Genomic DNA, 111,789 nt, shown 5'->3' with positions numbered 1-111,789 from the left:
TCTTCCACCCCTTGCGCGTGAAGGCCATCGAGCCCGACACGCACGAGGCCGTCATCGTCTCCTTCGAGGTGCCGGCCGACCTGCAGCAGGTCTTCGGCTTCACGCAAGGCCAGTACCTCACGCTGCGCCACGACATCGACGGCCAGGACCTGCGCCGCTCCTATTCGATCTGCGCCGGCCTCGACGACGGCGAGCTGCGCGTCGGCGTGCGCAAGGTGCGCGGCGGCGTGTTCTCCAACTGGATCAACGCCAGCCTGAAGCCTGGCGACACCCTGCAGGTGATGGCGCCGCAGGGCCGCTTCTTCGTGCCCATCGAGCCGGCATCGGCGCGCCACCACGTCGGCATCGCGGGCGGCAGCGGCATCACGCCCATCCTGTCGATCATGAAGACGGTGCTGGCGCGCGAGCCGCACAGCCGCTTCACGCTGATCTACGGCAACCGCCAGCTGCAGTCCACGATGTTCAAGGAAGAGATCGAGGACCTGAAGAACCGCTACATGACGCGCCTCGTGCTGCAGCACGTGTTCTCCGACGAGCACACCGATTCGCCCCTGGGCTTCGGCGTGATGAACCGCGAGAAGATCGGCGAGTTCCTCTCAAGCGTGGTGCCGGCAGCGGACATCGACCACGTGTACGTGTGCGGCCCCTTCCAGATGAACGACGAGGCCGAGGCCGCGCTGCTGGCGGCGGGCGTGCCGGAAGACCGCATCCACATCGAGCGCTTCGGCGTCGCGCTGCCCTCGGCCACGCAGGTGGGCGCGGTGGTGCACGAGGCACAGCCCGGCGACGCCAAGCAGTCGCGCATCACCATCGTGCGCGACGGCCTGCAGCGCGACATCACCTTCACCGAAGGGCAGCCGAGCATCCTCGACGCGGCATCGGCCGCCGGTCTCGAGGTGCCGTTCTCGTGCACCTCGGGCGTGTGCGGAACCTGCCGCGCGAAGTGCGTGGACGGGGAAGTCCGCATGGAAAGAAACTTCGCGCTCGACAAGAATGAAGTGGCCGCGGGTTTCGTATTGACCTGCCAGGCGCACCCCCTTACCGAACGCGTCACGCTGTCGTTCGACGAGCGCTGAGATACTTCAGGCCTCAACTTTTCATTTCAACCGGAGACAAGCCAACCATGAAATTCTTCAAGCCCCTGCTGACCGCCGCCCTTTGCGCCTCGGCCCTCGCGGCCTGGGCCGACGTCAACGTCGGTGTGACCATCTCGGCCACGGGCCCGGCAGCCTCGCTGGGCATCCCCGAGAAGAACACCATCTCGCTGATGCCCAAGACGATCGGCGGGCAGAAGATCAACTACATCGTGCTGGACGACGCCTCCGACACCACCGCGGCCGTCAACAACACGCGCAAGCTCATCGCCGAGAACAAGGTCGACGTGATCCTGGGCTCGACCACCACGCCGGCCTCGCTCGCCATGATCGACGTGGCCAGCGAAGCGCAGACGCCGATGATCTCGGTGGCCGCCTCGGCCCGCATCATCGAGCCGATGGACGCCAAGAAGAAGTGGGTGTTCAAGACGCCGCAGAACGACATCATGATGTCGCTGGCCATCGCCGAGCACATGGCCGCCAACGGCGTGAAGACCGTCGCCTTCATCGGCTTCTCCGACGCCTACGGCGAAGGCTGGTCGCAGGAGTTCGCCAAGGCCGCCGACCTGAAGAAGATCAAGGTCGTGGCCAACGAGCGCTATGCCCGCACCGACACCTCGGTGACCGGCCAGGCCCTGAAGATCATGGCCGCCAAGCCCGACGCGGTGCTTGTCGCCGGCTCCGGCACGCCGGCCGCGCTGCCGCAGAAGACGCTGAAGGAACGCGGCTACACCGGCAAGATGTACCAGACCCACGGCGTGGCCAACGCCGACTTCCTGCGCGTGGGCGGCAAGGACGTGGAAGGCACCTTCCTGCCCGCCGGCCCGGTGCTCGTGGCCGACCAGCTGCCCGCCAGCAACCCGGTGAAGAAGTCCGCCCTCGCCTATGTGGCCGCATACGAAGCCGCCTACGGCAAGGGCTCGGTCTCGACCTTCGGCGCGCACGCCTGGGACGCCGGCCTGCTGATGAGCTCGGCCGTGCCGGCCGCGCTGAAGAAGGCACAACCGGGCACGCCCGAGTTCCGTGCCGCGCTGCGCGACGCGCTGGAGCAGACCAAGGACGTGTCGGGCGCGCACGGCGTGTTCAACATGACCGCCGCCGATCACCTGGGTCTGGACCAGCGCGCACGCGTGATGGTCAAGATCGAAAACGGCACCTGGAAATACCAACCATAGGCTCGCCCCCAGGCTCCGCGCACTTCGTGTCGCTTCTCCCACCCCCTACCGGGGGCAACACCAGAGGCCCGGCAAAGCCGGTTCCTCGGTGTTCCTGAACTGAGTCACGGGCGACGCCCGAAGGTTGTTTTATGGATTTGCAGATCGCCCTGTTGCTCGGGCAGGACGGCATCGTGAACGGCGCGGTCTACGGACTGATGGCGCTCGCGCTGGTGCTGGTGTTTTCGGTCACTCGCGTGATCTTCATCCCGCAGGGCGAGTTCGTCGCCTTCGGTGCGCTGTCGATGGCCGCGCTGCAGGGCGGCCGCGCGCCCTCGACGCTGTGGCTGCTGCTGGCGCTGGCTGTGATCGTGCTGGTGGTTGAGGCCTGGCGCTGGAAGCGCGGCGCCATGGTCGACTGGCGCTCGGCGCTGACCTGGTGCGTGGCCTTCCCTGCCATCGCCGCCGTGCTGGTGCTCGGCTTCAAGCCCACCTCGCTCGCGATGCAGTCGCTCACCACGCTGGTGCTGATCGCGCCGCTGGGCCCGCTGCTCTACCGCGTCGCCTACCGCCCGCTGGCCGATGCCAGCGTGCTGATGCTGCTGATCGTTTCCGTGGCGCTGCACGGCGTGCTGGTCGGCCTGGGCCTCTTCTTCTTCGGCGCCGAGGGCTCGCGCACCAGCGCGTTCTCCGAGCTGCGCCTCGACCTCGGTGGCATTCCGGTCAGCGGCCAGTCGCTGGTGGTGGTCGGCGTCACGCTGGTGCTGGTGATCGCGATGTTCTGGTTCTTCGGCCGCTCGATGATCGGCAAGGCGCTTCGCGCCACCGCCATCAACCGCGTCGGCGCACGTCTGTCGGGCATTCCCACCGAACTCTCGGGCGACCTGAGCTTCGCGCTGGCCGCCGTGATCGGCGCCATCTCGGGCCTGCTGATCGCTCCCATCACCACGGTCTACTACGACACCGGCTTCCTGATCGGCCTGAAGGGCTTCGTGGCCGCCATCGTCGGCGGGCTCGCGAGCTATCCGCTGGCGCTCGCCGGCGCGCTGCTGGTCGGCCTGCTCGAGGCCTTCTCCTCCTTCTGGGCCAGCGCGTACAAGGAAGTGCTGGTCTTCACCCTGATCATTCCTGTGCTGCTGTGGCGCTCGCTGAACAGCCATCACGTGGAGGACGAGGAATGAACCCGTCGTCTTCACCCGCAACCGCATCCACCGCCGCGAACGCGGCGCCCGAGGGCCGTCCGCTCGTGACGCCGCGCGTGCTCACGCTCGTCTTCATCGTCGCGCTAGCGCTGGCCTGGGGCTGGCTGCCCGAGTTCACCGTTTCCGTGCTCAGCAACATCGGCCTGTACGCCCTGGTGGCGGTGGGCCTGGTGCTGCTGACGGGCGTGGGCGGCATGACCTCCTTCGGCCAGGCCGCCTTCGTCGGCATGGGCGCCTACGCCACCGCCTGGATCTGCACCTCGCCCACCGCCGCCGGCTGGCTCGGCGGCATCGCGGGCTCGGCGCTGGTGCCCTGGCTCGGCCTGCTGCTGGGGCTGGTGCTGACCTTCGCGCTGGCCTGGGCGCTCGGCGCGGTCACGCTCAAGCTCTCGGGCCACTACCTGCCGCTGTGCACCATCGCCTGGGGCCTGAGCCTGTACTTCCTGCTCGGCAACATGGAGTTCCTCGGCGGCCAGACCGGCATCACCGGCATTCCGCCGCTGGTTGTCGCAGGTGTGTCCTTCGCCACGCCGCGCATGCTGGGCGTGGTGATCTGGGCCGTGCTGCTGCTCGCGCTGTGGGCCATGCACAACCTGCTCGACTCGCGCGAAGGCCGCGCCATCCGCGCGCTCAAGGGCGGCCGGCTGATGGCCGAATCGATGGGCGTGGACACCGCGCGCCACCGCATCAAGCTGTTCGTGCTGGCGGCCCTGCTCGCGGCCATCTCGGGCTGGCTCTACGCGCACATGCAGCGCTTCGTGAACCCCACGCCCTTCAACCTGAACATCGGCATCGAGATGCTGTTCATGGCGGTGGTCGGCGGCGCAGGCCATCTCTGGGGCGCTGTGCTCGGCGCCACGCTGATCACCCTGCTCAAGGAGAAGCTGCAGGACGTGCTGCCCGCGCTGCTGGGCACCAGCGGCAACTTCGAGGTGGTGGTGTTCGGCCTGCTCATGTTGTTCGTGCTGCAGCGCTTTGCCGACGGCCTGTGGCCCACGATCGCGCGGCTCGCTCGCCGCTGGGTGCGCGAAGTGCCCCGCGCCGCCGGTGCCGGCCCCGCCGCATCGACCACGGCCCAGCTCGCGCAGCGCGCGGTGCCCGCCGCCGGCACCCTGCTGCTGCAGGCCGACGGCGTGAGCAAGCGCTTCGGCGGCCTGGTGGCCAACAACGACATCTCGATGACGCTGAAGGCCGGCGAGGTGCATGCTCTGATCGGCCCCAACGGGGCCGGCAAGAGCACCTTCTTCAACATGATCTCGGGCGTGGACGACCCGACCACGGGCGAAGTGCGTCTGGTGGGCCAACCGATGTCGGGCAAGCCTTCGCGCGCCTTCGCATCGCTGGGCCTGGGTCGTACCTTCCAGCACGTGCGCCTGCTGGGGCAGCGCAGCGTGGTGGAGAACGTCGCGCTCGGCGCCCATCTGCGCGCGAAGCGCGGCTGGCTCGCGGCGATGCTGCGTCTGGATCGCGCCGAGGAAGCCGCGCTCATGGCCGAAGCCCGTCGCCAGATCGAACGCTGCGGCCTCGGCGCGCATGCCGACACGCCCGCCGCGTCGCTCTCGCTCGGCCAGCAGCGCGTGGTGGAAATCGCCCGCGCGCTCGCCGGGCAACCGTCGGTGCTGCTGCTCGACGAGCCCGCCGCCGGCCTGCGCCATCTCGAGAAGCGTGCGCTGTCCGAGCTGCTCGCGCAGCTGCGCGCCGAAGGCCTCGGCATCCTGGTGGTGGAGCACGACATGGAGTTCGTGATGAACCTCGCCGACCGCATCACGGTGCTCGAGTTCGGCACCGTCATCGCAACCGGCACGCCCGCCGAAGTGCAGGCCAACCCGCGCGTGCTCGAGGCCTACCTGGGCGGCGCCGACGACGAACTGCTGGAAGACGCACGATGAGCCACCCCTTGCTTCAACTCGACGGCTTCTGCGTCGCCTACCGCACCGTGGAAGCGGTGCACAGCGTGCGCCTGCAGGTGAACGAAGGCGAGATCGTCACCGTGATCGGACCCAACGGCGCCGGCAAGACCACGCTGCTGTGCGCGGCCATGGGCCTGCTGCCTTCCACCGGCCAGCTGCTGCTGGACGGCGAGCGCGTCGCGCGTCCCAGCGTCGAGACCATGGTGGCGCGCGGCGTCGCGCTGGTGCCCGAACGGCGCGAGCTGTTCGGCGAGATGTCGGTGGAGGACAACCTTCTGCTCGGCGGCTTCTACCAGTGGCGCAAGGGCAAGCGCGACCAGCGCGCGCGCATGGACGAGATCTTCGCCATCTTCCCGCGCCTGCAGGAGCGCCGCGCGCAGATGGCCTCCACGCTCTCCGGCGGCGAGCGTCAGATGCTGGCCATCGGCCGCGCACTCATGGCACGCCCGCGCCTGCTGATGCTCGACGAACCCTCGCTAGGCCTCGCCCCGCTGGTGGTGCGCGAGGTGCTGCGCGTGGTGTCGCAGCTGCGCAGCCACGGCGTCTCGGTGCTGCTGGTGGAGCAGAACGCCCGCGCCGCGCTGCAGGTGGCCGACCGTGCCTATGTGCTGGAAATGGGCGCCGTGGCGCTCGAAGGCAAGGCGCGCGACCTGCTGCACGACCAACGAATCATCGACACCTATCTCGGTATCGGCAAGAAGGAATGACTTGACTTTCACCCTCCCCTGCTGGGGGAGGGCAGGGGTGGGGGCACAGCGGCCTCCACCGCCGCGCAGCCTTCGAGGACGGGGCTGCCCCCATCCCAGCCTTCCCCCAGCGGGGGAAGGAGCAACACGCAAAGGACTCGCACCATGACCACCACCCTCCAAAGCTACATCGCCGGCCGCTGGATCGGCCAGCAGGCCGCCCAGCAGCTGCGCAGCGCCGTCAACGGCAAGCCCGTGGCGAGCACGCACGCCGAGGCCATCGACTTCGCCGAGGCGCTGGCCTATGCGCGCCGCACCGGCATCCCGGCGCTCATGAAGCTCGACTTCCAGCAGCGCGCCGAACGCCTGAAGGCGCTGGCCAAGTACCTGGCCGCGAACAAGGAAACGCTCTACGCCATCTCGGCCCACACGGGCGCCACGCGCGCCGACAGCTGGATCGACATCGAAGGCGGCGCCGGCACGCTGAGCGCGTACGCCGGCATCGGCACCAACGAGCTGCCCTCGGGCAACCTGGTGCATGAAGGCCCGGCCTTCCCGCTCGGCAAGAAGGGCGGCTTCGCGGGCACGCACATCCTGGTGCCGCGCGGCGGCGTGGCGGTGCACATCGACGCCTTCAACTTCCCGGTGTGGGGCCTGCTCGAGAAGTTCGCGCCCAGCTTCCTCGCGGGCATGCCCTGCATCGGCAAGCCGGCCACGGCCACCAGCTATCTCACCGAGGCGCTGGTGCGGCTCATCGTGCAGTCGGGCATCCTGCCCGAGGGCTCGCTGCAGCTGGTCATCGGCAGCACAGGCGACCTGCTCGACCGGCTCGAAGGGCCCGACGTGGTCACCTTCACCGGCTCGGCCGACACGGCCGCGAAGCTGCGCGTGCATCCGAACATCGTGCGCCAGTCGATCCCGTTCAACGCCGAGGCCGATTCGCTCAATTGCGCCATCCTCGCGCCCGACGTGACGCCCGACGACGAGGAGTTCGATCTCTTCGTGAAGGAAGTGGCGCGCGAGATGACCATCAAGGCCGGCCAGAAATGCACGGCCATCCGTCGCGCGATCGTGCCGCGCCAACACCTGGACGCAGTGGCCGAGCGGCTGCGCGCGCGGCTGGCCAAGACCGTGGTGGGCGACCCTTCGCGCGAGGAAGTGCGAATGGGAGCGCTGGCCTCGCGCGACCAGCAGGCCGACGTGGCCGAGCGCGTCGCCACGCTGCTCAAGGGCGCGGAGCTGGTGTACGGCGAGCGCGACGGCTTCTCGCCGGTGGGCGACGGCGTGGGCGAAGGCGCTTTCTTCGCGCCCACGCTGCTGCTGAGCCGCAAGCCGCTGGAACATGACGCCGCGCACGACGTGGAGGCCTTCGGCCCCGTCAGCACGCTGATGCCCTACGACGGCATCGACGAAGCGCTGGCACTGGCCGCGCGCGGCCGGGGCAGCCTGGTCGGCACGCTGGTCACGCGCGACCCGGCCACCGCGGCCAAGGCCATTCCCGTGGCCGCCGCATGGCACGGCCGCCTGCTGGTGCTCGACCGCGAGGCCGCCGCCGAATCGACCGGCCACGGCTCGCCGCTGCCGCAGCTCAAGCACGGCGGCCCGGGGCGCGCCGGCGGCGGCGAGGAGCTGGGCGGCCTGCGCGCGGTGAAGCACTACCTGCAGCGCACCGCCGTGCAGGGCTCGCCCACCATGCTGGCCGCCATCACCGGCGAACACGTGCGCGGCGCGGCCGTGCGCGAGAGCGAGGTGCACCCCTTCCGCCGCTACTTCGAAGACCTGCGCATCGGCGACTCGCTGCTCACGCACCGCCGCACGGTGGGCGAGGCCGACATCGTGGCCTTCGGCGGCATCTCGGGCGACTATTTCTACATGCACTTCGACGAAGTCGCGGCCAAGGAGTCGCCCTTCGGCAAGCGCATCGCGCACGGCTACTTCGTGCTGTCGGCGGCGGCGGGCCTGTTCGTGTCGCCCTCGCCGGGCCCGGTGCTGGCCAACTACGGCCTCGACACGCTGCGCTTCACCAAGCCCGTGGGCATCGGCGACACCATCCAGGCACGCCTGACCTGCAAGCGCAAGATCGACCGCAACAAGAAGGACGCGAGCGGCCAGGGCCAGGGCGTGGTGGCATGGGACGTGGAAGTGACGAACCAGGACGGTGAACTGGTCGCCAGCTACGATATCCTGACCCTCGTTTCCAAGAAGCCCGAACCGCTCTCCACCTGATGTTCACCCTCTTCGACCTCACCGGCAAAGTCGCGCTCGTCACGGGCGGCAACGGAGGCATCGGCCTCGGCATGGCCCAAGGGCTTGCAAAGGCCGGCGCGCGCGTCATCGTGGCCGCGCGCAACGCGCAGAAGTCGGCTGCCGCGGTCGAGGCATTGAAGGCACTGGGCAGCGACAGCTTCGCGCTCGAGGCCGACGTAAGCGACGAGGCCTCGGTGAAGAAGCTCTTCGACGATGCCGCCGCGCGCTGCGGCCGGCTCGACATCCTCGTCAACAACGCCGGCACCACGGTGCGCAAGCCGGTCGACCAGCTCGCGCTGGACGAGTGGCACAAGGTGATGGACACCAACCTCACCAGCGCCTTCCTGTGCAGCCGCGCCGCGCACCCGCACCTGAAGGCCGCTGGCGGCGGCAAGATCATCAACATCGGCTCGATGATGTCGATCTTCGGCGCCGCCTACGCACCGGCCTATGCGGCAAGCAAGGCCGGCATCGTGCAGCTCACCAAGTCGACGGCGCTCTCGTGGGCGCCCGACAACATCCAGGTCAACGCGATCCTGCCGGGCTGGTTCGAGACCGAGCTCACCGACGGCGCCCGCAGCCAGGTTCCGGGCCTGTACGAGCGCGTCACGGCCCGCGCCGCGGCCGGCCGCTGGGGCCAGCCGGCCGACATCGCCGGCACCGCCGTGTTCCTCGCCAGCGCCGCCTCCGACTACGTGACGGGCACTGCAATTCCCGTAGACGGCGGCTTCTCTATTTCGGGCTGAAGCCCGCGGGCCGTGTAAATTCGCCCGCCATGCTCTTCTGGATCCAGCTCTTTCTTCTCGTCGCCGGCTCGGCCGCGCTGGTGTACGTGTCGCGCGGCCCCCTGAGCCAACCGGGCTCGCACGGCTTCTACCGTTTCTTCGCGTGGGAATGCATGCTGGTGCTGATCGTGGTCAACCTGCCCGTGTGGCATGACGACCCGTTCTCGCCGAAGCAGATCATTTCCTCGCTCTTCTTCGTGCTGTCGATCTGGCTGCCGATACACGCGGTGCGGCTGCTCAAGGCACAGGGCAAGCCGAGCGATGCACGCAGCGACGACCCGGCGCTCTACGGCTTCGAGAAGACCTCGGCCATCGTCAGCAGCGGCGCCTTCCGCTACATCCGCCACCCCATGTACACGGCGCTGCTGCTGCTGGCCTGGGGCGCCTTCCTCAAGCAGTTCACCTGGCTCACGCTGGCGCTGGTGCTCGCGGCCACGGTGCTGCTGATCATGACGGCGCTGCGCGACGAGCAGGAATGCATCGCCCATTTCGGCGACGAATACCGCGCGTACATGCGCGGCACGCGGCGCTTCATTCCGTTCGTGTTCTAGGGCCTGTTCGCCCAGCTCAAGGGCGCGCAAGGCCTTCCGCCGCGCCAGAGAGACAGCGCCCCGCGAGGGGCGCTTTTCACGTTGACCCGATGCTCAGCACGCCTTGCCGTGGGCGACGTGCGCGCCCTTGGCCTTCGCATCGGCTTCGGACATGTACGAGCCGCGCTTGGTCTTGCCGAAGTACTTGTCGTTGGCGCAGTGATAGACCTTGCCGTTGACCCACACCTGGCCGGCGGTGGGCACCGCTGCGGGAGCGGCGGCAGCAGGCGCGGCGGCTGGCTTGGTCGCTGCCGGCGCGGGTGCAGCCGCAGCAGGCGCAGCAGCGGGCTTTGTCGCTGCCGGAGCAGGCGCAGCGGCGGCAGGTGCTGCAGCAGCCGGTGCCGCGGGGCTGGTCGTCGCGGGAGCGGATGGCTGCTGTGCAAAAGCAGAGACGGCAAAGACGGAACTGGCCGCCAGCAGGAAAAGGGTCTTCTTCAAGATCGCTCCTTGTGAATCGCACGAAAGCACGTGCATGTTGCGACCAACGCCTCCGCGGCAACGCAGTTGACGAACGTCTCTCCCGATATGTGACGAGCCGTACGGCGCGAGACCTATTTCACGTATGCAAGGAAGAGATGAGGCTTCGCGGCTTCTGCGAGGCCTTCGCTGTCGGCGCAAGCGTGTGCGCACGAGTTGTTCCCTTCGGATCGAGCGCCAGTGCGGGAGATCGCAGGCGCTGCCGATCCGGATCCGAACCATCGAAAAGGGAAGAACATGAAGATCACGCTGACCTCTCTCGCCATCGCCGCCGCGCTCCTCGCAGGCTGCGCATCCGAGCAAGCAACCCATACGGCCGTAGGCACCGGTGCCGGCGCGGCAGTCGGCGCGGGTGTGGGCAACCTCATCGGCCGCGACAAGAAGAGCACGGCCATCGGCGCGGCGGTCGGTGCTGCCGTCGGCGCGGGCGTCGGCTACAACTGGACCAACATCCGCAACAAGCTCAGCAACCAGACCGCGGACACCGGCACGCAGATCATCGATCAGCCGGACGGCTCGCTGAAGCTCAACATTCCCAGCCAGGTGACCTTCGACACCGACAGCGCCACCATCAAGCCATCGTTCCGCAACGTCCTCGACGGCGTGGCCCAGACGATCGCGCAGGAGCCCAACATCAATGCGCGCGTGGTCGGCCACACCGACAGCACCGGCAATGCCGAGCACAACATGGCGCTGTCGCAGCGCCGCGCGCAAAGCGTGGGCGCCTACCTGATCGACCATGGCGTGAAGAGCGCGCGCCTCTCGACCGAGGGACGAGGCCAGACCCAGCCAGTGGCGAGCAACGCCACCGAAGACGGGCGCACGCAGAACCGCCGCGTCGAGATCTACCTGAAGCCGGTCTCGCAGTAAGCGAAGGCCAAACGCGGCGCGCACCGGGCCGTTGCCGGACGGTGCGGTCCCGTCAGGCGACGACGGCCTCGCCGGAAGCCGCCTGCACCGGAACATGCGAGCGTTCTTCCTTGATGCGATTGGCATCGTCGACGAACACCAGCCTGGGCTCGTGGTTCGCCACCTGGTCCTCTGGCACCAGTCCGAACGCGGCGATGATGATCAGGTCGCCCACCGACGCGCGGCGCGCAGCCGATCCGTTCACCGAGATGATGCCGCTGCCGCGCTCGCCGCGAATCGCGTAGGTCACGAAGCGCTCGCCGTTGTTGATGTTCCAGATGTGGACCTGCTCGTTCTCGGCCATGTTGGCGGCATCGAGCAGGTCTTCATCGATGGCGCAGGAGCCTTCGTAATGCAGTTCGCAGTCGGTCACTGCGACGCGATGGATCTTGGACTTGAGCAGGGTACGGAACATGGAGCGGGTTCTTTCTCTCTGGCAAAGGACAGGGTTGTCTGTCGTTCATCGATGAACGGCGCGCCGGCTCACTGAAGGCCACGGGCACGCGGGGGCGAAGAATAGCCGAGGCACGGTCAGCCTCCGGACAGGCAACCGACGAGCGCCCTCGAAGACCCTTTCATACGCGCGTCATCTTCAACCTTGCGGGATGCTGACCCGCACGATCAGGTTCCGTTCACACGAGCCTCCTAGCATTCCCTCATGCTGTTGCTGCTCGCGCGCGTTCGCCGTTTTGTCGAGGCACACCACAAGGCGTGGTGCGTCGCGGGCATCCTGCTGATTTTTCTGCAGCCCTTCATCGCAGTGCATTTCCGCTGCGACGGGCTGGAAGACGAGCCGATGCTGCGGGTACGCAGCGCGAGCGACACCACGCAGTTCGAAGCCGACGATCGCGCGGACCATCCGACGGACCGCGAGACCACCGTGTTCGCGCAGGCGCCTGCAAGCATCGATCACCCCGATGCATTCGACCTTGCGCTGAGCGCGTTGATGGCAATGGTGCTTGCACTGCTGCCGCTGGCGGTGGCTGCCTCACGGCTCGCCGTTCCCATCGTGCGCGAAGCGCCCGAACACGTGCCGCCGCACGGCGGTGCACCGCCTCCGGCGCAACCCTGGCGGCGCCTGCCGCCGACCGTCGCCCCGCCTTCCGCCACCTGAGACACGACGCCTCGCGCGTCGGGCGGTCTGCTGCGTCACGCAGCGGGCTTTCTCTTCCCTGTCGAAAGGTCCGACATGTCCGGTTTCCATTGCTGCGCCCGTTGCGCCGCGCGGCATCGCACGTCCTCTGTTTTCCAGAACCCGCCGAAGGTGGCGTCATGAATGCGCTGAACCTCTCGCTCTTCCAATGGCTCACGGCCGGCAGCCACCCGACCGCGTGGGTGCTTTTCGTCGCATCGGCCTTCGCGCTCTGGGGCGCCTGGCTGTGCGCTGGCGTTCTCGTCTACGCGCTGTGGCGGCATCGCGCCGACCGCGCCTATCTGTTCATCGTCGCGGCCCTCTCGGGCTTCGCGTCGATGGTCTCGCATGCGATCGCGACCTCGCTGAACACGCCGCGCCCCTTCATGCTGGGGCTGGCTCCCTCGTACATCGAGCACGCGGGCCGTGGCTCGCTGCCGAGCACGCACGCGACCGTGATGTTCATGGTGGCGCTGGCCTTCCTGCTGCGCCCGAGCCTGCGCAGGTTGAGCGTGCCGCTGCTGGTGCTGGCCGCCGCCACTGGCTGGGCACGCGTCTACGTGGGCGTGCATTTCCCCATCGACATCGCGGCCGGGCTGCTGCTCGGAGCCGTGATTGCCGGCCTGGCCGCCGTCGCGCAACGGCTCGCGCACCGATTCGTTTCTTTTCCAACGTCGCCAGCCGGCCGCACTCGCGACAACACGAACGCGGCCGCTTCGCCATGGAGGCTTCCATGATCTCTTCGACCGACAACAGCAGGCATTCGCGACCGCCGATCCGCCTGCCGCAGGCCGACACCCCCGCGCCGCTCACGGACACCGCCGTGGCGTCCGCACCGCCGGCCGGCGCGCGCAGCATCTCCTGCGTGATCCCGTGTTTCAACGAGGCGGCGAACCTGCGGCACCTGCTGCCGCTGCTGGAGGACATCCTCTGGGCCACGCACATGCGCTGGGAGATCATCGTGGTGGACGACGGCAGCACAGACGACACCGCCGCCGTGGCCGAGGCGTGGTGCGAGCTCTCGGGCTTCCGCTGCATCTCGCTGTCGCGCAACTTCGGCAAGGAAGCCGCGCTCACCGCCGGCCTTGCCGCCGCCACGGGCGACGCCGTGGTGCTGCTCGACGGTGACCTGCAGCACTCGCCCGAGCTCATCCACACCATGATCGCGCAGTGGGTGGCCGGTGCGGAGGTGGTGTACGCGGTGCGCCGGGAACGCAGCGACGAAAGCCGCTTCAAGCAGGTCGGCAGCAGGCTCTTCTACAACCTGCTCAATGCGTCGGACCGCTTCGCCGTGCCCAGGGACGCGGGCGACTTCCGGCTTATGGACCGCAAGGTGGTCGACGCGCTCATGAGCCTGCCCGAGCGCAGCCGCTTCATGAAGGGCCTGTACGCCTGGGTGGGCTTCCGCGCGGTGGCGCTGCCCTACACGCCCGCGCCGCGCGCCGAAGGCAAGAGCACCTTCAACGCGCGCCGCCTGGTGCGGCTGGCCATCGACGGGCTCACGGCCTTCACCACATGGCCGCTGCGCGCGGTCAGCGTGGCCGGCCTGATGCTGGCGGTGCCGGCATTCGCCTACGGCGCCTACGTGGCCATCGACTACCTGCTGTTCGGCAACGAGGTCTCGGGGTGGACCACCATCGTCGTGAGCCTGATGTTCTTCATCGGCATCCAGATGATCTCCACCGGCATCGTGGGCGAGTACATCGCGCGCATCTACGAGGAGGTCAAGGGACGCCCGCTGTACGTGGTTCGCCACGAACGCGGCACGGGACTCGAGACCGGGAAGACATGAAACGGTCGACCTCCGCATCGTGGACTGTCCCTCAACCGTCATGGCTCATCGTCGCTCTCCTCACCTGGCTGCTGGCCACGGCATGGATCCGCCCGCTGATGGCGCCCGACGAAGGCCGCTACGGCGGCGTCGCCCTGGCAATGCTGCGCTCGGGCGACTGGCTGGTGCCCCGGCTCGACGGACTGCCCTTCTTCCACAAGCCGCCGCTCTTCTACTGGATCGGCGCGGCCGCGATGGCGGTCACCGGTCCGGTCGAATGGGCAGCACGGCTGCCTTCGATCCTCGGCGGGGGCGCGGCGGCGGCGGCGCTCTTCCTCTTCCTGCGCCGGTGGTCGACGGCGCGGCTGGCACTGCTGTCCACGGTGGTGCTGGTGACCACGCCCTTCTTCTTTCTCGGCGCGCAGTTCGCGAACCTCGACATGCTGGTGGCGGGCTGCATCTCGGGCACGGTGCTGCTGGCGGCCGGCGCGGCGCTGGCCAGGGAGCGCGAGGAGCCATGGCGGGCACTGCTGGCCGGCGCCTACCTGTTCGCGGCGGCCGGGCTGCTGGCCAAGGGGCTGATCGGCCTCGTGCTGCCCGCCCTGGTGATCGCGGCCTGGTGCGCGGCAACGCGCAGGCTCGCGGCGCTGCGGCTCGCGCTGTGGCTGCCGGGCTGGGCCGTCCTGCTGATCGTGGCCGGCCCGTGGTTCGTCGCGATGCAGATGAAGTACCCGGAGTTCTTCGACTACTTCGTCGTCACGCAGCACTTCCGCCGCTTCGCGTCCACGGGCTTCAACAACGAGCATGGCTTCTGGTTCTACCTGCCAGTGCTCGCCGGTCTCACGCTGCCATGGTTCGCATGGGTGTTCGTGCCTCGGGGGGCGGACGACTCCGCGCGGCACCGCCAGCCCGACATCGACCGGCTGATGTGGATCTGGCTCGCGGTGATCGTGGTGTTCTTCTCGCTGCCGCGCTCCAAGCTCGTCGGCTACGTGCTGCCCGCGCTGCCGCCGCTGGCGTACCTGATCGCGCAGCGCGTGCTGGCGGGCCGCCCGCTCGAGGCCCTGCTGCCAAGGGTGCGCGCGACCACGCTGGCCGCGGCCGTGGTGTGCATCGGCTGCGTGATCGCCGTCGCGATGTATGCCTCGCCGCCGGGCACGCGGCTGAAGCTGCCGGCTGGGCAAGCGGTGGCACCGGGTGACCAGGTGCTGATGCTCGACAGCTACCACTACGAGATCCCCTTCTACTGGAACCTGCGCGAGCCCGTGCTGGTGTCGGACGACTGGAAGGCCGCCGCCCTCGACACGCGCGACAACTGGCGCAAGGAGATCTCGGATGCCGCCCGGTTCGACCCGGCGCACGCCGCGCGCACGCTGGTCGATCGCACGCAGCTCGCGGACACGCTGTGCGTGCCCCGCACCACCTGGCTGGTCGGTTCGAACACGGCGCAGCTCGCGAACCCCTGGCTCTTCCGTGCGCAACTGGTGGCGGTGAACGACGGCCTCGCCGCCTGGCGCTTCGCGGGCAGCCCCACCGGCGATCCGCACTGCCTGGATGCACCGCTCGCGCCGGCACCCGCTTCGGCACAGTCCCCGGGAACGCACGGCGATGAGTGAGCCGTCTCGCTACCTCTGCATCTGCGCCGATGACTTCGGCATGAGCGCGGGCATCAACTCGGCCGTCCTCGATCTCGCCGAACAGGGAAAAATCTCCGCGACCGGCGGCATGGTGCGCCGAGAAGCCTGGCTGGCCGGCGCGCGGATGCTGAGGCGCCTCGACCCTGCACAGTTCGACACCGGCCTGCATCTGGACCTCACCCGGCCCGCTCGTGCCGGCGCCCCCGAGCCCGGACTGGGCGGACTGCTCGCGCGGACCTACACGCGCACGGTGTTCGCGCCCGGCCTGCAAGCCGACATACGCGACCAGCTGACGCGCTTCGAGGACGCCATGGGCCGTGCGCCCGCCTTCGTGGACGGGCACCGGCACGTGCACCAGTTCCCGGTAGTGCGCGAGCTGCTGGTGGAAGAGATCGCGCGGCGCTATGCGGGCGCGCCGCCGTGGATACGCAGCACGGCGCCGGGCTGGCGCCACGGCCCCGATCGGCTGAAGGTCAGGGTCATCCATTCGCTGGGCGGCTCGCGGCTGAACGCATTGGCTGCGAAGCGCGGCATTCCCACCAGCAGCCGGCTCCTGGGGGTCTACGACTTCTCCGGAGGCATGGAACAGCACGAGCAGCGCCTGTCGGACTGGCTGTCGGCCTGCCGCACCGGCGACGTGCTCATGTGCCACCCCTCAACCGGCATCGTGTCCGGCGATCCGCACGGCAGCGCGCGGCGGCGCGAGTACACGGCGCTGCTCGGGTTGCAACTCGCAACGGCCGGCGGGAGCGGGAGGATCGAGCTTGCGCCGCTGTCGCAAACCCTGCGGCAGGCTCGATGAAAACCTCATCAAAAAATTTCATCACCTGTTCGCAGCCTGCAATATCCACCGAATGGATACGAATTCGCTATAGCGCCGGAACGCGTGGGCAGCACGGGTTCACACTTCCGTATCAACAAGGACAAGAACAAGGGCCGAAGCCCTACTGAAGCCGCTCTTTCACGCAGGTAGCGGTGCTTAGAATCGCCGTCGGTTCAGGCTCACGCCCAGCCTTCACTCCCCGGAGAAACGCGATGTCCTTGTCGTTCGGTGCAGTCGTCGTCACGTACTTCCCCACCGACGGGCAGCTGGCCAATCTCCGTACGCTCGCGCAATCGTGCCCGCGCCTCTGCGTGGTCGACAACACACCCGAAGCAGGCAATTGGCACGGCGCGCTCGCCGGCCCGGGCATCACCGTGCTGCACAACGGCAACCGCGGCGGCATCGCGGGTGCGTTCAATTGCGGCATCGCCGAACTCGAAGCGCAAGGCGCCGAACTCTTCTTCCTGCTCGACCAGGATTCGGTGCTTCCGCCCGGCTACTTCGACGACATGTGCAAGGCCGCGGCAGTGGCCAGCGAAAGAGAAGAGGGAGCGGCCTTCCTGATCGGCCCGCTCGTACACGACACGAACCTGGATGCGCTCATTCCCCAGTTCGGCCTCGAGGGCAAGCGCGTCTACCAGTTCGACCTGCGCAAGCCATTCACCGAGCCGCTGGTCCGCTGCGCCTTCATGATCTCTTCGGGCTCGCTGATTTCGCGTGCCGCATGGACCCAAATCGGCCGCTTCGACGAACGCTACGTGATCGACCACGTCGACACCGACTACTGCATGCGCGCGCTGCGCGGCGAAGTGCCGCTCTACCTGAATCCGGCCGTCGTGCTGCGGCACCAGATCGGCGACCTCCAGGCCCGGTCGCTGTTCGGCTGGAAGATCTACGTCATCAACTACCCGGCCGCGCGGCGCTACTACCTGACGCGCAACGCGCTCGATCTCTCGCTCGCTCATGTGCGTGCCTTCCCCGCGATCCTGTTCATCAACGTCTATACGTTGAAGCAGATCCTTCCCATGCTGATCTTCGAGCGCGACCGCCTGCGCAAGAGCCTCGCGCTGATGTTCGGCGTGCTCGACGGCCTGCTCGGCCGGCTGGGAGGCATCCGCGAGGCGCGTCCCCGCGTGGGCGAGTACCTGAGCCGCAACAACGGCTGAGCAACGGGCCGAACGAACCCGCGATGAACTCGCCCCTTCAAGCACCACGAGCACGCCGCGCCGCACTCGTCTTCATCTTCGTCACCGTCCTGATCGACTTCCTGGCGTTCGGGCTGATTCTTCCCGGCCTGCCGCACCTGGTGGAGCGCCTCGCCGGCGGCAGCACCGCGACGGCGGCGTACTGGATCGCGGTGTTCGGCACGGCGTTCGCGGTGATCCAGTTCATCTGCTCGCCCATCCAGGGCGTCCTGTCCGACCGTTTCGGGCGGCGGCCGGTGATCCTGCTGTCGTGCCTCGGGCTGGCCATCGACTTCGTGTTCATGGCCCTGGCCGACAGCCTGCCGTGGCTCTTCATCGGCCGGGTGGTGTCGGGCGTGTTCTCGGCCAGCCTCACAGCGGCCAACGCCTACATCGCCGACGTGACGACGCCGGAAGAGCGCGCCAAAAGCTACGGCATCGTGGGCGCGGCGTTCGGCGTGGGCCTGGTGCTCGGGCCTGTGCTCGGCGGGCAGTTGAGCCACATCGATCCGCGCCTGCCGTTCTGGTTCGCGGCCGGCCTGACGATGCTCAACGTCTGCTACGGATGGTTCGTGCTGCCCGAGTCGCTGCCGCCTGAGCGGCGCAGCCCCCGGTTCGACTGGTCGCATGCCAACCCGATCGGCTCGCTGGTGCTGCTGAAGCGCTATCCGCAGGTGTTCGGCCTCGCGGCGGTGATCTTCCTCATGAACCTCGCGCAGTACGTGTACCCGAGCGTGTTCGTGCTGTTCGCCGACCGGCAGTTCGGCTGGAAGGAAGACACCGTGGGCTGGGTGCTCGGCCTCGTGGGCGTGCTCAGCGTGCTGATCAACGTGCTGCTGATCGGGCCGGGCGTGAAGCGCTTCGGCGAGCGAAGCGCCCTGCTGTTCGGGCTCGGCTGCGGCGTGCTCGGCTTCGTGATCTACGGCTTTGCCGACGTGGCCTGGATCTTCCTGGCCGCGCTTCCCTTCGGCACGCTGCTGACCTTCGCCGCACCGGCGGCGCAGGCCCTCGTCACCCGGCAGGTCGAGCCCGCCGAGCAGGGCCGGGTGCAGGGCGCGCTGACGAGCCTCGTGTCGGTGGCCGGCATCGTCGGGCCCGCGATGTTCGCAGGCAGCTTCGGCTACTTCATCGACGCTGGCTCGCCAGTGCAGTTGCCGGGCGCGCCGTTCTTCATTGCCGCGGTGTTCCTGGACATCGGCGTGCTGATCGCGTGGCGCTACACGCGGCCGGCGGCGCAGGCGCGCAGCATCGCCGCAGCGGTCGAGCCGACCTGATGCAGCCGGTCGCGTAACATCCGCGCCACCCTCCTTCCGCGCCCTCCCGCCCGTCTCATGCCTTCCCCGAAAAGCGCCGCCTTTCCCTCGGCGACGCAGGCCGTCCTCTTGTTCGTGGCGCTGTTCCTGGTCGAGCTCGTCATCGGCGCCGCGCTGCGCGACGCCAACGGATGGCTCGACCTCAGCAGCATGCAGATCGGCGTGCTCGCGGCCGTGCTGGGCAACGGCTGCGTGTTCGCGGTGCTGATGCACTCGCAGAAGCTCACCTACCGCGAGCTCTTCCATCAATCGCGGGCCTCTGCCGGCGCGACGCTGATGCTGGTGGTGCCGCCGGCGCTGCTGCTCGTGCCCGCGCTGCTGCTGACGATCACCTCGGCGCTCAACCTGATGATGCGCATCCTGCCGCCCTCGGCATGGGAAGAAGCCATGTTCAGCCGCATGGCCGACGGCAGCGTCGCCGCCGTGCTCGCGGTGTGCGTCATGGCGCCGCTGCTCGAGGAGATGCTGTTCCGCGGCATCGTGCTGCGCGGCTTCCTGCAGCGCTATCCGCGATGGCAGGCGATCTTCATGTCGGCGCTGCTCTTCGGTGCGGCGCACATGAACATCTACCAGTTCGTGGTGGGCCTCGTGATGGGCACGGTGCTCGGCTGGCTCTACGAACGCACGCGCTCGCTCATTCCGTGCATCGCGCTACACGCGGCCTACAACACCACCACGCTGCTGCTGGCCGACTGGCTCGATGCGGCATCGCCGCCGCGCCTGCTGTGGATCGCGCTGCTGGCGCTGGCCGCCGCCGCGTTCGGCACGCTGGTGCTGCGCGCGATGCTGGCGCCTCGCGCAGCACGCGGCGGCAGTTCGGCCTGAACCGTCTCAGCTAGCGAGGCAAGGGGCGCGCGTCGACCGCCTCGCCATCGATGATGAAGTGCCCGCCCGCCACGTGGTGCAGCGTACGCAGCTCGTCGTGTCCCTCGAAATGCCAGCGCCCGTTGGAGAACACGCGCTCGTCGGCCTGCGCGGCGATCACCTCGCCCAGGAACAGGTCGTAGCGCTGCTGGATGGCGGGCTCGGGCAGCAGCCGGCATTCGAGCCAGGCGGCGCAGCCTTCGAGCAGGGGCGCGTCGGTGGCCGTGCCCGCGAAGGTCGAGAGGCCGTAGGCGGCGAACTTGTCCTGCCCCGACTTCTCGACGATCTCGCGGCCGGAGCTGTTGCCCAGCGCCTCGGTCAGATCGAGCTGCGCGCGCACCGGCACCTGCAGCGCGAAAGTGCCGGCGCCTTCGAGCAGCTCGCGCGTCCAGGTGCTCTTGTCGAGCACCACCGCCACCTTGGGCGGATCGAAGTCCAGCGGCATGGCCCAGGCCGCCGCCATGATGTTGCGCCTGCCGCCGTGCGAGGCGCTCACGAGCACGGTGGGGCCGTGGTTCAGCAGGCGGTAGGCCTTGGTCAGCGCGACGGGTTGGCGATGCGATGCGGTCATGGTAAGGAGCGGACGTCAGGTTTCGGGTTCGTCCACGGGCAGCCGGCGGACGGCGACCGTGCGGATGCGCTGCGCATCGACCTCGGTCACCACGAAATCGTACCCGTCATGCGTCCAGCGGGCATCGCGCGGGGGCAAGCCGCCGAAGCGCGCCAGCAGCAGGCCGGCGACCGAGGTGTAGCTGTCGTCGTCTCCCACCAGGCCGTGCGTCTGCAGCGCCTGCTCCAGCAGGTGCAGGTCGGCGCTGCCGGACACGGTCCAGGCATCGGGCGCGGTCTGCAGGATCTCGAGCGTCTCGTCCTCGTCGGGGAACTCGCCCGCGATGGCCTCCAGCACGTCGATGGGCGTCACCACGCCCGTGAGCGTGCCGTGCTCGTCGCTGACCAATGCGAGCTGGCCGCGCGCGCCGCGCAGCGTGTCGATGAGCCGGATCGCGGTGGTCGACTCGGGCACGTAGATCGGCGCGCGCAGGCCGGAGCTTTCGTCGATTTTTCCGTGGCGCAGCAGTTGGCCCAGCAGGTCCTTGGCGCGCGCCACGCCCACCACTTCGTCGAGCGAGCCTCGGCACACGGGGAAGATGCCGTGCGGCGTATCGAGCAGCTGCTCGCGCACCGCCTCGGGGGCGTCGTTGAGATCCACCCATGAGATGTCGGCGCGCGGCGTCATCACCGAACGCACGGTGCGCTCGGCCAGCGTGAGCACGCCGCTCACCATGTTGCGCTCTTCGAGCGCGAATGCCGGTTGTTCCGTTTCTTCCGGCGCTGCGTCGGCCGCGCCCACGCCAACCAGCGCAGGCTCACCGGGCGCCCTGCCGCCGAGCAGCCGCAGCACGGACTCGGCCGTGCGCTCACGCAGCGGGCGGCGCGCCTCGTGCTTCAGCTCGTTGCGCCGCGCCCACTGGTTCAGCGCCTCGATCATCACGGAGAAGCCGATGGCGCCGTACAGGTAGCCCTTGGGAATGTGGAAGCCCAGGCCCTCGGCCACGAGGCTCAGGCCGATCATCAGCAGGAAGCTCAGGCACAGCATCACCACCGTGGGGTGCGCGTTCACGAAACGGGTGAGCGGCTTCGAGGCCCACAGCATGATGCCGATGGAGATGATGACCGCCGCCATCATCACCGGCAGGTGGTCGACCATGCCCACGGCGGTGATCACCGCGTCGAGCGAGAACACCGCGTCGAGCACCACGATCTGCGTGACCACCAGCGAGAAGCTCGCATAGGCCGCCGTGCCGGTGCTCGCGCGCGCCGTGACGCCTTCGAGCCGCTCGTGCAGCTCCGAAGTGGCCTTGAACAGCAGGAACAGGCCGCCGCCCAGCAGGATCAGGTCGCGCCCCGAGAAGCCCTGCCCCCACAGCGAGAACAGCGGCGTGGTCAGCGTCACCAGCCACGAGACGATGGACAGCAGCGCCAACCGCATGATGAGCGCGAGGCTCAGGCCGATGAGCCGTGCCTTGTCGCGCTGGCGCGGCGGCAGCTTCTCCGCGAGGATCGCGATGAAGATCAGGTTGTCGATGCCCAGCACGATCTCCAGGACGACCAGCGTCAGAAGACCGAGCCAGACGGCCGGGTCGGAGAGCAGTTCGATCATGATCCGGAGAAGCGTGCAACGTCGCGCGCGCAGGCGCGGCCCGGCATGGTGCGGGCCGCATCGGACGGCATAGGAAAGAAGATGCGGGCTGGTGCCGCGGGAGAAAAGCTGGCGCAGGCCAGCGGCCTACTGGGAGGCTCGGAGGATGAGTTCACCCGCGCAAGTCTATCGGACGCGCTGTGACAGCCTTCGTTTAACAGCCTGCCTCCGTGGGGCTTCTTCCATGTCCAGGCCCACATCTACGGCGCATGAGCTGACCTGCGGCTTACCGCACCGACGGTTTCGTAAATTCAACGCAGCTTTACGGCTTGTTCATCAAAGTGCCGTGGCAACGGTACGAACATGCGGGTTCCGGCAGCAACAACCGATGTCGCGACTTCTTTTTCCCCGACCGGTGCCGCCGGGCCGCACGACGCAAAGGAAGAACACGCCATGGCATCCAACGCATTGCAACCCTTCTCCTCCGCATTCCCCGAACCCGTGTCCGAAACCGAGATTCCCGCGCTGGTCGCGCAGGTGTACGAGTCGGCACCCGTCGCCGACCGCTGCCATCTCGTCGAGACACTGCTGCGCCCGCTGGGCGTGCTCTCGCTGGTGGCAATAGCCAACGGCATCTTCGCGAAGATCCGCTTCCAGAACGCAGGGCACGACCTGAACGTGCGCATGGAAGATCTCCAGAACGTGCGCGGCGCCGACATGGCCGCGCTGGTCCATCACGCGCAGCAGGTCAGCGTGGAGACCGTGGACAGCCTCGCGCAGCTGCTTGGTGGCTCGGGAGCGCTGGCAGGCTCCGCAGCGGCGGCGTTGCTGATCGGGCTGCTGGTGCGGCGTGCGCGTGCGCGGAATGCCGTGCAGGCGCGGCAGCCGGTGGACGATGCCTCGCTGGATCCGCTCTGAGCGGGCTGAAGCAATCGTCTGCTTGACGGTTTGCCTTCTAGCTCGCCAGCGAGCCCTCGACGCATGTGACGCATGAGCCGCCGATACGGATGCTCCCGCCCGAGTCCACATGCACTTCTATGCGTCCATCGCGGCCAACGCAGCGCCCCTGGGTCGCAAGGTAGTCCCGCCCATCAGCAGGCAGCAGCCCTCGCGCCCACAGGAACGCGGCCACGCTGCCGTTGCCGCTTCCGCACACCGGGTCTTCCGCGACGCCACACGAAGGAGCGAATGTGCGGACCTCTATCGCGGCATCTCCGGAGCGATGCGGCCCGAACACCGTCAGGCCCATCACGCCAAGTCGACGCTCCAGATCGGCCAGCCTTGCAAGATCCGGCTGCAAGCCGATGACGCTGTCCGCATCTTCCAAGTGCGCGACGAGCCAGATGGGGCCCACGTTCACGACGGCCGGTTCGATCTTCAACCTGTTTCCGAGAATCGACTCCAGCTCTGCCAGGCCTGCCTCGTCCAATGCATCCAGCCTTGCCGGTGGCAGCGCGAAGCTCAGGCGGCGCTCGTCGCCTGTTTGCGCGACAGTCAGCTCGACAAGGCCGATGCCGCACTCCTGGATCAACCGGCCGCTGCGGCGCGGCGCGACACGCCCGGCCTCGAGGACCGCGTGGGCGCTGCCGAGCGTCGGATGACCGGCAAAGGGAAGCTCGCTGCGTGGAGTGAATATCCGCAGGCGGTAGTCGGCCTCGTCCGACGAGGGTGGAAGCACGAAGGTCGTTTCCGACAGATTGGTCCAGCCTGCGATGGCCTGCATCTGGGCGGTATCGAGTCCGTCCGTGTCGAGGACGACGGCGACCGGGTTGCCCAGGAAGGGCCGGGAGGTGAAGACATCGACCACCTTGTAGGCTCTTTTCATGCTTCGTCTCCCCGACGCTCGCCTGCGACCACGGCGTCGATTTCTGCAGCCTCGATGCCGTACTTCGCCATCCTGGCCCGATGGTCGGCCGTGCCCAGGTACGTCCGGAGCTGCCTGTTCACCGCCTGCACGAGCTGCTGGTTCTGCTTGTTGAACGAGAAGGCTCCGACCGGGAACCGTCCACCCGCGCTGCCTTCGCTCGCAACCACCTCCAGGTCCTCGTGGATCGCTGCGAGAGCGCGATTGCCGACCGTGGTGCTCACGTATGCATCGATCTTCCCCGCCAGCAGTGCGGCAACTGCAGCGGGCTGGTCCTTGAACGTCACGATCCGGTCTTCGGCGACTCCCGCGGACCTTGCCGAGTCGATCTGCACGGTGCCGACGACAGCGCCCAGCCGGGCATCGCCGCGGGATGCGACTGCCTTGTAGCCCGCAAGTGCCTTCGGATTTCCGCGCGGCACCAGGAACCCGTCGCCGATCGCCCAGACCGGCTCGCTGAACGCGACCTGCGTGGCCCGCTCGGGCGTCACGAAGATCGGCACGTTCATGTCCCAGCGCCCCTCCTGCACACCGGGCAGGAGTTCGCCGAAGGAGGTGAGATGGTGCTCGATGGCCGAAACCCCGATCGCCCGAAGCACCACCTCGGCCAGTTCGATGTCTGCCCCTGTCGCGGCCTGGTCCTGTCCTGTCCAGTAGAAGGGCGGCTCTTCGATGTATGCGATTCGTACTTTCATGCTCTGCTCGACTTTCCAGAAGGGAAACAAACGGCTCTCGTGTCGATGTCGATCACGCCGCGGCGGCATCGAGGCTCGACGAAAGAGCGGCCAACGCAGCCCCCAGGCGCGCGGGAGGCAGATACCCGAAGCCCAGCCGGAACACCCTGTCGCTCTCGCCGAACCACTTGCCCGACGCAAGCTGCAGGTCGTGGTCGGGCAGCAGTTGCCAGAAACGCGAGACGGCGGCATCGTCGAACACGTCGGCCCGCAGCCTGAGGCAGCACAGTGCTCCGCCCTCCGGCCTTATCCACTCGATGCGCCCCTGCTCGCCCCGGCACCAATCCGAAAGCTCCTGCAACGCACCGGCAAGAAGCCGGCGGCGCGGCACGAGCACGCGCTCCCTGTGACGCAACAACGCCGCGGCGAGCGTTTCATCGAGGACCGATCCGGAGATCACGGTGTTCATCTTGGCGATGGTGAGCCGTGACCTGAGATCGGCGTCCGCCACAGTGAGCCAGCCAGTCCGCAGCCCGGGCGCGCCGAGCGCCTTCGAAACGGACGAGCCGGTCACGATGCGTGGATCGAGACTCGCGAAGCTCTCGACCACCGCGCCGTCTCCGTAGGTGGCCTCGCGATAGGTCTCGTCGATGAAGAGAAGCGCATCCGGGGACAGCCGCGCCATCGATCCGAGGAGCTTCTCGACATCGGCGCGAGAAGTTCGCACGCCGCTCGGGTTCTGGGGCGAAGCGATGCTCACCAGCTTCGTCTTCGAGGCAAGGCTCTCCTCGATCCGGCCCAGGTCGAGCCGGTAGCCGCTCTCGAACGAAAGCTTCACTTCGCGCACGGTCACGCCGGCTCCAAGCAGGCAGTCGCGACTGGGCGGAAAGCATGGCGTCGCCAGGACCGCCTCGTCGCCGGCACGGCAGACCTCGAATGCGAGCAGGAAGAGCCCCAGCGCCGTACCCTGGGTCGTGATGACGTGCTCCGCCGGGACACCGCATGCCTCCGCGATCTCCCGGCGCAGGGCAAGCGCGCCGGCAGAGGTGCCGTAGCCGAGCTTCAGGTCGCGAATGTTCTCGAGGCCCGGGAGATCGAGCAGCTCGCCGAGGCTCAGGTCCTGCGACGTGCTTTCCGCCAGATTGAACGGGCGGTTCACATCGAGAAGGGAAATGATCTCGTTGTAGGGAAACCTTCCGCGCCACGCGGAAGAAGAGTTGGAGGAAGAGGAGGAGGAAATCGCCTCGCGCAGGCTGGCTTGCCGCCCATCGGAAAGACTCTCTTGAACAGCTGCCATTCTTTCGCCTCGAATCCGTTGTCAATGCTGGAACGGAAGAATCGTATAGAGCGAAGAGCAACCGCAACAGCCACAGTTTTGCGCTTTTTCGACCATCACAGTTTGCTTGTCGATCCGCACCCCTGCGATCGACAATCGCGCTCGTCATCACGCTGAACGCAACCATGGACGTGCACGCCCCCTACCGATACGAACAGCTGGCCGACCTCGTCGTCGACATGATCGACAAGGGCACGCTTTCCGCGGGAATGCGCGTTCCGTCCGTGCGTGCCATCAGCGAGCAGCACCGGATCAGCATCGCGACCGCGCTGCAGGCCTATCGCATGCTCGAAGACCAGGGGATTCTTGTCGCAAGGCCTCAGTCGGGCTTCTACGTATCGAATGCGCGCCATGCTGCATTCGCATTGCCCTCCACTTCAAGGCCTCGCGCGAAGGCATCGACCGTTTCGATCAGCGGCGTTGTCGCGACCCTGCTCGAGCATGCCTCGAACATGTCGCTCGTTCCGCTCGGATGCGCCGTGCCCGACGTGGGCCTGCTGCAGTCGAAGCGGCTCGACTTCACCCTCGCACGCCTGGCGCGCCAGCACGGCTCGCGCCACAACGTCTACAGCCCGCCGCGCGGCGAGCCCGGTTTGCGCCGCGAGATCGCGAAACGGTCGATGCGCATGGGGCATGCGCTTTCGCCGGAAGACGTGCTCATCACCAGCGGCTGCACCGAAGCGCTGACGCTCGCACTCAGCGCCGTGGCCAAACCGGGCGACACGATAGCCGTCGAGTCGCCCACCTATTTCGGGCTTCTGCACACCCTCGAGGTTCTGGGCCTGAAGGCACTGGAACTGCCGACGGACCCGGCCCGCGGCGTCGACATCGCGGCACTGGCACGGCTGCTGGGCAAAGAGCCGGTGGCAGCATGTGTGCTGTCTTCGAGCTTCAACAATCCGCTGGGGTCGGCGATGGCCGAAGCCGACAAGCGCTCGCTGCTCGGGCTGCTGTCGGAGCATTCCATTCCCCTGATCGAAGACGACGTCTACGGCGACATCCACTTCGGCCGCGACCGGCCCAAGCCCTTCATCGCGCTCGCTCAAGGTGCGGGCAAGGTCATCTACTGCAGCTCCTTCTCGAAGAGCCTCGCGCCGGGATACCGCGTCGGCTGGATCGTGCCGGGTGCCTATTCGCAGCAGGTGCTGGCACGCAAGCTGGCATTCAGTCTTTGCAGCCCGGTCCTGCCGCAGGTCGCGGTAGCGGAGTTTCTGGCGAGCAACGCCTATGACATCCACCTGCGCCGGGTCCGGCGCGTTCTCGAAGAAAACCTTACGCGCATGGTGCGCGCGATAGAGGCCAGCTTTCCGCCTGAGACCAAAGTGAGCAGGCCTGCCGGCGGCTTCATGCTCTGGCTCGAGCTCCCGAAGCAATTCGATTCGCGCGCGCTGTTCGAGGAAGCGCTGGAGCACGGCATCTGCTTTGCGCCTGGCGATGTGTTCTCTGCAAGCCGGCGCTTTCGCAACTGCCTGCGGCTGAGTGCGGGGCATTCGTGGACGGAGCGGATCGATGCCGGTGTGCGGCGGTTGGGAAGGCTTGCGCGGGCGCAGCTTGATCGGTGAAGCTGGTCGGTAGCGCACGACCATTTCGTGCCTGCGGGCATGCGGGCACCTGACGAAGGACCTAGCGGCGCTGCGTGACATTGCCGCGCGTACGCGAGCAACGAGGCCTTTCGCAAATTGCGCGAGGAAGTGGCGGCTGCGGGTGAAGCGTTCCTCTCCGGGTTCGATCCTGCAAAGGCGGAAGCGACGCTGCGGGGCACCGGACTGCAGCTGCTGGAAGACCTCGATGGGCACAAGGCCGTTGCACGCTATGACCCGAAGGGGCTCAATGGCCTGCGGCCGGCTGGGGCTTCGCGTATCGCGCATGCGCGGGTTGTGCGTGGCTGAGCACGCATCAGACTGATTTGTTGCGTGGCTATACTCCGCCCGTCACGTCAAGAACAAGCGTGATCGGGATTGGCCTCCCACTGAAATCACTGCGACGCAAGCCGTAGTCACCCCGCAGGGTCTGCGGCTTCGTCTTTCGTGCCTCCATTTTTTGGCGGCTCGATGGGCGGGCGCGAGCCCGGCCGGTTTCACGCAAGTGGTTTCCCGGTAGGCCAACCCGTCGAGCCGCCGCCTTCGATTGGCCTCGGATACGTCGGCTTCAGCAAACCGAAACCCTTGGAGGCCTTTCATGGCTGCAACTGCTCGCGCGTCGTCCGCGCACGTCTCTTCATTTTCCGGATCTTCCGAAACCACCAGCATTGAATCGCTCGTATTGCAGGCAAGCGATGACATCGACAACCTACATGAGCTGCAGCGTGCGTATGCAGGTTTGGAAAAACTCATCGTTTCACAGAGCGTGAACGATACGGAAGAAATCTATCCGACTCGCACCGAACTCGGAGCGCTGGTGCGAGTGGTCAATGAGGAGCTGAAGCGGCGGATCGAAACGGCTGACACCGCGCTTCAGTCGTTGCGTGCTGCCTTGAGCGAAAGCGGTACGCGATGAAGGCCTTCTCTGTGTCACCGCCGCTCTTCACTTCGATGCCGCGATCAGGCTGACGACAAGCATGCAGCTGACCACTGGCAACCACAGACGCCGCTCGCGCCCGCTCGGCGTCAGGGCGTTGGCTACACAGCCCAGTACGCAGTAGCCGACGACGATCCATGCGCCAACGTGTGACTCCGCATGGAGTTCCGGCAAAGCCCACCGAACTCGAGCCAAGATGACCAAACTGGATAAACCCAGCAGCAGAATCGAGAGCAAGGGCACGACTCGAACACGGAGAGGCAATCGGCCAGGCCACCTGCCGCAGCAGGTGAGCTCGCCCCATGGCATTCCCAGCACGAGTGCTGCCTGGAAGCCTGCGACAGCGGTGCAGGCCAATACGAACAGCAGTGCGGCGTAGACGGCCATCGAGCCATCCTAGGCTCCTGTGCTGAAGTGATGCTGAAGACCTGTTGTCGCGCCCAGACGCCCAGCAGAATTGGCGGGGGTCTGACCCCCGATTCCTCCTCTCTCGCGCTTCCATTGGTTAGGATTGCCCCCGACTACAAGAGATCGGCCGAGCTTGTTGCTTGTCCGAGCAATTAGAGGAGAAATGATTTGCAACGAAAGACTTTGTTCCTACTAGCATCTGCCGTTTATTTGGCCGGATGCGTAGCTCCAGCACTTCGCGGTGAAGAAGAATATCGATTCAAGTTCAGAGCAGCGGGTCAAATTCAAGAAGGCCGAGTCCTGCAGTTCGTGGAATGCGTGCAAGACGGATTCACGGCCGAACAGCGCTATGTCAATGCAACGGTGTATCAGACACGCCGAGCTAATGGCTACAGGATTAACTTGAACACCGACAAACACATCCTACTAAGCGCGGACGTACTTGAGGACGGCAGAACTCAACTCGTGGAAGGACCTGCCGCCTCGCTAATCCCAACTGGCGCAGAGATTGGACGATACACAGAATGCGTTGCTCGATTCGGCCAGTCCCTTGATACGAGTCCAATTAAGTGAAGTGCCTGAACATGACTTCGCAAGAATCCCAAGCCTCATTCTGCTGAAGTCCACCTCGTTGCATTGGATCAACGAGTTCCCCGCTTGTGCGGGGTCACCGCCCCCAATCCAGCGCGATCCCAGACACCCATCGACGGATTCCGGCTCGGGTCACCTCGGAAGATGCAGCGTGACCGGCCGCAGCAGCGACAGCAGTTCCTACCGCCTCAGCCGGAAATAAAGCCACGCGGCTTCCATGAGCGTAGTGGCCCCTGCTCCCACAATGAGCGGCAGCCACGTTGCTTCTCGCAGCGAGAAATAGCCTGCAGCGCATGAGATGCACACGGCTGTCACGTGAACCAGGAACGCTGCCACCGGGTTATCGAATGGATTCCTGCGGCGTGGGGTCCTGAACTTCATTGTGCAGACAGTCGAGGAGACTAGGCAAATTTGAAAAGAACTCGAACTGGCTGGCACCATCCGCTCCTAGGTTGTCGGACGGTGACAGATTTTCCCTGGATCAACGACTTTTTCGTCCTACGACTGCGAACTCCAAGATTAAGACTGCAACGAGGCCAGCAATCCAATACGGAAGGCGGAAGAACGCAAAACCTGCCGCCTGAAAAAGAAGTCCACTTGAATAGACCTCGTCAGTTTGCAAAGAACTACGCTCAATCGCATACCAAATAAGGTGTACAGCAACTGAGAGGCCCCATACAAGCAACGTCCACCGATAGACGGTTTTCGGCGTGCTCCTCAACGAAAGCTTCGGACTCATGGCACGTTGGGCGGGTTGAACTGTTGCAGCCGATCAAGGAGTCTTGAAGGTATCGGGCCACCCTTAGGAATGTAGAAGCTTTCGGCACCTGGAGCACGCATGGCGTCGCGTGCTACGCCGCCTGGAAATGGCGACATGTTCGTCGGCACACCAGCGGCACGCAATGCAGAATCCGTGCGCACTGCACAGTTGTCAAGCAGGCCAACACAGTTCCTGCAGCCGTTGCCCGCCAAGTTGTCGAGCGCGCCCCGATCTTGGAAGGGAGTTCGAGGAATGATTGTCACCTGCTGATCTCGAAACTTGCTTTGACCTTCTAGGTACTCCAACGGCGAACTTCCGAGAGGGGTGTTGTTGCCATAGCTGTACATCCCCGCACCGGTAACCCCCAGCGCGGTGTGTCCAAATGGATTCGTGCTTTCCCGGCGCCCCCCCGTTACCGTAAGAAGATCGAGTCCTGTAGGGTCCGCGTAGCTGACAGGATTGGCATCGACGTACCCAAACCGATTCCATCCTCCATCCAGTCCAATGGGGTCCGGCTGGCTGTAGCGACCCGTCCGGCTGTCATAGCTGCGGAAGTAGTTGTAGAACAGACCACTTTCCTCATCCGCATACTGCCCTGGATACCTCAGGTTGAACTTCACCTCGGCGATGTTGGCCGTGCCCGGGTTCGGTGTTGTCTCCGTGTTGGCGAACCGGTTTCTTGCCGTGGTGGGCTTGTCCTCGCCGAAGGCGCTGTAGCCCCACTGCCAGACAGCCTGGCCATCGGTGTTGGTGAGCTTGCGCGGGGTGTTCAGGTGATCGCTGTGGACGGCGTAGGCGGTTCCGTTGATCACCGCCGCAATCGGCATCGGCCCGTTGGCGGTCGGCAGATAGATGTACTGGCCCTGTCCCGCACTGGCCGTGCCCCCGCTGCCCACCTCTGCGATCAGCGTGCCCTGCTCGTCGTAGACGTAGGCGTAGCCCAGCTGCTCGGCCTGGTTGTTGGTTGGGCTCCAGAGCTTCGTGAAGAACGCGATCAGGCTGGCCATGAAGCCCGGGTCAGCCTCGTCGCCCTGGCTCGGTGGGTACAACGGCTCCGTCTTGAACACCCGCTGCCCCAGCGCGTTGTGCGCGTAGCGCGTGGTCGGGCTGACATCCGTAGCTCCGGTGGTCGCAGCCGCCAGCCTGCCTTCGGCATCGTAGGTGTAGCTGCGCAGGCCATCGGTCAAGAGGTCGCCGTTGGCGTTGTAGCCGTAGGTGACGCTGGTGTTGCTCGCTCCGTTGATGCTCTGGGTGAAGCCCGTGAGCTGGTTGCTGCTGGCGCCCACCGTGTAGGTGCGGCTCGTCGTCTGGCCGTTCAGCACCCGGGTGCTGCTGGATCGGTTGCCGTTGGCGTCGTAGCCGAAGCCTGCTGTGTTGCCCGTGGCGTTGAAGCTGGTGATGCGACCCACACTGTTGTAGCCCACGCTCCAGGTCACGTTCGCATTGGCGATGGTGCTGTGGGTCGGATCGGTGTCGCCGGGCAGGTTCAGGTTCTGCGTGAGGCTCGTGATGCGGCCTGCGGCGTCATAGCCGTAGCTGCTGAACTCGGTGCTCGTGAGCCGGCCTGCGGTGTCGTAGCTGCGGCTGGCCGTGAGCTGCGGGCTGCCGGTAGTGAAGGCCCAGGTCCATGCGGTGGGCTGGCCCAGCGGGTTCCAGGCGATGCCGCTGACCAGCGGGGTGCCGTTCCAGTTCAGGCCCGTGAGGCGGCCCGTGGCGTCGTAGACGTGGCTGAGCGTGCCGCCGTTGGGATAGCCGATGCTCGCCAAGGTGCCGTTGGGGTTGTAGGCATAGCTGACCTGCTGGACGCTGCCCGTACTCGTGCCTGTTGCGAGGGTCTGCTTCTTGAGCGTGATGCGGCCGAGGGCATCGCGGGTGTACTCGGTGGTGCCGCTGCGGTCGATGATCTCCGACAGATACCCCTTGCTGTTGGCCGTGAGGTCGTAGCGCAGGGTGGTGGTCTTGCCGTCAGCGAAGACCAGGCCGGTGGGGCGGCCCAGGGCGTCCCGGGTGATGCTTGTCGCCTGGCCCAGGGCATCGGTGATCTGGCTGGGCAGGCCGAGGTTGTCGTACTGGGTGCTGGAGCCGCCTGTATCGGCGCTGCTCTCGGTGGTGGCATTGCCTTGGGCATCGCGGCCATAGGCGGTCACCACGCCCTTGAAGTCCTTGGCCTCGGTGACGGCGTCCAGGGCGTTGTACTTCAGGGTGGCGCTGGCGTTGGCTGCGTCGGTGACGCTCTTGACGCGGCGCAGGCTGTCCAGGCCGTAGTTGGTGCTCTGGTTCAGGCCGTTGGTCGAACTGGTCAGCTCGCCGTTGGCGTCGTAGCCGAAGGTGCTGCTCTGGTTCGCGCCTTCGGTCCTGCCCGAGAGGCGGTTGATGTTGTTGATGGTTCGCGCCACGCTCCAGGCGACGTTGCCGGCACTGTCCTTGATCTGCTCGGCGGTGCGGTTGCCCATGCCGTCGAGGGTGTAGGTGCCGCTCTCGCCTCGGTTGTTGCTCCAGCCGGTCAGGCGGTGGGCGGCGTCGTAGGCGTAGGTCAGGACGAGGCCTGAGGGCAAGGACACCGTCTCGACCGTGCCGTAGGGCTTGTAGGTGAGAACCGAGGTCTGGCCGCCGGTGCTCTGGGTCAGCAGGCGGTCGCGCTGGTCGTAGGTGTAGGTGGTGACCAGGCCGTTGGGGGCGGTGCTGCTGACGACGCGGTTGGCGAGGTCGTAGCCATACTGAGTGACGTGGCCCAGGGCGTTGGTCGAGGTGAGGACGTTGCCTCGGGTGTCGTAGGTGTAGCTCGTCACCGCGCCGTTGGGCTCGGTGGCGGTATCGACCAGTTGCGAAGCGTTGTAGGTCCACTGCCAGAGTTGGGCCTTGTTGGTAACCGTGTCCGTGACCGTGCGGGTCAGGACATTGCCGAGGGCGTCGTAGGTGTAGGCGGTGGTGCGGCCGGGCTCGGTGATCAGCACGGGCAGCGAGAAGGTTGCGTGCCATTGCGTCGTCACCGTGCGGGCATCGGGGGTGCCGGAGGCTGACACCACCGTCGTGGGCAGGCGGCGCGCGACATCCCACGTCGTCGTGGTCACCGAGCCCTTGAAATCGGTCTCCGAGGTGATCAGACCATTGGCGTCCTGCACACGGCTTGCAGCATCGCTCTTGCCTTCGCCAGAAGGCAGTGAACCTCCGGTGACGGCGAGCTTGCCCTTCGTCGTGCCATAGCTGTAGTTGCGGCTCGTACCCAAGGGATCGATCACCGTGGCGGAGCCTGTGGAGGGATAGCTGACCTGATAGTTGTCAGCGGAGCCTGCGAGCTGGGTGCTGACCGCACGACCCGTGTTGTCGTAGGCGAATGTGCCCCAGCGAACACCGGCTTCATCGAAGATGCCTGTCAGCGCCTGCGGGAACGAGGCGTTCTCGTAGACGAAGTTGCGGCCCTTGCCATCGGGATAGAGGACAGACGCCAAGCGCCCTGAGCCGTCATAGGCGTAAGCGATGACACGAGCATCCGGCGTCGTGACAGTGGTCAGTTGGCCGACACTGTTGTACGTCAACGCGAGAGAACGGCCAAAGTTGTTCGTAACGGATGCCAGTTGACCCGCACCGTTGTAGGCATACGCGGTGACCCAGCCGTTGCGATCCGTCTCGGTCTGCAGCTTGCCGGTGCTGTCGAAGCTCAGCGTCACGTTGTCATCGGCACGGGAGTAGATCCAGGCGCCAGAGGAGAGTTGAACTAGCGTATCGACGCCGTTGCCAGCGCTCCAAACAGCGGCGCCTGCGGCCTTACCGAAGGTGCGCATGTAGCCTTCACCGTTGGTGATGGCCACGTTAGAGAGCGAAGCGCTGGGCGTGGCGACCAGCTTGGTACTGAAGTTGTGCGACCAAACTTGGCCGAGAGAACTACCGATCCGTGCCGAATCGCCCGCCCAATCGCTGCGGTAGGTGCGCGTGAAGGACAAAGTTCCGGGACCGAAGTCGGACCAGTCGGTTTCAGAGCGGTACTTCTCTGCAGTTGCAGGAAGGATCGGGTTGGTGGTACCAGCGCCGTCCGGTGGACGCTGGCATCTAGGGAAGGTCTGATCAAGTCGTAAATTGGCTTGATGGCGAGCGCGCGTATTTGGTCGTTGCGCTCACAGGCTCGTCTCACCGAGCATCCCATGCGTTTGAGAGGCCCTGCGGCCCTTCATGCCGTCTGCAGACGCACCTGTCCCAGCATCGCGATCAGTTTCTTCCTGGCCATCCACAGGTTCGACAGTGCAAACAGCGTGATCACATGCGCCGTGTTCTTGGCCAGCCCCCTGAACCTCACCTTCGCCAAGCCGAACTGCCGCTTGATCACCCGGAACGGATGCTCCACCTTTGCCCGGATGCTGGCCTTCTGGTATTCCTGCTTGCGCGCTCTGGCTTTGGCTCGGCCCTCGGGCATCTTCGCCATGTCGCTGGGCCTGCCTGCAATGTGCCACTGCACGCTGCGCTTCACCCGACTCTGTGCTCCGCGATAGCCCGAGTCTGCCCACACCTCGCTCTCCTTGCCGTGCAGCAGGTCGCTCACCTGCTCCACGTCTGCCTCGTTGGCGGCCGTGGTCGTCACCGTGTGCACCAGCCCCGAGTCCGCGTCCACGCCGATGTGCGCCTTCATCCCGAAGTGCCACTGGTTGCCCTTCTTCGTCTGGTGCATCTCCGGATCTCGCTCGCCGCTCTCGTTCTTTGTCGAACTGGGCGCCGCGATGATCGTGGCGTCCACGATGGAGCCTCTCTTCAGAAGCAGCCCCTTCCTGGCCAGGTGGGCGTTGACCTGCTTGAAGATGTCCTCCGCCAGATCGCTGGCCTCCAGCAAGTGGCGGAAGTTCAGGATCGTCGTCTCATCGGGAATCGACTCCATGCCCAGGCCTGCGAACGTGCGCAGCGAGGTGATCTCGTACAGGGCTTCCTCCATCGCCGGATCGCTCAACGCGAACCAGTTCTGCATCAAGTGCACACGAAGCATCGCTTCGAGCGGATACGGTCGGCGTCCTCGCCCCGCCACCGGGTAGTGTGGTTCGATGACTTTGAGTAGCGCCTTCCAAGGCACGACCAGTTCCATCTCGGCAAGGAAGACTTCCCGGCGCGTCTTCTTCCTCTTGCCTGCATGCTCGGCATCCGAAAAACTGATCTGGCTCATCGTTGGTCCTCCTTCAGCGTGCGTGTTCAACGTTCAGAGCGGCCATCCGTGGACTTGATCAGACCTTCCCTAGGCGGCTGCTCAGGGCGAAGGCAGAAAGAATTGGTTGAGTCTTCCTGAAAGTTTCGGCTACATAAGCAATTTCCGCTGCCTGTAAGCGTACTGTTGGCAGGACACAGCTTGTCGTAGGCGATTCGCAAGCCGCCTGCTCCCTCTGAAGTAGTCCCATTCTTCCAAACGTAATGCAATGGACAGTACGAAGAACCGGGTTCGCCCATTGGAGGACCGGAACTGCTGACAGTTGCAAGTGCTCGATAGTATTCTTGATAGAGCGCCAGGGTATCCGCACACCCCTCCTCCCTGGTATAGCGGAACGTATCACTCGCATAGTGACTTGTTGGAGAGGTCCCTGCCCACTTGGGAACGGACGTTGACCAAATCGTTGCTCCGCCCGGATTGGCAAAACACAACGTCAGCAGCACAGCACTCATACGAAGCGAATGCTGATTGCGAACACTCCGTAGAAGCCTCCAGAGCGAAGCGAGCAAATTCAGGTATCCCAACTGACTCATCGCACTCCCCCTCATGTTTTCTCGTTTACGTGTCTAAGCAGGCATGGCTGACACTCTGTAGCCAGCAACAGTCGGCATGCCTCGAACGGACAAATCACCTTCTAGGTGACGAGCATTGCTACACCGCACACCCAGAATCAGCCATCGCAACGTCGCTGAAAGTCTGAGTACAGAAAACTACAGCTTGACGGCACGTTAAGGTGAACTGCGTAGAAGGCACTACGCATGCGCGATCCGCCTCCCTTCGCGACTGTACTTAAACGTGCACCGCCGCCAACCCCCCCACAGCCAACCCCGCCACAGCCACCCCAAACATCGCCCTCTCCAACCACTTGTTCTTGGTCAGTAGAGCAATAGCCGCCAACGCAATGGAAACCTGCAACACAGTAGTAGCCTGAGCCCACCGATGGTGCTGATGCATCTGCTCATCCGACTGCGCATCCCACTTGCTCGCTTCCGCCTCCAGCTTTTTCGCCTCGGTCTGGATCTCCGTCTTCTCCTGCTCGTAGCGCGTCACCTTGGCCTGCCAGCCCTGCTTGCGTGCGTCGTCGGTCGCGGTGTCGCGTGCGAACTCGGCGAGGGCCTGCTTGGTGCTCTTCGACTGGAAGTAATTCCATTGATTCGACGCCTCGGTCTTCTTGATGGCGGCGTTGTTCTTGTAGATGCCGGCGTTGGCCTGCGTGGCGCCGCCCATGTACGCGAAGATGGCGCCGAAGGTGGCGATGACCGCGGTGCACATCGCGATCTTGCTCGTGCTGCTCATGCCGCCGGAATGATCGTGGTCTCCTGAAGATTCCGAATGGCCGTGGCCGCCGTTCGTTGCGTGTTCGAGTTCGTGGTCGTGCGGGCCGTGCACGTGAAAGCCGTGTCCTGACATGGGGTCCTTGCTTGTCGTTGAAATATGGGTTTTCCGGGCGCGCGCGAGTATGCCCTGTTGCGCGGAGTCAGCTTCCGGTCCGCGAGCCATTGCCAGCATCGTGCGGCAACCGCACACTTGCCTGCCTGCCATGGCCGCCGAAACCTCGCCGACACCGACTGCCAACGCCCGCCGACCCGGCTTCGCCGACATCGTGGCGGGTGTTTCCATCGCGGGCCTGCTGTTGCCCGAGGCGGTGGCGTATTCGGGCATCGCGGGGCTGCCGCCCCAAGCGGGCGTGATCGCACTCTTCGCGGGCCTGCTGGTCTACGGTCTCTTCGGCAGCAGCCGCTTCGCAATCGTTTCCGCCACCTCTTCTTCCGCCGCGGTGCTGTTCGCGGCCACCATGTCGGTGACGGGTGCGGACACCGCCACGCGGCTCGCGATGGGCATGGGCATCGTTCTGCTGGCGGGAGTGTTCTTCGTCATCGCCGGCATCGCGCGGCTGGGCGCGGTGTCGAGCCTGATCGCCAAGCCGGTGCTGCGCGGCTTCGCGCTGGGGTTGGCGCTCACCATCGTCGTCAAGCAGCTGCCGAAGGTGCTGGCTGTGCATCCGGCGCACAGCGATTTCTTCAGACTCGTCGCCGGGCTTGCGGCCGAATGGCGGCACTGGAACATCGCGGGCGCGGTGATGGCGCTCATCGCGCTCGTGCTGCTGCGCGTACTTGCGCGCTGGCGCGCGGTGCCGGCCGCGCTGCTGGTGATCGTGGCCGGCATCGTGCTCGACGTGAACGGCCTGTGCCAGGCCTGGGGCGTGGCGGCTGTGGGGCCTATCTCGCTCGACTTCTCGCACCCGACCGTGCCGCAGCTCGACCGCGCGCAGTGGCAGACCCTCGGCGGACTGGCCTTCGCGATGGCGTTGATCCTCTATGCCGAGTCGTACGGCTCGATCCGCACCTTCGCCATGCGCCACGGCGACAACGTGTCGGCCAACCGTGACCTGCTGGCGCTGGGTGGCGCGAACCTGCTGTCGGCGCTCTTCCAGGGCATGCCGGTGGGCGCGGGCTACTCGGCCACGTCGGCCAATGAATCCGCGGGCGCGAGGAGCCGCGCGGCCGGCATCGTGGCGGGGCTGGTGGTGCTGCTGGCGGTGCTCACGCTGCTGCGGTGGATCGCGCACACGCCCGAGCCGCTGCTGGCAGCCATCGTGATCCACGCGGTGAGCCACACGCTCAACCCGGCGGCCCTGCGGCCCTACTTCGAGTGGCGTCGCGACCGGCTCGTCGCCCTGGTAGCTGTCGCGGCGGTGCTGGTGCTGGGCGTGCTCGACGGCCTGCTGGCGGCCATCGGCGTGAGCCTGCTGTTGCTGCTGCGCGGCTTCTCGCGCACCACCGTGAGCTGGCTCGGGCGGCTGGGCCAGAGCCACGATTTCGTCGACATCGCACGGCACCCCGAGGCGGTGGTGCCGCCGGGCGTGCTGATCGCGCGGCCCGAGGTGCCGCTCTTCTTCGGCAATGCGGATGCGGTGTTCGCGTCGATCCGCACGCGCATCGACGCCACACCAGGGTTGCAGCGCATGGTGCTAAGCCTGGAAGAGTCGCCCGACCTCGACGCGACCAGCATCGAGGCGTTGTGCGACTTCGCTGCCTACGTGCGCGTGCGAGGCCTTCGCCTCTCGCTGGCGCGCGTGAAGGACGACGTGCGCGACCTGCTCGCGAAGGTGAATTCGCCCGACCTGCATGCCGAGGTGTACGCGCCGTGGAGCGTGGATGACGCGGTGCAGCCAGAAAGCAGGACCCCACGGTCTTCTTGATCACGTGCCGCCGGATGCAGCGTGTTCAACCGTATGGATTTCAGTTCCTGGAGGGTGGCTTGGGCTCGCGGCTTTCCCGCAGAGCCTTAAGTCGTGATTCCGCCTGACCTGGCGGAATCTGACCTTCTGCCTCCAGTCGCCTCAGGCGCCGTTCATCTGCCCGATTCAGAGCATCTTTGAGCATTGCCATCTTGCGATCGTTGCAAGGTTCGCACTCGTAGTAGCTTCCGGGGTCGGTCGTGGGCCCAAGCGCTTCGTTCAACTCCGCGGTACTGATTCTCCCCGTGGGCTCGATGCCGATAGCGAGGATCTTTCCGTTCTTGAAGGTGACGAGCGCACTGCCCTCGCATCCGGTTTCTTGCGCCTGCGGCACGAGATACGACCTCTTTGAGACCCTCCGCATATGACGTAGCGCATAGAACACATCTTCGACGGTCAAGACAACATCCTGACAATCCAGAAAATCCTTGTTCTCCCACGCTGTTTTCCCCGACGGGTTGTCGATCTTGATCGACTTTACGAAGGCTGCCGGATAGCGCTTGTCTGCCGCGTGAACCGACAGGGCCATAGCTGCGGTAGCCAGAGTTACCGCAAGAACGATGACTTTTCTCATGGCGTCGGGACCACCAGATTCCAATTCGCACCTTGTGCCTCGGTCGTATTTTTTCTGCTGGCTTCTGGATGTCGAAATATCTCGCTCGGTGCGATCTGCATGGAGTCCTCTAGCGCCTTGACAAGCCACGAGAGTGCCTGGTTCTGGGCAGCGGTCGGCGTGTCATATACACCGTACCTTCCTCTCAGTTCGTCCATGGAGAGTTTGTTGTTTCGTGGCACCTGAAACCCCGCTGGTAGCCTGGCTCTGCCCACCATCTCGATGCCAATGGCCTCCATGTTGCCTGGATACCGGTCGCCAGGCGCCCTGCGCATCTCGATGCGATGCATCGGATCCACCGCGTTCACTCCCGCAGGATAGTCTCGCGGAGAGCACTTCCCGGTGATCAGGCACCTCGCCTTCAGCGGCCCGACATGGTTCGTGCGCTGGTAGATCGCGGCGGTCTGGTAAATAGTTCCATCGGTGTCGACAAGAAAGTGCGCGCCATTGGCCTTTGGGCGCGTGTAGCTGTTCAGCGAGGACGCTGAAGTGTCCGCATCGGTCTGGTGCACGACGATGCCTGTGATCGTGCTCGTACGTCTACCGCGTTCGATCGCAGGGCTGCGCGCATTGCGGACTTTCGCGTGAATGATCATTCCATCCGTGTCAATTTGAATTGCCATACGGCCTCCCGGAAATTAATTTCTCGTTGTTGATGCGGGTGCACCGGAACATGCAAGTTCCTCAACCTGCAGGCTTGCTTCGATGCGCCCGCCCGGGATGATATCGACCCAAAAATTTGATTTGCAGCGGCCCGAGTTGCCGCCTTTCTGCGCTACCGCTGACGCAGTATTCGCGTCGGTCAGCGCAACGCCGCCTGCCGCCTGAACTCGCTCGGGCTGCCGCCCGTGTGCTCGCGGAACACGCGGCTGAAGTGCGAGAGATTGCCGAAGCCCGAAGCCAGCGCGATGTCGGTGATCGACCTCGCCGCGTTGGCCGGATCGAGCAGCTCACGGATGCTCGCGGCCAGCCGCTGGTGCTGGATGTAGCCGTTGAGCGTCTCGTCGTCGTCGGCGAAGGCGCTGTGCAGCAGGCGCTTGCTGCAACGCAGGGCCAGCGCCATGCTGTCTATCGATAGCGAAGGGTCGTGCAGGTTCTGCGCGACGTGGCGGCGGATGCGGTCCTTCAATGCTTCGCGCTGCGTCTGCGGCGTCTCCTGCCCCGCCAGTTCCATCAACGAAAGGCGCACAAGCTGTATCAGCAGCTCGCCGGCACCTCGCGCCGCCGCTTCGCTCATGAAAGGCAGCTCGAGATACGTGTTGCGCATGGTCTCCAGCGCCACGCGAGAGATGCCGCTGCCGCCGCCGATGCGGCGCGCCACCAGGTCGTTGAGCGGCAGCGCGGGCGATGCAATCTGGTCCTTGGGCAGCATCACGATCAGGTGGTCGCTGCGCTCGGGGTTGGCCACGGTGTAGTCGGCGGTGGTGTCGTAGAGCGTCCATCCGCCCGAGCGCACGGCGGCGGCGCGGCCGCGCTGCGTGACCTCGGCCGAGCCCTGCCAGGGCGCGACGATCTTCAGGTACGGGGCCTCACTCATTCGCGCCATCTGCGTGGTGCGCAGCACGCGGTGGCGGTTGGCCTCCAGCCGCGTGAGGATCACGTCGCCCGCGTGCGATGCCGCGAGGTGGCCGTCGAATTCGCTGTCGTCGTACAGGTCGGAGCTCAGGCCGCCGAAGTGGCGCCACACCCATTCGCACCACAGCGGCCCGCGCTCCTTGGGCGGGATCTGGTCGGTGGACAGGAGCAATGAGGCGGTCATGCAGGCTGGGCGACGAAGACAGGGACGGGTCGGAACGACGAGAACGAAAGATTTCAGCACGAAGCCGGGTTGCCGCGCATTGTGAAGCGCCTTCAGGGCGCAAGGGATTGCGGGTTAACCACTAGGCGCCTGCACGCAGCGACAAGTGCTTTGTGCACGGCCGGCACAGCACCCGAAGCCCCCGATTTCTACGATCCCAGGCAGCGGGCGCATACCGACGCCCGGAGGAGACCTCAATGCTTGGACCCAATCGCCGCCACTGGATCAAGGGCACCGCCACCGCCCTGGGCGCGGCCGCCGTCGCGCCGCAACTGTTCGCACAGAACAGCACGGGCGGCCCCGTGAAGATCGGCTACGCCATCGCGCGCACCGGCCCGTGGGCCGCCGGCGCGCAGGTGAGCCAGGAGCCCAACTACCTGCTGTGGGCCGAGCAGGTCAACGCGACGGGCGGGCTTTCGGTGAAGGGCGCGAAGCGTCCCATCGAGCTGATCGGCTACGACGACCGCAGCGAGACCGAGACCTGCGTGCGCACCTTCGAGAAGCTCATGGGCAGCGACAAGGTCGACCTGGTGCTGCCGCCCTGGGGCTCCGGCGCCAACTTCGCGGTCGCGCCGCTGGCCAACCGCTTCGGCTATCCGCTGCTGGCGCCCACCGCGCTCTCGCGCAAGCTGATCGACATGCGCCTGCCCTTCTTCTTCTCGCTGCTGCAGCAGCCCGACAAGATGATGGGCGCGCTGGTCGACATGCTGGTGGCGAACAACGTGAAGACCATTGCCATCGTCTACATGGACGACCTGTTCGGCCTGGAGAACTTCGCGGCGCTGAACAACGCGCTGAAGAAGACCAGCATCCAGGTGGTGGAGCGCAAGAGCTACCCGCTGGGCGTGAAAGACCTCGCGCCGGTGCTGCGCACCATCAAGGACCTGAACCCCGACGCCTTCATCGGCATCACCTACCCGCCCGACACCATCCTCGCGAGCCGGCAGGCGCGCGAAGTGGGCTTCAACCCCAAGTACTTCTACGCCTCGGTGGGCACGGCCTTCCAGCTCTACAAGAACGTGATGGCCGCCAACACGGAGGGCGTGATCGGCATGGGCTCGTGGAACGGCAAGACCAGCCCCGAGGCCAAGGCCTACTTCGACGCTCACACCAAGAAGTTCGGCAAGGAGCCCGACCGCTGGGCCAGCGGCCATGCATGGGCGGGCCTGCAGATCCTGCAGCAGGCGGTGGAGAAGATCGGCCTGGACCGCAAGGCGCTGCGCGAACACATCGCCAAGACCGAGTTCAAGACCATCCTCGGCCCGATCCGTTTCGAGGGCAGCGAGAACGCATCCATTCCAGGCACGGTGTCGCAATGGCAGGGCAGCGACTTCGAAGTCGTCTGGCCCAAAGACCGCGCCACCGCGCAGCTGATGCCGAAACCGGCCTGGAAATAACGACGTGTCTTTCTCTGGATGGGCCGAGCTTCTTGCCGGCGGACTGATCACGGGCGGCATCTACGCGCTGGTGGCCATCGGGCTGAACCTGCAGTACGGCCTGATGCGCATCATGAACATCTCGCACGGCGAGTTCCTGATGCTGGGCGCCTTCGCGACGTGGTGGGCGCACACGGCGCTGGGCGTGTCGCCGCTGCTCTTCATGCCCATTGCCTTCCTGCTGCTGATGGCTCTGGGCATGGCGGTGCACTGGCTGTGCTTCCGCCAGGTGGCGGCGCGCGCACCGAACGTCGACGTGTTCGAGGCGCGCAGCCTGATGGTGGGCTTCGGCCTGATGTTCCTGGTGCAGAACACCGCCCTTCTCGTGTGGGGCGGCGACCTGCGCGGCTACGACTACCTGGCCGACCCGGTGCAGGTGGGCGAGATGCGCTTCACCGCCAACAAGCTGGTGCTGTTCGGCGTGGCGCTGGCGCTGAGCCTGGTGCTCATCGCGCTGCTCAAGCTCACGCTGCTGGGCAAGGCGGTGCGCGCGCTGATGCAGTCGCCCACCGGCGCGCAGCTCGTGGGCATCAACACGAAGCGGCTGCATCCGCTGATGTTCGGCATCGGCCTGGGCCTGTCGGGCGTGGCGGGTTCGCTGCTTTCGATGACCTATGAAATCTCTCCCTCGATGGGCGAGCCCTACACGGTGACGGCGCTGATCGTCATCACCCTCGGCGGCTTCGGCAGCATCGCGGGCAGCCTCGTCGGCGGCCTGCTGCTGGGCGTGGTGGAAGCGCTGGGCATGCACTTCACCAGCCCCTCGCTCAAGATGCTGCTGTCGTACGCCGTGTTCATCGGTGTGCTGATCTGGCGGCCCAACGGACTGTTCTCCAGAAAATGATTTCCTCCACTTCGACAATGAGGCCCTGGTGGGTGCTGTGCATCGGCCTCACGCTGGCGGCCGCCGTGCCGTGGGTCGCGAGCGAGTTCGTGGCCTCGGTGGCGCTCGGCTGCCTGATGTACATCGCGCTGGCCACGAGCTGGTCGCTGTTCTGCGGCGCCACGCGCTACCTGTCGCTCGCCACCTCGGCCTTCTTCGGACTTGGCGCGTATGCGAGCGCGACGCTGCTCGAGGTGCTGCCCTGGCCCTTGGTCATCCTGAGCGGCGCGGCCATCGCGAGCGCGGTGGCGGTGCTGATGGGCGCGGCGGTGCTGCACTTGCGCGGCACCTACTTCGCGGTGCTGACCTTCGGCATGACGGAGCTGATCCGACATGCCGTGACCTTCGTCGAGAAGCAGGTGTCGGGCACGGTCGGACGCGTGTTGACCGTGGTGCCTTCGAACGAGACGGTGTACCTCACGGTGCTGGCAATCGCGGGCGCCGCCATCGCCACGGCCCTGCTGGTCAAGCGCAGCCGCTTCGGCCTCGCGCTCTCGGGCATCGGCGCCGACGAGCAGCGCGCACAGACGCTGGGCGTGGACACACGCCGCGTGAAGGTGATGGGCTTCGCGCTCACCGCAGCCTTCGCCGGCGCGGTCGGCGCGGCCATGGCGGTGCGCTGGACCTACATCGATCCACCCGCAGTGTTCAGCCCCTTCATCGGCTTCCAGACGGTGCTGATCGCGATGATCGGCGGCGCAGCCAGCATCGGCGGGCCGGTGGCTGCCGCCATCGTGTTCAGCCTGCTATCGGAAACGCTGCGGCTGCAGCTGCCCTACGGCTACATGATGGTGCTGGGGCTGCTGCTGATCCTGTGCGTGATGTACCTGCCCAACGGCCTTGCGTCGCTGTGGCGGCGCAAGGCAACGGAGGCAAGGCCATGAGCAATCGGCAGCAACAACTCCTGCTGGAAGCCCGCGAGCTCACAGTGCGCTTCGGCGGCCTCACTGCAGTGGATGCGGTCAGCGCCACGCTTCATGCGGGCGAAATCGTCGGCATCATCGGACCGAACGGCGCGGGCAAGACGACCTTCTTCAATGCGATCTCGGGCGTGGTCATGCCCACCTCGGGCACGCTGCTGGTCGAGAACGGCATCGACCTCACGCGCCGCGGTCCGCACCTGTACGCGGCCCACGGCATCGCGCGCACCTTCCAGACGCCTCGCGTGATGGCCGGCATGACGCTCGAAGACAACGTGCGCTTCGGCATGCAGTTCGCGGGCCGACACCGCGAGCCCATCGCCGGGCTGGGCAACACGGGGGAGATCCTCGACATGCTGGGCCTCGGTGGCCTGGCGCGGAACATCGCCGCCGACATCACGCCATCGCAGCAGCGGCTGCTGGAGATCGGCATGGCGCTCGGCACCCGGCCGCGCGTGCTGCTGCTCGACGAGGTGGCGGCGGGCCTGACAGAAGCCGAGGTCGACGCGATGGCGCGGCGCATCCGTCGGCTGCGCGACGAGCACGGACTCACTGTCGTGTGGATCGAGCACGCGGTGGCCACGCTGCTGAAGTACGTCGAGCGCGTGCTGGTGCTGCACCAAGGCCGCAAGATCGCCGACGGCACGCCGGCGGAGGTGGTGCGCAACGCGGAGGTGGTCGAGGCCTATCTCGGCGACGAGATGGAGGCGACGGCATGAGCGCACAGAACAACAGCCACATGAGCGTGCGCGGGCTGTCGGCCGGCTATCACGGCTTCCAGGTGATCCAGGACATGAGCCTGGACGTGCGGCCCGGCGTGACAGTCGTGCTGGGCCCGAACGGAGCGGGCAAGACCACGCTGCTGAAGGCACTGGCCGGACTGCTGCCTCGAGCCGGCGAGGTGCTGCTCGACGGCGCGGCGCTGCCATCGGCCGACGCCACGGCCTGCGTGCGGCGCGGCCTCGCGCTGGTGGCCGAGGGGCGCCAGCTGTTTCCGCAGATGACGGTCACCGAAAACCTCGAGCTCGGCGGCTGGCTCATTCCGGCGCGGCTGCGCGCCGAGCGGCTCGCGCGCGCCTTCGAGGACTTTCCGCGCCTGAAGGAACGCGCCGCGCAGCTCGCCGGCACCATGAGCGGCGGCGAGCAGCAGATGGTGGCGGTGGCGCGCGCCATGATGAGCGGGCCGCGCCTTCTGATGCTCGACGAACCATCGCTGGGCCTCGCGCCGCGCATGGTCGACGAACTGCTTTCCATCGTGCGCCGCATCGCCTCGCAGGGCGTGACGGTGCTGATGGTCGAGCAGAACGTGCGCAAGGCGCTGCAGGCCGCCGACCGCGGCTATGTGCTCGAACGCGGCCGCGTCGTGGCCTCGGGCGAGGCGCAGGCGCTGCTGAATTCCGACGCGGTGCGACAGGCCTACCTGGGCGTCGCCTGATCCGCCCTCTTTCCTTCCTCCCCCTTCTTCCTTCCCTTGTTTGCAAAGGACACCCCATGACCGACATCTCCATGCTCATCGACGGCGAGCGCCGCGCGGCCACCGGCGGCGCGACCTTCGAGCGCCGCAACCCGCTGGACGGCGGCATCGCCACGCGCGCGCCGGCCGCCACGCCGGCCGACGCGGTTGCCGCGGTCGAGGCCGCGCACCGTGCCTTCGCCGCCTGGTCGACCACCGGCCCCAACGAGCGCCGCGCCGCGCTGCTGAAGGCCGCGCACGCGCTGGAGGCGCGCGCCGACGCCTTCGTGCAGGCGATGGCGCGCGAGACCGGCGCCTCGGCCCTGTGGGCCGGCTTCAACGTGCATCTGGCGGCCGGCATCCTCACCGAGGCCGCATCGCTCACCACGCAGATCGCGGGCGAGGTGATTCCTTCGGACGTGCCCGGCAGCCTCGCCATGGGCGTGCGACAGGCGGCGGGCGTGGTGATCGGCATCGCGCCGTGGAACGCGCCAGTGATCCTCGCCACGCGCGCCATCGCCACGCCGCTGGCCTGCGGCAACACGGTGGTGCTGAAGGGCTCGGAGCTGTGCCCGCAGACGCACGCGCTCATCATCGAATCGCTGATCGAGGCCGGCCTGCCCAGGGGCGTCGTCAACTTCGTGACCAACGCGCCTGCCGATGCCGGCGCGGTGGTCGAGGCGATGGTGGCCCACCCGGCAGTGCGGCGCGTCAACTTCACGGGCTCCACGCGCGTGGGCCGGCTGATCGCGCAGACCTGCGCGAAGTACCTCAAGCCCGCCGTGCTCGAACTCGGCGGCAAGGCGCCCTTCGTGGTGCTGGACGACGCCGACATCGACGCGGCAGTGAATGCCGCCATCTTCGGCTCCTTCGCCAACTCGGGCCAGATCTGCATGTCGACCGAGCGCATCGTGGTCGACAGCGCGGTGGCCGACGAGTTCGTCTCGAAGTTCGCGGCTCGCGCGCAGGCGCTGCCGCTGGGCGATCCGCGCGAAGGCCCTGTCGTGCTCGGCTCGGTGGTCGACATGAGCACGGTGAAGCGCTGCAACGCGCTCATCGACGACGCGCTGGCCAAGGGCGCGAAGCTGGTGTGCGGCGGCAAGGCCGAGAACACGCTGATGCCCGCCACCGTGCTCGACCACGTGACGCCCGCGATGGAGATCTACCGCGAGGAATCCTTCGCGCCGGTGAAGGCCGTCGTGCGCGTGAATGGCGTGGAGGAAGCCGTGACCATTGCCAACGACAACGAGTTCGGCCTGTCGTCAGCGGTGTTCGGCCGCGACGTGGCGCGCGCGTGGAACGTGGCGCAGCGCATCGAGGCCGGCATCTGCCATGTCAACGGCCCCACGGTGCACGACGAGGCGCAGATGCCCTTCGGCGGCGTGAAGGCCTCGGGCTACGGCCGCTTCGGCGGGCGCGCGGGGGTGGAGGCCTTCACGGAGCTGCGCTGGCTCACGGTGCAGACCACGCCGCGCCACTACCCGTTCTGAAGGAGCGCATTCAGCCCGCGAGGAAGTCCGGCTGGCGGAACTTCTTCTCGAGGAACTGCCCGTTGGCCACCAGCGCGGCGGCATCGCTCGAGGCCACGTTGGCGACGATCTCGCGCAGCTTGGCGTCGAGCAGGCCGAGCTGCTCGCCCAACAGCTGGCGCGCGGTCTTGCCGTCCTTCACCGCATGCGTGATGCGAAAGGCCGGCGGCAGCGCGACGTAGTTGGCGAGCGTCTCGGGCAGGTAGCGCAGCACCGTCTCGCGCACGGTGAACAGGTCGTCGCCATGCGAGCCCGCGCCCACCAGGCGCGGCAGCACCTCGCCCACCGAGCCGCGCACGTTGTCGAGGCTCTTGCGCATGTCCTCGGTGAGGTGCGGCTGGGCCTGAGCGACCACGTGATCGAGGCGCTCCAGCGTCTGCTCGACGCTGAGGCTGTCCTCGATGCGGCGCTCCAGCTCGGGCGCCTTGCGGCCCAGCAGGCAGCCGGCCACGTACAGGCCGGCGGTGATGAGCAGCCAGCCCTTGTCGATGACACCAGCGAAAAGCAGCGCCGGCCCGAGGAGTGCCAGCGCGCAGCCCAGGATGTTGCCGTTGCCGTAGAGGAACAGCAGCGCGCGCAGCTTCAGCGAACGCCGGGGCATCACTGGTAGCCCCGGATTTCCTTGAACACCTGCCCGAGCTGCAGCTTGCGGCCATCGAATTCGCGACCGCCCGAGAGCTGCGCGATCTCCTGCATCTCGCTCACGTTGGCCTCGCCGAAGAGGATGGGGAAGATGCGCGCAGGCAGGCCGCCCGCCGCGTAGCGCTCGCGGAACTCGCGCAGCTTCAGGCCCGAGTTGTTCTCGCCGTCGGTCAGCAGCACGATGCTCACGAAGCGGTCGGGCTCGCGCTGCTGTTCCTTGCGCGCCAGGTCCTCGGCTGCAGCCAGCGCGGAGTAGATGGCGGTGCCGCCGTTGGCCGACATTCCATCGGCCAGCCGGCGCAGCTCCTCGCGCGCGGCGGCGATGTGGTCGGCGTCGAAGCGCACCCACACCGGCTCCTGCACGTCGGTGGAGAAGGTGATGAGCACCACGCGCTCGCGGCTCTGGAAGGCGCTGTAGCGCGCACTCGCGGTGGCGGACTCGTCGGCGCCCGAGAGCAGCTTGAGCGCCTCGCGCATCGATGCCAGTCGCTTGCCGGCCATCGAGCCGCTGAGGTCGAGCACGAAAATCGAGGTGGCGGGCTTGCGCCATTGCGACTGGTAGGTGCCGAGCACCGCATCGATCACCTCCAGCCGGTTGGGAAAGCCCAGCTCGGCCACGGCGGCGGTGGGCAGCGCGGCGACGGCCGCGACCTCGGGGTTGGCGGGGCGCAGGAAGGCGGCCGAGAGCGCATCGCGCTGGAACGGTGCAGCCTTCAGGGTGCCGACGAGCTTCGTGTACGCATCGCGCTTGTCGGCGTTGAGCAGCATCAGCGGGTAGTCGGCCGAGATCATGCCGTCGCGCGGGTAGATCAGCGTGAGCCTGTCGGCCGCGGGCAGCTTCTCGTTGGCGCGCAGGATCACGGCCTCGTAGTTGACCATCGCGTCGATGGCGGACGGGTCTTTCACATAGGCGTCGGCCAGCCAGCCGGAACTGCCTGCCGTGAGCTTCTGGCCCGAGAGGAAGGCCTTCAGCGTCTTTTCATCGACGTCCTGGGCTGTCAGGTCTTCAGTCTTGCCGGCCAGTGCCGAGGCCACGGCGAACAACGCGCTCATGCCGGTGTTGGAGCTGGTGGCGTTGGTCATGCCGTAGCGCAGTTGTCCGGCGCCGGCTGCCTTGGCGATCTCGGCCCAGCCGGGCGCCTTCTTGTTCCAGCCAAGCTGCGCTGCCTTGGCGCTCTTCACGCCAAGCGCGATGCGTGAATAGAAGAGCTTGTCGCGCGCCAGCGGCTTGGTCTGCAGCGCAAGCGCGGGGTACGCGCCGTTGGGCGGCAGGATCGCGTCGAAGCGCTCGCCGGCGTTGATGCGCTCGACGATGTCGAGCGTGCCGGCGTACGAGAGCTTCACGTCCACGCCGGCCGACTGCGCGGCGACGACGATGGGGGCTTCGAGGTCCTTGAGTTCCGAGCCGGCAAGGATGGTGAAGACGGCACTGGCTGCCGGAGTCGGTGCGGCGCTCGTGACCTGTGCCGGCTCATCCTTGCCGCATGCCACGAGGCCCAGTGCCAGGGCCGCCAGCAGCATCAGCCGCGACAAGAGGCTCACAGTGCGACCTCGCCGCGCGGCGACTGCAGCGCCTCGGTGGTTTCCTGCCGGCGCACGCGGTCGAGGTAGGTGCGGCTCTTCTCGACTTCGCTGCTCAGCGTGTCCACCGTGGTCTGCATGGAATCGAGCGCCCGGCTCTTGAAGTCGGCGATCGTGTCCATGGTCTGGTAGATGTTGGCGAAGGCCTGCTGCAGCTTGGCGATCTCGATGGTGCTGGAGGCCGCCTGCTGGTGGATGGCGCTGCTCTGGTCGCGCAGCATCTCGCTGGTGCTGGCGATGAGGTTGCCGGTGGTCGCGTTGAGCGCGCTGATCTGGTCGAGCACCAGCTTCTGGTTGGACAGCGCCTGCGCCACGATGACGGCGGTGCGCAGCGCGGCCACGGTAGTGGTGGTGGCGCGGTCCACGCCCTTCATCAACTCCAGGTTGTTCTTGCGAATCATGTCCAGCGCGAGGTAGCCCTGGATGTTCACCGCGAGCTGCGTCAGCAGGTCGGTGACCTTCTGGCGCGAGTAGAAGAGCATTTCCTCGCGGATCACGCGGGCCTTCTCGGGGTCGGTGGCTTCCAGCGCGCGGGCCTTGGCGTCGAGTTGGCCATCGAGGGCCTTGCCGATGTGCACGTACTTCTCGAGCCGCTCCATCAGCGTCCAGAGATTGACCTTCTCCTGCTCGATGGCGGTGTTGTCGCGCAGCAGCTCGTCCTTGCCGCGCTTGAGCGACTCGATGATGGCGTTGAGGTGCGTCTGCGACGACTGGTAGCGCTCGAAGTACGCAATGAGCTTGTTGCCCAGTGGGATGAGGCCCAGCAGCTTGCGCGCGGAGAACAGGTCACCCTGCTTCGAAGGATCGAGGTCTTCCACCTGGTGGCGCAGGTCGATGAGCGACTGGCCGATCTGCGCGCCCTTGTCGAACAGGCCGTTGCGCAGCGAGCCCACGGGGCGGTCGAGCATGCGGTTGGAGACCGACGCCGAAGCCTCGATGTCCTTGCTGCCCATCGAATGGATGCGCTCCACCGCTTCCTTGAACTGCGGGTGCTGGCTGTCGTGCGCGGTGATGTCCTCGATGAAGCGCGCCACCTGCGCGTCGAGCTCGGCCACGTCTTCGGGCTTCAGGCGCACCTTGCCGCTGGCCGACTCGACCGGCACTGGCGCCACGGGCGCGGGCGGCTCCAGCGTGAAGGCCTGGGGTGGCTGCAGGTCGATGGGGGCGGATGCGGTGGTCGTGGTGGTGACGGGTGCGTTCATGGTGTTCCTGTGTTCGTTCACTTGAAGCGGGCTTCGATGCCCGTGGTCATTCGTTCGAGCCACTCGAAGCTCGGCGGATCGATCACGTCGACCAGCACCTCGGGCACCTTCACGCCGCGCGCGGCCCAGGTCTCGGGGCCCTTGGTGTCGCCGCCGGTGCGGTAGCCGTATTCGTGCGCGAGCTCGCGCAGGGTCGGGTCGTTCTCCAGCGCCGCACCGAGGCGCGCGCCGCCGGGCGTGTAGGGCACCAGCACGTGCTTCGAATAGACGGTCGGCTTGGGGTAGAGCAGCACCATGTCGCTCTTGAGGCGGTCGGGGTTCTTCAGCCAGAACTCGACCATCTGCGACTCGTAGGCCACCAGCAGCGGCGCCTTGCCCATGCCGAGCGCGAGGTAGTCCTCGAAGGGGCCGGCCGACGACTGCTCCTGGAAGCCCTGGCGCAGGAAGAGCGGCGCGACCACCGGCATGACGCGGTCCACGTCTTCCTGGCTCTGCACGATCTGCTGGCTGTTGGCGAGGTAGCTCGCGAGCGCGAGGTACATCGCCGCCGAGTTGGAGGTGCGCACGTCGGTCGAGTTGATGAGCATCGACTTGCTGGTGGAGAAGGCGCTGCTGGCCTTGAGCTCCTTCCAGCGCGTGCCCTTCTCGATCATGGCCATGAGGCCGGGCAGGTCGACCACGTAGTAGAAGTCGCCCTGCTTCTGCGCGATGCCGTTGGCCACGAGGATCTCGGCGATCGGCCGCCAGCTGGCCAGCACGATGGGCGTGTAGAACGGATTGAAGACGTTCGGCGCCTTGGCCAGCGTCTTGAGCTGCGCTGCTGCCGGAGCGCCCGAGGGAAAGCCGAAGTCGAACTTGCTGGCGTCGTAGCGGCTGGCGATGGCGCGCGAGCCGGCCTTCTCGACGGTGACGGTGATGCCCTGCGCGGCCAGTGCCTTTTGCACGCGCGGGTCGGCGAAGAAGGTTTCTTTCTCGGAGCCGATCAGGCCACGCAGGGTGACCTGCTTTTCCTGTTCGATACGGGCCGCCGTTGCGGTGGCCGATTCATCGTGCAGGCGGGTGTTCGAATACCAGACGCCGGCCCCGACCGCGGCCAGCAGGACGACGGCCAGCGCTGGTGCGATCAGCTTGCGGATTTCCAAATCTCATGCTCCTCGCCCCCTGTGCGCGGGGGTCGAGAAACATACTAACTACTGAATATGACGGTTTATGACAGTCAGATGTCGGCAGCGATCTCGCGGGTGATGCGCAGGAACTTCTCGATGTCGCCGACCGAATTGCAGTGCAGCGGCGACACGCGCACCGTGCCCTCGAGTCCAAAGGATTCGAGCATGCGCTTCGAGTAGATGCTGCTCGCCACGCGCTCGTAGACCGTCACGCCGCGCTTCGCGTACTCGACCACGGCCTGCGTGCAGTCGATGCGGTCGAAGCCGATGCCCAGGATCAGGTCGCGCTTGCTCAGGTCCTCGTAGTCGAGGAAGACGTTGACGCCCTCGAGCTCGCGCATGCCGGTGGCATTGCCGTTGCCGTCGAGCAGCACGGAGAGCAGCGCGCGCTCGTGCAGCTCGATGTGCGTGATGCCCGCGACGAACAGCGCGCGACGATCGGTGGCATCGGTGGCATCGCTGAAGTGCCCGCCGAGCCAGCACACGTAGTCGACGATTTCCGTGAGCACCGCGAACTGCCACGGCGCCGAGCTGCCGAGATCCCAGTAGTCGGGCTTCTTGCCCGCGAGCTTGTGGTGCGGCAACACGGCCGCGCGCTCCGACACCCATGACAGCCCCGAGCCCCGGCAGCCGAAGAACTTGTAGGGCGCGAGGTTGATGCCGTCCACCGGCGCCTTCTGCAGGTCGATGAGGCCGTGCGGCGCGTGCTGCACGGCGTCCACCAGGATGTACAGGTCGGGCTTGATCTCGCGCGCGCGGCGCACGATGGCTTCCATGTCGAGCTTGGCGCCCGAGATGTTCGACGCGTGGATCACGTTGAGCAGGCAGGTGTCCTTGTCGACCAGCCGCACGATCTCGTCCACGTCCACGCCGCCGGTGACGGGGTTGCTCTTGGCCACGCGCAGCTCGCGGCCCAGGCGCTGGGCATAGAGGCTCATCGCGTCGAAGGCCGAGGGATGCTCGAGCACGGTGGTGACCATGTTCGTGCCCGGCACGTTCTCGGCGATGGCGCGCACCATGTCGAACATGGCGCCCGAGGCTGTGAGCGACGCGTACACGCTGCCGCCCGTGGCGTTGAGGATGGTGCGCAGGTCGGCGCAGCCCTTCGCCTGGATCTGCTGCAGCTCGACGGCCGTGGCGTGGATGCGCTCGGCGTTGTCGGGAATGGCGTCGACCTGCGCGAAGCGCTCGGCCGCGGCCTTGAGGCGGAACGAGCCGCCGGCGTTGTCGAAGTAAAGGCGTTCGCGGCCATGGTGGTCATGGTCGACCTGCAGGAAGCGCGCCTTCACCTCGCGCATCAGCGCGTCTGAGAAAGCCAGCCCGCGGGGGTGGTTGGAAGACAGCTTGGAATCCATCGTTCAGACGCCCTTGTTGTTCGGGTTCTTGAAGATCTCGCGCACCGCGTCCGTCATCGGGAAGTTGAGGTTCGCGTTCTTCGGCGGGATCGGCGAGAGGAACCACTTGGTGTAGAGCTGCTCGATGGCTCCCGACTTCATCAGGCCGTTGACGGTCTCGTCCACCAGCGCCTTGAACTGCGGGTCGTCCTTGCGCAGCATGATCCCGTAGGGCTCCTGGCGCAGCGATTCCTTGAGGATCTTGTAGTCGCCGGGGTTGGTCGAGCTGGCGATCATGCCGGCGAGCTGCACGTCGTCGAGCACGTAGGCGTCGGCGCGGCCGGTGGACAGCAGCAGGAAGCCGTCGGAGGTGTCCTTGCCCGCGATCTCGTTGACTTCGATGGTGCCGCTCTTGCGCGCGCCGCGCAGCAGCTGGATCGAGGTGCTGCCCGAGACGGTGGCCACGTTCTTGCCGTTGAGGTCGGTCAGCGCATTGATGCCCGAGGCCTTCTTCACGGCGGCGGTGATGTTGGTGACGAAGTGGCTGGGCGCGAAGTCGACCTGCTGCTGGCGCTGCGTGGTGTTGGTGGTGGTCGCGCAGTCGAGGTCGACGGTGCCGTTCTGCAGCAGCGGGATGCGGTTGGTCGAGTTGAGCATCGTGTAGCGCACGTCGATCTTCGCGAGGCCCAGCTTGGCCTTCACGGCGTCGACGATCTTCAGGCAGATGTCGTTGGTGAAGCCGATGGGCGCGCTGTCGGCGCTGAGCTTGTACGAGAACGGGATCTGGCTGTCGCGCGCGCCGATCTGGATCGTGCCGCTGTCCTTGATCTTCTGCAGCGTGCCGCCGTCCTGGGCGCTGGCGGCGCCGCAGGCGAAGGCGATGGCAAGTCCGAGCGCGAGGGGCAGTTTCTTGAAGTCCATGGCGGGTTCCTTGAAGGGTCGGTGAGGTGGTTCCGGCGAATCTTCGGCCTCGCCATCAATTTCCAAAAGCGATTTTTTGTGATCGAATCACATGAGAAAAAGCGTTCTTTTGGAGCCAGCTTCCCGTGATGACCTTCAAGCAGCTCGAAGCCCTGTACTGGATCGCCCGTCTCGGCGGCTTCGCGCAGGCGGCCAACCAGCTCCACACCTCGCAGTCGGCCATCTCCAAGCGGGTGCACGAGCTGGAGCAGCTGTTCGAGACCGAGCTCTTCGACCGCAGCCAGCGCACCGCCCGCCTCACCGAGAAGGGCGAGGAGATGTTCGTGCTCGCCCGCAAGCTGCTGGAGCAGCGCGACGCGGCGATCGAGCAGTTCGGCAAGCCGGGCGTGGTGGAGCGGCGCATCCGACTCGGCGTGACCGAGCTGACGGCGATGACCTGGCTGCCGCGGCTGGTCGGGCTGATCCAGCAGCACTATCCCAAGGTGATCCTCGAGCCCGACGTGGACGACAGCCTTCAGCTGCGCGACAAGCTGCTGGCCGACGAACTCGACCTGGTCATCGTGCCCGAGACCTTCGCCGACTCGCGCCTGCCGAACAAGGTCATCGGCCAGGTGAGGAGCGCGTGGATGTGCAAGCCCGGCGTGGTGCCGGCCAACAGCAGCGCAGGTGCCACGATGCGGCTGCACGAGCTGGCGCGCCACCGCATGCTGGTGCAGGGCAACAACTCGGGCACCGGCCGTGCCTACGACGCGTGGATGAAGGAACAGGGCGTGCAGCCCGCCAACGTGATCGTGGTGAGCAACCTCGTGGCGCTGACCGGCCTCACCGTGTCGGGCCTGGGCGTGAGCTACCTGCCGCGCGAATGCCTGCAGCCGCTGGTGGCGGCCGGCATGCTCGCGGTGATCGACGTGACGCCGGCACTGCCCGTGGTGCGCTACGTGGCGATGCACAAGGGCGAGCACCGCAGCGCGCTCACCTCGTCGATCGTGATGCTGGCGCAGGAGTGCTGCGACTTCGCGCGCATGTTCCAGGCGCAGCCGGAGGAAGAAGCGGGGATGACATAAGGGCCGGGGGAGCGGCTGAGCCGCTCCGGCCGCCTTCGTGCCTCAGAGGGAGAGGAACGCCGCGACCAGCAGCGCCACGGCACCGACGATCGAGGCCACGGCGCCGACCATGTTGCCGAGGTAGACGAGCTTTCCGAGCCCCGTCGCGCCGTCGGACGAAAGACCGCGCTGCCCCGAGACGGCCGCGAGCGGCGTGGAAACGCAGAAGCCGTAGGCCGAGACGATCAGCGCGACCGAAACGATCCACAGCAGCCACGCCGGAGCCGAGAGCGAAGACAGCACGGCTGCCGTCGCGAGCATCAGCGTCGCACCAATGGGCAGGCTCAGGTGCGCGACGCGCCACGAGTTGACGATGTGCGCGGCGGCCTCGCGCTTGATGGCTTTCGCATAGGGCGCGCCCAGCAGCAATCCGAACAGGAGGACGATGGCACCGTGGAAGACGAGGTGGCGCGCGGCGGGGTGCATGGGTTCAGAAGGGTGAGGAGCAGCGGTGGGAGCCGCATCCTACCGAGCCGGAATTGCTCCGGCCCGCCTGGCCGCGCGGGAAAGCGGCTTCAGCCGCCGTCGCCGACGGGGGAAAGATCCGGGTGCATTTGCTGCAGTGCCAGCGACAGCCGCACTACCCGTTCGCGCGCGCCCGGCTCGCCCCGGGCAAGCGCGCCCAAGGCTGCTTCGTAGTCGTCAGTGAGCTGTTGCCACAGCTCGAAATCGGCGCCAAGGCCTTCAGCGTCCTTGTCCATCTTTGCTCCATCAGGAATTTCGACGGCCGGTAATTGCGCCAGTTTGACTCATTTTTGCCGGGAGCGTTAGAACTTTAGAGGTCTTGGGGTTATAGCCACCCAAATACTGCGGCCCGGGGTCCGGCTGCGTCGGCCAGTGATCTAAGGGTTCATCCGATGAAAGTATTTTTCAATCAAGCCAAGAATTCGCACCGCAAGGCCGAGGAAATGCTGTTTTCATCCGGAAAACGGATCATATAAGAAAAAACATTTCAGTTTTTCGTTGGCCGGCGAACCCATTCGTCGCAAGACACCCATCGGAAAGTGCCCATGACCATCACCGTGACGCGCCAGGACGCCCGCTACAACACCCTGAAAAAGGGTTTCAACCTGCGATGGCCCGCCACGGAGTCGGATGCGGCCTCGCGCATCGAACTGGCGGAAAGCGCCGGCGATGCCGCTGCCGCGCTGCAGCGCATCGTCGACGCAGGCCTGCGCCCCACGCTGCGCAGCGGCGGGCATTGCTATGAAGACTTCGTCTCCAACAACCCCGACGGCGCCATCCTCGACCTGAGCCTGCTCAACCAGGCCGACGCGGCCTCCAGGAGCGACGGCCGCTTCCGCGTCGGCCCCGGCACCCAGAACTGGAACGAGTACCTCGACCTGTACAAGCGCAGCAACGTCACGCTGCCCGGCGGCTCCTGCTATTCGGTGGGCGCCGGCGGCCACATCTGCGGCGGGGGCTACGGGCTGCTGTCGCGGCTGCAGGGGCTCACGGTCGACTGGCTCTCGGCGGTCGACATCCTCACGGTGGACAACCGCGGCAAGGTAGTGCCGCGCACCGTCGACGCGAACCGCGACCCCGATCTGTTCCGCGCCTGCCGCGGCGCGGGCGGCGGCAACTTCGGCGCGATCACCAGCTACGTGTTCGACAGGCTGCCGACGGCCCCGCGAGAGGTCGCGCTGGCGGTGGTGGCCTTCGACTGGGCCAGCATGACGCCCGAGCGCTTCACCGCCCTGCTCACCACCTACGGCGACTACTGGGCCACGCGCGGCAAGTCGCCCGACACCTGGGGCATGTTCTCGCTGCTGAAGCTCACGCACCGCTCGGCCGGCCAGATCGTGATGCTCACGCAGTTCTGCAACCCCGACGGCACCTGCAACGACCTGACGGTGCTCAACGATTTCCTCGACCGCTTCCGCGCCTGCGCGCCGGTACCCGCCAAGGGCCGCGCGCCCGGCGTGGGCCCGGCTCCGCAGCGCGACGCGGGCCAACTGCTGTGCTCCAAGCCGCACACCGTGACGCGCTACGACTGGCTCACGGCCACCCAGTACCTCAACGGCTCGGGCGACAACCAGCGCGGAAAGTACAAGTCGGCCTACATGAAGCAGAACTTCAGCGCCCGCGAGGCGCAGCGCATCTACACGCACCTGACGCGCACCATCCCTGGCGTGGACCTGAGCCAGTCGCTGGTGCAGGTCGATTCGTACGGCGGCGCCGTCAACAGGCCCGAACGCACCGCCGACACCGCCGTGCCGCAGCGCGCCTCGATCATGAAGCTGCAGTACCAGACCTACTGGCGCAGCGCGAGCGACGATGCAGGCCACCTGCGCTGGATCAGCGACTTCTACCGCGACGTGTACGGCACGCCCGACGTGCCCGAGCGCCGCGCCGGCACGCCCTACCCGGGCGAGCGCTACGAAGGCTGCTACATCAACTACCCCGACAACGACATGCTGGCCTACCCCTTCTGGCCGCAGCTCTACTACGGCGACCAGGGGCTCTACGACTTCCTGCGCAAGGTGAAGCGCCGCTACGACCCGAACAACATCTTCCACCACGCGATGTCGGTGCGCCCGTGACGCGATCCCAACCAGAGAGGAACCCCATGACAGATCACTCCGGTCAGAAACGCCGCACCGTCATGCAGTGGCTCGGTAGCGCCTCCGCCGCCGGCGCCCTCGCGCCGCTGCTGCCAGCCCATGCGCAACAGGCCCCGGCCACCGCGAGCGCAGCAACCGCGCCGCCGTCGCCCGCGCCACGCTTCGCCTACGTCGGCACCTACACCTTCGATGCGCCCGGTGGCACGGCCGGCGGGCCTGCATCGAAGGGCATCTACGTGCTCGCCATGCAGGGCGACAACTGGACGCCGGTGCAGACGGTCGCGAGCGCCAACCCGTCCTTCCTCGCCGTGCATCCGAACCGGCGCTTCCTCTACGCGATCAACGAGATCGACACCTACGAGGGCCTGCCCACCGGCACGGCCGAGGCCTACGCCATCGACGAGCGCAGTGGCCGGCTCACGCTGGTCAACCGCCAGCCGCTGTCGCTCTCGGGCGTGATCCCGGCGCACCTGGCGGTGTCGCCCGACGGACGCGCACTGGTGGTGGCGCTGTACGGCGGCGGCGCCTACAACGTGCTGCCCATCGGCACCGACGGCGCGCTGGGCAAGGTCTCGGGCATCGAGAAGGAAACCGGCTCCGGCCCCGACGCCGAGCGGCAGGAATCGCCGCACCCGCACATGGTGCAGTTCGATGCCTCGGGCCGGCGCGTGCTCGCAACCGATCTCGGCAGCGATCGCGTCAACGTCTTCACGCTGGCCGACGGCAAGCTGGCGCCCATCGGCCGCACGGCCGTGCAAGCCGGCAGCGGCCCGCGCCACCTGGCGCTGCATCCGTCGCAACGTTACCTCTACGTGGTGGGCGAACTCGATGCCTCCGTCACCAGCTACGCCTACGACGCAGCGAACGGCGCGGTCGGAGAACAGCGGCAGCGGGTCTCGACGCTGCCGGACGGCTACACGGGTCAGAAGAGCGCAGCAGCGCTCGTGATGCATCCCTCGGGGCAGTTCCTCTACGCGAGCAACCGCAGGCTGAAGTCGGACCACCCGCTGGCCGACAGCATCGCCGCCTTCCGCATCGACCCTGCCAGCGGCAACCTGACGCCGCTGCAGCACTGGAGCGACGGCCTGCGCTTCCCGCGCGCGCTGACGGTGGCGCCCGACGGCGGCCATCTCTACGCGCTGAGCCAGAAGGGCGACACCATCCTGCGCCTGCGCATCGAACCCGCCACCGGCAGGCTCGACCAGCCGGTGCAGGTGGCGCAGGTGCCTACGCCGGTCTGCCTCGTCTTCGCCTGACCGGGCCTAGATGGCGCTCCCGCGCGTGAGCATCCGCCCCGCGCGCGCGAGCACCCGGGCCTCGGCCTCGCCGCCGCGATAGGCCAGCACGCCGTTCACGAACACGCGCTCCACGCCCAGGCTCACGCCGTGCGGCTTGTCGTAGGTGGCGGTGTCGGCGATGGTCTCGGGGTCGAACACCACCACGTCGGCCATGGTGCCGGCGCGCAGCAGGCCGCGGTCGGCGATGCGCAGGTTGCGCGCGGTCATGCCGGTCATCTTGTGCACCGCCTGCTCCAGCGTGAAGAGCCGTCGCTGGCGCCAGTAGCGCGCGAACACCCGCGGAAAGGCGCCCCACAGGCGCGGATGCGGATGGCGGTCGTGCGGCAGGCCGTCGCTGCCGATCATGGTGAGCGGATGCGAGATGACGCGCTCCACGTCTTCCTCCTGCATCTGGAAGTAGCAGGCGCCGCCGGGCTTCAGCCGCAGGCAGGCATCCTGCTCGCTCACACCCCATTCGCGCGCGATGTCGGAGATGAGCCTGCCCGTCATTTCCGGATGCGGATCCGACCAGGTCAGCAGCACGTCGATCACTCCGTCCACCAGGTCCTCGCGCAGCACGGTCGAGCCGGCCACGTAGGGATACACGTCCATCGCGATCTTCTGGCGCTGCGCGAGCGACTCGATCAGCGGCAGCGTCTCCTTGGTGCGGCCCCAGTTGGCGGGTCCGGCGCACTTGTGATGCGAGATGACCAGCGGCACGCCGGCCTCGAAGGCACAGTCGCCGGCCTCGTGCAGCGCCTCGATGATCTGCTGCATCTCGCTGCGCAGGTGCGTGGCGTAGACGCCGCCGTGGCGGCTCACCACGCGCGCCAGCGCGGTCACTTCCTCCGCGGGCGCCGCGAAGGCTTCCTCGTAGAACAGGCCCGAGGACATTCCGTGCGCCCCGTCGGCCATGCAGCCGTCGAGCAGCGCCTCCATGCGCGCCAGCTCGTCGGCGCTGGCCGGGCGGTCCAGCGCCTCCATGGCGGCGAAGCGCAGCGTGGTGTGGCCGACCAGCGCGGCCACGTTGAGCGCGGGCTGTATCGCATCGACGGCCGCGCGGTACTCGGCCATGGTCGCGTGCTTGAACGAATCGGCGCCCAGCAGCGTGAGCGGCGGCAGCGACTGCGGCGTGCGGTACGGCGCAAGCGAGATGCCGCAGTTGCCCGTCACCACGGTCGTGATGCCCTGCGACACCTTGGGCAGGCACAGCGGATCGCGCAGCACGATGGCGTCGTCATGCGTGTGCGCGTCGATGAAGCCGGGGGCGATCACCTTCGCGCGGCAGTCGACGACCTCGACGTCGGCCAGCGCCAGGCCGTCGGGCAGCCGCCCGCGCAGGCCTTCGCCGAGCGCGACGATGCGGTCGCCCTGCAGCAGCACGTCGCCGGGCCACGAGGGTCCGCCCGAGCCGTCGACCACCAGGCCGGCCTCGAGCAGGACGGCCTTCTTGTTGCTTTCGCTCACGATGCGCTCCCTCCGTCGTTCACGCCGCCGCCGTCCCAGCTCTGCAGCGGATGCGTGGTGGCATCGATGCCGTGGCGCTGGAATGCCTCGCGCGCGCGCTGCAGGCGCTGCACCGCGGGCTCGCCGCGGCGCTGGGCCACCAGCACGGTGAGGATCTCGATGACGGTGAGGTGCGTGAGATAGGCGTCGATGCCCACGTGCATCACCGCATCGTCGGGCACCGAGAGGCTCAGGAGAAAGTCGGCCTTGGCCGCGAGCGCCGTGCCGGGCCGCGTGAGCGCGACCACCTTGGCGCCCTGCCCGCGCGCGATGTCCACCGCGTCGAGCAGCGAGGGCATGCCGCCCACGTGCGAGATGGCGATGACCACGCCGCCCGGGCGCTGTGCCGCGCCGGCCACCTGCTGCAGGTGGTAGTCGGCCCAGGCGTTGGCCGACAGGCCGAGGCGGAAGAGCCGCGCCTGCAGGTCGTTGGCCATGAACCACGAGGTGGCGCCCGCGCCGTACAGGTCGACGTGCGGCGCCGCCGCGATGGCGGCCACGGCGCCGTCGAGCACCTGCATGTCGAGCTGGCCGCGCACGCCGGAAACGGAGGCGGCCGCGCTGCGCGCGATCTTGCCGACCACTTCGTCGGCTGCGTCCTCGATGTTCACGCGGCGGTGCAGCGGCGAGCCGCCCAGCGCGAGTTCCTGCGCGAGCGCGAGCTTGAACTCGCGCAGCCCGGCAAAGCCGAGGTCGCGGCAGGTGCGCATGATGGTCGGCACCGAGCTGCGCGAGCGCTCGGCGAGCTGTTCGAAGCTCTCTTCGAGCACGCGGTCGGGGTCTTCGAGGATCAGGTCGAGAATCGCGCGCCGCGTCGCCGGGGCGTCGCTGCGGATGTCCGCGATCCTCTGGAGCAGTGAGGGAGTCATCGGTGTGCGCTCGGAAGTCGCTCGGTCAGAAATGCATGGCCACCGCGTCGCTCACGCGGTAGTCCTGCTCGACAACCGGCATCCAGTGCCACTTGTCGAAGGTGGTGCAGGGGTGCGAGATGCCGAGGCCCACGCGGTCGCCGACCTTGGGCGCCACGGCTTCCTCGCTCGCGTCCCAACGCAGGTAGGCATGCTGGTCGTTCAGCGCGGTGATCTTCCAGCCTGCCGTCACGCCCTGCGGCTGCAGTTCGCCGCGCGCCGCGCGTGCGATGGGCACGGGCAGCGAGAGGTCGAAGGAGATGTCGCGCTTGCCCACGGCCAGGATCGCCAGGCCCGGCTCGGGGCGCGACTGCACCGTGGCCCAGACTTCCATCGCCGGCACCAGGCTTTCGCCGCAGCCGCAGCCCAGGCGCTCGTCCACCGCACTCACCATGCGCTTGTAGAAGCCATGGTCGTGCGTCACGTAGCAGCCCGAGCGCAGCAGGCCGCGCACCGGCGCGCCCAGCGCGGGCTTGAGACGGCCTGCCACGAGGTCGAAGATGGCCGAGCCGCCGGCCGAGACCAGCACCTCGTCGGTTTCGAAGAGCTTGTTCTCGTCGCAGTGGCGAGCCACGGCTTCGACACGGTCCATCAGCGTCCTGGCGTAGGCGGAGTCGGGCTCGCTCTGGCCGGTGGCGCCCTGCCCTTCGTAGCACTCGATGCCCACGAGCTTGACCGCATCGCTCGCGCGCAGCCGCGTGGCCAGCGCGACGGCCTCCTCGTGCGTGCGGCAGCCGGTGCGCGCGCCGTCCACGCCGATCTCGACCATCACCTCGAAGGGCACGCTCGCGGGATGGCGCTTCGACCAGTCCTCGATCAGCGCGAGCTGCGCCAGCGAATCGACCAGGAACACGATGCGCAGGTCGGCATGCTCGCTCAGCAGCATCTGGATGCCGGCCAGGTCCTCGTCGCTCACCACCTGGTTGGCGATGAGCGTACGGCGCGCGCCGGCCGCGACGCCCACGGCCAGCTGCGTGACAGTGGCGAAGGTCAGTCCCCAGGCGCCGGCGTCGAGCTGGCGCTGGAAGAGCTGCGGCGACATGGTGGTCTTGCCGTGCGGCGCGAGGTCGATGCCCCACTCGCGCACTCGCGACTGCATCCACGACAGGTTGTGTTCGAGCGCCTCGCGCTTGAGCACGGCCAGCGGCAGCGGCAGGTCGCCGGCCAGCACGTTCCAGCCGGCGGCGCCGATCTCGCTGCGGCGGCGCGGCGCGGCGGTGCGCGGATAGCCCTTGAAGTTGCTGCCCAGCAGCGGGTCGTTGAAGTCGTTGTCGGCGGCGGTCATGGCGGTGTTGGCGGTCATGCAGCGATGTTGGATAAGAGTTCTTGGGTTCGAATGCAGGCGCTGTAGTGTCCCGCCGAAATCTCTTCCAGCGGCGGAACGGTCTGCGCACAGGCGTCGACGGCATGCGGGCAGCGCGTGCGGAACACACAGCCCGAGGGCGGCGAGATGGGGCTCGGGATGTCGCCCTTCAGCGCGATGCGCTCGGTCGCCATCTCCGGATCGGGCTTCGGGCTGGCGGCCAGCAGCGCCCGGGTGTAAGGATGCGAGGGGCGCGCGAACAGCTCCTCGGTGGTGGCGACTTCCATCACCTTGCCGAGGTACAGCACCACCACGCGGTCGCACAGGTACTCGACCACGTCGAGGTCGTGCGAGATGAAGAGCATCGTCAGGCCCAGCCGCTCGCGCAGGTCGGCCAGCAGGTTGATGACCTGCGACTGGATCGACACGTCGAGCGCCGACAGCGGCTCGTCCGCCACGATGAACTCGGGCTCCACCGCGAGCGCGCGCGCCACGCCGATGCGCTGGCGCTGCCCGCCCGAGAACTCGTGCGGAAAGCGGTTCGCATGCTCGGCGCGCAGGCCCACGGTCTCGAGCAGCTCGGCAATGCGCCTGTCGCGCGCCGCGGCGCCCTTGTGCAGGCCATGCGTGGACAGCGCCTCGCCGAGGATCGCGCTGATGCGCATCTTCGGGTTCAGGCTGGCGTACGGGTCTTGAAAAATGATCTGCAGCTTGCTGCGCAGCTTGCGCATGCGCTCGCCCGACAGCTCGCCGATGTCGTCGCCGCGGTACAGCACCTGGCCGCCGCTGCGCTCCAGCAGGCGCAGCACGGTGCGGCCAATGGTGCTCTTGCCCGAGCCCGATTCGCCGACCAGGCCCAGCGTCTCGCCGGGCTGGATGGCGAAGGAGACGTCGTCCACGGCGCGCACCGGGCGGTCGCTGCTGCCGAAGTACTTCTTGAGTCCTCGGACTTCGATGAGAGGAGCTGCGGTGGTCATCGTGGGTTTCTTGTATTGGCTCCCTCCCCCTCTGGGGGAGGGTTGGGGTGGGGGCTCCGGGCGATGGAGACTGTCGCGGCGATGGAACGGCCGATTGCCCCCACCCCGGCCCTCCCCCAAAGGGGGAGGGAGTAAGACGAAAGCGGCGCGCGGCTCATGCGGCCCTCGCGAGTGATTGGTCGGGCTGCACGCGAATGCAGCGTGCCTGGCGGCCCTGCCTGATGTCGATCAGCGGCGGCATCGCGTCCTTGCAGCCTGCGAGCGCAAGATCGCAGCGCGGCTCGAAGGCGCAGCCCGGCGGCGGCGCCAGCGGGCTCGACACCTGCCCGCGAATGGCGAACAGGCGCTTGGGCTTGGGCTGGCCGGGCTGGCGCGCCTTGCCCGGCAGGCAGGCCAGCAGGCCCTGCGTGTAGGGATGCTCGGGCTGCGCAAACAGCGGTCGCACCGGCGCGCTCTCGACCACGCGGCCCGAATACATCACGACCACGTCGTCGGCATGGTGCGCGACCACGCCGAGGTTGTGCGTGATGAACAGGATGCTCATGCCCGTCTCGGCCTGCAGCCTGCGCATGAGCTCGAGGATCTGCGCCTGGATGGTCACGTCGAGCGCGGTGGTCGGCTCGTCGGCGATCAGCAGCGTCGGGTCGCAGGCCATGGCCAGGGCGATCATCGCGCGCTGGCGCATGCCGCCAGATAGCTGGTGCGGGTACTCGTGGATGCGCTGCGCAGCGGCCGGGATCTCCACCAGCTCCAGCATGCGCTGCGCATGCGCGAGCGCCGCCTTGCGGTCGAGCCCCTTGTGCAGGCGCACGCTCTCCGCGATCTGCTCGCCGATGGTGAACACCGGGTTCAGGCTGGTCATCGGCTCCTGGAAGATCATCGACAGCTGGTTGCCGCGCAGCGAGCGCATCTCGCGCTCGCCGATCTGCAGCAGGTCGAGCGACTTGCCCTCGCGCGTCACGAAGGAAGCACTGCCGCTGACCTGCGCGTTGGCGGTCTTGGGCAGCAGGCGCATCAGCGTGAGGCTGGTGACCGACTTGCCCGAACCCGATTCGCCGACCAGCGCGGTCGTCTTGCCGGGCTGGATCGAGAAGCTCACGTCGGCCACCGAGCGCACGAGGCCGTCCTCGGTGGGAAAGCTGGTGCTCAGGTTGCTGACCGTGAGACGCGGGGTCTGGTTGTCGTTGGCGGTCGTCGTCATCACGCGCCTTTCTTGAGCTTGGGGTCGAGCAGGTCGCGCACGCCGTCGCCCAGCAGTTGCAGCGACAGCGCCGTGAAGATGATCGCAAGGCCCGGGAACAGCACCACCCAGAAGGCCTGGTGCGCGTACTGCTGGCTGCCCGCGACCATGGTGCCCCAGGTCGGGATCTCGGGCGGCACGCCGACACCGAGGAACGAGAGGCCGGCTTCGGCCAGGATGGCGTAGGCGAAGATGAACGACACCTGCACCAGGATCGGCGACATCAGGTTCGGCAGGATGTGCCGCCACAGGATGCGCGAGGTGCGCACGCCCAGCGCGCGCACGGCTTCGACGAAGAGCAGTTCGCGCACCACCAGCGTGGAGGCCCGCACCACCCGCGCCACGCGCGGCGTGTAGACCAGCACCAGCGCCAGCACGGTGTTCACGAGCGAGGGCCCGAGAATGGCCACCAGCGCGATCGCCAGCAGGATGTCGGGGAAGGACATCATCGCGTCCACCACGCGCATCAGCGGCGCGTCGAGCCGGCGGAAGAAACCGGCCATCAGGCCCAGCACGGTGCCGGCGATCACGGCGCCCAGCGCGGTGAGCGCGGCGATGGCCAGCGAGTAGCGCGCGCCGTGCACGATGCGCGAATACAGGTCGCGGCCGAGCTCGTCGGTGCCGAGCAGGTGCTCGGCGCTGGGCGCCTTCAGGCGCTCCAGCACGGCCGTGTCGTTGGGGTCGATGGAAGCGAACAGCGGCGCACCGATCGCGAGCACCGCGATCACCAGCAGCACCAGCGCGGACACCATCACGATGCGTCTGTGCATCAGTTGGCGGAGCATTCGGGGCATTTGCATTTTCCTCAGACCTTCACGCGCGGGTCGACCACCGCGTACAGCAGGTCGATGGAGAAATTGATGAGCACGTAGATCGCGGCGATGACGAGCAGCGCCCCCTGGATCACAGGGTAGTCGCGCCGCAGCACCGCGCTGACCACGAGGTTGCCCACGCCCGGCAGGCCGAACACGGTCTCGGTGATGACGGCGCCGCCGATCATGAGAGCCACCGTGAGGCCGATCACCGTGACGATGGGCACCAGCGCGTTGCGAAGCGCGTGCTTGAGCACCACGGTGCTTTCGCTCAGGCCCTTGGAGCGCGCGGTGCGCACGTAGTCTTCACCCAGCACATCGAGCATCGAGGCGCGCGTGAAGCGGATGATGAGCGCTGAATTCAGCAGGCCCAGCACCGTGGCCGGCAGCACCAGCGAATGCAGCCGCTCTGCGAACGGCGCATCGGGCGCGCCGTAGCCCGACACCGGGAACCAGCCGAACGAAACCGCGAAGATCTGGATCAGCACGATGCCCAGCCAGAAGCTCGGAATGCTCGCGCCCAGCATCGCGATGCCGGTGAAGAGCTGGTCGACCACCCGCCCCCGGAACACCGCCGAGACGATGCCGCAGGGCACGCCGATCAGCGCCGCGATGGCCACGGCCATCAGCGCGAGCAGCGTGGTGGGTTCGGAGCGCTCCCACAGCGCCTGCGTCACGGGGCGCTGCAGGAAGATCGACTGGCCGAGGTTGCCCTGGAGCACCTCGCGCAGCCAGTAGCCGAACTGCACGGGCAGCGGCTTGTCGAGGCCGTATTCCTTCTGCACGCGGGCGATGTCGGCGGCGGTGGCCTGGTCGCCCAGCAGCACCGAGACCGGGTCGCCCGAGGCGGCGCGCGTGAGCACGAAGACGAGCACCGCCACGATGGCGAGCACGATCAGCATGCCCGCGGCGCGGGAGGCGATGTAGCGGAAAAGCGATTTCTTCATCACGCGGAGAACTCGATGGCTGCCGCGCTGCCCACCGCGACGTATTGGCCGGTGAACTGGATGTCGCCCCCCTTCACGCGGAAGACGGTCACGTTGTCGCCCTGCTTGTTGTGGCACACGTAGAGGAAGCGGCCGCTCGGGTCGAGCGTGCAACTGCGCGGGTAGTTGCCGCGCGACCATTCCTCGCGCACCAGCGTGGGAGCGCCGGTGCGGGCGTCGACCTTGAAGATCGAGATCGAGTCGTGCAGCCGGTTGAGCGACACGAAGTGCTGGCCGTCCGGCAGCATGCGGATGCCCGATGCGTAGCTGGTGCCCTTGAAGCCCTTGGGCAGCGCCGAGGTCTCGCTCACCAGCGTGAGCACGCCGGTGGCGTTGTCGTAGCGCATGAAGGCGATGGTCGATGCCTCTTCGTTCACCAGGTAGAGCCACTTGCCGTTCGGGTGGAACACGAAGTGGCGCGCGCCGGAGCTTTCGGACACGGCCACCGTGCTCGGCTGGCTCAGCACGCCGGTGATGCGGTCGAAACGGTACGAGATGACGCGGTCGAGCCCCAGGTCGGCCACCAGCACGAAGTCGCCCTTCGGGTCGGCATGCACCATGTGGGCGTGCGGGCCGTCGTGGTCGCTGGTGGCGAAGCCTTCGTGCGAGCGCGCGGCCTGCGGCACCACGTCGGCGCCGGGCTTGCAGGGGGTGGACGCGCCGCAGGCTTCCACGTCCTTGTAGACGACGGCTGCAACGCTGGCATCTGGCGTGCCGTCGGCGCGCAGCGCGAGCACGCTGACGTCGCCGCTCGCGTAGTTGGCGGTGAACAGAAAGCGGCCGTCGGGGTGCACGCTGATGTAGGCCGGGTCCTTGCCGCCGCAGGGTGTCTCGGAGACGAATGTCAGCGCGCCGTTCGCGCCGATACGGAAGGCCGAGACCGAGCCGGCCTCGAACTCGTTGGCCGCATAGAGCATCGGCAGCTTCGGATGGCGCGCGAGCGAGGCAGGGTTGCGCAGCTTCGCGCCCTCGCCCGTGCTGGCCACGGCCGCCGGTGCGCCCGCAATGGGCTTGAGCGCGCCGGTGGCGCCGTCGAGCACGAACTGGTGCACGCCCTGTCCGCGCCCGCCGCGCCACGGCTTGCCGCCGTCGCTGTAGGTGCCGACGTAGGCGTAGACCGGGCCCTGGGCGGCAGCCCGGGCGGCGAAGGCAAGGGAAGATTCGAGGCCGAGGGCCCCGAGGCCGGAGACCAGTGCGCTGGCTTGCAGAAGTTGGCGACGCGACGGCATGGCTGTGTGTCTCCGCCTTCTTACTTGATCTTCGCGTTCCAGAAGAACGGCCAGGTCGCGGGCTGGTAGTTGTCCAGCGCCGGGCTCTTGGCCGAGAGGCCGTTGAACTTGCCGACGTTGATGTACGGCACCTCGTCGTACACCACCTGCTGCACCTTGCCCCACAGCGCGCCGCGCTTGGCAGGGTCGCTCTCGACGTTGAAGGCCTGCAGCGCCGTCTTCTTGGCGGGCGAATCCCACCAGCCGGGCGCGCCGTCGCCGAGCTGCGGCGGCGAGAGCATGGGCTCGGGGAACTGGCCCGAATGGGTGACGTAGATGTCCCACAGCTTGGCGTCGTTGCGGCGCTGCACCAGCGTGGCCCAGTCGACCACGTTGAGGTCGACCTTGAAGCCGGCGCGCTTGAGCTGCTCGGCCATCAGGAGCGCCATGTTGTAGTGGAAGTCGTACTGGCGGCTGGTGAGCACGCGGATCGGCTCGCCCTTGTAGCCGGCCTTGGCGGCGGCTTCCTTGGCCTTGGCGGCGTTGCGCTGGTTGTACTGGTCGGCGCCTGCGGCCGAGTAGAACGGCGAGCCCTTCGGGAAGTGGTTGGCCTCGGCCACGAAGAAGCGCGTGTCGCCGAAGCCGGCAGCGAGCATCTCGCCTTCGCCCAGCGCGGTCTGGATCGCCTGGCGCACCGGCTGGCTGGCGGCCACGCCTTCCTTGGTGTTGAGCACGAGGTACGGGAAACCGAACGAGGGCGTCATGATCGGCACGGTCTTGCCGCCCGACTTCTCCAGGCGCGGCAGCGCCTCCACCGGCAGCAGGTCGGCGAAGTCGTACTGGCCGGCCAGCGCGCCCTCGACGCGGGTGCTGGCGTTGGGCACGGGCACGAAGCGCAGCTCCTCGATGGCCGCTTCGCGCTTGCCGCCGTAGCCGCTGGCGGCTTCCTTGCGCGCGCTGTACTTGTCGAAGCGGGTGAGCAGCACGAACTGGTCGGGGCGGCGCTCCTTGAACTTGTAGGGGCCGGTGCCCACGAAGTCCTTCAGCGGCGAAGCGATGGAGTCCTTGGCCATGATGGCGGCCATGCCGCTGGGCAGCGCGAGTTGCGAGAGCAGCGGCGCGTAGGGCTCCTTCAGCACGATCTCGACCGCCAGCGGGCCCTTGGCCTTGAGGCTGTCGACTTCCTTGCCCACGGCCTTGCCGCGCGGCGACTGGTCCATCCAGCGCTGCAGGCTGGCCACCACGTCGTCGGCCGTGAGTTCGCGGCCGTTGTGCAGCATCACGCCCTTGCGCAGGGTGATGGCGTAGGTCTTGCCGTCGGCGGAGATCTTCGGCATGCCCTCGGCCAGCATCGGCACCACGTTCCACTTGGCGTCGAAGGTGTAGAGCGTCTCGTAGACGTGCTGCATGATGGTTCCGACCAGGTCGGCGGTGGACGCCATCGGGTCGAGCGTCTGCGGCTCGGCCACCATCGCCAGCGTGGCGAAGTTGCGCGGGCCCTGTGCGTGGGCGCCCTGTTGGGGCAGCGCGGCGCACAGCATCGCGAGCAAGGAGGCGCCCAGCAGGCTGCGTTTGGACAGCTTGGGCAGACACTGGGCAAGACCGGCGTGGGGCATGGGGAACTCCTTCATGAGGCGGGCTGGTTTGTGAAAGAAATTTTCTCTTTGGCCCGGACTTTGAAGCAGTATTCATGCCTAATCATCCGTGTTAACCCTTGTTCAGGGGTTATTTTGAAATAGATTTTCAAATCAGAGGGATACTCGCGGCGCGTTTCCGCTCTTTCCGTTTCTCTTTTCTTTCATCACACAAGGAGTTCCCATGCCCCTCGAATACCTCGGCGCCCCGCCCCTGGCTTCCGACCGCCAGGTCCGCCCCTTCTCCCCGGCCGTGCGCGCCGGCGACTTCATCTACGTGTCGGGCCAGGTGCCCGTGAACAAGGAAGGCGAGATCGTGGCCGGCGGCATCGAGGCGCAGACGCGCCAGGTGATGGAGAACATCAAGACCGTGCTCGCGCTGGCCGGCGCCACGCTCGACGACGTGTGCAAGAGCACCTGCTGGCTGCAGGACGCGCGCGACTTTGGTGCCTTCAACCGCATCTACATGAGCTACTTCGGTGAAAACAAGCCGGCGCGCTCGACCACCGAGGCGCGGCTGATGGTCGACGCACGCGTCGAGATCGACGTGGTGGCCTACAAGCCCAAGGCCTGATCCGGCACGCGGTCAGCCTTGCAGCTCGGTCTTGCGCTGGATGATGCGCGAGACCAAGCCGTACTCCACGGCCTCCTCGGCCGACAGCCAGCGGTCACGTTCGATGTCGGCCAGCACCACGTCGATGGGCTTGCCGGTCTCGCGCGCGATCTCGTGCGCGATGCGCTGGCGGGCCTTGATGATTTCCTGCGCCTGGATGGCGATGTCTGTCGCCTGCCCGCCCGCGCCGCCGCTGGGCTGGTGGATCAGGAAGCGCGTGTTCGGCAGGCACACGCGGCGCTCGCGCGGCGCCGCCAGGAACAGGTGGGTGGCCGCGCTGCCCACCCAGCCGGTGCCGATCATGTTCACCGGCGCGCTGATGAAGCGCACGATGTCGTGGATGGCGTCGCCCGACTCCAGGTGCCCGCCGGGCGAGCTCACGAGGATGTCGATGGGCTTCTCGGGGCTGTCGGCGTCCAGCGCGATGAGCCGGCGCGTCACGTCGGCGGCCACGGAGTCGCTGATAGTGCCGAAGATCAGCAGCGTTCGCGACTTGAACGCCTTTTCCTCCAGGTAGGAGTTGCGCGGCTCGGCGGTGGCGGCGGGCTTGGTGTCGTCTTCCGATTCCATTGAGAACATGGTGGGCTGCATGAAGAAAGCTCCTGTGGTTGAACTGTCTTGACGAACAAGCCCACAGTTTCGTGACATTGCTGGCTATGGCAAGCTGTGCCGATGCTCGATGAACGCTATCTCTCGCAATTCCCGGCACTGCGCGGCCGGCTGGTTCGCGCGGCGGCGCGCATGCTCGGCGGCCCGGCGGATGCCGAGGACGTGGTGCAGGACAGCTACCTGCGCGCGCTGGAAGCCGGCGACGGGCCCGGGCCGGATTCGGTGCAGGCCTGGCTGACGACCGTGATGCAGAACCTTGCGATCGACAGGCTGCGGCGGGACGGGTGGATGCAGCGGTGGCTGAAGGAGGCCGGAGGGCTTGCGCCCGATGCATCGTCGGCCGAGGCCGAAGCAACGCTGGCAGAAGAAGCCGATAGCGCGTTGCGCATGTTGGCCGAACGCCTCAACCGGCCCGACGCCGCTGCGGTGCTGCTTCGCGAAGTCTTCGAGTTGAGCTACAGCGAGATCGCCGAGGTCAGCGGAAAGACCGAAGCCGGTTGCCGGCAGCAGTTGCATCGCGCCCTGATGCGCTTGCGCGGCGGCGAAGCGTCCTCATCAGAGCGTACACGGGACGAAACCGAAACGGAGGCGGCGCTTCACCTCTATCGCCAATCGCTGCAGAACCGCGACGCGAACGTACTGCTCGCCATGCTGCGCCAGCCCGCGACGCGCGCTGTCGTGCGTTCGGCAGCTGCAGGGGCAACAAAGACACCCGATGCCGTCTGCCAGGTCACTCACGTTGCAGGGCAGATTGGCCTCGTGCTGACGTTGGGCAACCAATTCGTCTGCGTGCTGCCGTTGGGCACGCGGAATGTGCGCGAGGAAGCGCCGGCCTGACAGTCGAGCGAAGCCGGTCCGGCGGCAAAATCCGGCAATGAACAGAAGCTTGTGGGGGATGACGGGAGCGCTCCTGGGCGGACTCTGGATTGCAGTGTTTTTTGCCGCGCTCGGCACACAGGCACTCATCAAGGAAGCGAAGAGAGAGGAGCTTTCAGTCGCTTCAGGGTTGTTTATCGGTGTCGAGCCGGGCAAAGGACGGGCGCGATCCACGAACTATGCGGTCATCGAGTCCGGTGGCCGCTCCGAGCGCTTCTCCATCCATGCATGCGAACAACAGATCGTCCGAGTGGCACAAGGCACCTCGGTTTCCGTTCTGCACGATGGCTCCAGGCTCTTCGAGATGACGGCTGACGGCCAGGCGCAATGCGCCTATGCGTCCACTGCCCAGGTCCTGGCGCAGGCTCGAAGCAGCAGCCTTAAGTGGACTCTCTCCATTGCCACGGGGGGCACGTTGCTGGTGCTGCTGGCCATTTGGTCACGCTGGCGGACCAGCCGCCACCTAATACGGCTTCGAGCCGCTATGCAGCGCCGCGAAGCCGGTGGTCCCGACAGCTAGCGACTCAACCCGCCAGGCGCCCCGCCACCAGCTGCAACACCCGGTCGCAGCGCTTCGCCAGATCCTGGTCGTGCGTGACCATCACGAAGGCGGTGCCGTGCCGGTGCGCGAGGTCGAGCATCAATGCGAACACCGTGTCGGCTGTGCTGCGGTCGAGGTTGCCCGTAGGCTCGTCGGCCAGCACGCAGGCCGGCTCGGTGACCAGCGCGCGCGCGATCGCCACGCGCTGACGCTCTCCGCCCGAGAGTTCTGCCGGACGGTGGTGCAGGCGCTGGCCCAGGCCCACGCTCTCGAGGATCTTCGCTGCCGACTGCGCCGCCGCATGAGGCTCGGTGCGGCGGATCTTCAGCGGCATCGCCACGTTGTCGAGCGCGCTGAACTCGGGCAGCAGGTGATGGAACTGGTAGACGAAGCCCAGGTGCTGGTTGCGCAGACGGCCCTGCTCCGCCGGATCGGCATGCGCGATGTCCTTGCCCAGCAGCTCGACCTTGCCAGCCGTGGGCTCGTCGAGGCCGCCCATCAGGTGCAGCAGCGTGCTCTTGCCGGAGCCGGAGGCGCCGACGATGGCGAGCGTTTCGCCGGCGTGCACGTCGAGGTCGACGCCGTGCAGCACGGTCAGGTCGAGCCTGCCCTCGTGGAACCGCTTGGTCAGTCCACGGGCCTTCAATACAACTTCACTCATAGCGCAGGGCTTCGGCAGGGTTCACGCGGCTGGCGCGCCAGCTCGGGTACAGCGTGGCGACGAAGGCCAGCACCAGGGAAATGATCGCGATGGGCACGATGTCGCTTTGCTGCGGATCGCTGGGCATCTTGCTGATCAGGTAGATGTCCTTCGGCAGGAAGCTCGCGTGGAAGAGCTGCTCCAGGAAGGGCACGATCACGTCGATGTTGTAGGCGATGCCCAGGCCCAGCAGCAGGCCGGCCACGGTGCCGATCACGCCCACCATTGCGCCCTGCACCACGAAGATGCCCATGATGCTGCGCGGCGAACTGCCCAGCGTGCGCAGGATGGCGATGTCGGCGCGCTTGTCGGTCACGGTCATGACGAGCGTGGAGACCAGGTTGAAGGCCGCCACCGCCACGATCAGCGTGAGGATGATGAACATCATGCGTTTCTCGACCTGCACGGCCGCGAACCAGGTCTTGTTCTGGCGCGTCCAGTCGCGGATGAGGAACTCGCCCGGCAGCGTGACTGCGAGCTGGTCGGCCACGTCGCGCGCCTCGTTGAGGTTCTTGAGCTTCAGGCGGATGCCGGTGGGCCCCTCGAGGCGGAACACCTTGGCGGCGTCCTGCTCGTGCACCATGGCCAGCGCGGAGTCGTATTCGTAGTGGCCCGAGTCGAAGGTGCCGACCACGGTGAACTGCTTCAGCCGCGGCACCACGCCCGCCGGCGTGACCTGCCCGCCCGGCGCCACCAGCGTGACCTGGTCGCCCGGCTGCACGAAGAGCGAACGCGCCAGCTCCGCGCCGAGCACGATGCCGAACTGGCCCGGCACGAGCTTGTCGAAGGTGCCCCTGGAGGCGATGCCGTTGATGTCGGTGACCTCGGGCTCGAGCTTGGGATCGATGCCGCGCACAATCGTGCCCTTCATGTCCTCGCCGCGCGCAATGAGCGCCTGGGTGTTGATGAAGGGCGCCGCGCCGACCACCTCGGGGTGCTTGCGCGCCGCCGCCATGATCTCGTCGAGCTGCTGCAGCGCCTGGCCGTCGCGCGAGAAGATCTCGATGTGCGACACCACGCCGAGCATGCGGTCGCGCACTTCCTTCTGGAAGCCGTTCATCACACTGAGCACAATGATCAGCGCCGCCACGCCCAGCGCGATGCCGAGCATCGAGACACCGGAGATGAAGGAGATGAAGCCGTTGCGCCGCGTCGCCCGTCCCGCGCGCGTGTAGCGCCAGCCGAGCTGCAGTTCATAAGGAAGTCGCATAGGGTCGGAATTGTGGCATTCCGGATGGCCCTGGGGCTTCCCGGACAATAAGGGGATGGCCGAAACCTCCCCACGCCAATTACTGATTCCCTTCGCCGGCCGCGGTTCCCCGTCGTGCCGCGCGGCCCTGCCCACGCTTCGGCTCCCCAATCTCGAAAGCCTGCTCTCCCGCCTCACCCTCGCCGACACCGATACGCAGGACGAAAGCACGCGCTCGCCTCCGCATGAACGCGCGCTGGCACAGGCGCTGGGCATCGCCTCGCCCGACGGCTGCATCCCCTGGGCCGCGCTGGAAGCGCGCCGGCTGGGCATCGCCGCGCCCGGCGACACCGAAGGCTGGGGGCTGGTCACGCTGTGCAACTGGCAGGTCGGCATCGACGACGTGGTGCTGGGCGACCCGGCATCCATCGAGATCGATGCCGCCGAATCGGCCGCCCTGCTCGACGCCGCGCGACCCTTCTTCGAGGAAGACGGCATCGCGCTGCACGCCTCGCCCGTGCCCGGCCGCTGGCTGGCGCGCGCCGGCATCTTCGACGGGCTGGCCACCGCCTCCATCGACCGCGCGGTGGGTTATCCGGTCTCACAGTGGTCGCCGCTGGCCGACGCCGCGCGGCCGCTGCGCCGGCTGCAGAACGAAATGCAGATGCTGCTGTACACCCAGCGCGTGAACGACGAGCGCACCGCACGCGGCGTGCCGCCGATCAACTCCTTCTGGCTCGCCGGCACCGGCGCGCTGAAGAAGGAAGCCGCGGAACCGGCGACGGCGCCGACCGTGAACGACACCCTGCGCATCGCCGCGCTGCGCGACGACGGCATCGGCTGGGCCGCCGCCTGGCAGGCGCTCGACGCCGGCCCGCTGGCCGCATTGCTGGCCGACTACACGCGCGGCGCGGGCGACGTGTCGCTCACGCTGTGCGGCGACCGCGCCTCGCAGCGCTACACCGTGCAGCCGCGCGGCCTGGCGCGCTGGGCGAAGAGCCTGTTCGAGCGCAAGCAGGCTGCCACCATGCTGGAGGCGCTATGAAAATCGTAGCCCGCGACATTCCGCCGCGCACCGTCTGGGCACTGGAACAGGCCGGCGTGCATCCGCTGCTGGCAAGGCTTTTCGCGGCGCGCGGCGTGCGCGCCAAGGAAGAACTCGACGACGGCCTCGCGCTGCTGCTGCCGCCCGACGCGCTGCTCGGCACCCGCGAGGCCGCCGCGCTGCTGGCCGACGCCATCGCGCAGGACAGGCGCCTGTGCATCGTCGCCGACTACGACTGCGACGGTGCCACCGCCTGCGCGGTCGGCGTGCGCGGCCTGCGCCTGCTGGGCGCGAAGAACGTGAGCTACCTCGTGCCCGACCGCGTGGTCGACGGCTACGGTCTCACGCCGCCCATTGCCGAGCGCGTGGCCGCGAGCGGCGCCGACATGCTCATCACCGTCGACAACGGCATCGCCAGCGTCGAGGGCGTGGCCGCCGCCAAGGCGCGCGGCCTGCAGGTGCTGGTGACCGACCACCACCTGCCCGGCCCCGAGCTGCCCTCGGCCGACGTGCTGGTCAACCCCAACCAGCCCGGCTGCGGCTTCGAGAGCAAGAGCATCGCCGGCGTCGGCGTCATGTTCTACGTGCTGCTGGCGCTGCGTTCGGAGCTGCGCAGGCGCGGCGTGTTCGACACGGCCAGCCAGCCGAAGCTCGATGCGCTGCTGCCGCTGGTGGCGCTCGGCACGGTCGCCGACGTGGTGCGGCTCGATGCCAACAACCGCCGCCTGGTAGCACAGGGCCTGCGCCGCATCCGCGCGGGAAGCATGCCGGCCGGCGTCGCGGCGCTCTTCAAGGCGGCCGGGCGCAATGCTTCCGTTGCGACCACCTTCGACTTCGGCTTCGCTCTCGGCCCGCGCATCAACGCCGCGGGCCGGCTGTCGGACATGACGCTGGGCATCGAATGCCTGCTGACCGACGACGCGGGTCGCGCCGAAGAACTCGCGCGCATGCTCGACGGCATCAACCGCGAGCGGCGCGACATCGAGGGCGGCATGCGCGACCAGGCGCTGTTGCTGGCCGAGTCGCTGTTCGCCGCCGACGGCGAAGGCATCGAAGCGCCGCCGCCCGCCATCAGCGTGTTCGACGCGGGCTTCCACGAAGGCGTGGTCGGCATCGTGGCCTCGCGCATCAAGGACCGCTTTCACCGCCCCACCTTCGTCTTCGCCGCGAGCGGGGCGCCCGGCAAGGAGCAGGAGCTGAAAGGCTCGGGCCGCTCGATCCCGGGTTTCCACCTGCGCGACGCGCTCGACCTCGTGGCCAAGCGCCACCCCGGCGTGCTGCTGCGCTTCGGCGGCCACGCGATGGCGGCGGGCTGCACCGTCGCGCGCGAGCACTTCGAGACCTTCGAGAAGGGCTTCGCGCAGGTGGCGCGCGAGCTGCTGGCCGAGTCCGCGCTCACCCGCCAGATCGAGACCGACGGCCCCATCGCACGCGAGTACATGCGCATCGACCTCGTCGACACGCTGCACCGCGAGGTGTGGGGCCAGGGCTTCGCGCCGCCGACTTTCAGCGAAGAGGTGGAAGTGGTCTCGCAGCGGCTGGTGGGCGAAAAGCACCTGTCGCTCAAGCTCAGGCACCAGGGCCAGCCCATCGACGCGATGTGGTTCAGCCACACCGAGCCGCTGCCGCCACGCGTGAAGCTGGCGTTCAGGCTCGATGCGGACGAGTGGCAGGGCGTGCGCCGGCTGCGCTTCCTGGTCGAAGGCGCGGAGTTCTAGCCGGGCGCGTACGAGGGATACCCCGTACCCGCATCGGGCACGGAGACAGGCTCGCCGTCACTGCTTCGCGGCTACGATCGGCGGCTCACTTCGCACCAGCCTCTTGCCCGACCGGATGCCGCCCAGCCCCCGCCCCGTTCCAGCCACGCGCCGCAGCACATGGCGGCCGATGTGAGCCACGGCCTGCTGGCCGGACTGATGGTCTGCGGCCTCGTGCTGCTGGTGGTGTCCGGCGCGCGCCTGCATGGCTGGTATCTGCTGGCCAGCGGCTTCGCGCTCGCCGCCTTCGCGGGACTGGAACGCTTCGCGCCCGATGACCCGCTCGCGCACTGGGCAGCGCTCGCGCTGGTGCTGTGGGCCGCCTGCCGGCTTCAGTTCGTACGGCAGCTGCTGGAGCTGAGCCGGTTCGTGCCGCGCCTCGACAAGGTGGCCCTGGTGCTGCTCGCCACGCTGGCTCTCGCGGCGCTTCACTCCGCGGTCGAAACCCGGCTTCCCTCGATATTGCGCGTGCTGCAGGCACTGGTGGTCGCCTCCACCGTGATCCTCGCGGCCGGCGCGCTGGCGGTGCGGCGCCGGACGAACTGGCCTGCCCTGCTCTTCTGTGCCGGCGCGGTGCTGTTGATGGCGGGCATCTCGATCGCGCACCTCCCCGGCTGGAGCGAACAGCCGTGGGCGTCCGGGCGGGTGAACCCGGCGCAGGCCGCGGTGATTGCCGAGCTGGCGGTGCTTGCGCTGGCCGCCGCCGCGCGCCTGCGGGCCGAGCGGGCAATGGAAATGCGCGCGCATGCGCTCATGGCCGCCCCCGGCATCGACGCGCTCACCGGCGCCGCGAGCCGGACCGGCTTCGAACGCCGCGGCGAGGAATGGCTGCGCGAGGACCGGCAGTTCTCGCTGATGCTGATCGACCTGAACGGCTTCGCGGCGGTGAGCGAACGACACGGCCGCGCGGCCAGCAACGCGGTGCTGGCCGCCATCGCGCAGCGCCTGCGCGAGCAGGTGCGCGCCGACGACCTGGTGGCCCGGCTGGAGGGCAGTGCGCATGCCGGGGTTCGTGCACACGACAACAGCGACGACAGCTCGTTCGCGATCCTCCTGGTCGGCAACCCGCCACGGCAGAAGCTCGCGGAGATGGCCATCCGCATCGAGACCGCCGGCGCGCGCCCGGTGGCCCACGAGGGCCGGCTGCTCGCCGGCGGCGAGCTCAGCATGGGCATCGCCTGCCACCCCGCCGACGGCGACACGCTGGCCGGCCTGCTCGAATCGGCCGACCGCGCGCTGCAGCATTGCAAACGGCAGCGCATGGGGCCGGCCTATGTCTTCGCGGGCGAGCTCGGGCAGCGCCAGCATGCCGGCGGCGCGGCCGCGTGAATGATTTCTTCGTAACCGCTTCGCATCGCCCGGTGTACGAAGCGAAATCTTCTTGCCGCCAGGCGCCCCGCAGGGGCCAAGCCTTCACGCCGGCCCTTTATCCTCGGCGGCGAACCCAGCGGAAGGAATGAACCGCGCGCCCGTCGCAAGGGCTCGCGAGCGTCGTCGCCGACCGCACTTCATCGATTGACAGGAGGACGTTTTTTCCATGCGCCGTTTTGAACTGATCGAAGGAACCGCCAGCAAATTCTGGGAAATCGAGCAGGCAGACACCGAACTCAATATCCGCTGGGGCCGCATCGGCACTGCCGGCCAGAGCCAGACCAAATCTTTCGCCGACGCCGCCAAGGCCGGCACCGCGCTGACCAAGCTGGTGACCGAGAAGACCGGCAAGGGCTACAGCGAAGTCGGCGTGGCCGCCGGCACGGCCATCGGCAAGACCGAGGCGAAGCCGAAGGCCGAGGCGGCACCCAAGGCGCAGGCGGCCGCACCGGCAGCCCCGGCTGCGGCGCAGGAGCCCGCTGCGGCACCCGCAGCAGCACCAGCAGTTCCCACGGCCCCCACCGAGAGCATCGACGCGCAGGCCGAACGCGCATTCGAAGCGGTGCGCGCACAGATGGAAGCCGACCAGATCGCGTCCACGGAGGTGATCACCGTGGCAGTCCTCAAGCGCCAGCACGGCGTGAGCGAACAGGGCGCCGCCCTCGCCTTCAAGCGGCTGCGAAACACCGGCCTGCTGTACGGCTGGGGCACCAGCTGCACGCCCGCCAAGAACGCGCAGGCCCTCGCGAAGGAGCTGGGCGCCGCCTCGCCCGCGGCGCAAGGCGCCACGCCTGCACCGGCCAGCGCCGAGCCCGTGGCCGCGAGCGCCGACACGCCGCCGTGGCTCGCGGCCGGCACGCCCGTGCGGCTTTCGCCCGAGATGCAGCGCGAAGCCTTTCCCTCGCGCCGTTTTCCGGCCAAGCCCTTCGAGGAACTGCCGAGCGCCGGCGCGGCCTGGCTGCCGGTACGCCGCAAGCTGGATCTCAACGTCAACATGACGGGCACCGATGCCGCGCTGCGCGCTGCCGCCCAGCGCATGATCGACCGCAGCACGCAGCCCATTCCCGCGCCCGATGCCGAGGCCGACACCGTGCTGCTGGCGCTCGCGCTGGGCACCGGCGGCAACTACAACACGAGCGAGATGGGCGAGGTGGTGGTGAACTATCTCGTCAAGCAATACGGGCTGCCGGACACCGTCGACATGGTGCTCGCCGCGCAGCAGATCGAGGTGCAGTCCGCCTACGACCGGGCGACGAAGAAGCACCAGTACAGCTTCTCCGCCACCGTCACGCGCCAGATGGGCAGCTCCTACTACGGCCCGCTGGGAGCCGGCGAGCAGGCGCTGCGCGCGCATCTGTCGCTGGCCGCGCCCGAGGTCTGGCAGGACTGCCGCGACCGCATCGAGGCCGGCCTGCCCAAGGTGCACCCGATGCGCCAGCCGGCGCTCGCCATGCTGCTGCCCGACGCGCCCGAGATCTCGAACGCGCTCGTGCACACGCTGGCCGCCGACAAGTCCGCGCCCGAGACCTTGCACTGGCTGCAGCTCACGGCCACCGACCCCGATGCCATCGCGCTGGCCGCGAAGGTGCGCCTGAGCTATTCGGCCGGCTTCTGGGGCAGCGGCTCCATGACGAGCACGATGGTGCAGGAGCGCGGCGTGGACGCCGTGCCGGTGCTGGAGCGCGGCGCCGCGAACGACCACGCGGGCGACGCGCTCGCCTGCATCGGCACGCCCGAGGCCGTGCAGGCGTTGGCGCGCGTCGCCGGCAGTTCGAAGCAGGCATTGGCGCGGCTGGCGCTGGCCGTCGATCGCTGGCCGATGGCGGCGATTCCGGCGCTGTCGCGGCTGGTCGCGGCGGGCGGCAAGGACGCCAACCTCGTCACGCCCAGCCTCACGCGCCTGCTGCGCGCGCATGGCGCCGCGCTGCCGGCACTGCGGCCGTGGCTCGACGCGGGCGCACAGGCGGTGATCGACAAGCAGCTCTCGCTGCTCGCCGGCCCCACCGAAGTGGCCGACGCGAGCGAGCTGCCCGGCGTGCTGGCCGCGCCGCCCTGGCTCGCCAAGGTGCAGAAGAAGGCTGCCGGCGCGCTGGTGCTGGAACCGCTGGCCGTGGCACCGGTGGAGCAATGGGCCGAAGGCAAGCGCGAAAGCGCGCTGCGCCTGAACTCGTGGCAGACCGGCCGCCATGACGCCGCCGCGAAGAACGTCGAGACGCTGCTCGACGAGCTGGGCTTCGACAAGGGCCGCAAGAGCCTCGTGCCGTTCGCAAAGACCGCGGCAGCCGCCATCGCCGCCGGCAACGCCGACGGGCTCGTCACGAGCTGGCGCGAGATGGTGGCCGAGCGCAAGAAGGACCGCTACTACTGGTTCAGCTTCCACGCGAGCTTCGTGCCGCTGCTGCCGGCGCCGATCGGCATCGCGTTCTGGAACGCCGTGGCGGGCGAAGCCGAGAGCGACGACATCGGCCGCATCCTCGCCACCCACGGCCTCGCCGTGCTGCCCGGCCTGGTGGCGATGGTGCGCTCCAAGCCCACCGACAACCTCTCGTACGCGCTGTACTACGGCGCGGCCGAACTGGCCATGCCGGCAGCGCGCGCCTTCGCCAAGCTCAAGACGCTGCGCGCCGAAGGCCGCGAATGGCTGCTCAAGTACCCCGAGCACACAGCCTGCGGCCTGATCGCGCCCGCTTTGGGCAAGGCCGGCGAGGCGCGCGACTGCGCGGGCTCGGCCCTGCGCCTGCTGCAGGCCAACGGCCACGAGGCGCTGCTGCTCGAAGTGGCGGGCCGCTACGGCAAGCCCGAGGTGGTGGAGGCGCTGCGCGCGGTGCTCGAGGAAAGCCCGCTCGACCGCTTCCCCACCCGCCGCTCGAAGCTGCCCGAGTTCTGGCAGCCGCGCGGCTGGCGCCGGCCCACGCTGAAGAACGGCAAGGCGCTGCCCGACGAGGCACTCGATCACCTGGGCCAGATGCTGACCTTTCCGACCAACGAGGAAATCTACGGCGGCATCGCGGTGGTCAAGGAAGCCTGCGACGCCGGCTCGCTTGCCGAATTCGCCTGGGACGCCTTCACCGCCTGGCTCGAAGCCGGCGGCCCGAGCAAGGAAGGCTGGGCGCTCACCTCACTGGGCTTCCTCGGCAACGACGACACCGCGCGCAAGCTCACGCCCTTCATCCGCGCATGGCCCGGCGAATCGGCGCACGCGCGCGCGGTGACCGGCCTCGACGTGCTGGCGGGCATCGGCAGCGACGTGGCGCTGATGCTGCTCAACGGCATCGCGCAGAAGGTCAAGTTCAAGGGCCTGCAGGACAAGGCGCGCGAGAAGATCGACGCCATCGCCGAGGCGCGCGGTCTGAGCACCGAGGAACTCGAAGACCGGCTCGCGCCCGACCTCGGCCTCGACGAGCAAGGCACCATGCGGCTGGACTTCGGCCCGCGCGCCTTCAAGGTGGGCTTCGACGAGACGCTCAAGCCGTATGTGCGCGAGACCGGTGCCGACGGCGTGGACGGCGCGCGCCTGCCCGACCTGCCCAAGCCCAAGAAGACCGACGACGCCGAGCTGAGCAAGGAAGCCGTCGAGCGCTTCAAGCTGCTCAAGAAGGACGCGCGCACCGTCGCGAGCCAGCAGCTGCTGCGCCTCGAGGTGGCGATGTGCGCGCGCCGCCGCTGGACGCCCGACGTGTTCCGTACCTTCCTGGTCGAGCATCCGCTGGTGCGCCACATCGTGCAGCGGCTGATCTGGGGCGTGTACGAGGTGGCGGGCGGCGGCAGCTACGGCGGCACGCTGAAGGCCTGCTTCCGCGTGGCGGAGGACGGCAGCTACACCACGGCGGAGGACGATGCCTTCGAACTGCCCACGGGCGACAACCTGCGCATCGGCGTGCCGCACGCGCTCGACCTTCCGGCCGCCGACGCCGCGGCCTTCGGCCAGGTGTTCGCCGACTACGAACTGCTGCAACCCTTCGCGCAGATCGGCCGCGACATCTACACGCTGACCGACGACGAGAAGAAGAGCCTGAAGCTGGAACGCTGGAAAGACGTGAAGGTGCCCACCGGCCGCGTGCTGGGGCTGGCCAACAAGGGCTGGCGCCGCGGCCAGGCGCAGGACGCCGGCTGCATCTGGTACTTCAGCAAGCCGCTGGGCACCAACCGCGTGATCGAGCTGAGCCTGGACCCCGGCATCATCGTCGGCATGGTGGACGAATACCCCGAGCAGACGCTAGGCCAGGTGCAGGTGGGCAAGCCCTCGGGCTGGGGCGACATGAGCGAGGCCGAGGAGCTGCACCTGCTCGACCCTATTTCCGCCAGCGAACTCATTCGCGACATGGAAGGTTTGCGAGCGGCATGAGGCTCGTCGCCCGCGGCCGGGCAAGCCGGCCGCGCGGTGCTTCCGAACATTGACCCAACCGATTTCAAAGATGGCCACATCGAACAAGTCCAAAGACGCTGCCGCGACGGCGCAGCAGCAACTCCAGCGCCCGCCGGCCGAGATCCTCTACGCCGCGCAGCTCGCGCGGCTGCAGGCACAGGACAAGGACCCACGCCCGCCCGGCTGGGTGCTGAGCCTGAAGGCCGCGCGCTCCTTCATCCTCGGCGACACGGCGCTCGACATCGCGCCGAAGATCGTCGCGCCGGTGGCCAGCATCGAGCGCATGCTGGTCACGCTGGCCACGGGGCGCGGGCTGATGCTGGTGGGCGAACCGGGCACGGCGAAGTCGATGCTCTCGGAGCTGCTGGCAACGGCCATCTCTGGCATCTCGACGCTCACCATCCAGGGCGGCGCATCGATCACCGAGGACCAGATCAAGTACGGCTGGAACTACGCGCTGCTCATCAACGAAGGGCCGAGCCCGCGCGCGATGGTGCCGGCGCCGCTGTACCTCGGCATGCAGCAGGGCCAGGTGGTGCGCTTCGAGGAAATCACGCGCGCGCCGCTGGAAGTGCAGGACTGCCTGCTGGGCATGCTCTCCGATCGCGTGATGGCGGTGCCCGAGCTCTCGGGTGAGCACGGCATGCTCTATGCGCGCGAGGGCTTCAACATCATCGCCACCGCCAACACGCGCGATCGCGGCGTGAACGAGATGAGCGCGGCGCTGAAGCGGCGCTTCGACTTCGAGACGGTGTTTCCCATCCTCGACTTCGACCGCGAGCTGGCGCTGGTGCAGGAATCGTCGGCGCGGCTGCTCGCGCAGAGCGGCATTCCGAAGACCGTGCCCGCGCCGGTGCTGGAGCTGCTGGTGTCGACCTTCCGCGACCTGCGCGGCGCGCCCGCCAAGGGCGACGGCGGCAACAGCGGCAGCGACGCGGCCATGGACCGCCTCACCGCCGTGATGTCCACCGCCGAGGCCGTGAACGTGGCGCACGCGGTGGGTGTGCGCGCATGGTTCCTCGAACAGCGCGAAGGCTCGCCGGCGGATCTCGTCGACTGCATCGCCGGCACGGTGGTGAAGGACAACGCGGACGACCGCGCGAAGCTGCGACGCTACTTCGAGCAGAAGGCGGCCAAGCGCAGCGGCACCCACTGGCGCGCCTACTACGAAGCCCGCCACCGACTGCCCTGATATGAGCAAACCCCCAGGCTTCGCGCACTTCGTGTCGCTTCGCCAACCCCCTTGCAGGGGGCAACACCTGCGGCCCGGCCAAGCCGGTTCCGCGGTGTTCCGCGAAGGGCCTTCGCTTCGCTTGGCGCGCCATCGGTGACGAGGATGAGCGAATCACCCCACATCGTCGGCGTGCGCCACCACAGCCCGGCCTGCGCGCGGCTGGTGGCCGAACGCATACGCACGCTGCGCCCGTCGTACGTGCTGATCGAGGGCCCCGCCGACTTCAACGAGCGCCTCGACGAGCTGTACCTGCCGCACCGGCTGCCGGTGGCGATCTACAGCTATCTCTCGGGCGACCGCACGCACCGCGGTTCGTGGTCGCCCTTTGCCGAGCATTCGCCCGAGTGGCAGGCGCTGCAGGTGGCGCGCGAGGTGGGCTCCAGCGTGCGCTTCATCGACCTGCCGGCCTGGCACGACGCCTTCTCGCGCATGGAGAACCGCTATGCCGACGTGGTCGACCACGAGCACGAGGAGCGCGCCGAAGCCTACGAGCGCGCGCTGACAGAAAAGCTCTCGGTACAGGGCCGCGACGCGCTGTGGGACCACCTGTTCGAGGACGGCTGCGACGAGGCCGAGCTGGCCCGGCGCCTCTCGACCTACTTCGACAACTTGCGCGGCCAGGACCCCGGCTCGCAGGGCAACCAGGCGCGCGAGGCCATGATGGCGCGCTGGATCGCCTGGGCGATGGCACAGCCGGGCGAACCGGGCCGGGCGCAGGCGCTGGTGGTGTGCGGCGGCTATCACGCGCCGGCGCTCGCGCGGCTCTGGCAGGGGCTGCCGGCGGAGCTGCCTGACACGCCGCAGCCATCCACCGAATCAGACAACGAAGACGATGAAGGCAGCGAAGGGGACAGCGGCGAACCAGAAAGCGCACTGCGCTTCGGCTCCTACCTCGTGCCCTACACCTTCAAGCGACTCGACGCCTTCGCGGGCTACGCATCGGGCATGCCCTCCCCGGCCTACTACCAGTGGATGTGGGAGCACGGCCCCGAAGGCGCCGCGCACCGTGCGCTGCAGCAAGTGATGCAGCGCCTGCGCGAGAAGAAGCTGCCCGCCTCCACCGCCGACCTGATGGCCGTACACCTGCGCGCGCAGGGGCTCGCGCGGCTGCGCGGGCACGACAAGCCGCTGCGCTCCGACTGGCTCGACGCGCTGGCCGGCGCGCTGGTGAAGGACGCGCTCGACGCCCCGCTGCCCTGGACGTATCGCGGCGCGATGCGCCCCGGCACCGATCCCGTGCTGGTACAGGCCATGGACGTGCTGGCCGGCGACACCGCCGGCCGCCTCGCGCCCGGCACGCCGCAGCCACCCCTCGTGGCCGCGGTGCAGGCCGAACTCGCGGCGCACGGCATCGTGCTGCGCGGCCAGCTCAAGCTCGACCTGCTGGCCGAGGCCGATCGTGCGAAGAGCCGCGTGCTGCACAGGCTCGCGATCCTGCGGCTGCCCGGCGTGCGCCGCACGCAGGGGCCGAAGCTCGCGATGTCGGGCGAGCGCACCGAGCAGTGGTCATTGGCAGAGCCGCTCGAGCAGCAGGCCGCGCTGATCGAGGCCGGCGCCTGGGGCGCCAGCCTGCACGACGCGGCACGCGCCCGGCTCGAAGACGACCTGCGGCAGGCCCAGGGCCGGATCGGCCCGTTGGCCGATGGACTCAACCAGGCCGCGTGGGCGGGACTGTCGGCGCTCAGCGAGACGCTGCTGCGCGAACTGCGAGCCGCGATGGCCGCGGAGCCGCGCTTCGAGACGCTGGGCCCCGCGCTCTCGGTGCTTCACACGCTGCTGCGCCACGGCCAGATGCTGGGCATGGCCGACGCGCCCGTGCTGCGCGTGGTGATCGAGTCGGGCTTCGACCGGGCGCTGTGGCTGCTCGAGCCGCCCGCCGCCATCACGCCGGCCGACATGCAGGCGCATCTCGAAGGACATCTGGCGCTGCGCCGGATCGTGGCCGACGTGCTGGCACATGCGCAGGACAACGCCCACGACGCGTACGCGCCGTCGCTGCTCGACGTGGAGCCGGCCCGTGCGCTCGCCGTATGGCAGCGCAAGGCCGCCGACGCTGCCGCCGCCCCTGTGAGCCGTGGCGCTGCGCTGGGCGCGACGCTGAGCCTCGCGGGCCGCCTCGCCGATGGGCATGAGAGCAGCGGCGACCACGGCGTGGACGAAGCCATGCAGCTGCTGCACTCGCTGCCCGCCCCCGTGCTCGGCGACGCGCTCACCGGGCTGCTCGCGCTGGCGCGCGAGACGCTCGCCTCCGAACCCGCCTTCGTCGCCGGCATGGACCGCACGGTGCAGGCGCTGGACAACGCCGACTTCGTGCGCGCCATGCCCAGCCTGCGAGCGGCATTCGCCTGGCTGCCGCCGCAGGAGCGCGGACTGCTCGCCGACCAGGTGCTGACGCTGCACGACGCCAGGCACCTTTCGCGCCGCGCCCTCACCGCCCATCGCACCGGCGAAGCCGCGCCCGAGCAGCTGGCCGAGGCGCGGCGCGTGGAAGACGCGGTGCTCGCGCGCCTCGCCGCCTGGGGCGTCGCGCTGGAAGAAGACACCGAGAAAGCCCCTCGCCCATGAGCCTCGACATTCCCGATCCGCTGCAGCGCTGGCGCCTGCTGCTGGGCGACCCGGCCGAATCGGCCTGCGGCGGCCTCAGCGCCGAGGCGCAGGCCGCCGATGCCGCGCTCGACTGGCTCTACGGCCGCGACAGCGACCGCGCGAGCCGCGGCGAACGCAGCGCGGGCCTGGGGCCTTCGGCGCTGAGCACGCCGGACTGGATCAACACCATCCACACGCTCTTTCCGAAGGAAGTGATCGAGCGGCTGGAGCAGGACGCCGTCGAGCGCTACGGCATCGACGAGGTAGTGACGAACCTCGAGGTACTGGAGCGCATCGAGCCTTCGGAATCGCTGCTGCGCGCGGTGCTCCACACCAAGCACCTGATGAACCCCGAGGTGCTGGCCGCCGCGCGCAAGCTGGTGGCCGAGGTGGTGCGGCGCATCATGGAAAAGCTCGCGACCGAAGTGCGGCAGGCCTTCAGCGGCAGCCGCGACCGGCGCCGCCGCTCGCGCATGAAGGTGGCGCGCAACTTCGACTTCAGGCAAACGCTGGCCGCCAACCTGCATCGCTACGACCCGCAGCGCCGCAAGCTCTACGTGGAGCGGCCGATCTTCATCAGCCGCACGAAGCGGCATGCGGAGCCGTGGGACATCGTCCTGCTGATCGACCAGAGCGGCTCGATGGTCGACTCGGTGATCCACAGCGCGGTGATGGCCGCCTGCCTGTGGCAGCTGCCCGGCATGCGCACGCGGCTGGTGGCCTTCGACACGGCGGTGGTCGACCTGACCGCCGACGTGTCGGACCCGGTCGAGCTGCTGATGAAGGTGCAGCTGGGCGGCGGTACCGACATCGCGAAGGCGGTGGCCTATGCGCAGTCGCTGGTCGCCAATCCCTCGAAGAGCATCGTGGTGCTGGTGAGCGACTTCTACGAAGGCGGCAGCGAGCACGAGCTGGTGCGGCGCGTTAAGGCGCTGGTGGAGTCCGGCGCCAAGGTGCTGGGGCTGGCCGCGCTCGACTCGAACGCCGAGCCCAACTACGACCGCGAGATGGCGGCGCGGCTTGTGCGCGAAGGCGCGCAGATCGGTGCCATGACGCCGGGCCAGCTCGCCGGCTGGCTGGCCGAGAAGGTGCAGGGATGAGCGGCGACATCGCGGCATTGCGGGCCGACCTGCTCGAGCTCACGCCCGAGGCGCTGACGGCGCTGGCGAACGCCGGCTTCGTCAAGCGCGCGCAGAAGGACGTGGCGGCCGGGCTGCTGCCGACGCTGGAGACCGGCGCCGACGGCACGGTGCAGGCGCAGTTCGACGACGGCGTGCGCACCAGCCTGCCGCCGGGTCGCACGCTGCGCGACGCGCAGTGCAGTTGCCCCGCGAGCGGCATGTGCCGGCACCGGGTGATGCTGGTGCTGGCTTACCAGGCCCGGGCCGCATCGGCCAAGGCCGACGCATCGGCCGCCGCGCCCGAAGAAGCTTCGGCCGAACCGGATGGCGCATGGAGCCCCGCGCAGTTCGATGACGCCGTGCTGGCCGCGAGCCTCGCGCCCTCGGTGCTCGAGCAGGCGAACAAGCTCGCCGCCGCGCGCCCGGTGGTCGGCGTGCAGGCCTGGCGCAGCGCCAGCGCGCCGCCGGTGGCGCGGCTGCCGATGTGCAGCGTGCGCTTCTTCTCGCGCAGCTCGCTGGTTCATGCACGCTGCGACTGCAAGCAGGGCAGCGGCTGCGCGCACGTCGTGATCGCGGTATGGGCATTCCGGCAGGCCGGAGCGCTGGCGCCGGGATCGGCGGAGGTGATGGTCGAGGTCCAGCCGAACGCGTCGGCAAACGGGGACGCGGGCGACGCCGTGCCGCCGCCTTCTTCCGTGATGCAGGGCGAAGCCGCGCTCGCATTGCGCGCGCAGGTCGACGCCCTGCTGCTGTCGCTGTGGCTGGACGGATCGAGCCAGCCCGCGATGGCGCTGGCCGCCCGCTTCGAGGCCGTACGGGACCAGGTCCGCGCGCAGGGCTGGAGCTGGGTGGACGACGCGCTCGACGAACTCTGGCAGTTGCTGCAGGCGCAACAGGCGCGCAGCAGCCGCTTCGAGCCGCTGCGGCTGCTGCGCGTGCTCACCGAGCTGTGGGCGCGGCTGCAGGCTGCGGCGCATGCCGGGCGGCCGCAGCAGCCGGGCTCCGCGCGGGCCGCGCTGCCGGCAAGCCAGATCCTCGGCATCGGCGTGAAGGGCGAGGTCGCGCTCGACCATCTGCGGCTGGTGTCGCTCGGGGCCGAACTCTGGTCGGACGAGAACGCCGAGGGCGCAAGCATCCTGTTCGCCGACCCCGACACGCAGAACGTGACGGTGCTGGAGCGCCATTGGTCGCGCGAGGGCGACGCGGCGGCCGGCGGTGCCGCGCCCAACCTCATGAACCGGCGCGTTGCCGGCTTTCCGCTGCGGCAGCTGGCGAGCGGGCAGGTCATCACCAAGACCGCGACGCGGCGCGCCAACGGGCTGGTCGACATCACGGCCGGCGCGCGGCAGACGGGCGTGCTGCCGCTGTCGCCCAAGTCGTGGGACGACTTAGTCGCCCCGCTGCGGCAAGACAGCGTGGCCGCGCTGGTGGCTCACCTGCGCGAGGCCCAGCCGGATTTCGTGCGGCCGAGGCAGGCCGCGAGCGGCTCTTCTGCCGGTGCTTCGGGTCAGTTGCACGTGGTGGCCTTCGAGCGCATGGAAGTGGCCTCGTGCCATTGGGACGCGGCGGCACAGGTGCTGCACGCTCGACTCGGGCAGGCTGCGCCGGAGGACTCTGCAACGGATGAAGCCGGTGCGGACGGCGACGACCAATGCCTGCATCTGGCATTGCCGCATCGCGCAGTCTCGCCCGGCGCGGTCGATGCACTGGCCCGCACGCTCGCCGGCGAGCACGGCCCGCTGCGCGCCGTGGCGGGCACGGTGCACCTGCAGGGCGACCGGGTCGTCATGCAGCCGCTGGCACTGCTGACGGCGCAGCGTGCGGTGGTGCTTCAGGTCGAGGCAGCCGCGCCGCAGCCGCTGGGCCTGCAAAGCGACACCGAGGAAGCACCCGCCCTGAACGCTCTCGCCGGTGACACGCTGGAACTGCTGTCCCTCTGGCTCAGGCAGGGCCTGCGGCACCAGAGCGGCGGCGCGCTGTCGCGGGCGCAGGCCCAGGTGCTGCGGCTGAAGCAGGCGGGACTGGGCAAGAGCTCGACGCTGCTGGCTGCCGTGCTGGAAAACATGCGCTCGTCGCAACGGCCGGCGCTGGTGGCCCAGCTGGCGATGCTGGGGCTGCTGATGCAGGGCGTGGCGCAATCCGCCTCGGCTTGAGCCGGAAGCCGGAGAACGAGAAAAGAAAAGAAAAACCCCTGAGCCGTTTCGGGACTCAGGGGTTCTTTTTCATGGTGCCGCTTGTCGGAATCGAACTGACGACCTTCCGCTTACAAGGCGGGTGCTCTACCAATTGAGCTAAAGCGGCGAATTCCAGTGATTCTAGTGGTGCCGGCCGGCATGCCCGGCGGCCCGCTGCATCCGCTACTTGATGCGCTTGAGCGACGGCCTCGCGCCGCCGCCAGCCGGCGGGCGCGGCGGCTCGTCGGTCGGGTCGGCGGACGCACCGGCATCGACTGCTTCGCTGCCGTCGTCGCCCGTCACCAGGTGGACGATCTTGCCGGCGTCGCCGCCCTCCGCGCCACCGCGCGATGCATCGCGCAGCGGTGCCCGCGAAGCGCCTTGCGCGGAAGGCGCCGATACCTCGGCGCCGTCGTTGTCGGACGAAACGGCAGGCGCGGGCGCGGGAAACGCCATGCCCTGCCCGTTCTCGCGCGCGTAGATGGCGATCACCCGTCCCACCGGCACGCTGATTTCACGCGCCGTGCCCGCGAAACGGGCCTTGAACTCGATGAAGTCGTTGCCGAGCTTGAGCGAGCTGGTCGCGTCGAAGCTGATGTTGAGAACGATCTCGCCGTTCTTCACGTACTCGCGCGGGACCTGGACGGTGTCGTCGACCTGCACCGCGACGTAGGGCGTGAACCCGTTGTCGGTGCACCATTCGTACAGCGCCCTGATGAGGTACGGGCGGGTGGAGGACGACTCGAGCGCGTTGATCATGAAATTGGTACCGTGCAATCGCGAAATCGCGGCCTCGAATAGGCCACTGTCTCTTCGCGGAACACCGCGGAACCGGCTTTGCCGGGCCGCTGGTGTTGCCCCCGGAAGGGGGTTGGCGAAGCGACACGAAGTGCGCGAAGCCTGGGGGCGATCTTAATTACTTTCGCATGACCTTTTCGGACGGGGTCAGCGCCTCGATGTAGGCCGGGCGCGAGAAGATGCGCTCGGCGTACTTCAGCAGCGGTGCCGCGTTCTTGCTCAGGTCGATGCCGTAGTAGTCGAGACGCCACAGCAGCGGCGCGATGGCCACGTCGAGCATCGAGAAGTTGTCGCCCAGCATGTACTTGTTCTTGAGGAACACGGGGGCCAGCTGCGTGAGGCGGTCGCGGATGTGCGAGCGGGCCTTTTCCAGCGCCTTCTCGTTGCCCTTGGTGGTGCGGTTCTCGAGCGTCGAGACGTGCACGAAGAGTTCCTTCTCGAAGTTGAGCAGGAACAGGCGCACGCGGGCGCGGTCGACCGGGTCGCCGGGCATCAGCTGGGGATGCGGGAAGCGCTCGTCGATGTACTCGTTGATGATGTTCGACTCGTACAGGATCAGGTCGCGCTCGACCAGGATCGGCACCTGGCCGTACGGGTTCATCACGCTGATGTCTTCGGGCTTGTTGTAGAGATCGACGTCGCGGATCTCGAAGTCCATGCCCTTTTCGAACAACACGAAGCGGCAGCGGTGGGAAAAGGGGCAGGTCGTTCCTGAATACAAGACCATCATGGCGAGAGACTCCTAAAAATCAAAAAGAGTGGGTCGCGTTGGCAACCCACTCTGCGGGACCGGATGCCCGAGGGTATCCGGTCGGCGTGGACGGAACTACTTGACGTCTTTCCAGTACGAGGCGTTCAGCCGCCACACGAACACCACCGACATGGCCAGGAACAGGAGCACCCATACGCCGATGCGGATGCGGGTGTTCTGTGCCGGTTCGGCCATCCATTGCAGGTAGCCCACCAGGTCGCCGACAGCAGCATCGTATTGCACGGGTGTCAGGGTACCGGGAGTGACTTGCTCCCATTTGCCTGTGAACACCTCGGCTTCGTGGCCGTGCTGCTCCACCTTGGCATACACCGGGCGGCGCTCGCCTTGCAGTTCCCACAGGGGGTTCGGCATGGCGACGCTCGGGAACACGAGATTGTTCCAGCCGGTGGCCTTGGTTCCGTCGCGGTAGTAGGTGCGGAGGTACGTGTAGAGGTAGTCGGCGCCGGTGCCGCCGTGACCGGCGCGCGAGCGGGCGACCAGCGTCAGGTCGGGCGGCGTGGTGCCGAACCATTCCTTGGCCTGGCGCGCGTCGATGTTGGCCTTCATGGTCTCGCCGACCTTGTCGGTCGTGAACAGAAGGTTGTCCTTGATCTGCTGCTCGGTGATGCCGATGTCCTGCAGGCGGTTGTAGCGCATGAAGGCGGCGGAGTGGCAGTTCAGGCAGTAGTTGACGAACAGCTTGGCCCCGTTCTGCAGGGACGCCAGGTCGGTCGTCTTGTTGGGAGCCTTGTCCCACGCGATGCCCTCGGACTCGGCCGATGCCGCCGCGGAGAAGGTCAGGCCCAGAGCGAGCCCCAGGACCGCGAGCCAGCCGGAAATGCTTTTCTTCATCGTGTTTCTCTCAGCTCTCTTGCGCTTCTGGTTGTCTCAATGGGCGGCGAAGACCACGCGCTCGGGCACGGTCTTGAACTCGCCCTTGCGGCTCCACCACGGCATCAGGAGGAAGAAGCCGAAGTACACGAGGGTGCCGATCTGCGAGATGGTCTGCGCGATGTCCAGCTTGAACGAGCCGATGGCCAGTTCGCCCCACACGCCGGGAGGCTGGATGCCCAGGTAGCCCAGGATCAGGAAGAAGAACACGAAGAGGCCGTACACGTACTTGTGCCAGCCCGGACGGTAGCGGATCGACTTGACTTCGCTGTGGTCGAGCCACGGCAGGAAGAACAGGATGATGACCGAGCCGCCCATGACGACCACGCCCCAGAACTTGGCGTCGAAGTACTTGAGCAGGCAGATCACGACGGCAGCCACGACGAGGCCTGCGATCTTCAGGCCCATGCCCGACTTGCCCTTGAAGAGATTCCAGAGGGCGGCCGCTGCGATGATCAGCGAGAACACGTTGACCATGTCGTCGGTGGTCGCGCGCAGCATCGAATAGAACGGCGTGAAGTACCACACCGGGGCGATGTGGTTCGGCGTCTTCAGCGAGTCGGCCGGGATGAAGTTGTTGTATTCGAGGAAGTAGCCGCCGGCTTCGGGGGCGAAGAAGATCACCGCCGAGAAGATCGTGAGGAACACCACCACGCCGAAGATGTCGTGCACGGTGTAGTACGGATGCGACGGAATGCCGTCCAGCGGATGGCCGTCGGGGCCACGCTTGGCCTTGATCTCGATGCCGTCGGGGTTGTTGGAGCCCACTTCGTGCAGGGCGATCAGGTGGGCGACCACCAGGCCCAGCAGCACCAGCGGCACCGCGATCACGTGGAAGCTGAAGAAGCGGTTCAGCGTGGCGTCGCTCACCACGTAGTCGCCGCGGATCAGCAGGGCCAGGTCGGGGCCGATGAAGGGGATGGCGGCGAACAGGTTCACGATCACCTGGGCACCCCAGTAGGACATCTGGCCCCAGGGCAGCAGGTAGCCCATGAAGGCCTCGGCCATCAGGCACAGGAAGATCGCGCAGCCGAACACCCAGATCAGCTCGCGCGGCTTGCGGTAGCTGCCGTACATGAGGCCGCGGAACATGTGCAGGTACACCACGATGAAGAACGCCGAGGCGCCCGTCGAGTGGATGTAGCGGATCAGCCAGCCCCACGGCACGTCGCGCATGATGTACTCGACCGATGCGAACGCCTGGTTCGCGTCGGGCTTGTAGTGCATGACGAGGAAGATGCCGGTGACGATCTGGATCACCAGGACCAGCATCGCCAGCGAGCCGAAGATGTACCAGAAGTTGAAGTTCTTCGGCGCGTAGTACTTGCCCCACTGGTCGTTCCACAGCTTGCTCAGCGGGAAACGGTTGTCGACCCAGTTCAGCAGCTTGGCGCCGGCGGGTGCGTTGGGGGAGATCTCGTGGAATTCAGCCATGTTCTTCTTCCGCCTCAGGCCTTCTTGGAGTCTTCACCGATCAGGAGCTTGGTGTCCGACAGGTACATGTGCGGCGGCACCGGCAGGTTGTCGGGCGCAGGCTTGTTCTTGAAGACCCGGCCGGCCAGGTCGAAAGTGGAACCGTGGCAGGGGCAGAGGAAGCCGCCTTCCCAGTCGTTCGGCAGCGAGGGCTGCGGACCGGCCTGGAAGCGGTCGGTCGGCGAGCAGCCCAGGTGGGTGCAGATGCCGACCACGACCAGTACGTCTGGCTTGATCGAGCGGTGCTCGTTCTGTGCGTACTTGGGGGTGAATTCGTCGGGATGACGCTTGGAGAGGGGGTCGGCCAGCTGGCCGTCCAGCTTGGGGAGCTCCGCGATCTGCTCGGGGGAGCGCTTGAGGATCCAGACCGGCTTGCCCCGCCATTCGACGGTGATCTTCTCGCCGACCTTGAGTGCCGAAATGTCGACCTCGACCGCGGCACCCGCAGCCTTGGCCTTCTCGGAAGGCTGGAAAGTGCTCACGAACGGGATGGCGGTGGCCACACCGCCCGCCACGCCGGCACAGCCTGATGCAATCAGCCAAGTCCGCTTGCTGGTGTCGATCCGGGTCGAGCCGGAATTCATGTCACTCATGGGGGGATCCTCTTGTCTTCTTCGCTGGAGCAGGAGTCAACCCGCGATTGTAGCGGGGCGCTAAAGGGATATTCAATGGCCGCCATGCGCGTGGCCGGCGAACGACGGCAAGGCGCGCCGCGTACGCGGGCGCCCGCCGGGGGCGACAGGAGCCTGTCGCCGCGGGGACTTCAGTTCAGAAGGCCGTGCTGCATCGCCTCGTGGACCGCCTGGGTCCGCGACTTGACGGAGAGCTTGCGGTAGATGCTCTTGGCGTGGAACTCGATGGTGTTGACCGACAGGTACACCGCCTCGGCGATCTGCCTGTTGCTCCAGCCCTGCGCGATCAGGCGCAGCACCTTGAGCTCGCGGGGCGACAGCAGCCCCTGCGGCAGCCGCGAGTCCGGCCCCTGCTGATGTTGCTGCTGCTGATATTGATGTGGCTGCTGTTGCTGCGGCGTCTGGCCCTGCACGCGGATGGCCTCGATCGTGCGCGCCTTCGCGGAGGCGGCGATCGAACCGAGGATGCGCCGCGCGATGCGCGAGTCCATCGGCGAGCCGCCGCGCTCGATCGAACGCAGCAGATAGCCGAGCTCCGCATCGTCGGTCTCCGTCAGCAGGTAGCCGATGGCGCCGGCGGCGATGGCTGCGTTCACCAGTTGCTGGTCGTCGGTTGCCGACATGCCGACGCTCTCGATGCGCGGATAGGCCTGGCGCACATGCTGCAGCACCGCGACGCCGTCGTTGCCCGGCAGCCGCATGTCGACCAGCACGAGGTCGTAGGGCAAGGCCGCCAGCAGATTGAACGCTTCGGCGCGGCCCGAGGCGACCACCACGCGGCGATGCGGCGCGAGGTCGCAGAGGATGCGCCGCATGCGATCGGCGGAGACGGAATCGTCCGCGACGATCAGCGCTGCATGGAAGACGCCGCCATACAACTGCGCGGCCGTTGGCACCGGCCTCGCGGAGGCTGTGGTGTACGGGATGTTCATTTCCATGTCCGCTCTCCTGCCCTCGCGCACCGGACTTCGTCCGTGCCGCATGCGTTGTCGATGCCCAAGAAAAAATTGATCACGCGACTTCCTCTGGCTATCTGGCTACCCTGCGGGCAGCATCGAAATGTTGTCTTTCGTTTCAGATACCGCAGGAACGATGCCCACGCGGGCGAACAACGGCGCGCGCGATGCTTCGGCGCGTGTAGTACTTTGATTTCGTTGAAGAAATTGCCTCGAACCGCCTGAAAAACAGGCACACGGGCGGGCCCTTTGAAGGCCGTTTTTGCGTCGTTGTTACGTGCGAGTTACCGCGCGTGTTACGTAGCACCACGCCACACGAAACGCGCTCGAGATCGCGTTTCGAAACGTCACCACGCGATTTGTGCGATGCCCGCGAAGCCGCATGTGCATTGGCTTCGCGGGCCATGCATGCATTCGTCGATGCCGCATCGACCTGCATGCATACATCCAGAACTACGGATCCCGGTGATGTTCAGCGAAGACCTCGATTCCTAGCATCGGTTGCATTGGGTAACTCGATGAAACCCAACCCTGCTTCCACGCGACGAGGGCGCCTGGAAGACCAGAAATGGCAACTGATTTTCCAAGGAAGAAAGTCCAAATGACTACATCCCAGCGTCCCAGCGTTCGCTCTTTCATTGTTCGCCGTCCGGGCGTCAGCCAACTGCTCGCATCGGTGCTCCTGAGCGCCGGTTATGTGCTGACTTTGCCTGTGGCTCACGCCCAGGTTCGCGTCGGCGGCAACAACGTCAACGTGACCGGGGGACCGAACAACGGGGTACTGACTTCCGACGACGGGATCTCCACGCCCAACCTGACGGCGACAGACCTCACCGCAGGCACGCTCACCGCCACCAACGGCACGATCAATACCCTGAGTTCAGGCAGCATCACTTCGGGCACTGTCGCGGCGGGCAGCATCACCGCAACGCGCGTGACCACTACCAGCCTGAGCGCGACTTCGGCAACGGCCACCAACCTGACCTCCACCAGCATCAGCACGACCTCCCTTACTACGGGTACCGTGTCCTCAGGCAGCGTCAGCGCAGGTACGGTCTCTTCCACCAACGTCACGTCGACCAACCTCTCCGCCACCAACGGCACGGTCAACAGCTTGACCTCCACGAGCATCAGCACCGCCACGCTCACCGCAGGCACCGTGTCTTCGACCAACGTCACCGCGACGAACCTCTCCGCCACCAGCGGCACGGTCAACAGCCTGACCTCCACCAGCATCAGCACCGCCACGCTCACCGCGGGCACCGTGTCCGCGGGCAGCATCGCTGCCGGCACCGTGTCTTCGACCAACGTCACCGCGACCAACCTCTCGGCCACCAGCGGCACTGTCAGCAGCCTGACCTCCACCAGCATCAGCACGGCCACCCTCACCGCAGGCACCGTCTCCGCCGGCAGCGTCAGTGCAGGTACGGTCTCCGCCACGGACGTCACTTCGACGAACCTCTCCGCCAACAGCGGCACGGTCAACAGCCTGACCACCACCAGCATCAGCGCGGCCACCCTCAGCGCGGGCACCGTGTCCGCCGGCAGCGTCAGCGCGGGTACCGTCTCCGCAACGAACGTCACGTCGACCAACCTGTCCGCCAACAGCGGCACGGTCAACAGCCTGACCTCCACCAGCATCAGCACGGCCACCCTCACCGCGGGCACCGTGTCCGCCGGCAGCGTCAGCGCGGGTACGGTCTCCGCAACGAACGTCACCTCGACCAACGTCTCGGCCGCCAACGGCACAGTCAACTCGCTGAGCTCGAACAGCGTGACCACCGGCAGCATCTCGTCGGTCAACGGCACGATCCAGTCGCTGACCTCGACCAACATCATGGCGACCGGCATCACCTCGACGAACGTGCTGGCGACCAACGTCGATGCCACCAACGTCGTCACGACCAACCTGACGTCGAACACCGGCAGCATCTCGACGCTGACCTCCACCAACGTCAGCACGACCAACGTGACGGCCAGCAACGGCACGATCAACACGTTGAGCTCGACCAACGTCAGCACCACCAACCTGACGGCATCGAACGGCACCATCAACACGCTGAGCTCGACCAACGTCAGCACCACGAACCTGACGGCCAACGCCGGCACCATCAACACGCTGAGCGCGACCAATGTCAGCACGACGGACCTGACCGCCAACAACGGCACGATCAACACGTTGAGCGCCACCAACGTCAGCACCACGAACCTGACGGCCAATGCCGGCACCATCAACACGCTGAGCGCGACCAATGTCAGCACGACGGACCTGACCGCCAACAACGGCACGATCAACACGCTGAGTGCCACCAACGTCAGCACCACGAACCTGACGGCGAACAACGGCACCATCAACACGTTGAGCGCCACCAACGTCAGCACGACGAACCTGACGGCCAACGCCGGCACCATCAACACGCTGAGCGCGACCAACGTCAGCACGACGGACCTGACGGCCAACAACGGCACGATCAACACGTTGAGCTCGACCAATGTCAGCACCACGAACCTGACGGCGAACAACGGCACCATCAACACGCTGAGCTCGACCAACGTCAGCACGACGAACCTGACGGCCAACGCCGGCACGATCAACACGTTGAGCGCCACCAACGTCAGCACGACGAACCTGACGGCCAATGCCGGCACCATCAACACGCTGAGTGCCACCAACGTCAGCACCACCAACCTGACGGCCAACGCCGGCACGATCAACACGCTGAGCTCCACCAACGTCAGCACCACCAACCTGACGGCGAGCCGCGGCACGATCAATACGCTGAGCGCGACGAACGTCAGCACCACCAACCTGTCTGCCGCCAGCGCCACCATCAATGCACTGACGGCCAACACGGTCAGCGCCACGACGGTGAACGCGAACACGGTGAACGCCAGCACGGTGAATGCGACCACCGGCAACTTCCAGACGATCACGGCCGCCAACGGCAACATCACGGTGCTGAACACGCAGACCGGCAACATCACCACGATCAACGCCGTGACCGGCAACGTCACGACGCTGAATGCGGGCACGGTCAACGTCACCGGCAACGTGAATGCGGGCGGCACCATCACGGCGGGCAACGGCGTGGTCGCCAACGGCCGGGTGCAGAACGTGGCTCCGGGCGTGCTGCCGACGGACGCGGCCAACATGTCGCAGTTGAACCAGGTCCGCAACGAAGTGCAGGACATGCGCAAGACCAGCAGCACCGGCGCGGCCATCGCGCTGGCCGCCGCCTCGGTGCCGGCGCTCGAAGCGGGCAAGAGCTTCGGCATCGGCGTGGGCGTGGGCTCCTTCGATGGCCGTTCGGCCATCGCGGCTGCCGCCAGCTTCCGCATCGGGGAAGGCGCGCAGATCAAGGTGAACATCGGCAGCGGCAGCAGCGGCAAGGTCGGCGGCGGCATCGGCGCCTCCTGGTCCTGGTAATCCGGCCCGGCATCCCGGCGGCGCCCCGCGCGCCACGGGATTGCCAGCGGATCGAAACAAAAGGCCGGCCCCTATACTGGGTGACCGGCCTTTTTCACCTCCTTTTCACCCGTTTGCGCGGGGGGCCGGTACCCCAGGCGGCCGCCCTTTTCTGACCCGTCCATCACACGGATTCATGAACTCACCTTCTCTCGCTCCCGCTCCTTCCGCACCGGCCGAGGATGCCGGCAGTCTCCTGGAACAGGGGCTGGCGCTGCACCGGGTGGGTCGTTTCGCGGAAGCCATCCAGGTCTACGAGGCGCTGCTGTCGCGCTTTCCGGAGCATGCCGACGCGCTGCACCTGACGGGCGAGGCGCTGTACCGCCAGGGCCGGGCGAAGCTGGCGCTGAACTACGTGAACCGCGCGATCGCGCGTTCGCCGCACCACTTCTACTTCAACACCCGCGCGACGATCTTCATGCACATGGGCCTGCCGAACGAAGCGCAGCAGGACCTTCGCCGCGCGATCAAGGCGCTGCCGAACTACCCCGAGGCGTACGTGAACCTGTCGGCGGTCTACCGCCAGCAGAAGAAGTTCCGGCAGGCGCGCGAAGCCGCCGCCGAGGCCACGCGGCTCGCACCGCAGGCGCCCGCGGCCTGGAACAACGCCGGCGCGATCGACATGGAGCAGGACCGCTTCGACGAGGCGATCGTGCAGTTCCGCCAGGCACTGGCGCTCGACGGCAACTACGGCGCCGCGCACAAGAACATCGGCAAGATCCGCGCGCACCAGAAGGACTGGGCAGCAGCCCTCGACTCGTACGCGCACGCCGCCGCCGATCCGCTGGACTGCGAGGCCGCCTTCATGCTTTCCCGCGCGCTGCAGGCCTGCGGGCGCACCGAGGAAGCCATCGAGCCCATGCAGCGCGCCATGCGCAACTGGCCGGCCGAGGAGCGCCATAAGGCGCTGTCCGACCCCGAGGGCGTGGCCGCGCTCTACGGCGTGTGCGGCGCGCTCGAGGGCGTGTCGATGCGCTTCGCGGAATCGGCCGAGCTCTACAAGCTCGCGCTCGAGAGCCTGCCGGAGCACGAGCTGCTGCTGAACAACCTGGGCACGGTGAACTTCCGACTGGGCCGTTTCGACACCGCCATCGAGGTGCTGAAGAAGGCGCTCGAGGTGCATCCGCGCCAGGTGCTCGCGCGCTGCAACCTGGGCGTGACCTACGTGATGGCGGGCCAGTCAGAGGCTGCCATCGCCGAGTTCGAGCAGTGCCTGCGCGACGACCCGGACTTCATGCCCGCCATGGTGTGGATGCTGGGCGAGAAGGCGCACATCGCCGACTGGAACGGCGTGCCCGAACTGCGCGAGCGAATCGCGGCGCTGCTGGACAACCCGAGCAACGACCAGACGGTGTCGTCGTTCATCCTGATGTCGAACTACGATGACGCGCGCCGCCTCATGAACTGGACGCAGCGCTCCGCCCTGCTGGCCGACCGCAACGCGGCCATCAGGCCCTTTGCCGACGCAGGCGTGCGCCGCACGTCGCCGCGCATCCGCGTGGGCTACTACTCGTTCGACTTCCGAAACCACCCGGTCGCACACCTGACGGCCGAGCTCTACGGCCAGCACGACCGCAAGGACTTCGAAGTCTTCGTCTACTCCTACGGCCCGGACGACGGCCATCCGGCGCGGGCACGCATCGCCGCCTCGGCCGAGCATTTCGTCGACATGCAGGGCCAGTCGATCCAGCAGATGGCCGAGCGCATCCGGGAGGACGAGATCGACATCCTGGTCGACCTCTCGGGCGACACGCGCGGCGCCAAGCCGCAGGTGATGGCCTACCACGCGGCGCCCGCGCAGCTCATGTGGCTGGGCTACATGGGCACCAGCGGCACGCCGAACTACGACTACCTGGTGTCCGACAACTTCCTCTCGCCGCCGGGCACCGAAGACTGCTACTCCGAGAAGCTGCTGCGCCTGCCCGAGACCTTCCAGGTGATCGACACCAAGCGCCCGGTCAACCCGCACCGACCCACGCGCGCCGAGCACGGCCTGCCCGAGGACGCCTTCGTGCTGTGCAACTTCTCGCAGTCCTTCAAGATCCAGCCCGAGACCTTCGAGGCCTGGGTGCGCATCGTGCAGGGCATTCCGAACTCGGTGCTGTGGCTGGCACAGGGCCCGAACGGCTTCGAGCAGAACCTGCGCGTGCAGTGGGAGAAGGCGGGCCTGGCGGCCGAGCGGCTGATCGTGTCGCCGCGCATGCCGGTCGACCAGCACCTGGCGCGCATCGGCCTGGCCGACCTGTTCATCGACACCTTCCCCTACAGCAGCGGCGCGACCGCGAACGACGTGCTGTGGTCGGGCGTGCCGCTGCTGGCGCTCACGGGCACGACGATGGTCTCGCGCATGGCGGGCAGCCTGCTGCGCGCCATCGGGCTGCCGGAGCTGGTGGCCGCGGGCCACGATGAGTACGTGCGCAAGGCCGTCCACTACGCCACGCACCCCGACGAGCTGGCCGAACTGCGCGATCGACTCGCCGCGGCCAAGGACGCGCGCCGCGGCTACTTCGACACCCCGCGCTTCGTGCGCCACCTCGAGGACGGCTACCGGCAGATTGCCGCGCGCAGTCGTGAAGGTTTGCCGTCCGCGCACGTCGACGTCGCGCCGCGCCCGCAGGAGAAGTGAGCAATCGCAGGCATACTCGGCTCTCCTTCAACAGCAGAGCTCCAGCAGCCTTTTGAATCATGAGCATCCTCAGTGAATTCAAGGAATTTGCCGTCAAGGGCAACGTCATCGACCTCGCGGTCGGCGTGATCATCGGAGCCGCCTTCGGCAAGATCGTCGATTCGCTCGTGGCCGACATCATCATGCCGCTGGTGGGCGTGGTGTTCGGCAAGCTCGATTTCTCCAACCTCTACGTGGTGCTGGGCACCGTGCCGGCCGGCGTGGCGAACACGCTGGCGGACCTGAAGAAGGCCGGCGTGCCGGTGCTGGCGTACGGCAACTTCATCACCATCGCGGTCAACTTCGTGATCCTCGCCTTCATCATCTTCATGATGGTCAAGCAGATCAACCGCCTGAAGCGCAGCGAAGAGCCGGCACCCGCCGCCGCTCCCGAAACGCCCGAAGACGTGGTGCTGCTGCGCGAGATCCGCGACAGCCTCAAGCAACGCTGAGCTTGCTGCTCGCCCCGGGCTGCGCGCACTTCGTGCCGCGAGCGCCTTCCCCCTGCCGGGGACAACACCGACGGCCCGGCTAAGCCGGTTCCGTGGTGTTTCTGGAAAACTCCGTTCAGCTCAGCGTGCGAGCCATGCGCAGCGCCTCGACAAGGCTCGAGGCATCGGCCAGTCCGGTACCCGCGATGTCGAACGCGGTACCGTGATCGGGGCTGGTGCGCACCAGCGGCAGCCCCAGCGTCACGTTCACGCCCTTCTCCACGCCCAGGTACTTGACCGGGATCAGGCCCTGGTCGTGGTACATCGCGACCACCACGTCGAACTCGCCGCTGGACGGCACGCCGTGCTTGGCCCGCGCGCGCATGAAGACGGTGTCGGGCGCGTGAGGCCCGCTGGCGTCGATGCCTTCGGCGCGCGCGGCCTCGACGGCCGGCGCGATGATCTCGCGCTCCTCCGACCCGAAGAGGCCGCCCTCGCCCGCATGCGGGTTGAGGCCCGCCACGCCGATGCGCGGCGCGCGGCCCAGCGCTTGCGTCAATGCGCGGTGCGTGATGCGCAGGGTTTCGAGCACGCCTTCGAAGCGGACCGCCTCGATGGCATGGCGCAGCGACATGTGGATGCTGACGAGCACGGTGCGCAGCTCGTCGTTGGCCAGCATCATGCGCACCGGCACGTCGGCCACCGTGCGGCCCAGATGCGCGGCCGCCTCGGCCTGCAGCAGCTCGGTGTGGCCGGGATACGGAAAGCCCGCGGCCGACAGCGCCTCCTTGTGCAGCGGCGCGGTCACGATGGCGGCGATCTCGCCGCGCAGCGCGGCGCGCGCGGCCCAGACCACGCATTCGCCCGCCACGCGGCCCGCCTCGGCGCTGATGCGGCCCATTTCGATGTGCGAAGGCGGCGCGATCACCTGCAGCACCGGGATGCAGCCGGGCGGCACCGCCGCTGCCCCGGCGACCGATTCGATCTCGACCACCGGCCATGCGGGTCGGCCCGGTGCCGCCAGCGCCTGCGATGCCTTGCGCATCGTGCCGACGTCGCCGGCGACGAAAGCGCCATGGGTCGCCTCCGGCGCGTCGCGGAAAGCCTTGGCGATGATCTCGGGCCCGATGCCCGCGGGGTCGCCCAGCGTGATGGCGATCGCGGCGCTCATGCGGGGTTGTCGATGTCGATGAACTCGTGCTTCAGCCCGAGCTGCGCCGCCACGTGCCCTGCCACCGCAGGCGCGCCGTAGCGCTCGGTGGCATGGTGCCCGCAGGCCAGGAAGGCCACGCCCATCTCGCGCGCGTAGTGGGCCTGCGGCTCGGAGATCTCGCCGGTGATGAAGGCGTCGGCGCCGGCCGCGATGGCCGCCTCGAAGTAGCCCTGCGCGCCGCCCGTGCACCAGGCCACGTTCCGGATGGGACGATTCGCCGTGTCGACGAGGGTGACCGGCCGCTTCAGCACGCTCTCGACATGCGTGGCGAGCGCCTTGGCGCTGCCGAAGCTCTCGCCGCTTTCCTGCGCGCCGAGAAAGCCCAGCTCCTGCTCGCCGAAGCGCCCGGCCGAGCCGGCATGCGCGACGAGCCCCAGCTTCAGGCCGAGCTGGGCGTTGTTGCCGAGCTCGGGGTGCGCATCGAGCGGCAGGTGGTAGGCGAAGAGGTTGACGTCGTCGCCCAAAAGCAGGCCCAGGCGCTGCTTCATCCAGCCGGTGACGCAGCCGTCCTGGCCGCGCCAGAACAGGCCGTGGTGGACGAAGATGGCGTCGGCCTCGGCGCTGATCGCGGCCTCGATCAGCGCGCGGCTGGCGGTCACGCCCGAGACGATCTTGCGGACCACGGTGCGCCCTTCGACCTGCAGGCCGTTGGGTCCGTAGTCCTTGAAGCGCCCGGGGGCCAGCAGCAGGTCGAATGCGTGAAGCAGTTCGTGGCGGGTGGTGCTCATCGCGCCATTGTCGCGCCGCGGGCGGGGGCCACGCCATCGCGCATCGCATGGCCGCGCGCGGCCATGGGCAGCAGGGCCAGCAGGAAGCCCAGCGCGGCCAGCACCGCCACGTAGTGGGCGGGCGCCATCGTGTCGCGCTGCAGCCAGAGCGTGAGGATCACCGGCGTCAGCCCGCCGAACACCGCATACGACATGTTGTAGGCGAACGAGAGCCCGGTGAAGCGCACCGGCGCCGGGAAGGCGCGCACGCCGGCGATCGGCACGGTGGCGATGGTGCCCACGAACAGGCCCACCAGCCCGTAGTGCCAGAACAGCGTGGCCGGCGTGCCGGGCAGGCCGCTGTAGAACAGGTAGGCGGTGACGAAGAGGCCGCCCCAGCCGATCAGCATCACGATGCGCGTGCCGATGCGGTCGCAGGCCCAGCCGGCCAGCACGCAGCCCAGCGTCAGGGTGAGCGTGGCGAGCGCGTTGGCCTCCAGCGCCATCGCGGCGGGAATGTGGTGCACCTTCTGCAGGTAGGTGGGCGTGTAGAGCACCACGACCACGATGGCGGCCGACAGCACCCAGGTCAGCAGCGCGACGTAGACGCAGGCCAGGCGATGCTCGCGCAGCACCGTGCGAAGCGGCAGCTCGCGCGCCACGCTGCGGCGGTCGGCCAGTTCCCTGAACACCGGCGTCTCGTGCAGGAACCGGCGCAGGTACACCGACACCAGCCCGAACACGCCACCCAGGATGAAGGGAATGCGCCACGCGAAATCGCTCACCTGCTCGGGCGAATAGTGGCGATTGATGGCCACCGCGATCAGCGAGCCCAGCAGGATGCCGCCGGTGATGCCCGAGGTCAGCACGCCGATGCCCAGGCCGTAGCGTTTGGCCGGCACGTGCTCGCCAACGAACACCCAGGCGCCGGGCATTTCGCCGCCGATGGCCGCGCCCTGCAGCACGCGCATCGCCAGCAGCAGCAGGGGCGCGGCGACGCCGATGCTCGCGTAGGTCGGCAGCAGGCCGATCACCAGCGTGGGTGCCGCCATCAGGAAGATCGACAGCGTGAACATGCGCTTGCGGCCGAAGATGTCGCCGAAATGCGCGATGACGATGCCGCCCACCGGGCGCGCCAGGTAGCCGGCCGCGAAGATGCCGAAGGTCTGCAGCTGCCGCAGCCAATCGGGCATGTCCGTCGGGAAGAACAGCGCCCCCAGCACGGTGGCGAAGAACACGTAGATGACGAAGTCGTAGAACTCCAGGGTGCCGCCGAGGGCGGACAGGCCGAGGGTCTTGTAGTCGCTCGTACCGAGCGTGCGCGCCGGTGCCGGCTGCGCGCCGTCCGGGAAGTTTGCTTCTGAAGTCATGGCTGGCAGGGAGGTCTTGGCCGCGCGCCAGCCGCAAGGCCGGGTGAGAAGACGGAAGAATGGCGCGCTGGCGGGCGGAATGCCTGGCCGCTTCCACCGGGTGGGCAGCGCGGGAGGCCGGAAAAGCCCGGACCGGATGGGTCCGACCCGCAATGCTAGGTGTTAACCCGGGTTTACGTACGCAGTAAGTCCTAATCTCGACCTCGGCGAGCGGTTTCTGGGCCATGCGGTTGAGGGACAATTGACAACATTGCTGCGCTGCACTGCGGCTTCCAACGTCTTTTTCACCAATCTTTCATGAAACGCACCTGGCTGCTATTCGCCCAAGCCGTGACCGTCCTGCTCGCGGCCTACTTCGTCGTCGCGACGCTCAAGCCCGAGTGGCTCAACAAGCGCGCGACCTCGCTGGGCGGCGTGGTGTCGATCATCGAGGCCCCGGCCGGCAACAACCCGGGCGTGCCGGCGGCCGGCAGCCTGAGCGTGCCGGCCAAGAAGGCCTCGCCGGCGGTGGTGAGCATCAACACCAGCAAGGCCGCGCAGCGCCATCCGCGAAGCAACGACCCGTGGTTCCGCTTCTTCTTCGGCGACCAGGACGACCAGCCCCAGGTGGGCCTGGGCAGCGGCGTGATCGTGAGCCCCGACGGCTACATCCTCACCAACAACCACGTGGTGGAAGGCGCCGACGAAATCGAGGTGACGCTCAACGACAGCCGCCACGCGCGCGGCAAGGTGATCGGCACCGACCCCGACACCGACCTGGCCGTGCTGAAGATCGAGCTCGACAAGCTGCCGGTGATCGTGCTGGGCGACTCCGACGCGCTGCAGGTGGGCGACCAGGTGCTGGCCATCGGCAACCCCTTCGGCGTGGGCCAGACCGTGACCAGCGGCATCGTCTCGGCGCTGGGCCGCAACCAGCTGGGCATCAACAACTTCGAGAACTTCATCCAGACCGACGCGGCCATCAACCCCGGCAACTCGGGCGGCGCGCTGATCGACGTGAACGGCAACCTGCAGGGCATCAACACCGCGATCTACTCGCGCTCGGGCGGCAGCATGGGCATCGGCTTCGCCATTCCCGTGTCGATGGCCAAGATCGTGCTCGAGGGGATCGTGAAGGAAGGCCAGGTGCGCCGCGGCTGGATCGGCGTGGAGCCCAGCGACCTGTCGCCCGAGCTGGCCGAGACCTTCGGCGTGAAGGCCGATTCCGGCGTGATCATCACCGGCGTGCTGCAGAACGGCCCCGCCGCCAAGGCCGGCATCCGCCCGGGCGACGTGATCACCTCGGTTGGCGAGAAGAAGACCGACAACGTGCAGGCGCTGCTGACCGCGGTGGCAGGCCTGAAGCCGGGCAGCACCTCGCGCTTCGCGCTTCAGCGCGGCAGCGACAAGATGGAACTGGACGTGACGCCGGGTCTGCGGCCGAAGAGCCCGGTCCGGCAGGTGCCCAACCAGCAGGAGTAACAAGGCTCACCCCCAGGCTTCGCGCACTTCGTGTCGCTTCGCCAACCCCCTTCCGGGGGCAACACCTGCGGCCCGGCAAAGCCGGTTCCGCGGTGTTTCTGGAACTATCAGGGATGCTTTGACGGCTGACGGACGGCTCTGAAGGCCGGCGCGAATCCTGCCGCGGGGTGGGTCTTGACGGCTTGCTCAGCTCGAAGCCGAGTCAGCACTCTGTTCGTCTTCAGGCTTCTTGCCCGAGCTGGCGAAATACTTGGCGCCGACGATCCCCACCTCGTACAGCAGGCACATCGGTATCGCCAGCGCCAGCTGCGACACCACGTCGGGCGGCGTGAGCACTGCGGCGACGACGAACGCGACCACGATGAAGTAGCCGCGGAAGGACTTCAGCTTCTCGATGGTCACCATCTCGAAGCGCACCAGCAGCATGACGACGATCGGCACCTGGAACGCCACGCCGAAGGCGATATAGAGCGACAGGATCGCCTCGACGTACGAAGAGATGTCGGGTGTCGCCTGTACCGCGGCCGGTGCGAAGCGCTGGATGAAGCTGAACATCTTGTCCAGCACGAACAACTGCACGAAGGCGATGCCCGCATAGGCCAGCAGGCTGCCGAAGAAGATCAGCGGCAGCGCGAAGCGCTTTTCATGGCTGTAGAGGCCGGGCGCGATGAACATCCACGCCTGGTACATGAGCCAGGGCAGCGCCAGCAGCACGGCCGCCATCATCAGCACCTTGAGCGGCACGAAGAACGGCGAGAACACGCCGATGGCGATGAGTTTCGCGTCGTGCGGCATGTGCGCCTTGATAGGCACCGCGATCAGGTCGATCAGGCCGGCCGGACCGGGCCAGATCGCCAGCAGCACGCCCGCGACCACGAGGCCGTAGACGCAATAGAGCAGGCGGTCGCGAAGCTCCATCAGGTGCGCCACGAACGGCTGTTCGGTGCCCGCGAGCTCGTCTTCCTTGTCTTTGCTCTTGTTGTCTGAATCGGCCATTGGAAAAGAAGATAGCGTGACGTCGGCCGGCAAGCGGCGCCCGAGGAACGCGGTGAAGGAAAGCCGCTAGTCGATCTTGTTGATCGTGTGAGGGCGGAAACGGGCGACGCGCGCGGCGCCCGAAAGCGCCTTGGTGCGCACGCCGTTGCGCGCCTTGTACCACTGCGGCGTGGCGCCCTGCTTCAGGCGCCAGTTCTTGCGGGGGTGCCTGTAGACGGGCGGCGGTGGCGGCTCGGGTTCGGCCAGCGCCGAGAGGGTTTCGCCCGAACCGCTGAACTGCTTCTCGAACTCGCTCGCGCCCGTGTGGATGCTGTGCTCGACGTCGCGCGCCGCATCCTCGACGGTGGTCTTCATCTTGCGGAGCTCGTCGAGCTCCATCGAGCGGTTGACTTCGGCCTTGACGTCGTTCACGTAGCGCTGCGCCTTGCCCAGCAGCGTGCCGACGGTGCGGGCCACGCGCGGCAGCTTCTCCGGGCCGATGACGATCAGCGCCACGACGCCGATCAGCGCCAGCTTCTCAATGCCGAGATCGAGCACGTGCTGCTGCCCGTGCTCAGGACTTCTGACGCGCTTCGACGTCGATCGCCGACTTGTCGCTGTTGGCCGGCTGGCCGGTCACTTGCTGGGCGGGGGCCGATGGGGCGGCGGCAGCATCGGACGACGCGCCGTCTTTCATGCCGTCCTTGAAGCCCTTGACGGCGCCGCCAAGGTCCGAACCCATGTTCCGCAGCTTCTTGGTGCCGAAGATCATGACCACTACGAGCAGCACGATCAGCCAGTGCCAGATGGAAAAAGAACCCATGGAGAACTCCTAAGAATGTGTCCGATTTTAGTCGGGCGGAATGTGACAGTTTGGCTTAATGCCGCTCAGCCGCGAAGCCACGGCCGGGGGCCACCCATGACATGGACATGGAGATGGTGAACCTCCTGCCCGCCCTCGGCACCCGTATTGACCACGACCCGGTAGCCGCCGTCCGGATAGGGCCTGCAGCCCTGCTCCAGCGCCAGCTTGGGCGCCAGGGTCATGATCTTGCCCATCAGCGCCGAGTCTTCGGGCGTCAGCTGGGCCATCGAGGCGATGTGCTTCTTGGGCACCAGCATGAAGTGCACCGGCGCCCAGGGCGCGATGTCGTGGAAGCCGAACAGGTCCTCGTCCTCGTAGACCTTGCGGGAGGGAATCTTGCCCTCGATGATTTTGCAGAAGACGCAGTTCGGATCAGATGACATCTTTGGGTTCCATGGGACGGCTGTCGTTCATCCGGATCATGCCCTTCACGATCCGGTAGAGGAACCACAGCGAGATCAGGCTCCAGGCAATCCAGCCCGGAATGAAGAGCAGCAGCCAGAGCCACGAGGTGACGATGTAGAGCAGGCCGGCCCACAGCACCGAGCGGATGCGCCAGCTGAAGTGCGAGGCCTGCCAGGTGCCGGCCGCGTCGTCGCGCTTCACGAAGTCGATCACCAGCGCGATCAGCAGCAGCAGCACGGAGGCCTGCGCCCCCGGCACGACGGCGCCGATGGCCACGATCAGGTGCAGGATGTAGCTGACCCATCCCCAGGTCTTGAGGGAGTCGTCGGGTTCCACGTTCACGATGTCGTTGGCCATGACCGGTGTCCTTTCAGTCGTTGGGTGCCTCGGATTCCCACGCCTTCACCTTGCGCAGCGCCTTTTCCTCGATGCCGCTGGTGCCCTCGCGCCGCTCGAGCTCCGCGGTGACGTCGGACGGGGAAAAACCGTAGTGCGCCAGCGCCACCATGGTGTGGAACCACAGGTCGGCCACTTCGTTCACTATTTTCGAGCGGTCGCCGCCGTGGTCGGCGTCCTTGGCGGCCATCACGACCTCGGTGGCTTCCTCGCCGATCTTCTTGAGGAAGGCGTCGGGGCCCTTGTGCAGCAGGCGCGCGACATAGCTCTTCTCGGGATCGCCGCCGCGCGCGGGCAGGCGGCTCTCGATGACCGCGGCCAGGCGCGCGAGAGCGTCGGAGGTGCTGCCGTCGTTGTTCACTGTGGCCGTCATTTGTAGATCGACTCCGGGTCTTTCAAGACAGGCTCGACCACTGTCCAGCCGCCGTTCTCGTACTTGCTGAAGAAGCAGCTGTGGCGGCCGGTATGGCAGGCGATGCCGGGCTCGTGGCCGAGCTGGGTGACCTTGAGCAGCACCACGTCGTTGTCGCAGTCCAGGCGGATCTCGTGCACGGTCTGCACGTGGCCCGATTCCTCGCCCTTGAACCACAGCTTGCTGCGCGAGCGGCTGAAATACACCGCGCGGCCCAGCTCGGCGGTCTTCTCGAGCGCCTCGCGGTTCATCCAGGCGAACATCAGCACGTCGTTGCTGCCTTGTTCCTGCGCGATCACGGGCACAAGGCCGTTCGCGTCCCACTTCACTTCATCGAGCCAGTTCATGGAAAGTATTGTCGGGGATGGCAAAAGACCCTTGGACAGCCTTTTGACGGCCGTCTGGCGGGCCGCTCAGCGGTCGATGCGCACGGGAATGCCCCGCGCGGCCATGCGGGCCTTGGCCTCGCCCACCGTGTGCTCGCCGTAGTGGAAGATGCTCGCGGCCAGCACCGCGTCGGCGCCGCCGGTCTGGATGCCGTCGGCCAGGTCGTCGAGGCTGCCCACGCCGCCCGAGGCGATCACCGGCACGCTGACGGCGTTGCTCACCGCGCGGGTCAGCTCCAGGTCGAAGCCGCTCTTGGTGCCGTCGCGGTCCATGCTGGTCAGCAGGATCTCGCCGGCGCCGCGGCGCGCCATCTCGGTGGCCCATTCGACGGCGTCGAGGCCGGTGTTCTTGCGCCCGCCGTGGCTGTAGACGTCCCAGCCCGCGCCGCGCGTGGCCGCCTCTTCGGGGCTGCGGCGCTTGGCGTCGATGGCGACCACGATGCACTGCGAGCCGTACTTCTGCGATGCGTCGCTGATCACCTGCGGATCGGCGATGGCGGCCGAGTTGAAGCTGGTCTTGTCGGCTCCGGCGTTGAGCAGCCGCCGTACGTCGGCCACGGTGCGCACGCCGCCGCCCACGGTCAGGGGAATGAAGACCTGCGAAGCCACCGCCTCGATGATCGGCAGGATCAGGTCGCGACCGTCGCTGGTGGCGGTGATGTCGAGGAAAGTGAGCTCGTCGGCCCCTTGCGCGTTGTAGCGCGCGGCGATCTCGACCGGATCGCCGGCGTCGCGCAGTTCGACGAAGTTGACGCCCTTGACGACACGGCCGCCGGTGACGTCGAGGCAGGGAATGATGCGTTTGGCAAGCATGGTGGGGTTAGGAACCGGTAGGAATCAGAGAACGCGCAGCTGTTGCCAGCCGAGCCATTGGGCGCCGGGCGCGAGCAGCACGGGCTCGTCGATGCGGGCCGCTTCCACGCAGAGCATGTGGCGGAAGCCGTCGGCGGGCATGTCGGCGAGTTTCGCACCGAGCACGGCGCCGGGGTTCCAGACCACGGTTTCGCTGCAACTGGCGCTCTGGGAGATCTCGAGCGTGCCGCTGGGCTGCACCAGCCGCAGCGGCTGGGCGGGCGCGGCATAGACGCTGTCGAACTCTGCATCGAAATGCAACGCGGCCAAGGTTTCCACATGGCGGTCGTCGCGCAGCGAATCCCAGCGGTTGGAGCCCTGCAGGCCCTCGAGCCGCACGCCGGAGATGTCGTCGACGCGCAGATAGGTGTGCAGCGCCGCGGCAAAGGTCCAGGGCGCCGTGCCGCAGTTGACCAGCGTGAGCGCGGTGCGCAGCCCGCCAGTGGACAGGGTGGCCTCCAGCCGCGCCTCAAAAGCGTGCGGCCAGAGCTTTCGCGTGGCTTCGGAATCGCGAAGCGTCAGCCTCAGCGTCTCCGGAGTGCCCGAAGCCTCATGCACCCAAGGCAAATTGCGCATGAATCCATGCTTGGGCAACATGCCGCGCTGGTTGAATTGAGGGCAGCAGATGGGCACCCCGCCACGGATGGCCGCCTGCCCGTCGAACACCGCCGAAGGGCTCAGGTAGAGCCTTTCCACCCCGTCGGCAGCAGTCCAGGACAGCACTTGCGCGCCGTGCAGGGCCACCGTGAGGGTGCTTCCATCGGCGGTACTGGCGCGCAATGCGGGCTGGCCGCGAAACTCGATCGGGGTGATTTTCATGGCGAGAATTGTAGGCAGCACCCATACCGTGGCACGGAATTGGCATCAAGGGCCATTGCGTGCCCGGGGCCTTCTTGGATACCCTGTGATCGCTTGCATCGAGGGACAACGTGCAAGTCGGTCCCGAGCGCTCGAAAAACTACTCTCACACGACAAAAAGGGGATACGCATGAAGAAGCTGCCGATGGCCGCATGG

Annotated in this window: 99 protein-coding genes, 1 tRNA gene and 1 pseudogene (2 of these 101 running past the window's edge); 47 read left to right on the top strand and 54 right to left on the bottom strand. The window is 67.5% G+C overall.

Features of this window, described 5'->3' with window-relative positions:
• The 8 genes from paaE to ABL840_RS08585 form a co-directional block, all read left to right on the top strand.
• On the top strand, positions 1–1,076 hold the 3' portion of the coding sequence (paaE, locus tag ABL840_RS08620) for a 1,2-phenylacetyl-CoA epoxidase subunit PaaE (protein ID WP_093306044.1). Its footprint begins 10 nt before the window's first position; 1,076 of the gene's 1,086 nt are visible here — the last part of the coding sequence; its start codon lies off the left edge, out of view; the stop codon is at positions 1,074–1,076.
• Between the two features lie 47 nt (positions 1,077–1,123).
• The gene (locus ABL840_RS08615; RefSeq protein WP_093196218.1) at positions 1,124–2,269 is read left to right on the top strand and encodes an ABC transporter substrate-binding protein; all 1,146 of its coding nucleotides are present in this window, start codon (positions 1,124–1,126) and stop codon (positions 2,267–2,269) included.
• A 131-nt stretch (positions 2,270–2,400) separates the two neighbouring features.
• On the top strand, positions 2,401–3,429 hold the full coding sequence (locus ABL840_RS08610) for a branched-chain amino acid ABC transporter permease (RefSeq protein WP_093306046.1): 1,029 nt from the start codon (positions 2,401–2,403) through the stop codon (positions 3,427–3,429).
• Positions 3,426–5,339, top strand: a complete 1,914-nt coding sequence (locus ABL840_RS08605; protein ID WP_093196220.1) for an ABC transporter permease subunit — start codon at positions 3,426–3,428, stop codon at positions 5,337–5,339. Before ABL840_RS08610 ends, ABL840_RS08605 begins: the two co-directional genes overlap by 4 nt.
• Positions 5,336–6,067, top strand: a complete 732-nt coding sequence (locus ABL840_RS08600) for an ABC transporter ATP-binding protein (RefSeq protein ID WP_093196221.1) — start codon at positions 5,336–5,338, stop codon at positions 6,065–6,067. The genes ABL840_RS08605 and ABL840_RS08600 overlap by 4 nt, the downstream gene beginning before the upstream one ends.
• Positions 6,068–6,211: 144 nt before the next feature.
• Complete coding sequence (gene paaZ, locus ABL840_RS08595) at positions 6,212–8,272, top strand: phenylacetic acid degradation bifunctional protein PaaZ (RefSeq protein ID WP_093306048.1); 2,061 nt, start codon at positions 6,212–6,214, stop codon at positions 8,270–8,272.
• On the top strand, positions 8,272–9,039 hold the full coding sequence (locus tag ABL840_RS08590) for an SDR family NAD(P)-dependent oxidoreductase (protein WP_093196223.1): 768 nt from the start codon (positions 8,272–8,274) through the stop codon (positions 9,037–9,039). The genes paaZ and ABL840_RS08590 overlap by 1 nt, the downstream gene beginning before the upstream one ends.
• A 29-nt stretch (positions 9,040–9,068) precedes the next feature.
• On the top strand, positions 9,069–9,629 hold the full coding sequence (locus ABL840_RS08585) for a methyltransferase family protein (RefSeq protein ID WP_093306049.1): 561 nt from the start codon (positions 9,069–9,071) through the stop codon (positions 9,627–9,629).
• A gap of 93 nt (positions 9,630–9,722) precedes the next feature.
• Here ABL840_RS08585 and ABL840_RS08580 read toward each other — a convergent pair whose 3' ends face one another.
• Positions 9,723–10,106: a hypothetical protein gene (locus tag ABL840_RS08580; RefSeq protein WP_093306051.1), complete on the bottom strand. Its 384-nt coding sequence runs from the start codon at positions 10,104–10,106 to the stop codon at positions 9,723–9,725.
• Positions 10,107–10,382: 276 nt separating this feature from the next.
• On the opposite strand from ABL840_RS08580, the gene ABL840_RS08575 reads away from it, so the two are divergent.
• Positions 10,383–11,015, top strand: a complete 633-nt coding sequence (locus tag ABL840_RS08575) for an OmpA family protein (protein ID WP_093306053.1) — start codon at positions 10,383–10,385, stop codon at positions 11,013–11,015.
• 52 nt (positions 11,016–11,067) lie between these two features.
• On the opposite strand, the gene panD is transcribed toward ABL840_RS08575, so the two are convergent.
• Positions 11,068–11,469, bottom strand: coding sequence for an aspartate 1-decarboxylase (panD, locus tag ABL840_RS08570; protein ID WP_093196227.1), 402 nt, complete (start codon positions 11,467–11,469; stop codon positions 11,068–11,070).
• Positions 11,470–11,712: 243 nt separating this feature from the next.
• On the opposite strand from panD, the gene ABL840_RS08565 reads away from it, so the two are divergent.
• From ABL840_RS08565 to ABL840_RS08530, 8 genes are all read left to right on the top strand, one after another.
• Positions 11,713–12,168, top strand: a complete 456-nt coding sequence (locus ABL840_RS08565) for a hypothetical protein (protein WP_418116231.1) — start codon at positions 11,713–11,715, stop codon at positions 12,166–12,168.
• 158 nt (positions 12,169–12,326) lie between these two features.
• Positions 12,327–12,923, top strand: coding sequence for a phosphatase PAP2 family protein (locus ABL840_RS08560; protein ID WP_093196228.1), 597 nt, complete (start codon positions 12,327–12,329; stop codon positions 12,921–12,923).
• Positions 12,920–13,978 (top strand): glycosyltransferase family 2 protein, encoded by a 1,059-nt coding sequence (locus tag ABL840_RS08555; RefSeq protein ID WP_176947586.1) that lies wholly within the window; start codon positions 12,920–12,922, stop codon positions 13,976–13,978. Before ABL840_RS08560 ends, ABL840_RS08555 begins: the two co-directional genes overlap by 4 nt.
• Entirely contained in the window at positions 13,975–15,573 is a 1,599-nt protein-coding gene (locus tag ABL840_RS08550; protein ID WP_093306055.1) for an ArnT family glycosyltransferase, read from the top strand. Before ABL840_RS08555 ends, ABL840_RS08550 begins: the two co-directional genes overlap by 4 nt.
• On the top strand, positions 15,566–16,396 hold the full coding sequence (locus ABL840_RS08545) for a ChbG/HpnK family deacetylase (protein WP_093306057.1): 831 nt from the start codon (positions 15,566–15,568) through the stop codon (positions 16,394–16,396). Before ABL840_RS08550 ends, ABL840_RS08545 begins: the two co-directional genes overlap by 8 nt.
• Before the next feature lie 233 nt (positions 16,397–16,629).
• Positions 16,630–17,583, top strand: coding sequence for a glycosyltransferase family 2 protein (locus tag ABL840_RS08540; RefSeq protein WP_093306060.1), 954 nt, complete (start codon positions 16,630–16,632; stop codon positions 17,581–17,583).
• Positions 17,584–17,606: 23 nt separating this feature from the next.
• On the top strand, positions 17,607–18,875 hold the full coding sequence (locus tag ABL840_RS08535) for a TCR/Tet family MFS transporter (protein WP_093306063.1): 1,269 nt from the start codon (positions 17,607–17,609) through the stop codon (positions 18,873–18,875).
• Between the two features lie 57 nt (positions 18,876–18,932).
• Entirely contained in the window at positions 18,933–19,739 is an 807-nt protein-coding gene (locus tag ABL840_RS08530) for a CPBP family intramembrane glutamic endopeptidase (protein WP_093306065.1), read from the top strand.
• A 10-nt stretch (positions 19,740–19,749) separates the two neighbouring features.
• Here the strand turns inward: ABL840_RS08530 and ABL840_RS08525 are convergent, their stop codons facing one another.
• Both ABL840_RS08525 and ABL840_RS08520 read right to left on the bottom strand, forming a co-directional pair.
• On the bottom strand, positions 19,750–20,349 hold the full coding sequence (locus ABL840_RS08525; protein WP_093306067.1) for a flavin reductase family protein: 600 nt from the start codon (positions 20,347–20,349) through the stop codon (positions 19,750–19,752).
• A 15-nt stretch (positions 20,350–20,364) separates the two neighbouring features.
• Positions 20,365–21,936: a TerC family protein gene (locus tag ABL840_RS08520; protein ID WP_176947590.1), complete on the bottom strand. Its 1,572-nt coding sequence runs from the start codon at positions 21,934–21,936 to the stop codon at positions 20,365–20,367.
• Between the two features lie 435 nt (positions 21,937–22,371).
• Between ABL840_RS08520 and ABL840_RS08515 the strand changes: the two genes are divergently transcribed.
• On the top strand, positions 22,372–22,836 hold the full coding sequence (locus ABL840_RS08515) for a hypothetical protein (RefSeq protein ID WP_093306071.1): 465 nt from the start codon (positions 22,372–22,374) through the stop codon (positions 22,834–22,836).
• Positions 22,837–22,873: 37 nt separating this feature from the next.
• Here ABL840_RS08515 and ABL840_RS08510 read toward each other — a convergent pair whose 3' ends face one another.
• Genes ABL840_RS08510 through ABL840_RS08500 form a run of 3 tightly spaced genes read right to left on the bottom strand, consistent with a single transcriptional unit; the run spans position 22,874 to position 25,753 of the window.
• Positions 22,874–23,743: a PhzF family phenazine biosynthesis protein gene (locus ABL840_RS08510; RefSeq protein WP_093306073.1), complete on the bottom strand. Its 870-nt coding sequence runs from the start codon at positions 23,741–23,743 to the stop codon at positions 22,874–22,876.
• A complete protein-coding gene (locus ABL840_RS08505) occupies positions 23,740–24,477 on the bottom strand; it encodes a transporter substrate-binding domain-containing protein (protein WP_093306108.1) in 738 nt (245 codons plus the stop codon). The genes ABL840_RS08510 and ABL840_RS08505 overlap by 4 nt, the downstream gene beginning before the upstream one ends.
• Before the next feature lie 52 nt (positions 24,478–24,529).
• Positions 24,530–25,753: a pyridoxal phosphate-dependent aminotransferase gene (locus ABL840_RS08500; protein WP_093306075.1), complete on the bottom strand. Its 1,224-nt coding sequence runs from the start codon at positions 25,751–25,753 to the stop codon at positions 24,530–24,532.
• 218 nt (positions 25,754–25,971) lie between these two features.
• On the opposite strand from ABL840_RS08500, the gene ABL840_RS08495 reads away from it, so the two are divergent.
• The 3 genes from ABL840_RS08495 (at position 25,972) to ABL840_RS08485 (ending at position 28,288) form a co-directional block, all read left to right on the top strand.
• The gene (locus ABL840_RS08495) at positions 25,972–27,354 is read left to right on the top strand and encodes a PLP-dependent aminotransferase family protein (protein WP_418116230.1); all 1,383 of its coding nucleotides are present in this window, start codon (positions 25,972–25,974) and stop codon (positions 27,352–27,354) included.
• Between the two features lie 117 nt (positions 27,355–27,471).
• The gene (locus ABL840_RS08490; protein ID WP_143042990.1) at positions 27,472–27,681 is read left to right on the top strand and encodes a hypothetical protein; all 210 of its coding nucleotides are present in this window, start codon (positions 27,472–27,474) and stop codon (positions 27,679–27,681) included.
• Between the two features lie 289 nt (positions 27,682–27,970).
• Positions 27,971–28,288 (top strand): hypothetical protein, encoded by a 318-nt coding sequence (locus ABL840_RS08485; RefSeq protein WP_418116229.1) that lies wholly within the window; start codon positions 27,971–27,973, stop codon positions 28,286–28,288.
• Positions 28,289–28,315: 27 nt separating this feature from the next.
• On the opposite strand, the gene ABL840_RS08480 is transcribed toward ABL840_RS08485, so the two are convergent.
• The 5 genes and pseudogenes from ABL840_RS08480 to ABL840_RS08460 all read right to left on the bottom strand — a co-directional run bounded on the left by ABL840_RS08480 (position 28,316) and on the right by ABL840_RS08460 (position 36,660).
• A complete protein-coding gene (locus ABL840_RS08480; protein WP_093306078.1) occupies positions 28,316–28,696 on the bottom strand; it encodes a hypothetical protein in 381 nt (126 codons plus the stop codon).
• 1,347 nt (positions 28,697–30,043) lie between these two features.
• Positions 30,044–33,517 carry an RHS repeat-associated core domain-containing protein gene (locus tag ABL840_RS08475; protein ID WP_418116228.1) on the bottom strand — a complete coding sequence of 1,158 codons (3,474 nt, stop codon included), beginning with the start codon at positions 33,515–33,517 and terminating at the stop codon, positions 30,044–30,046.
• 393 nt (positions 33,518–33,910) lie between these two features.
• Positions 33,911–34,075, bottom strand: a pseudogene (locus ABL840_RS08470) (DUF6531 domain-containing protein); the annotation flags it as partial.
• A gap of 158 nt (positions 34,076–34,233) precedes the next feature.
• Positions 34,234–35,211: an IS5 family transposase gene (locus tag ABL840_RS08465; RefSeq protein ID WP_418115967.1), complete on the bottom strand. Its 978-nt coding sequence runs from the start codon at positions 35,209–35,211 to the stop codon at positions 34,234–34,236.
• A gap of 828 nt (positions 35,212–36,039) precedes the next feature.
• Positions 36,040–36,660 (bottom strand): DUF4337 domain-containing protein, encoded by a 621-nt coding sequence (locus ABL840_RS08460; RefSeq protein ID WP_093299888.1) that lies wholly within the window; start codon positions 36,658–36,660, stop codon positions 36,040–36,042.
• Between the two features lie 130 nt (positions 36,661–36,790).
• Between ABL840_RS08460 and ABL840_RS08455 the strand changes: the two genes are divergently transcribed.
• The gene (locus tag ABL840_RS08455) at positions 36,791–38,452 is read left to right on the top strand and encodes a SulP family inorganic anion transporter (protein WP_176947392.1); all 1,662 of its coding nucleotides are present in this window, start codon (positions 36,791–36,793) and stop codon (positions 38,450–38,452) included.
• Between the two features lie 40 nt (positions 38,453–38,492).
• Here the strand turns inward: ABL840_RS08455 and ABL840_RS08450 are convergent, their stop codons facing one another.
• From ABL840_RS08450 to ABL840_RS08440, 3 genes are all read right to left on the bottom strand, one after another.
• Positions 38,493–39,065, bottom strand: coding sequence for a hypothetical protein (locus ABL840_RS08450; RefSeq protein ID WP_093299887.1), 573 nt, complete (start codon positions 39,063–39,065; stop codon positions 38,493–38,495).
• A complete protein-coding gene (locus ABL840_RS08445) occupies positions 39,062–39,727 on the bottom strand; it encodes an N-acetylmuramoyl-L-alanine amidase (RefSeq protein ID WP_093299885.1) in 666 nt (221 codons plus the stop codon). Before ABL840_RS08445 ends, ABL840_RS08450 begins: the two co-directional genes overlap by 4 nt.
• Positions 39,728–39,906: 179 nt before the next feature.
• Complete coding sequence (locus ABL840_RS08440; protein ID WP_093299884.1) at positions 39,907–40,863, bottom strand: helix-turn-helix domain-containing protein; 957 nt, start codon at positions 40,861–40,863, stop codon at positions 39,907–39,909.
• Positions 40,864–41,099: 236 nt separating this feature from the next.
• Here ABL840_RS08440 and ABL840_RS08435 point away from each other — a divergent pair, with 236 nt between their 5' ends.
• The 6 genes from ABL840_RS08435 to ABL840_RS08410 are packed head-to-tail and all read left to right on the top strand — an operon-like array spanning position 41,100 to position 47,084.
• Positions 41,100–42,299 (top strand): amino acid ABC transporter substrate-binding protein, encoded by a 1,200-nt coding sequence (locus ABL840_RS08435; RefSeq protein WP_093299882.1) that lies wholly within the window; start codon positions 41,100–41,102, stop codon positions 42,297–42,299.
• Positions 42,300–42,303: 4 nt separating this feature from the next.
• Entirely contained in the window at positions 42,304–43,182 is an 879-nt protein-coding gene (locus tag ABL840_RS08430) for a branched-chain amino acid ABC transporter permease (protein WP_093196254.1), read from the top strand.
• A gap of 17 nt (positions 43,183–43,199) precedes the next feature.
• Entirely contained in the window at positions 43,200–44,105 is a 906-nt protein-coding gene (locus ABL840_RS08425) for a branched-chain amino acid ABC transporter permease (protein ID WP_093299881.1), read from the top strand.
• On the top strand, positions 44,102–44,860 hold the full coding sequence (locus tag ABL840_RS08420; RefSeq protein ID WP_093299879.1) for an ABC transporter ATP-binding protein: 759 nt from the start codon (positions 44,102–44,104) through the stop codon (positions 44,858–44,860). Before ABL840_RS08425 ends, ABL840_RS08420 begins: the two co-directional genes overlap by 4 nt.
• A complete protein-coding gene (locus tag ABL840_RS08415) occupies positions 44,857–45,576 on the top strand; it encodes an ABC transporter ATP-binding protein (protein WP_093299878.1) in 720 nt (239 codons plus the stop codon). The genes ABL840_RS08420 and ABL840_RS08415 overlap by 4 nt, the downstream gene beginning before the upstream one ends.
• Before the next feature lie 56 nt (positions 45,577–45,632).
• Positions 45,633–47,084 (top strand): aldehyde dehydrogenase, encoded by a 1,452-nt coding sequence (locus ABL840_RS08410; RefSeq protein ID WP_093299876.1) that lies wholly within the window; start codon positions 45,633–45,635, stop codon positions 47,082–47,084.
• A 10-nt stretch (positions 47,085–47,094) separates the two neighbouring features.
• Here the strand turns inward: ABL840_RS08410 and ABL840_RS08405 are convergent, their stop codons facing one another.
• The 6 genes from ABL840_RS08405 to ABL840_RS08380 form a co-directional block, all read right to left on the bottom strand.
• Entirely contained in the window at positions 47,095–47,724 is a 630-nt protein-coding gene (locus ABL840_RS08405) for a hypothetical protein (RefSeq protein WP_093196257.1), read from the bottom strand.
• On the bottom strand, positions 47,724–49,307 hold the full coding sequence (locus ABL840_RS08400) for a substrate-binding domain-containing protein (RefSeq protein ID WP_418116227.1): 1,584 nt from the start codon (positions 49,305–49,307) through the stop codon (positions 47,724–47,726). The genes ABL840_RS08405 and ABL840_RS08400 overlap by 1 nt, the downstream gene beginning before the upstream one ends.
• Positions 49,304–50,548: a toxic anion resistance protein gene (locus ABL840_RS08395; RefSeq protein ID WP_093299874.1), complete on the bottom strand. Its 1,245-nt coding sequence runs from the start codon at positions 50,546–50,548 to the stop codon at positions 49,304–49,306. Before ABL840_RS08395 ends, ABL840_RS08400 begins: the two co-directional genes overlap by 4 nt.
• A 17-nt stretch (positions 50,549–50,565) precedes the next feature.
• The gene (locus ABL840_RS08390) at positions 50,566–51,690 is read right to left on the bottom strand and encodes a hypothetical protein (protein ID WP_093299873.1); all 1,125 of its coding nucleotides are present in this window, start codon (positions 51,688–51,690) and stop codon (positions 50,566–50,568) included.
• 74 nt (positions 51,691–51,764) lie between these two features.
• The gene (locus tag ABL840_RS08385; protein ID WP_093299871.1) at positions 51,765–53,069 is read right to left on the bottom strand and encodes an aminotransferase class V-fold PLP-dependent enzyme; all 1,305 of its coding nucleotides are present in this window, start codon (positions 53,067–53,069) and stop codon (positions 51,765–51,767) included.
• A 3-nt stretch (positions 53,070–53,072) separates the two neighbouring features.
• Positions 53,073–53,969 (bottom strand): transporter substrate-binding domain-containing protein, encoded by an 897-nt coding sequence (locus ABL840_RS08380; RefSeq protein WP_093299869.1) that lies wholly within the window; start codon positions 53,967–53,969, stop codon positions 53,073–53,075.
• A gap of 128 nt (positions 53,970–54,097) precedes the next feature.
• On the opposite strand from ABL840_RS08380, the gene ABL840_RS08375 reads away from it, so the two are divergent.
• Complete coding sequence (locus ABL840_RS08375) at positions 54,098–55,033, top strand: LysR family transcriptional regulator (RefSeq protein ID WP_093299868.1); 936 nt, start codon at positions 54,098–54,100, stop codon at positions 55,031–55,033.
• Between the two features lie 42 nt (positions 55,034–55,075).
• Here ABL840_RS08375 and ABL840_RS08370 read toward each other — a convergent pair whose 3' ends face one another.
• On the bottom strand, positions 55,076–55,498 hold the full coding sequence (locus tag ABL840_RS08370) for a hypothetical protein (RefSeq protein WP_093299866.1): 423 nt from the start codon (positions 55,496–55,498) through the stop codon (positions 55,076–55,078).
• A gap of 89 nt (positions 55,499–55,587) precedes the next feature.
• Positions 55,588–55,773, bottom strand: a complete 186-nt coding sequence (locus ABL840_RS08365; RefSeq protein ID WP_093196264.1) for a hypothetical protein — start codon at positions 55,771–55,773, stop codon at positions 55,588–55,590.
• Positions 55,774–56,082: 309 nt separating this feature from the next.
• Between ABL840_RS08365 and ABL840_RS08360 the strand changes: the two genes are divergently transcribed.
• Both ABL840_RS08360 and ABL840_RS08355 read left to right on the top strand, forming a co-directional pair.
• A complete protein-coding gene (locus ABL840_RS08360; RefSeq protein ID WP_093299865.1) occupies positions 56,083–57,615 on the top strand; it encodes an FAD-dependent oxidoreductase in 1,533 nt (510 codons plus the stop codon).
• A gap of 26 nt (positions 57,616–57,641) precedes the next feature.
• Positions 57,642–58,892, top strand: coding sequence for a lactonase family protein (locus ABL840_RS08355; RefSeq protein WP_093299863.1), 1,251 nt, complete (start codon positions 57,642–57,644; stop codon positions 58,890–58,892).
• A gap of 6 nt (positions 58,893–58,898) precedes the next feature.
• Here ABL840_RS08355 and ABL840_RS08350 read toward each other — a convergent pair whose 3' ends face one another.
• From ABL840_RS08350 to ABL840_RS08310, 9 genes are all read right to left on the bottom strand, one after another.
• On the bottom strand, positions 58,899–60,380 hold the full coding sequence (locus tag ABL840_RS08350; protein WP_093299862.1) for an N-acyl-D-amino-acid deacylase family protein: 1,482 nt from the start codon (positions 60,378–60,380) through the stop codon (positions 58,899–58,901).
• Positions 60,377–61,288: a MurR/RpiR family transcriptional regulator gene (locus ABL840_RS08345; RefSeq protein ID WP_093299860.1), complete on the bottom strand. Its 912-nt coding sequence runs from the start codon at positions 61,286–61,288 to the stop codon at positions 60,377–60,379. The genes ABL840_RS08350 and ABL840_RS08345 overlap by 4 nt, the downstream gene beginning before the upstream one ends.
• 25 nt (positions 61,289–61,313) lie before the next feature.
• A complete protein-coding gene (locus tag ABL840_RS08340; protein WP_418116226.1) occupies positions 61,314–62,630 on the bottom strand; it encodes an amino acid deaminase in 1,317 nt (438 codons plus the stop codon).
• Positions 62,627–63,607: an ABC transporter ATP-binding protein gene (locus tag ABL840_RS08335; protein ID WP_093299859.1), complete on the bottom strand. Its 981-nt coding sequence runs from the start codon at positions 63,605–63,607 to the stop codon at positions 62,627–62,629. Before ABL840_RS08335 ends, ABL840_RS08340 begins: the two co-directional genes overlap by 4 nt.
• Before the next feature lie 154 nt (positions 63,608–63,761).
• On the bottom strand, positions 63,762–64,808 hold the full coding sequence (locus tag ABL840_RS08330; RefSeq protein ID WP_093299857.1) for an ABC transporter ATP-binding protein: 1,047 nt from the start codon (positions 64,806–64,808) through the stop codon (positions 63,762–63,764).
• Positions 64,808–65,647: an ABC transporter permease gene (locus ABL840_RS08325; protein WP_093196271.1), complete on the bottom strand. Its 840-nt coding sequence runs from the start codon at positions 65,645–65,647 to the stop codon at positions 64,808–64,810. The genes ABL840_RS08330 and ABL840_RS08325 overlap by 1 nt, the downstream gene beginning before the upstream one ends.
• Before the next feature lie 5 nt (positions 65,648–65,652).
• Positions 65,653–66,606, bottom strand: coding sequence for an ABC transporter permease (locus ABL840_RS08320; RefSeq protein ID WP_093299856.1), 954 nt, complete (start codon positions 66,604–66,606; stop codon positions 65,653–65,655).
• On the bottom strand, positions 66,606–67,874 hold the full coding sequence (locus ABL840_RS08315) for a lactonase family protein (protein WP_093299854.1): 1,269 nt from the start codon (positions 67,872–67,874) through the stop codon (positions 66,606–66,608). The genes ABL840_RS08320 and ABL840_RS08315 overlap by 1 nt, the downstream gene beginning before the upstream one ends.
• A gap of 20 nt (positions 67,875–67,894) precedes the next feature.
• The gene (locus tag ABL840_RS08310) at positions 67,895–69,469 is read right to left on the bottom strand and encodes an ABC transporter substrate-binding protein (RefSeq protein ID WP_093299853.1); all 1,575 of its coding nucleotides are present in this window, start codon (positions 69,467–69,469) and stop codon (positions 67,895–67,897) included.
• Between the two features lie 202 nt (positions 69,470–69,671).
• Here ABL840_RS08310 and ABL840_RS08305 point away from each other — a divergent pair, with 202 nt between their 5' ends.
• Positions 69,672–70,061, top strand: a complete 390-nt coding sequence (locus tag ABL840_RS08305) for a RidA family protein (protein WP_093196278.1) — start codon at positions 69,672–69,674, stop codon at positions 70,059–70,061.
• A 12-nt stretch (positions 70,062–70,073) separates the two neighbouring features.
• Here the strand turns inward: ABL840_RS08305 and ABL840_RS08300 are convergent, their stop codons facing one another.
• Positions 70,074–70,670 (bottom strand): ATP-dependent Clp protease proteolytic subunit, encoded by a 597-nt coding sequence (locus ABL840_RS08300; protein ID WP_093197194.1) that lies wholly within the window; start codon positions 70,668–70,670, stop codon positions 70,074–70,076.
• A 102-nt stretch (positions 70,671–70,772) separates the two neighbouring features.
• On the opposite strand from ABL840_RS08300, the gene ABL840_RS08295 reads away from it, so the two are divergent.
• Positions 70,773–71,546: a sigma-70 family RNA polymerase sigma factor gene (locus tag ABL840_RS08295; RefSeq protein WP_093196280.1), complete on the top strand. Its 774-nt coding sequence runs from the start codon at positions 70,773–70,775 to the stop codon at positions 71,544–71,546.
• 58 nt (positions 71,547–71,604) lie between these two features.
• The gene (locus ABL840_RS08290) at positions 71,605–72,105 is read left to right on the top strand and encodes a hypothetical protein (protein ID WP_093299851.1); all 501 of its coding nucleotides are present in this window, start codon (positions 71,605–71,607) and stop codon (positions 72,103–72,105) included.
• Positions 72,106–72,109: 4 nt separating this feature from the next.
• Here the strand turns inward: ABL840_RS08290 and lolD are convergent, their stop codons facing one another.
• Together lolD and ABL840_RS08280 are read right to left on the bottom strand one after the other, a co-directional pair.
• Complete coding sequence (lolD, locus tag ABL840_RS08285) at positions 72,110–72,787, bottom strand: lipoprotein-releasing ABC transporter ATP-binding protein LolD (RefSeq protein ID WP_093299850.1); 678 nt, start codon at positions 72,785–72,787, stop codon at positions 72,110–72,112.
• The gene (locus tag ABL840_RS08280) at positions 72,780–74,036 is read right to left on the bottom strand and encodes a lipoprotein-releasing ABC transporter permease subunit (RefSeq protein ID WP_093196288.1); all 1,257 of its coding nucleotides are present in this window, start codon (positions 74,034–74,036) and stop codon (positions 72,780–72,782) included. Before ABL840_RS08280 ends, lolD begins: the two co-directional genes overlap by 8 nt.
• Positions 74,037–74,091: 55 nt before the next feature.
• On the opposite strand from ABL840_RS08280, the gene ABL840_RS08275 reads away from it, so the two are divergent.
• The 8 genes from ABL840_RS08275 (at position 74,092) to ABL840_RS08240 (ending at position 89,648) form a co-directional block, all read left to right on the top strand.
• Entirely contained in the window at positions 74,092–75,060 is a 969-nt protein-coding gene (locus ABL840_RS08275) for a hypothetical protein (RefSeq protein ID WP_093299848.1), read from the top strand.
• A complete protein-coding gene (gene recJ, locus ABL840_RS08270; protein WP_093196293.1) occupies positions 75,057–76,778 on the top strand; it encodes a single-stranded-DNA-specific exonuclease RecJ in 1,722 nt (573 codons plus the stop codon). The genes ABL840_RS08275 and recJ overlap by 4 nt, the downstream gene beginning before the upstream one ends.
• A 159-nt stretch (positions 76,779–76,937) precedes the next feature.
• On the top strand, positions 76,938–78,146 hold the full coding sequence (locus ABL840_RS08265) for a sensor domain-containing diguanylate cyclase (RefSeq protein WP_093299847.1): 1,209 nt from the start codon (positions 76,938–76,940) through the stop codon (positions 78,144–78,146).
• A 208-nt stretch (positions 78,147–78,354) separates the two neighbouring features.
• Positions 78,355–82,533, top strand: coding sequence for a WGR and DUF4132 domain-containing protein (locus tag ABL840_RS08260; protein WP_093299845.1), 4,179 nt, complete (start codon positions 78,355–78,357; stop codon positions 82,531–82,533).
• A 70-nt stretch (positions 82,534–82,603) separates the two neighbouring features.
• Positions 82,604–83,746, top strand: a complete 1,143-nt coding sequence (locus ABL840_RS08255; protein WP_093299843.1) for an ATP-binding protein — start codon at positions 82,604–82,606, stop codon at positions 83,744–83,746.
• Positions 83,747–83,890: 144 nt separating this feature from the next.
• The gene (locus tag ABL840_RS08250) at positions 83,891–86,353 is read left to right on the top strand and encodes a DUF5682 family protein (RefSeq protein WP_093299842.1); all 2,463 of its coding nucleotides are present in this window, start codon (positions 83,891–83,893) and stop codon (positions 86,351–86,353) included.
• A complete protein-coding gene (locus ABL840_RS08245; protein ID WP_093196305.1) occupies positions 86,350–87,474 on the top strand; it encodes a VWA domain-containing protein in 1,125 nt (374 codons plus the stop codon). Before ABL840_RS08250 ends, ABL840_RS08245 begins: the two co-directional genes overlap by 4 nt.
• Entirely contained in the window at positions 87,471–89,648 is a 2,178-nt protein-coding gene (locus ABL840_RS08240) for an SWIM zinc finger family protein (protein WP_093299840.1), read from the top strand. Before ABL840_RS08245 ends, ABL840_RS08240 begins: the two co-directional genes overlap by 4 nt.
• 72 nt (positions 89,649–89,720) lie before the next feature.
• Here ABL840_RS08240 and ABL840_RS08235 read toward each other — a convergent pair.
• From ABL840_RS08235 to ABL840_RS08205, 7 genes are all read right to left on the bottom strand, one after another.
• Positions 89,721–89,796 (bottom strand) — tRNA-Thr (locus tag ABL840_RS08235).
• A gap of 56 nt (positions 89,797–89,852) precedes the next feature.
• Positions 89,853–90,428 (bottom strand): ClpXP protease specificity-enhancing factor, encoded by a 576-nt coding sequence (locus tag ABL840_RS08230; RefSeq protein ID WP_093196309.1) that lies wholly within the window; start codon positions 90,426–90,428, stop codon positions 89,853–89,855.
• Between the two features lie 157 nt (positions 90,429–90,585).
• A complete protein-coding gene (locus ABL840_RS08225; RefSeq protein WP_007835362.1) occupies positions 90,586–91,197 on the bottom strand; it encodes a glutathione S-transferase N-terminal domain-containing protein in 612 nt (203 codons plus the stop codon).
• A 96-nt stretch (positions 91,198–91,293) separates the two neighbouring features.
• Positions 91,294–92,070, bottom strand: coding sequence for a cytochrome c1 (locus ABL840_RS08220; protein WP_093196311.1), 777 nt, complete (start codon positions 92,068–92,070; stop codon positions 91,294–91,296).
• A 36-nt stretch (positions 92,071–92,106) separates the two neighbouring features.
• Positions 92,107–93,543, bottom strand: coding sequence for a cytochrome b (locus ABL840_RS08215; RefSeq protein WP_093299839.1), 1,437 nt, complete (start codon positions 93,541–93,543; stop codon positions 92,107–92,109).
• A gap of 14 nt (positions 93,544–93,557) precedes the next feature.
• On the bottom strand, positions 93,558–94,175 hold the full coding sequence (petA, locus tag ABL840_RS08210; RefSeq protein WP_093196315.1) for a ubiquinol-cytochrome c reductase iron-sulfur subunit: 618 nt from the start codon (positions 94,173–94,175) through the stop codon (positions 93,558–93,560).
• A 170-nt stretch (positions 94,176–94,345) separates the two neighbouring features.
• Entirely contained in the window at positions 94,346–95,152 is an 807-nt protein-coding gene (locus tag ABL840_RS08205) for a response regulator transcription factor (protein ID WP_093196317.1), read from the bottom strand.
• A gap of 619 nt (positions 95,153–95,771) precedes the next feature.
• Between ABL840_RS08205 and ABL840_RS08200 the strand changes: the two genes are divergently transcribed.
• The 3 genes from ABL840_RS08200 (at position 95,772) to mscL (ending at position 101,753) form a co-directional block, all read left to right on the top strand.
• On the top strand, positions 95,772–98,597 hold the full coding sequence (locus ABL840_RS08200) for a beta strand repeat-containing protein (RefSeq protein ID WP_418116225.1): 2,826 nt from the start codon (positions 95,772–95,774) through the stop codon (positions 98,595–98,597).
• 175 nt (positions 98,598–98,772) lie between these two features.
• Positions 98,773–101,262 (top strand): tetratricopeptide repeat protein, encoded by a 2,490-nt coding sequence (locus ABL840_RS08195; protein WP_093196321.1) that lies wholly within the window; start codon positions 98,773–98,775, stop codon positions 101,260–101,262.
• Between the two features lie 59 nt (positions 101,263–101,321).
• Entirely contained in the window at positions 101,322–101,753 is a 432-nt protein-coding gene (mscL, locus tag ABL840_RS08190; protein ID WP_093196323.1) for a large conductance mechanosensitive channel protein MscL, read from the top strand.
• Between the two features lie 115 nt (positions 101,754–101,868).
• Here the strand turns inward: mscL and pdxA are convergent, their stop codons facing one another.
• Genes pdxA through ABL840_RS08175 form a run of 3 tightly spaced genes read right to left on the bottom strand, consistent with a single transcriptional unit; the run spans position 101,869 to position 105,022 of the window.
• Positions 101,869–102,903 (bottom strand): 4-hydroxythreonine-4-phosphate dehydrogenase PdxA, encoded by a 1,035-nt coding sequence (gene pdxA / locus ABL840_RS08185; protein ID WP_093299836.1) that lies wholly within the window; start codon positions 102,901–102,903, stop codon positions 101,869–101,871.
• Positions 102,900–103,673 carry a Nif3-like dinuclear metal center hexameric protein gene (locus ABL840_RS08180; RefSeq protein WP_093196327.1) on the bottom strand — a complete coding sequence of 258 codons (774 nt, stop codon included), beginning with the start codon at positions 103,671–103,673 and terminating at the stop codon, positions 102,900–102,902. The genes pdxA and ABL840_RS08180 overlap by 4 nt, the downstream gene beginning before the upstream one ends.
• Positions 103,670–105,022 carry an MFS transporter gene (locus ABL840_RS08175; RefSeq protein ID WP_093299834.1) on the bottom strand — a complete coding sequence of 451 codons (1,353 nt, stop codon included), beginning with the start codon at positions 105,020–105,022 and terminating at the stop codon, positions 103,670–103,672. Before ABL840_RS08175 ends, ABL840_RS08180 begins: the two co-directional genes overlap by 4 nt.
• 297 nt (positions 105,023–105,319) lie before the next feature.
• On the opposite strand from ABL840_RS08175, the gene ABL840_RS08170 reads away from it, so the two are divergent.
• The gene (locus tag ABL840_RS08170; RefSeq protein WP_093196332.1) at positions 105,320–106,483 is read left to right on the top strand and encodes a trypsin-like peptidase domain-containing protein; all 1,164 of its coding nucleotides are present in this window, start codon (positions 105,320–105,322) and stop codon (positions 106,481–106,483) included.
• A 186-nt stretch (positions 106,484–106,669) separates the two neighbouring features.
• Here the strand turns inward: ABL840_RS08170 and tatC are convergent, their stop codons facing one another.
• The 9 genes from tatC to ABL840_RS08125 all read right to left on the bottom strand — a co-directional run bounded on the left by tatC (position 106,670) and on the right by ABL840_RS08125 (position 111,593).
• Positions 106,670–107,479, bottom strand: coding sequence for a twin-arginine translocase subunit TatC (tatC, locus tag ABL840_RS08165; RefSeq protein WP_093299833.1), 810 nt, complete (start codon positions 107,477–107,479; stop codon positions 106,670–106,672).
• Positions 107,480–107,545: 66 nt separating this feature from the next.
• Positions 107,546–108,016 (bottom strand): Sec-independent protein translocase protein TatB, encoded by a 471-nt coding sequence (gene tatB, locus ABL840_RS08160; RefSeq protein ID WP_093196337.1) that lies wholly within the window; start codon positions 108,014–108,016, stop codon positions 107,546–107,548.
• A gap of 16 nt (positions 108,017–108,032) precedes the next feature.
• A complete protein-coding gene (gene tatA, locus ABL840_RS08155) occupies positions 108,033–108,281 on the bottom strand; it encodes a Sec-independent protein translocase subunit TatA (RefSeq protein WP_093299830.1) in 249 nt (82 codons plus the stop codon).
• A gap of 65 nt (positions 108,282–108,346) precedes the next feature.
• On the bottom strand, positions 108,347–108,706 hold the full coding sequence (locus ABL840_RS08150) for a histidine triad nucleotide-binding protein (RefSeq protein ID WP_093196341.1): 360 nt from the start codon (positions 108,704–108,706) through the stop codon (positions 108,347–108,349).
• Entirely contained in the window at positions 108,696–109,085 is a 390-nt protein-coding gene (locus ABL840_RS08145; RefSeq protein ID WP_093196343.1) for a DUF4870 family protein, read from the bottom strand. The genes ABL840_RS08150 and ABL840_RS08145 overlap by 11 nt, the downstream gene beginning before the upstream one ends.
• A gap of 13 nt (positions 109,086–109,098) precedes the next feature.
• A complete protein-coding gene (locus ABL840_RS08140; protein ID WP_093299828.1) occupies positions 109,099–109,497 on the bottom strand; it encodes a phosphoribosyl-ATP diphosphatase in 399 nt (132 codons plus the stop codon).
• Positions 109,494–109,892, bottom strand: coding sequence for a phosphoribosyl-AMP cyclohydrolase (gene hisI / locus ABL840_RS08135; protein WP_176947399.1), 399 nt, complete (start codon positions 109,890–109,892; stop codon positions 109,494–109,496). The genes ABL840_RS08140 and hisI overlap by 4 nt, the downstream gene beginning before the upstream one ends.
• Before the next feature lie 57 nt (positions 109,893–109,949).
• Positions 109,950–110,735: an imidazole glycerol phosphate synthase subunit HisF gene (gene hisF, locus ABL840_RS08130; RefSeq protein ID WP_093196346.1), complete on the bottom strand. Its 786-nt coding sequence runs from the start codon at positions 110,733–110,735 to the stop codon at positions 109,950–109,952.
• Between the two features lie 24 nt (positions 110,736–110,759).
• Positions 110,760–111,593 carry a D-hexose-6-phosphate mutarotase gene (locus ABL840_RS08125; RefSeq protein ID WP_093196348.1) on the bottom strand — a complete coding sequence of 278 codons (834 nt, stop codon included), beginning with the start codon at positions 111,591–111,593 and terminating at the stop codon, positions 110,760–110,762.
• 169 nt (positions 111,594–111,762) lie between these two features.
• On the opposite strand from ABL840_RS08125, the gene ABL840_RS08120 reads away from it, so the two are divergent.
• On the top strand, positions 111,763–111,789 hold the 5' end (the start) of the coding sequence (locus tag ABL840_RS08120) for a dicarboxylate/amino acid:cation symporter (protein ID WP_093196350.1). 1,278 nt of this gene lie beyond the right edge of the window; only the first 27 of its 1,305 coding nucleotides appear in the window; it begins with the start codon at positions 111,763–111,765; its stop codon lies off the right edge, out of view.

The organism is Variovorax sp. NFACC27 (genome assembly GCF_048301545.1).
GTDB lineage: Bacteria > Pseudomonadota > Gammaproteobacteria > Burkholderiales > Burkholderiaceae_C > Variovorax > Variovorax gossypii.
Note: the sequence above shows the minus strand (reverse complement) of the source record. Positions and strands in the feature narration are given on the sequence as shown.

What these genes read in the sequence shown, in the direction of transcription:
- ABL840_RS08615 (WP_093196218.1), top strand. Translation starts at nt 1,124, where the DNA reads ATGAAATTCTTCAAGCCCCTGCTGACCGCCGCCCTTTGCGCCTCGGCC.
- ABL840_RS08610 (WP_093306046.1), top strand. Translation starts at nt 2,401, where the DNA reads ATGGATTTGCAGATCGCCCTGTTGCTCGGGCAGGACGGCATCGTGAAC.
- ABL840_RS08605 (WP_093196220.1), top strand. Translation starts at nt 3,426, where the DNA reads ATGAACCCGTCGTCTTCACCCGCAACCGCATCCACCGCCGCGAACGCG.
- ABL840_RS08600 (WP_093196221.1), top strand. Translation starts at nt 5,336, where the DNA reads ATGAGCCACCCCTTGCTTCAACTCGACGGCTTCTGCGTCGCCTACCGC.
- paaZ (WP_093306048.1), top strand. Translation starts at nt 6,212, where the DNA reads ATGACCACCACCCTCCAAAGCTACATCGCCGGCCGCTGGATCGGCCAG.
- ABL840_RS08590 (WP_093196223.1), top strand. Translation starts at nt 8,272, where the DNA reads ATGTTCACCCTCTTCGACCTCACCGGCAAAGTCGCGCTCGTCACGGGC.
- ABL840_RS08585 (WP_093306049.1), top strand. Translation starts at nt 9,069, where the DNA reads ATGCTCTTCTGGATCCAGCTCTTTCTTCTCGTCGCCGGCTCGGCCGCG.
- ABL840_RS08575 (WP_093306053.1), top strand. Translation starts at nt 10,383, where the DNA reads ATGAAGATCACGCTGACCTCTCTCGCCATCGCCGCCGCGCTCCTCGCA.
- panD (WP_093196227.1), bottom strand. Translation starts at nt 11,469, where the DNA reads ATGTTCCGTACCCTGCTCAAGTCCAAGATCCATCGCGTCGCAGTGACC.
- ABL840_RS08565 (WP_418116231.1), top strand. Translation starts at nt 11,713, where the DNA reads ATGCTGTTGCTGCTCGCGCGCGTTCGCCGTTTTGTCGAGGCACACCAC.
- ABL840_RS08560 (WP_093196228.1), top strand. Translation starts at nt 12,327, where the DNA reads ATGAATGCGCTGAACCTCTCGCTCTTCCAATGGCTCACGGCCGGCAGC.
- ABL840_RS08555 (WP_176947586.1), top strand. Translation starts at nt 12,920, where the DNA reads ATGATCTCTTCGACCGACAACAGCAGGCATTCGCGACCGCCGATCCGC.
- ABL840_RS08550 (WP_093306055.1), top strand. Translation starts at nt 13,975, where the DNA reads ATGAAACGGTCGACCTCCGCATCGTGGACTGTCCCTCAACCGTCATGG.
- ABL840_RS08545 (WP_093306057.1), top strand. Translation starts at nt 15,566, where the DNA reads ATGAGTGAGCCGTCTCGCTACCTCTGCATCTGCGCCGATGACTTCGGC.
- ABL840_RS08540 (WP_093306060.1), top strand. Translation starts at nt 16,630, where the DNA reads ATGTCCTTGTCGTTCGGTGCAGTCGTCGTCACGTACTTCCCCACCGAC.
- ABL840_RS08535 (WP_093306063.1), top strand. Translation starts at nt 17,607, where the DNA reads ATGAACTCGCCCCTTCAAGCACCACGAGCACGCCGCGCCGCACTCGTC.
- ABL840_RS08530 (WP_093306065.1), top strand. Translation starts at nt 18,933, where the DNA reads ATGCCTTCCCCGAAAAGCGCCGCCTTTCCCTCGGCGACGCAGGCCGTC.
- ABL840_RS08525 (WP_093306067.1), bottom strand. Translation starts at nt 20,349, where the DNA reads ATGACCGCATCGCATCGCCAACCCGTCGCGCTGACCAAGGCCTACCGC.
- ABL840_RS08515 (WP_093306071.1), top strand. Translation starts at nt 22,372, where the DNA reads ATGGCATCCAACGCATTGCAACCCTTCTCCTCCGCATTCCCCGAACCC.
- ABL840_RS08510 (WP_093306073.1), bottom strand. Translation starts at nt 23,743, where the DNA reads ATGAAAAGAGCCTACAAGGTGGTCGATGTCTTCACCTCCCGGCCCTTC.
- ABL840_RS08505 (WP_093306108.1), bottom strand. Translation starts at nt 24,477, where the DNA reads ATGAAAGTACGAATCGCATACATCGAAGAGCCGCCCTTCTACTGGACA.
- ABL840_RS08500 (WP_093306075.1), bottom strand. Translation starts at nt 25,753, where the DNA reads ATGGCAGCTGTTCAAGAGAGTCTTTCCGATGGGCGGCAAGCCAGCCTG.
- ABL840_RS08495 (WP_418116230.1), top strand. Translation starts at nt 25,972, where the DNA reads ATGATCGACAAGGGCACGCTTTCCGCGGGAATGCGCGTTCCGTCCGTG.
- ABL840_RS08485 (WP_418116229.1), top strand. Translation starts at nt 27,971, where the DNA reads ATGGCTGCAACTGCTCGCGCGTCGTCCGCGCACGTCTCTTCATTTTCC.
- ABL840_RS08480 (WP_093306078.1), bottom strand. Translation starts at nt 28,696, where the DNA reads ATGGCCGTCTACGCCGCACTGCTGTTCGTATTGGCCTGCACCGCTGTC.
- ABL840_RS08465 (WP_418115967.1), bottom strand. Translation starts at nt 35,211, where the DNA reads ATGAGCCAGATCAGTTTTTCGGATGCCGAGCATGCAGGCAAGAGGAAG.
- ABL840_RS08460 (WP_093299888.1), bottom strand. Translation starts at nt 36,660, where the DNA reads ATGTCAGGACACGGCTTTCACGTGCACGGCCCGCACGACCACGAACTC.
- ABL840_RS08455 (WP_176947392.1), top strand. Translation starts at nt 36,791, where the DNA reads ATGGCCGCCGAAACCTCGCCGACACCGACTGCCAACGCCCGCCGACCC.
- ABL840_RS08450 (WP_093299887.1), bottom strand. Translation starts at nt 39,065, where the DNA reads ATGAGAAAAGTCATCGTTCTTGCGGTAACTCTGGCTACCGCAGCTATG.
- ABL840_RS08445 (WP_093299885.1), bottom strand. Translation starts at nt 39,727, where the DNA reads ATGGCAATTCAAATTGACACGGATGGAATGATCATTCACGCGAAAGTC.
- ABL840_RS08440 (WP_093299884.1), bottom strand. Translation starts at nt 40,863, where the DNA reads ATGACCGCCTCATTGCTCCTGTCCACCGACCAGATCCCGCCCAAGGAG.
- ABL840_RS08435 (WP_093299882.1), top strand. Translation starts at nt 41,100, where the DNA reads ATGCTTGGACCCAATCGCCGCCACTGGATCAAGGGCACCGCCACCGCC.
- ABL840_RS08425 (WP_093299881.1), top strand. Translation starts at nt 43,200, where the DNA reads ATGAGGCCCTGGTGGGTGCTGTGCATCGGCCTCACGCTGGCGGCCGCC.
- ABL840_RS08420 (WP_093299879.1), top strand. Translation starts at nt 44,102, where the DNA reads ATGAGCAATCGGCAGCAACAACTCCTGCTGGAAGCCCGCGAGCTCACA.
- ABL840_RS08415 (WP_093299878.1), top strand. Translation starts at nt 44,857, where the DNA reads ATGAGCGCACAGAACAACAGCCACATGAGCGTGCGCGGGCTGTCGGCC.
- ABL840_RS08410 (WP_093299876.1), top strand. Translation starts at nt 45,633, where the DNA reads ATGACCGACATCTCCATGCTCATCGACGGCGAGCGCCGCGCGGCCACC.
- ABL840_RS08405 (WP_093196257.1), bottom strand. Translation starts at nt 47,724, where the DNA reads ATGCCCCGGCGTTCGCTGAAGCTGCGCGCGCTGCTGTTCCTCTACGGC.
- ABL840_RS08395 (WP_093299874.1), bottom strand. Translation starts at nt 50,548, where the DNA reads ATGAACGCACCCGTCACCACCACGACCACCGCATCCGCCCCCATCGAC.
- ABL840_RS08385 (WP_093299871.1), bottom strand. Translation starts at nt 53,069, where the DNA reads ATGGATTCCAAGCTGTCTTCCAACCACCCCCGCGGGCTGGCTTTCTCA.
- ABL840_RS08380 (WP_093299869.1), bottom strand. Translation starts at nt 53,969, where the DNA reads ATGGACTTCAAGAAACTGCCCCTCGCGCTCGGACTTGCCATCGCCTTC.
- ABL840_RS08375 (WP_093299868.1), top strand. Translation starts at nt 54,098, where the DNA reads ATGACCTTCAAGCAGCTCGAAGCCCTGTACTGGATCGCCCGTCTCGGC.
- ABL840_RS08370 (WP_093299866.1), bottom strand. Translation starts at nt 55,498, where the DNA reads ATGCACCCCGCCGCGCGCCACCTCGTCTTCCACGGTGCCATCGTCCTC.
- ABL840_RS08365 (WP_093196264.1), bottom strand. Translation starts at nt 55,773, where the DNA reads ATGGACAAGGACGCTGAAGGCCTTGGCGCCGATTTCGAGCTGTGGCAA.
- ABL840_RS08360 (WP_093299865.1), top strand. Translation starts at nt 56,083, where the DNA reads ATGACCATCACCGTGACGCGCCAGGACGCCCGCTACAACACCCTGAAA.
- ABL840_RS08355 (WP_093299863.1), top strand. Translation starts at nt 57,642, where the DNA reads ATGACAGATCACTCCGGTCAGAAACGCCGCACCGTCATGCAGTGGCTC.
- ABL840_RS08345 (WP_093299860.1), bottom strand. Translation starts at nt 61,288, where the DNA reads ATGACTCCCTCACTGCTCCAGAGGATCGCGGACATCCGCAGCGACGCC.
- ABL840_RS08340 (WP_418116226.1), bottom strand. Translation starts at nt 62,630, where the DNA reads ATGACCGCCAACACCGCCATGACCGCCGCCGACAACGACTTCAACGAC.
- ABL840_RS08335 (WP_093299859.1), bottom strand. Translation starts at nt 63,607, where the DNA reads ATGACCACCGCAGCTCCTCTCATCGAAGTCCGAGGACTCAAGAAGTAC.
- ABL840_RS08330 (WP_093299857.1), bottom strand. Translation starts at nt 64,808, where the DNA reads ATGACGACGACCGCCAACGACAACCAGACCCCGCGTCTCACGGTCAGC.
- ABL840_RS08325 (WP_093196271.1), bottom strand. Translation starts at nt 65,647, where the DNA reads ATGCAAATGCCCCGAATGCTCCGCCAACTGATGCACAGACGCATCGTG.
- ABL840_RS08320 (WP_093299856.1), bottom strand. Translation starts at nt 66,606, where the DNA reads ATGAAGAAATCGCTTTTCCGCTACATCGCCTCCCGCGCCGCGGGCATG.
- ABL840_RS08315 (WP_093299854.1), bottom strand. Translation starts at nt 67,874, where the DNA reads ATGCCGTCGCGTCGCCAACTTCTGCAAGCCAGCGCACTGGTCTCCGGC.
- ABL840_RS08310 (WP_093299853.1), bottom strand. Translation starts at nt 69,469, where the DNA reads ATGCCCCACGCCGGTCTTGCCCAGTGTCTGCCCAAGCTGTCCAAACGC.
- ABL840_RS08305 (WP_093196278.1), top strand. Translation starts at nt 69,672, where the DNA reads ATGCCCCTCGAATACCTCGGCGCCCCGCCCCTGGCTTCCGACCGCCAG.
- ABL840_RS08300 (WP_093197194.1), bottom strand. Translation starts at nt 70,670, where the DNA reads ATGGAATCGGAAGACGACACCAAGCCCGCCGCCACCGCCGAGCCGCGC.
- ABL840_RS08295 (WP_093196280.1), top strand. Translation starts at nt 70,773, where the DNA reads ATGCTCGATGAACGCTATCTCTCGCAATTCCCGGCACTGCGCGGCCGG.
- ABL840_RS08290 (WP_093299851.1), top strand. Translation starts at nt 71,605, where the DNA reads ATGACGGGAGCGCTCCTGGGCGGACTCTGGATTGCAGTGTTTTTTGCC.
- lolD (WP_093299850.1), bottom strand. Translation starts at nt 72,787, where the DNA reads ATGAGTGAAGTTGTATTGAAGGCCCGTGGACTGACCAAGCGGTTCCAC.
- ABL840_RS08280 (WP_093196288.1), bottom strand. Translation starts at nt 74,036, where the DNA reads ATGCGACTTCCTTATGAACTGCAGCTCGGCTGGCGCTACACGCGCGCG.
- ABL840_RS08275 (WP_093299848.1), top strand. Translation starts at nt 74,092, where the DNA reads ATGGCCGAAACCTCCCCACGCCAATTACTGATTCCCTTCGCCGGCCGC.
- recJ (WP_093196293.1), top strand. Translation starts at nt 75,057, where the DNA reads ATGAAAATCGTAGCCCGCGACATTCCGCCGCGCACCGTCTGGGCACTG.
- ABL840_RS08265 (WP_093299847.1), top strand. Translation starts at nt 76,938, where the DNA reads ATGGCGGCCGATGTGAGCCACGGCCTGCTGGCCGGACTGATGGTCTGC.
- ABL840_RS08260 (WP_093299845.1), top strand. Translation starts at nt 78,355, where the DNA reads ATGCGCCGTTTTGAACTGATCGAAGGAACCGCCAGCAAATTCTGGGAA.
- ABL840_RS08255 (WP_093299843.1), top strand. Translation starts at nt 82,604, where the DNA reads ATGGCCACATCGAACAAGTCCAAAGACGCTGCCGCGACGGCGCAGCAG.
- ABL840_RS08250 (WP_093299842.1), top strand. Translation starts at nt 83,891, where the DNA reads ATGAGCGAATCACCCCACATCGTCGGCGTGCGCCACCACAGCCCGGCC.
- ABL840_RS08245 (WP_093196305.1), top strand. Translation starts at nt 86,350, where the DNA reads ATGAGCCTCGACATTCCCGATCCGCTGCAGCGCTGGCGCCTGCTGCTG.
- ABL840_RS08240 (WP_093299840.1), top strand. Translation starts at nt 87,471, where the DNA reads ATGAGCGGCGACATCGCGGCATTGCGGGCCGACCTGCTCGAGCTCACG.
- ABL840_RS08230 (WP_093196309.1), bottom strand. Translation starts at nt 90,428, where the DNA reads ATGATCAACGCGCTCGAGTCGTCCTCCACCCGCCCGTACCTCATCAGG.
- ABL840_RS08225 (WP_007835362.1), bottom strand. Translation starts at nt 91,197, where the DNA reads ATGATGGTCTTGTATTCAGGAACGACCTGCCCCTTTTCCCACCGCTGC.
- ABL840_RS08220 (WP_093196311.1), bottom strand. Translation starts at nt 92,070, where the DNA reads ATGAAGAAAAGCATTTCCGGCTGGCTCGCGGTCCTGGGGCTCGCTCTG.
- ABL840_RS08215 (WP_093299839.1), bottom strand. Translation starts at nt 93,543, where the DNA reads ATGGCTGAATTCCACGAGATCTCCCCCAACGCACCCGCCGGCGCCAAG.
- petA (WP_093196315.1), bottom strand. Translation starts at nt 94,175, where the DNA reads ATGAGTGACATGAATTCCGGCTCGACCCGGATCGACACCAGCAAGCGG.
- ABL840_RS08205 (WP_093196317.1), bottom strand. Translation starts at nt 95,152, where the DNA reads ATGGAAATGAACATCCCGTACACCACAGCCTCCGCGAGGCCGGTGCCA.
- ABL840_RS08200 (WP_418116225.1), top strand. Translation starts at nt 95,772, where the DNA reads ATGACTACATCCCAGCGTCCCAGCGTTCGCTCTTTCATTGTTCGCCGT.
- ABL840_RS08195 (WP_093196321.1), top strand. Translation starts at nt 98,773, where the DNA reads ATGAACTCACCTTCTCTCGCTCCCGCTCCTTCCGCACCGGCCGAGGAT.
- mscL (WP_093196323.1), top strand. Translation starts at nt 101,322, where the DNA reads ATGAGCATCCTCAGTGAATTCAAGGAATTTGCCGTCAAGGGCAACGTC.
- pdxA (WP_093299836.1), bottom strand. Translation starts at nt 102,903, where the DNA reads ATGAGCGCCGCGATCGCCATCACGCTGGGCGACCCCGCGGGCATCGGG.
- ABL840_RS08180 (WP_093196327.1), bottom strand. Translation starts at nt 103,673, where the DNA reads ATGAGCACCACCCGCCACGAACTGCTTCACGCATTCGACCTGCTGCTG.
- ABL840_RS08175 (WP_093299834.1), bottom strand. Translation starts at nt 105,022, where the DNA reads ATGACTTCAGAAGCAAACTTCCCGGACGGCGCGCAGCCGGCACCGGCG.
- ABL840_RS08170 (WP_093196332.1), top strand. Translation starts at nt 105,320, where the DNA reads ATGAAACGCACCTGGCTGCTATTCGCCCAAGCCGTGACCGTCCTGCTC.
- tatC (WP_093299833.1), bottom strand. Translation starts at nt 107,479, where the DNA reads ATGGCCGATTCAGACAACAAGAGCAAAGACAAGGAAGACGAGCTCGCG.
- tatA (WP_093299830.1), bottom strand. Translation starts at nt 108,281, where the DNA reads ATGGGTTCTTTTTCCATCTGGCACTGGCTGATCGTGCTGCTCGTAGTG.
- ABL840_RS08150 (WP_093196341.1), bottom strand. Translation starts at nt 108,706, where the DNA reads ATGTCATCTGATCCGAACTGCGTCTTCTGCAAAATCATCGAGGGCAAG.
- ABL840_RS08145 (WP_093196343.1), bottom strand. Translation starts at nt 109,085, where the DNA reads ATGGCCAACGACATCGTGAACGTGGAACCCGACGACTCCCTCAAGACC.
- ABL840_RS08140 (WP_093299828.1), bottom strand. Translation starts at nt 109,497, where the DNA reads ATGACGGCCACAGTGAACAACGACGGCAGCACCTCCGACGCTCTCGCG.
- hisF (WP_093196346.1), bottom strand. Translation starts at nt 110,735, where the DNA reads ATGCTTGCCAAACGCATCATTCCCTGCCTCGACGTCACCGGCGGCCGT.
- ABL840_RS08125 (WP_093196348.1), bottom strand. Translation starts at nt 111,593, where the DNA reads ATGAAAATCACCCCGATCGAGTTTCGCGGCCAGCCCGCATTGCGCGCC.